The sequence below is a fragment of the Amycolatopsis azurea DSM 43854 genome (assembly GCF_001995215.1).
Lineage (GTDB): Bacteria > Actinomycetota > Actinomycetes > Mycobacteriales > Pseudonocardiaceae > Amycolatopsis > Amycolatopsis azurea.
In genome coordinates, this window is record NZ_MUXN01000018.1 from 8,142 (window position 1) to 121,528 (window position 113,387).

Annotated in this window: 111 protein-coding genes (1 of these 111 only partly in view); 60 read left to right on the top strand and 51 right to left on the bottom strand. The window is 68.9% G+C overall.

Annotation, left to right across the window (positions count from 1 at the left end):
- Positions 1-20 precede the first annotated feature (20 nt).
- From B0293_RS23980 to B0293_RS23995, 4 genes are all read right to left on the bottom strand, one after another.
- Positions 21-620, bottom strand: a complete 600-nt coding sequence (locus B0293_RS23980; protein WP_005160775.1) for a DUF305 domain-containing protein — start codon at positions 618-620, stop codon at positions 21-23.
- Between the two features lie 13 nt (positions 621-633).
- Positions 634-1,383, bottom strand: coding sequence for a lytic polysaccharide monooxygenase (locus tag B0293_RS23985; protein WP_005160773.1), 750 nt, complete (start codon positions 1,381-1,383; stop codon positions 634-636).
- Positions 1,384-1,545: 162 nt separating this feature from the next.
- The gene (locus B0293_RS23990) at positions 1,546-2,646 is read right to left on the bottom strand and encodes a globin domain-containing protein (protein WP_039918921.1); all 1,101 of its coding nucleotides are present in this window, start codon (positions 2,644-2,646) and stop codon (positions 1,546-1,548) included.
- Between the two features lie 461 nt (positions 2,647-3,107).
- Positions 3,108-4,313 (bottom strand): globin domain-containing protein, encoded by a 1,206-nt coding sequence (locus B0293_RS23995; protein ID WP_005160769.1) that lies wholly within the window; start codon positions 4,311-4,313, stop codon positions 3,108-3,110.
- Positions 4,314-4,582: 269 nt separating this feature from the next.
- Here B0293_RS23995 and B0293_RS24000 point away from each other — a divergent pair, with 269 nt between their 5' ends.
- From B0293_RS24000 to B0293_RS24015, 4 genes are all read left to right on the top strand, one after another.
- A complete protein-coding gene (locus tag B0293_RS24000; protein WP_005160766.1) occupies positions 4,583-5,047 on the top strand; it encodes a MarR family winged helix-turn-helix transcriptional regulator in 465 nt (154 codons plus the stop codon).
- Between the two features lie 75 nt (positions 5,048-5,122).
- A complete protein-coding gene (locus tag B0293_RS24005; RefSeq protein ID WP_005160764.1) occupies positions 5,123-6,307 on the top strand; it encodes an MFS transporter in 1,185 nt (394 codons plus the stop codon).
- Between the two features lie 89 nt (positions 6,308-6,396).
- A complete protein-coding gene (gene clpB, locus B0293_RS24010) occupies positions 6,397-8,994 on the top strand; it encodes an ATP-dependent chaperone ClpB (protein ID WP_005160761.1) in 2,598 nt (865 codons plus the stop codon).
- Positions 8,995-9,214: 220 nt separating this feature from the next.
- The gene (locus B0293_RS24015) at positions 9,215-9,925 is read left to right on the top strand and encodes a type III secretion system chaperone family protein (protein ID WP_005160758.1); all 711 of its coding nucleotides are present in this window, start codon (positions 9,215-9,217) and stop codon (positions 9,923-9,925) included.
- Here B0293_RS24015 and B0293_RS24020 read toward each other — a convergent pair.
- Complete coding sequence (locus tag B0293_RS24020; protein ID WP_005160756.1) at positions 9,922-11,055, bottom strand: hypothetical protein; 1,134 nt, start codon at positions 11,053-11,055, stop codon at positions 9,922-9,924. The two genes, B0293_RS24015 and B0293_RS24020, sit on opposite strands and share 4 nt — an antisense overlap.
- Before the next feature lie 120 nt (positions 11,056-11,175).
- Here B0293_RS24020 and B0293_RS24025 point away from each other — a divergent pair, with 120 nt between their 5' ends.
- Positions 11,176-11,943: an SDR family NAD(P)-dependent oxidoreductase gene (locus tag B0293_RS24025; RefSeq protein ID WP_005160750.1), complete on the top strand. Its 768-nt coding sequence runs from the start codon at positions 11,176-11,178 to the stop codon at positions 11,941-11,943.
- A gap of 125 nt (positions 11,944-12,068) precedes the next feature.
- On the opposite strand, the gene B0293_RS24030 is transcribed toward B0293_RS24025, so the two are convergent.
- Positions 12,069-12,746, bottom strand: a complete 678-nt coding sequence (locus B0293_RS24030) for an MgtC/SapB family protein (RefSeq protein WP_209437312.1) — start codon at positions 12,744-12,746, stop codon at positions 12,069-12,071.
- 63 nt (positions 12,747-12,809) lie between these two features.
- Here B0293_RS24030 and B0293_RS24035 point away from each other — a divergent pair, with 63 nt between their 5' ends.
- The 6 genes from B0293_RS24035 (at position 12,810) to B0293_RS24060 (ending at position 18,485) form a co-directional block, all read left to right on the top strand.
- Entirely contained in the window at positions 12,810-13,304 is a 495-nt protein-coding gene (locus tag B0293_RS24035) for a PepSY domain-containing protein (protein ID WP_039918918.1), read from the top strand.
- 71 nt (positions 13,305-13,375) lie between these two features.
- Complete coding sequence (locus B0293_RS24040; RefSeq protein WP_005160743.1) at positions 13,376-14,134, top strand: ABC transporter ATP-binding protein; 759 nt, start codon at positions 13,376-13,378, stop codon at positions 14,132-14,134.
- Positions 14,134-16,668, top strand: a complete 2,535-nt coding sequence (locus B0293_RS24045) for an FtsX-like permease family protein (RefSeq protein WP_005160741.1) — start codon at positions 14,134-14,136, stop codon at positions 16,666-16,668. Before B0293_RS24040 ends, B0293_RS24045 begins: the two co-directional genes overlap by 1 nt.
- Positions 16,669-16,738: 70 nt before the next feature.
- Positions 16,739-17,302: an orotate phosphoribosyltransferase gene (gene pyrE, locus B0293_RS24050; protein ID WP_039918917.1), complete on the top strand. Its 564-nt coding sequence runs from the start codon at positions 16,739-16,741 to the stop codon at positions 17,300-17,302.
- 119 nt (positions 17,303-17,421) lie between these two features.
- Complete coding sequence (locus tag B0293_RS24055; RefSeq protein ID WP_005160733.1) at positions 17,422-17,814, top strand: DUF2784 domain-containing protein; 393 nt, start codon at positions 17,422-17,424, stop codon at positions 17,812-17,814.
- Between the two features lie 14 nt (positions 17,815-17,828).
- On the top strand, positions 17,829-18,485 hold the full coding sequence (locus B0293_RS24060) for a TrmH family RNA methyltransferase (protein WP_039918916.1): 657 nt from the start codon (positions 17,829-17,831) through the stop codon (positions 18,483-18,485).
- On the opposite strand, the gene B0293_RS24065 is transcribed toward B0293_RS24060, so the two are convergent.
- Positions 18,486-20,621, bottom strand: coding sequence for a molybdopterin oxidoreductase family protein (locus B0293_RS24065; protein WP_005160726.1), 2,136 nt, complete (start codon positions 20,619-20,621; stop codon positions 18,486-18,488). It abuts the gene before it with no gap.
- A gap of 73 nt (positions 20,622-20,694) precedes the next feature.
- Here B0293_RS24065 and B0293_RS24070 point away from each other — a divergent pair, with 73 nt between their 5' ends.
- Entirely contained in the window at positions 20,695-21,711 is a 1,017-nt protein-coding gene (locus B0293_RS24070) for a glycoside hydrolase family 76 protein (protein ID WP_005160725.1), read from the top strand.
- A gap of 58 nt (positions 21,712-21,769) precedes the next feature.
- Here B0293_RS24070 and B0293_RS24075 read toward each other — a convergent pair whose 3' ends face one another.
- The 3 genes from B0293_RS24075 to B0293_RS24085 all read right to left on the bottom strand — a co-directional run bounded on the left by B0293_RS24075 (position 21,770) and on the right by B0293_RS24085 (position 24,343).
- Entirely contained in the window at positions 21,770-22,303 is a 534-nt protein-coding gene (locus tag B0293_RS24075; RefSeq protein ID WP_005160722.1) for a GNAT family N-acetyltransferase, read from the bottom strand.
- A gap of 47 nt (positions 22,304-22,350) precedes the next feature.
- Complete coding sequence (locus B0293_RS24080; RefSeq protein ID WP_039918915.1) at positions 22,351-23,220, bottom strand: LacI family DNA-binding transcriptional regulator; 870 nt, start codon at positions 23,218-23,220, stop codon at positions 22,351-22,353.
- A gap of 88 nt (positions 23,221-23,308) precedes the next feature.
- Positions 23,309-24,343 carry a LacI family DNA-binding transcriptional regulator gene (locus tag B0293_RS24085; RefSeq protein WP_005160717.1) on the bottom strand — a complete coding sequence of 345 codons (1,035 nt, stop codon included), beginning with the start codon at positions 24,341-24,343 and terminating at the stop codon, positions 23,309-23,311.
- Positions 24,344-24,458: 115 nt separating this feature from the next.
- Here B0293_RS24085 and B0293_RS24090 point away from each other — a divergent pair, with 115 nt between their 5' ends.
- The 7 genes from B0293_RS24090 to B0293_RS24120 all read left to right on the top strand — a co-directional run bounded on the left by B0293_RS24090 (position 24,459) and on the right by B0293_RS24120 (position 30,125).
- Positions 24,459-25,475 carry a substrate-binding domain-containing protein gene (locus B0293_RS24090; RefSeq protein WP_005160715.1) on the top strand — a complete coding sequence of 339 codons (1,017 nt, stop codon included), beginning with the start codon at positions 24,459-24,461 and terminating at the stop codon, positions 25,473-25,475.
- Positions 25,472-26,461 (top strand): ABC transporter permease, encoded by a 990-nt coding sequence (locus B0293_RS24095; RefSeq protein WP_039918914.1) that lies wholly within the window; start codon positions 25,472-25,474, stop codon positions 26,459-26,461. The genes B0293_RS24090 and B0293_RS24095 overlap by 4 nt, the downstream gene beginning before the upstream one ends.
- Complete coding sequence (locus B0293_RS24100) at positions 26,458-27,264, top strand: ATP-binding cassette domain-containing protein (RefSeq protein WP_005160710.1); 807 nt, start codon at positions 26,458-26,460, stop codon at positions 27,262-27,264. The genes B0293_RS24095 and B0293_RS24100 overlap by 4 nt, the downstream gene beginning before the upstream one ends.
- Positions 27,264-28,139: a PfkB family carbohydrate kinase gene (locus tag B0293_RS24105; protein WP_005160708.1), complete on the top strand. Its 876-nt coding sequence runs from the start codon at positions 27,264-27,266 to the stop codon at positions 28,137-28,139. The genes B0293_RS24100 and B0293_RS24105 overlap by 1 nt, the downstream gene beginning before the upstream one ends.
- On the top strand, positions 28,136-28,783 hold the full coding sequence (locus tag B0293_RS24110) for a nucleoside/nucleotide kinase family protein (protein ID WP_005160706.1): 648 nt from the start codon (positions 28,136-28,138) through the stop codon (positions 28,781-28,783). Before B0293_RS24105 ends, B0293_RS24110 begins: the two co-directional genes overlap by 4 nt.
- The gene (locus B0293_RS24115) at positions 28,780-29,526 is read left to right on the top strand and encodes an SDR family oxidoreductase (protein ID WP_005160704.1); all 747 of its coding nucleotides are present in this window, start codon (positions 28,780-28,782) and stop codon (positions 29,524-29,526) included. Before B0293_RS24110 ends, B0293_RS24115 begins: the two co-directional genes overlap by 4 nt.
- 185 nt (positions 29,527-29,711) lie before the next feature.
- Positions 29,712-30,125, top strand: coding sequence for a VOC family protein (locus B0293_RS24120; RefSeq protein WP_005160702.1), 414 nt, complete (start codon positions 29,712-29,714; stop codon positions 30,123-30,125).
- Here B0293_RS24120 and B0293_RS24125 read toward each other — a convergent pair.
- From B0293_RS24125 to B0293_RS24135, 3 genes are all read right to left on the bottom strand, one after another.
- Positions 30,122-30,790, bottom strand: coding sequence for a DedA family protein (locus B0293_RS24125; protein ID WP_005160701.1), 669 nt, complete (start codon positions 30,788-30,790; stop codon positions 30,122-30,124). The two genes, B0293_RS24120 and B0293_RS24125, sit on opposite strands and share 4 nt — an antisense overlap.
- A gap of 152 nt (positions 30,791-30,942) precedes the next feature.
- The gene (locus B0293_RS24130; protein ID WP_005160700.1) at positions 30,943-33,222 is read right to left on the bottom strand and encodes an MFS transporter; all 2,280 of its coding nucleotides are present in this window, start codon (positions 33,220-33,222) and stop codon (positions 30,943-30,945) included.
- Between the two features lie 3 nt (positions 33,223-33,225).
- Positions 33,226-33,744, bottom strand: coding sequence for a MarR family winged helix-turn-helix transcriptional regulator (locus tag B0293_RS24135; RefSeq protein WP_005160699.1), 519 nt, complete (start codon positions 33,742-33,744; stop codon positions 33,226-33,228).
- Between the two features lie 234 nt (positions 33,745-33,978).
- Here B0293_RS24135 and B0293_RS24140 point away from each other — a divergent pair, with 234 nt between their 5' ends.
- Positions 33,979-34,401: a PPOX class F420-dependent oxidoreductase gene (locus tag B0293_RS24140; RefSeq protein WP_005160698.1), complete on the top strand. Its 423-nt coding sequence runs from the start codon at positions 33,979-33,981 to the stop codon at positions 34,399-34,401.
- Between the two features lie 4 nt (positions 34,402-34,405).
- On the opposite strand, the gene B0293_RS24145 is transcribed toward B0293_RS24140, so the two are convergent.
- Positions 34,406-34,933: a TetR/AcrR family transcriptional regulator gene (locus B0293_RS24145; protein ID WP_005160697.1), complete on the bottom strand. Its 528-nt coding sequence runs from the start codon at positions 34,931-34,933 to the stop codon at positions 34,406-34,408.
- 88 nt (positions 34,934-35,021) lie between these two features.
- On the opposite strand from B0293_RS24145, the gene B0293_RS24150 reads away from it, so the two are divergent.
- Together B0293_RS24150 and B0293_RS24155 are read left to right on the top strand one after the other, a co-directional pair.
- The gene (locus tag B0293_RS24150; protein ID WP_005160696.1) at positions 35,022-36,506 is read left to right on the top strand and encodes an MFS transporter; all 1,485 of its coding nucleotides are present in this window, start codon (positions 35,022-35,024) and stop codon (positions 36,504-36,506) included.
- A 19-nt stretch (positions 36,507-36,525) separates the two neighbouring features.
- Positions 36,526-37,911 carry an FAD-binding oxidoreductase gene (locus B0293_RS24155; protein ID WP_005160695.1) on the top strand — a complete coding sequence of 462 codons (1,386 nt, stop codon included), beginning with the start codon at positions 36,526-36,528 and terminating at the stop codon, positions 37,909-37,911.
- 166 nt (positions 37,912-38,077) lie between these two features.
- Here the strand turns inward: B0293_RS24155 and B0293_RS24160 are convergent, their stop codons facing one another.
- From B0293_RS24160 to B0293_RS24175, 4 genes are all read right to left on the bottom strand, one after another.
- Entirely contained in the window at positions 38,078-38,803 is a 726-nt protein-coding gene (locus B0293_RS24160) for a DedA family protein (protein WP_005152411.1), read from the bottom strand.
- A gap of 53 nt (positions 38,804-38,856) precedes the next feature.
- Positions 38,857-39,267, bottom strand: a complete 411-nt coding sequence (locus B0293_RS24165; protein ID WP_005152413.1) for a hypothetical protein — start codon at positions 39,265-39,267, stop codon at positions 38,857-38,859.
- Between the two features lie 18 nt (positions 39,268-39,285).
- On the bottom strand, positions 39,286-40,497 hold the full coding sequence (gene nagA / locus B0293_RS24170) for an N-acetylglucosamine-6-phosphate deacetylase (protein WP_005152415.1): 1,212 nt from the start codon (positions 40,495-40,497) through the stop codon (positions 39,286-39,288).
- A 91-nt stretch (positions 40,498-40,588) separates the two neighbouring features.
- A complete protein-coding gene (locus B0293_RS24175; RefSeq protein ID WP_005152416.1) occupies positions 40,589-41,164 on the bottom strand; it encodes a SigE family RNA polymerase sigma factor in 576 nt (191 codons plus the stop codon).
- A gap of 164 nt (positions 41,165-41,328) precedes the next feature.
- Between B0293_RS24175 and B0293_RS24180 the strand changes: the two genes are divergently transcribed.
- Positions 41,329-41,613, top strand: a complete 285-nt coding sequence (locus tag B0293_RS24180; RefSeq protein WP_005152417.1) for a YciI family protein — start codon at positions 41,329-41,331, stop codon at positions 41,611-41,613.
- Positions 41,614-41,626: 13 nt separating this feature from the next.
- Here B0293_RS24180 and B0293_RS24185 read toward each other — a convergent pair whose 3' ends face one another.
- The 6 genes from B0293_RS24185 to B0293_RS24210 all read right to left on the bottom strand — a co-directional run bounded on the left by B0293_RS24185 (position 41,627) and on the right by B0293_RS24210 (position 47,481).
- Positions 41,627-42,631 (bottom strand): PDR/VanB family oxidoreductase, encoded by a 1,005-nt coding sequence (locus B0293_RS24185; RefSeq protein ID WP_005152419.1) that lies wholly within the window; start codon positions 42,629-42,631, stop codon positions 41,627-41,629.
- On the bottom strand, positions 42,628-43,506 hold the full coding sequence (locus tag B0293_RS24190) for a metal-dependent hydrolase (protein WP_005152420.1): 879 nt from the start codon (positions 43,504-43,506) through the stop codon (positions 42,628-42,630). Before B0293_RS24190 ends, B0293_RS24185 begins: the two co-directional genes overlap by 4 nt.
- On the bottom strand, positions 43,503-44,972 hold the full coding sequence (locus B0293_RS24195; protein ID WP_005152421.1) for a flavin-containing monooxygenase: 1,470 nt from the start codon (positions 44,970-44,972) through the stop codon (positions 43,503-43,505). Before B0293_RS24195 ends, B0293_RS24190 begins: the two co-directional genes overlap by 4 nt.
- Before the next feature lie 79 nt (positions 44,973-45,051).
- Positions 45,052-45,525 carry a pyridoxamine 5'-phosphate oxidase family protein gene (locus B0293_RS24200; protein WP_005152422.1) on the bottom strand — a complete coding sequence of 158 codons (474 nt, stop codon included), beginning with the start codon at positions 45,523-45,525 and terminating at the stop codon, positions 45,052-45,054.
- 4 nt (positions 45,526-45,529) lie between these two features.
- Complete coding sequence (locus B0293_RS24205; protein ID WP_005152424.1) at positions 45,530-46,420, bottom strand: SDR family oxidoreductase; 891 nt, start codon at positions 46,418-46,420, stop codon at positions 45,530-45,532.
- A gap of 149 nt (positions 46,421-46,569) precedes the next feature.
- The gene (locus B0293_RS24210; protein WP_005152426.1) at positions 46,570-47,481 is read right to left on the bottom strand and encodes an aldo/keto reductase; all 912 of its coding nucleotides are present in this window, start codon (positions 47,479-47,481) and stop codon (positions 46,570-46,572) included.
- Positions 47,482-47,531: 50 nt separating this feature from the next.
- Here B0293_RS24210 and B0293_RS24215 point away from each other — a divergent pair, with 50 nt between their 5' ends.
- The 3 genes from B0293_RS24215 (at position 47,532) to B0293_RS24225 (ending at position 49,900) form a co-directional block, all read left to right on the top strand.
- A complete protein-coding gene (locus B0293_RS24215; protein WP_005152428.1) occupies positions 47,532-48,353 on the top strand; it encodes an LLM class F420-dependent oxidoreductase in 822 nt (273 codons plus the stop codon).
- An 83-nt stretch (positions 48,354-48,436) separates the two neighbouring features.
- On the top strand, positions 48,437-49,468 hold the full coding sequence (gene fbaA / locus B0293_RS24220; protein ID WP_005152430.1) for a class II fructose-bisphosphate aldolase: 1,032 nt from the start codon (positions 48,437-48,439) through the stop codon (positions 49,466-49,468).
- A gap of 177 nt (positions 49,469-49,645) precedes the next feature.
- On the top strand, positions 49,646-49,900 hold the full coding sequence (locus B0293_RS24225) for a hypothetical protein (RefSeq protein WP_039915928.1): 255 nt from the start codon (positions 49,646-49,648) through the stop codon (positions 49,898-49,900).
- Position 49,901: 1 nt separating this feature from the next.
- Here B0293_RS24225 and B0293_RS24230 read toward each other — a convergent pair whose 3' ends face one another.
- On the bottom strand, positions 49,902-51,119 hold the full coding sequence (locus B0293_RS24230; protein ID WP_005152435.1) for a hypothetical protein: 1,218 nt from the start codon (positions 51,117-51,119) through the stop codon (positions 49,902-49,904).
- Positions 51,120-51,511: 392 nt separating this feature from the next.
- On the opposite strand from B0293_RS24230, the gene B0293_RS24235 reads away from it, so the two are divergent.
- On the top strand, positions 51,512-51,919 hold the full coding sequence (locus B0293_RS24235) for a DUF3151 domain-containing protein (protein ID WP_039915930.1): 408 nt from the start codon (positions 51,512-51,514) through the stop codon (positions 51,917-51,919).
- 49 nt (positions 51,920-51,968) lie between these two features.
- Here B0293_RS24235 and B0293_RS24240 read toward each other — a convergent pair whose 3' ends face one another.
- Positions 51,969-53,195 (bottom strand): lipase family protein, encoded by a 1,227-nt coding sequence (locus tag B0293_RS24240; protein WP_005152441.1) that lies wholly within the window; start codon positions 53,193-53,195, stop codon positions 51,969-51,971.
- A gap of 134 nt (positions 53,196-53,329) precedes the next feature.
- On the opposite strand from B0293_RS24240, the gene B0293_RS24245 reads away from it, so the two are divergent.
- Positions 53,330-53,911 carry a TetR/AcrR family transcriptional regulator gene (locus tag B0293_RS24245; RefSeq protein WP_005152451.1) on the top strand — a complete coding sequence of 194 codons (582 nt, stop codon included), beginning with the start codon at positions 53,330-53,332 and terminating at the stop codon, positions 53,909-53,911.
- On the opposite strand, the gene B0293_RS24250 is transcribed toward B0293_RS24245, so the two are convergent.
- From B0293_RS24250 to B0293_RS24260, 3 genes are all read right to left on the bottom strand, one after another.
- Positions 53,908-55,218 (bottom strand): sensor domain-containing diguanylate cyclase, encoded by a 1,311-nt coding sequence (locus B0293_RS24250; RefSeq protein WP_005152453.1) that lies wholly within the window; start codon positions 55,216-55,218, stop codon positions 53,908-53,910. The two genes, B0293_RS24245 and B0293_RS24250, sit on opposite strands and share 4 nt — an antisense overlap.
- Before the next feature lie 201 nt (positions 55,219-55,419).
- Positions 55,420-56,673 (bottom strand): MFS transporter, encoded by a 1,254-nt coding sequence (locus B0293_RS24255; protein WP_005152456.1) that lies wholly within the window; start codon positions 56,671-56,673, stop codon positions 55,420-55,422.
- A gap of 458 nt (positions 56,674-57,131) precedes the next feature.
- Positions 57,132-58,271: an LLM class flavin-dependent oxidoreductase gene (locus B0293_RS24260; protein WP_005152458.1), complete on the bottom strand. Its 1,140-nt coding sequence runs from the start codon at positions 58,269-58,271 to the stop codon at positions 57,132-57,134.
- Positions 58,272-58,394: 123 nt separating this feature from the next.
- On the opposite strand from B0293_RS24260, the gene B0293_RS24265 reads away from it, so the two are divergent.
- Entirely contained in the window at positions 58,395-60,290 is a 1,896-nt protein-coding gene (locus B0293_RS24265; protein WP_005152461.1) for an FAD/NAD(P)-binding protein, read from the top strand.
- A gap of 110 nt (positions 60,291-60,400) precedes the next feature.
- On the opposite strand, the gene B0293_RS24270 is transcribed toward B0293_RS24265, so the two are convergent.
- The 8 genes from B0293_RS24270 to B0293_RS24305 form a co-directional block, all read right to left on the bottom strand.
- Entirely contained in the window at positions 60,401-61,507 is a 1,107-nt protein-coding gene (locus B0293_RS24270; RefSeq protein ID WP_005152468.1) for a glycosyltransferase, read from the bottom strand.
- A 10-nt stretch (positions 61,508-61,517) separates the two neighbouring features.
- Positions 61,518-62,558, bottom strand: coding sequence for an LLM class flavin-dependent oxidoreductase (locus B0293_RS24275; protein ID WP_005152469.1), 1,041 nt, complete (start codon positions 62,556-62,558; stop codon positions 61,518-61,520).
- Entirely contained in the window at positions 62,555-64,132 is a 1,578-nt protein-coding gene (locus B0293_RS24280) for a dipeptide ABC transporter ATP-binding protein (RefSeq protein WP_005152470.1), read from the bottom strand. Before B0293_RS24280 ends, B0293_RS24275 begins: the two co-directional genes overlap by 4 nt.
- A complete protein-coding gene (locus tag B0293_RS24285) occupies positions 64,129-64,944 on the bottom strand; it encodes an ABC transporter permease (RefSeq protein ID WP_005152472.1) in 816 nt (271 codons plus the stop codon). Before B0293_RS24285 ends, B0293_RS24280 begins: the two co-directional genes overlap by 4 nt.
- The gene (locus B0293_RS24290) at positions 64,937-65,887 is read right to left on the bottom strand and encodes an ABC transporter permease (protein WP_005152474.1); all 951 of its coding nucleotides are present in this window, start codon (positions 65,885-65,887) and stop codon (positions 64,937-64,939) included. Before B0293_RS24290 ends, B0293_RS24285 begins: the two co-directional genes overlap by 8 nt.
- Positions 65,884-67,491: an ABC transporter substrate-binding protein gene (locus tag B0293_RS24295; protein ID WP_005152475.1), complete on the bottom strand. Its 1,608-nt coding sequence runs from the start codon at positions 67,489-67,491 to the stop codon at positions 65,884-65,886. Before B0293_RS24295 ends, B0293_RS24290 begins: the two co-directional genes overlap by 4 nt.
- A gap of 221 nt (positions 67,492-67,712) precedes the next feature.
- Entirely contained in the window at positions 67,713-68,351 is a 639-nt protein-coding gene (locus B0293_RS24300; protein ID WP_005152477.1) for an HNH endonuclease family protein, read from the bottom strand.
- A gap of 185 nt (positions 68,352-68,536) precedes the next feature.
- On the bottom strand, positions 68,537-69,217 hold the full coding sequence (locus tag B0293_RS24305; protein WP_407640106.1) for a hypothetical protein: 681 nt from the start codon (positions 69,215-69,217) through the stop codon (positions 68,537-68,539).
- 55 nt (positions 69,218-69,272) lie between these two features.
- Here B0293_RS24305 and B0293_RS24310 point away from each other — a divergent pair, with 55 nt between their 5' ends.
- The 3 genes from B0293_RS24310 to B0293_RS24320 all read left to right on the top strand — a co-directional run bounded on the left by B0293_RS24310 (position 69,273) and on the right by B0293_RS24320 (position 73,086).
- Positions 69,273-70,559 carry an adenylosuccinate synthase gene (locus tag B0293_RS24310; protein WP_005152479.1) on the top strand — a complete coding sequence of 429 codons (1,287 nt, stop codon included), beginning with the start codon at positions 69,273-69,275 and terminating at the stop codon, positions 70,557-70,559.
- Positions 70,560-70,773: 214 nt separating this feature from the next.
- Entirely contained in the window at positions 70,774-71,709 is a 936-nt protein-coding gene (locus B0293_RS24315) for an LLM class F420-dependent oxidoreductase (RefSeq protein ID WP_039915936.1), read from the top strand.
- 156 nt (positions 71,710-71,865) lie between these two features.
- Complete coding sequence (locus tag B0293_RS24320) at positions 71,866-73,086, top strand: MFS transporter (protein ID WP_005152481.1); 1,221 nt, start codon at positions 71,866-71,868, stop codon at positions 73,084-73,086.
- On the opposite strand, the gene B0293_RS24325 is transcribed toward B0293_RS24320, so the two are convergent.
- The gene (locus B0293_RS24325; protein WP_005152483.1) at positions 73,070-74,605 is read right to left on the bottom strand and encodes an amino acid permease; all 1,536 of its coding nucleotides are present in this window, start codon (positions 74,603-74,605) and stop codon (positions 73,070-73,072) included. The genes B0293_RS24320 and B0293_RS24325 overlap by 17 nt on opposite strands.
- A gap of 172 nt (positions 74,606-74,777) precedes the next feature.
- The gene (locus tag B0293_RS24330; protein WP_039915938.1) at positions 74,778-75,896 is read right to left on the bottom strand and encodes a glycerophosphodiester phosphodiesterase; all 1,119 of its coding nucleotides are present in this window, start codon (positions 75,894-75,896) and stop codon (positions 74,778-74,780) included.
- A 176-nt stretch (positions 75,897-76,072) separates the two neighbouring features.
- Here B0293_RS24330 and purD point away from each other — a divergent pair, with 176 nt between their 5' ends.
- The 5 genes from purD (at position 76,073) to B0293_RS24355 (ending at position 80,915) form a co-directional block, all read left to right on the top strand.
- Positions 76,073-77,335, top strand: a complete 1,263-nt coding sequence (purD, locus tag B0293_RS24335; RefSeq protein ID WP_039915940.1) for a phosphoribosylamine--glycine ligase — start codon at positions 76,073-76,075, stop codon at positions 77,333-77,335.
- Between the two features lie 139 nt (positions 77,336-77,474).
- The gene (locus tag B0293_RS24340) at positions 77,475-77,861 is read left to right on the top strand and encodes a type VII secretion target (protein ID WP_005152490.1); all 387 of its coding nucleotides are present in this window, start codon (positions 77,475-77,477) and stop codon (positions 77,859-77,861) included.
- On the top strand, positions 77,812-78,453 hold the full coding sequence (locus tag B0293_RS24345; RefSeq protein WP_245191859.1) for a DUF3558 domain-containing protein: 642 nt from the start codon (positions 77,812-77,814) through the stop codon (positions 78,451-78,453). Before B0293_RS24340 ends, B0293_RS24345 begins: the two co-directional genes overlap by 50 nt.
- A 10-nt stretch (positions 78,454-78,463) precedes the next feature.
- A complete protein-coding gene (locus B0293_RS24350) occupies positions 78,464-80,140 on the top strand; it encodes a PPE domain-containing protein (protein ID WP_005152494.1) in 1,677 nt (558 codons plus the stop codon).
- Between the two features lie 4 nt (positions 80,141-80,144).
- The gene (locus tag B0293_RS24355; protein ID WP_005152496.1) at positions 80,145-80,915 is read left to right on the top strand and encodes an ESX secretion-associated protein EspG; all 771 of its coding nucleotides are present in this window, start codon (positions 80,145-80,147) and stop codon (positions 80,913-80,915) included.
- Position 80,916: 1 nt separating this feature from the next.
- On the opposite strand, the gene B0293_RS24360 is transcribed toward B0293_RS24355, so the two are convergent.
- Positions 80,917-82,803 (bottom strand): serine/threonine-protein kinase, encoded by a 1,887-nt coding sequence (locus B0293_RS24360; protein ID WP_039915944.1) that lies wholly within the window; start codon positions 82,801-82,803, stop codon positions 80,917-80,919.
- Between the two features lie 200 nt (positions 82,804-83,003).
- On the opposite strand from B0293_RS24360, the gene B0293_RS24365 reads away from it, so the two are divergent.
- The gene (locus tag B0293_RS24365) at positions 83,004-83,321 is read left to right on the top strand and encodes a hypothetical protein (protein WP_005152509.1); all 318 of its coding nucleotides are present in this window, start codon (positions 83,004-83,006) and stop codon (positions 83,319-83,321) included.
- A 45-nt stretch (positions 83,322-83,366) separates the two neighbouring features.
- Positions 83,367-84,482, top strand: coding sequence for a transglycosylase SLT domain-containing protein (locus tag B0293_RS24370; protein WP_005152511.1), 1,116 nt, complete (start codon positions 83,367-83,369; stop codon positions 84,480-84,482).
- Between the two features lie 73 nt (positions 84,483-84,555).
- Here B0293_RS24370 and B0293_RS24375 read toward each other — a convergent pair whose 3' ends face one another.
- Positions 84,556-85,740 (bottom strand): FAD-dependent monooxygenase, encoded by a 1,185-nt coding sequence (locus B0293_RS24375; RefSeq protein WP_005152517.1) that lies wholly within the window; start codon positions 85,738-85,740, stop codon positions 84,556-84,558.
- Positions 85,741-85,883: 143 nt separating this feature from the next.
- Here B0293_RS24375 and B0293_RS24380 point away from each other — a divergent pair, with 143 nt between their 5' ends.
- The 3 genes from B0293_RS24380 to B0293_RS24390 all read left to right on the top strand — a co-directional run bounded on the left by B0293_RS24380 (position 85,884) and on the right by B0293_RS24390 (position 88,258).
- Entirely contained in the window at positions 85,884-86,792 is a 909-nt protein-coding gene (locus B0293_RS24380; protein WP_005152520.1) for a TetR/AcrR family transcriptional regulator C-terminal domain-containing protein, read from the top strand.
- 9 nt (positions 86,793-86,801) lie between these two features.
- The gene (locus tag B0293_RS24385) at positions 86,802-87,983 is read left to right on the top strand and encodes a pyridoxal phosphate-dependent aminotransferase (protein WP_005152522.1); all 1,182 of its coding nucleotides are present in this window, start codon (positions 86,802-86,804) and stop codon (positions 87,981-87,983) included.
- A 92-nt stretch (positions 87,984-88,075) separates the two neighbouring features.
- Positions 88,076-88,258 (top strand): hypothetical protein, encoded by a 183-nt coding sequence (locus tag B0293_RS24390; RefSeq protein ID WP_005152523.1) that lies wholly within the window; start codon positions 88,076-88,078, stop codon positions 88,256-88,258.
- Positions 88,259-88,261: 3 nt separating this feature from the next.
- Here B0293_RS24390 and B0293_RS24395 read toward each other — a convergent pair whose 3' ends face one another.
- The 3 genes from B0293_RS24395 to B0293_RS24405 form a co-directional block, all read right to left on the bottom strand.
- Entirely contained in the window at positions 88,262-89,083 is an 822-nt protein-coding gene (locus tag B0293_RS24395; protein WP_005152525.1) for an SAM-dependent methyltransferase, read from the bottom strand.
- An 87-nt stretch (positions 89,084-89,170) separates the two neighbouring features.
- Positions 89,171-89,761, bottom strand: a complete 591-nt coding sequence (locus tag B0293_RS24400) for an HAD family hydrolase (RefSeq protein ID WP_005152527.1) — start codon at positions 89,759-89,761, stop codon at positions 89,171-89,173.
- A gap of 3 nt (positions 89,762-89,764) precedes the next feature.
- Positions 89,765-90,793 (bottom strand): threonine aldolase family protein, encoded by a 1,029-nt coding sequence (locus tag B0293_RS24405; protein ID WP_005152529.1) that lies wholly within the window; start codon positions 90,791-90,793, stop codon positions 89,765-89,767.
- Positions 90,794-90,928: 135 nt separating this feature from the next.
- On the opposite strand from B0293_RS24405, the gene B0293_RS24410 reads away from it, so the two are divergent.
- The 10 genes from B0293_RS24410 to B0293_RS24455 all read left to right on the top strand — a co-directional run bounded on the left by B0293_RS24410 (position 90,929) and on the right by B0293_RS24455 (position 99,246).
- Positions 90,929-91,447 (top strand): SigE family RNA polymerase sigma factor, encoded by a 519-nt coding sequence (locus B0293_RS24410; protein WP_005152531.1) that lies wholly within the window; start codon positions 90,929-90,931, stop codon positions 91,445-91,447.
- Entirely contained in the window at positions 91,434-92,135 is a 702-nt protein-coding gene (locus B0293_RS24415; RefSeq protein ID WP_039915948.1) for a hypothetical protein, read from the top strand. The genes B0293_RS24410 and B0293_RS24415 overlap by 14 nt, the downstream gene beginning before the upstream one ends.
- Before the next feature lie 24 nt (positions 92,136-92,159).
- Positions 92,160-92,753, top strand: coding sequence for a TetR/AcrR family transcriptional regulator (locus B0293_RS24420; protein WP_005152535.1), 594 nt, complete (start codon positions 92,160-92,162; stop codon positions 92,751-92,753).
- A gap of 19 nt (positions 92,754-92,772) precedes the next feature.
- On the top strand, positions 92,773-94,203 hold the full coding sequence (purB, locus tag B0293_RS24425; protein ID WP_005152538.1) for an adenylosuccinate lyase: 1,431 nt from the start codon (positions 92,773-92,775) through the stop codon (positions 94,201-94,203).
- A gap of 162 nt (positions 94,204-94,365) precedes the next feature.
- Positions 94,366-95,193, top strand: a complete 828-nt coding sequence (locus B0293_RS24430; protein ID WP_005152539.1) for a substrate-binding periplasmic protein — start codon at positions 94,366-94,368, stop codon at positions 95,191-95,193.
- A 5-nt stretch (positions 95,194-95,198) separates the two neighbouring features.
- Entirely contained in the window at positions 95,199-95,972 is a 774-nt protein-coding gene (locus tag B0293_RS24435) for an ABC transporter substrate-binding protein (protein WP_005152541.1), read from the top strand.
- Between the two features lie 8 nt (positions 95,973-95,980).
- Positions 95,981-96,763: an ABC transporter substrate-binding protein gene (locus B0293_RS24440; protein WP_005152542.1), complete on the top strand. Its 783-nt coding sequence runs from the start codon at positions 95,981-95,983 to the stop codon at positions 96,761-96,763.
- Positions 96,764-97,522, top strand: a complete 759-nt coding sequence (locus B0293_RS24445; protein WP_005152544.1) for an amino acid ABC transporter permease — start codon at positions 96,764-96,766, stop codon at positions 97,520-97,522.
- Positions 97,519-98,259 carry an amino acid ABC transporter ATP-binding protein gene (locus B0293_RS24450; RefSeq protein WP_005152546.1) on the top strand — a complete coding sequence of 247 codons (741 nt, stop codon included), beginning with the start codon at positions 97,519-97,521 and terminating at the stop codon, positions 98,257-98,259. Before B0293_RS24445 ends, B0293_RS24450 begins: the two co-directional genes overlap by 4 nt.
- Before the next feature lie 99 nt (positions 98,260-98,358).
- Positions 98,359-99,246 (top strand): MOSC domain-containing protein, encoded by an 888-nt coding sequence (locus B0293_RS24455; RefSeq protein ID WP_039915953.1) that lies wholly within the window; start codon positions 98,359-98,361, stop codon positions 99,244-99,246.
- Here the strand turns inward: B0293_RS24455 and B0293_RS24460 are convergent.
- Positions 99,129-99,935, bottom strand: a complete 807-nt coding sequence (locus B0293_RS24460; RefSeq protein WP_077241372.1) for an SAM hydrolase/SAM-dependent halogenase family protein — start codon at positions 99,933-99,935, stop codon at positions 99,129-99,131. The two genes, B0293_RS24455 and B0293_RS24460, sit on opposite strands and share 118 nt — an antisense overlap.
- Before the next feature lie 35 nt (positions 99,936-99,970).
- Here B0293_RS24460 and B0293_RS24465 point away from each other — a divergent pair, with 35 nt between their 5' ends.
- From B0293_RS24465 to B0293_RS24480, 4 genes are all read left to right on the top strand, one after another.
- Positions 99,971-100,852 carry a phosphoribosylaminoimidazolesuccinocarboxamide synthase gene (locus B0293_RS24465; RefSeq protein ID WP_005152550.1) on the top strand — a complete coding sequence of 294 codons (882 nt, stop codon included), beginning with the start codon at positions 99,971-99,973 and terminating at the stop codon, positions 100,850-100,852.
- Positions 100,853-100,915: 63 nt separating this feature from the next.
- A complete protein-coding gene (locus B0293_RS24470; RefSeq protein WP_005152551.1) occupies positions 100,916-101,632 on the top strand; it encodes a DUF2334 domain-containing protein in 717 nt (238 codons plus the stop codon).
- A 4-nt stretch (positions 101,633-101,636) separates the two neighbouring features.
- The gene (locus tag B0293_RS24475) at positions 101,637-102,380 is read left to right on the top strand and encodes a TetR/AcrR family transcriptional regulator (protein WP_005152552.1); all 744 of its coding nucleotides are present in this window, start codon (positions 101,637-101,639) and stop codon (positions 102,378-102,380) included.
- A gap of 79 nt (positions 102,381-102,459) precedes the next feature.
- A complete protein-coding gene (locus B0293_RS24480; protein ID WP_005152553.1) occupies positions 102,460-103,611 on the top strand; it encodes a DUF418 domain-containing protein in 1,152 nt (383 codons plus the stop codon).
- On the opposite strand, the gene B0293_RS24485 is transcribed toward B0293_RS24480, so the two are convergent.
- Both B0293_RS24485 and B0293_RS24490 read right to left on the bottom strand, forming a co-directional pair.
- Complete coding sequence (locus B0293_RS24485) at positions 103,608-104,243, bottom strand: MBL fold metallo-hydrolase (protein ID WP_005152554.1); 636 nt, start codon at positions 104,241-104,243, stop codon at positions 103,608-103,610. The genes B0293_RS24480 and B0293_RS24485 overlap by 4 nt on opposite strands.
- Positions 104,244-104,277: 34 nt before the next feature.
- The gene (locus B0293_RS24490; RefSeq protein ID WP_005152556.1) at positions 104,278-105,222 is read right to left on the bottom strand and encodes an ArsR/SmtB family transcription factor; all 945 of its coding nucleotides are present in this window, start codon (positions 105,220-105,222) and stop codon (positions 104,278-104,280) included.
- 62 nt (positions 105,223-105,284) lie between these two features.
- Here B0293_RS24490 and B0293_RS24495 point away from each other — a divergent pair, with 62 nt between their 5' ends.
- Together B0293_RS24495 and B0293_RS24500 are read left to right on the top strand one after the other, a co-directional pair.
- A complete protein-coding gene (locus B0293_RS24495) occupies positions 105,285-106,427 on the top strand; it encodes an MFS transporter (protein WP_039916009.1) in 1,143 nt (380 codons plus the stop codon).
- Between the two features lie 33 nt (positions 106,428-106,460).
- The gene (locus tag B0293_RS24500; RefSeq protein ID WP_005152559.1) at positions 106,461-107,963 is read left to right on the top strand and encodes an aldehyde dehydrogenase family protein; all 1,503 of its coding nucleotides are present in this window, start codon (positions 106,461-106,463) and stop codon (positions 107,961-107,963) included.
- Between the two features lie 74 nt (positions 107,964-108,037).
- Here B0293_RS24500 and B0293_RS24505 read toward each other — a convergent pair whose 3' ends face one another.
- Both B0293_RS24505 and B0293_RS24510 read right to left on the bottom strand, forming a co-directional pair.
- Entirely contained in the window at positions 108,038-109,621 is a 1,584-nt protein-coding gene (locus tag B0293_RS24505) for a GMC family oxidoreductase (protein ID WP_005152562.1), read from the bottom strand.
- A 102-nt stretch (positions 109,622-109,723) separates the two neighbouring features.
- The gene (locus tag B0293_RS24510) at positions 109,724-110,512 is read right to left on the bottom strand and encodes a hypothetical protein (RefSeq protein WP_005152564.1); all 789 of its coding nucleotides are present in this window, start codon (positions 110,510-110,512) and stop codon (positions 109,724-109,726) included.
- Positions 110,513-110,578: 66 nt separating this feature from the next.
- On the opposite strand from B0293_RS24510, the gene purS reads away from it, so the two are divergent.
- Positions 110,579-110,818 (top strand): phosphoribosylformylglycinamidine synthase subunit PurS, encoded by a 240-nt coding sequence (purS, locus tag B0293_RS24515; RefSeq protein WP_005152565.1) that lies wholly within the window; start codon positions 110,579-110,581, stop codon positions 110,816-110,818.
- Positions 110,815-111,492, top strand: a complete 678-nt coding sequence (gene purQ / locus B0293_RS24520; RefSeq protein ID WP_005152567.1) for a phosphoribosylformylglycinamidine synthase subunit PurQ — start codon at positions 110,815-110,817, stop codon at positions 111,490-111,492. The genes purS and purQ overlap by 4 nt, the downstream gene beginning before the upstream one ends.
- Positions 111,493-111,550: 58 nt before the next feature.
- Here purQ and B0293_RS24525 read toward each other — a convergent pair whose 3' ends face one another.
- Together B0293_RS24525 and B0293_RS24530 are read right to left on the bottom strand one after the other, a co-directional pair.
- A complete protein-coding gene (locus B0293_RS24525) occupies positions 111,551-113,278 on the bottom strand; it encodes an ABC transporter ATP-binding protein (RefSeq protein ID WP_005152569.1) in 1,728 nt (575 codons plus the stop codon).
- On the bottom strand, positions 113,275-113,387 hold the 3' end of the coding sequence (locus B0293_RS24530) for an ABC transporter ATP-binding protein (RefSeq protein WP_039915957.1). Its footprint extends 1,513 nt past the window's final position; 113 of the gene's 1,626 nt are visible here — the last part of the coding sequence; its start codon lies beyond the right edge, outside the window; the stop codon is at positions 113,275-113,277. The genes B0293_RS24525 and B0293_RS24530 overlap by 4 nt, the downstream gene beginning before the upstream one ends.

The following is a 113,387-nucleotide window of genomic DNA, read 5'->3' on the forward strand; positions in this document are numbered from 1 at the left end:
CATTTAGAGGACTAACTGCGTTATTGGCCGGGAACCAGGGTCCGGATCTGCTGGACCTCGCCGGTGCGCGAGTCCATGATCCGCTGGGCCAAGGCCTTCGAGCCGGGGTTCTTGCCGTCCTTCAGTTCGGTCCTCGCCAGCGCGACCCCGTTGTGCTGGTGCGCGACGAAGATGTCGGCGAAGTCGAGGGTGAACTCCTGACCATCCTTTTTGGACAGTGCGTCGAGCAGGCCCTTGTCCGTGAGCCCGTCGCCACCGTGATGGTGGTGCGCGTTCGGGTCCATGGAGCCCGTCTCGGGCTTGCCCCAGTTCTTCAGCCAGTTCCGCATGTCGGTGCTCTCGGTCTGCTGCGTCGCCTCGATGGCGGCGGCGAGATCCTTGAGCTCCTGTTTCTGCGCCTGCTTGGTCTTCACCAGCTTGACGATCTCCACGCCCTGGCTGTTGTGGGCGAGCATCATCTGCAGGAACATCACGTCGGCGTCGTTGTAGTCGGCGGACGCCGGTGCGGCCGACTGGGGGACCGGGGAGAGCGGCGCGCCGGCGGTGGTGGGTGAGCCATCACCGGCCCCGCAGCCCGCGAGGGCCACGAGACCGGCGACGAGAACGAGGGCCAGCTTCACTGGCGAGTCCTCCTTACTGCCGGGTCCACAGTGCGGGGGTGTTCGGCGGTTCCCAGCCTTGGATCGCCGTGTGCGCCAGCTGGCAGCGGTAGGTCGCGCCGTCGTAGGTCACCGTGCTGCCGACCGCGTAGGCCGTCCCGGCCGCCCACGTGCCGCCGGTGGGCGGGTTGGTGGTGCTGCTCGGCGGGTTCGACGTCGAGGGCGGGTTGCTGGTGGTCGGCGGGTTGCTGGTGGGCGGGGTGCCGCCGCCGATCTGCAGGTCGATGCAGCTGTAGAAGGCCATCGGCGTGTCCGCGATGTTCCAGATGGCGAGCACCTTCTGACGTCCGCTGAAGCCGTTCAGGCTCACCGTGTGGGACGTCGGGTCCTTCGGCGCGGAGTTGTTCCCGCTGATGTCGGCGATCTTGGTGCCGCCGATGTAGTACTCGTAGTTCGTGGTCCGGTGGTAGGCGGTGAACTTCCAGTTGAAGGTCACGCTGTTGCCGACCGAAGCGGCGGGCCACGGCTTCGATTCGTCGTTGAGCTGCGCGAACCCGGGAAGGCCGCCGTTGCAGCTGCGGAGCCCCTTGGGGCCCTCGACGCTCTGGGGTTCGTAGACGATGCTGCCGCAGCCCGAAACCTTGCCCTGGGCGCAGTTCGCCTGGCGGCTGGGCGGGGACAGCACGTAGCCGTGGGCGCTGGCCACCTGCGGGATGGCCACGATGGCGATCGGGGCGAGGATCGCACCGGCGGCGGCTGCCACGAGCTTGCGTTTGACGGTCATGCCGGCTCCTGGGGATGGAACGACGGTGTTCCCGTGAGGGGGAGCAATGTGGTCTAGACCATAAATCCGCCGGTGACCGCGGTCAATGATTCGCAGACCTACTGCTGCGTCGAGCCCAGGTAGAACAGCCGAACGGCCTAATACGAACGAAGCATCGTCAGCTCAGTCCAAGGTGAACGGGTCGTATTTGATCCGGGCCAGATCCGTTCCGGCGGCGAGCAGTTTCGCGATCGTCGCGCGGATCATCGACGGTGAGCCGGCGACGAACACGTCCCGCTCCTTCCAGGCGCCGCGCTGCGTGACCGCGGTGGCCAGCGTGCCGCGGTCGCCGCCGGCGATGGTGCCTTCCTCGGTCACCGGGGTCACCGTGAGCCAAGGGGAGGTGACGGCCAGCCCGCGCAGGTGGTCGAGCGCGTAGAGGTCGTCCGGCCGGTGCCCGCCGAAGAACAGGTGCACCGGCGGGTTGTTCTTCCAGCGTGACATCTCGTCGAGCAGGGCGAGCATCGGCGCGATGCCGGTGCCACCGCCGATCATCAGCAGCGGACGGCTTTCAGTGTGGTGCACCGAAAGCGCGCCGAGCGACGGGCCGAGGCGCCAGACGTCGCCGAACCGGGTGTGGTGGACGATCGTGCGCGAGACCCAGCCGCCGCGCACGGCGTGCACGTGGAACTCCAGCAGCCCGTTGTCGTGCGGCGCGGTCGCGGGCGAGAGGTACCGCCACATCCGGGGCCGCTGCGGGACCTCGACGCTGACGTAGCCGCCGGCCCGGTACGGGAGCGGCTGGTCGGTGCGCACCTTGACGACGGCGACGTCGCGCGACACCAGCCGGTGCTCGACGACGGGCGCCTTCCACCACGCGGGCCCGGTCTCCTTGCCCGCGGCGTCGCGCATGGTCTTCGAAATGACGCCGTAGGCGGTGACCCAGGCATCCTCCACATCGGGCGTCCAGCCGTCTTTCAAGAACCTTTTCAACGTGGCGATCAACGCGACACCGACCGCGTCGTAATGCCGGCCGAGGACGTCGAACTTCCGGTGATCCCGGCCGAGCTGACTGAGGAAGGTGGTCAGTTCTTCTGGCCGGTCCACCATCTGCACGACGTAGACGAGCGCGCGCAGTAAACGATTCCTTTGGGTGGCCATGTTGATCGGGAACAACGCCCTGGTGTCCGGCGAAACGGAGAAAAGCGCCCCGTAGAAGTACTGGGACAGCTCGTCGGCCTTCGTTTCGACGGCGGCGAAACTCGTCCGGACGAGCTTCGCCATCTGGACGGTCTTGTCCACCGTCGGCGTTTCGATCAAGGGTGGAACGGGAATCGGTGAAGATCTGGACGAACTGGGTGGATGCTCGTACTTCACTGTTTCGGCAGTCATGGGTGAACGATTTTCTCCAGTTGGATCGGGCATATTCTCCAGACCCGATGTCATCGTGCTTGTTTCCCCGAGGGGTCTCGACTGTAGGCCCGAAAGTCGCAAAAGGATCCACGAATGGTTGTTTCCCGCTCGAACGGAGCAAACGATATACGCGCCGTCAACCCCCTCTGGCCCTCAGTGAAAGTGATCAAGCAGGACGGGTTTTCCCTTGTTCACCAGTGGTTTTCGCCAGTTTCCGGAGAAAGTGTGATCCCCCGATCGGGTGGCGTTTTCTCCGTGATTACCGTGTCACGTAACGGTATGCCGCCGACGACTGATCACCATTGCGGAATCGAATTCGGGCCGGACGCGACCTAGTCGATGGTGAAGGGGTCGTACGCGATCTGGTCGAGCGCGCTGCCCGCGACCAGCATCCGGGACACCGTCGCCCGGATCATCGCGGGCGAACCGGCGACGAGGATCCGATGGCCCGGCCAGGATCCTTGCTGTGTAACGGCTTCCGCGAGGGTGCCCTGGACGCAGCCGGGAGCTTCGTCACCGTGCTCGATGACCGGGGTCACGGTGAGCCACGGGTTCGTGGCCGCGAGGGCGCGCAACTCGTCGAGGTCGTAAAGGTCCTCACGCGACGGTCCGCCGTAGAACAGCTGGACCTTCGGGTTCTCGCCCCATTGCGCGAGGTCGTCCAGAATGGCGCGCAGCGGCGCGATGCCGGTGCCGCCCGCGATCATCAGCACGCCGCGGCCGTCGGTGCGATCCACGGCGAGCCTGCCGAGCGGCGGCCCCAGCCGCCAGACGTCGCCCGGTTGCGTGTGGCTCACGATGGCGCGGGACACCCAGCCGCCGTCGACGGCGCGCACGTGGAACTCGATGCCGCCGTCCTCGCGCGGCGCGTTCGCCGGGGACAGATAGCGCCAGAGCCTGGGCCGCTGCGGTACTTCCACGCTCATGTACTGGCCCGGCTGATACGGCACCGGGAATTCGGGCTGGACGCGGACCAGGGCGAGATCCCAGGTGAGCCGCCGGTGTTCGAGCACGGTGGCCGACCACGACGCCGGGTTGACGTCGGCCGCGGCGGCCTCCTGCATCGCGCGGGCGACGATGGTGAACGCCTCCGCCCAGGCCCGTTCGACCTCCGGTGTCCAGTCCGGACCGAGGTGGTTCTTGAGTGAGGCGAGCAGCGCGGTGCCGACGGCCTCGTAGTGCCGCGGGATGACGCCGAACTTGCGGTGGTCGCGGCCGAGCTGGGTCAGGAACGGCACGAGGTCGTCCGGCCGGTCGACCATCTGCACGATGTGGACCAGCGCGCGCACCAGCCTGCCGCGCTGGACCTCCATGTTGATCGGGAAGAAGTCGCGGGTGGCCGGCGCGAGGGTGAACAGCATCCCGTAGAAGAACTGGGAGATCTCCGGGATGAACGGTTCCGATTTCGCCCAGGTGTCACGGATGAGCCGCACCATCGCGGTGACCGCGGGCGGGGCTTCTCGTGGCGCCGACGACCGGGGTACCGGGCTGACCGCGTCGGCCGTCACGGGCTGGGAGTCGCTGATCGGGAAGCGCATACCGGAAGAGAGTTTCCCAGGTTCACGGACGAGTGACCACTGGAGAAGAATTCACGGACCATTCACCTCTCCGGTCAGTGGCTGTCGGCCGGTCGGCTGGTTCCGGCTCGTCCGCGAGACTAGTCGCCGAGAGCCCTATTGCCCGCATCGTTGCTCCGGACGGGTGTACTCGGATCCGCCCGGCAGTGGGCGATCTCACGAGGTAAATAGTTGTCTTACGCAAGCGTCGCCGAATAAAGTTGTACTGTACAAGTAGCCGGGAGGCACCGATGAGCTCCGCCGACGACGCCAGGGTCGAACTGATGCGTGAGCTGAAGGCCGCCTCCCAGCTGCAGCACGCTTGGATAATGCAGGCCTGGCAGGACGACCCCGGGCTGCATCCGGCCGCCGCCATGCTGCTTTCCGATCTGGCAAAGCACGGCGAGGCACGCCCTTCGGAACTCGCCAAACGACGCTTTGTGGATCTTTCGGTCGTGAGTCGTCAAATCTCCCAGCTGTCCGCGGCGGGGATGGTCGACCGCCGTCCCGCGCCCGAGGACGGCCGCGCGTCGATCATCAGCATCTCCGAACGGGGCCGCGAGGAACTGGGGCGACGGCGGGCCGGCTATCTGAAGTTCATGGAGCGCGCGCTCGGCGATTGGGACGACGAAAAGGTCGTCGAACTGACCACGCGCCTGGCGGAGATGAACACCGATGTCCGCGCGGCCCTCGGCGGCCGCACCTGCCCCGTCTGAGGGGTTTTGTTGCTACCCGCCGGTCTTGACTGAACGGACCTTTCGTAGCGCCGTCACGCCGGTAGCGTCGAAGACGTGCGGAGCAGGGTCGCGTTGCTGGTCGCGTTGGGAATCGACAACTTCGGCTCGGGACTCTTCCTCCCGCTGGGCCTCGTCTTCGTCATCCGTGTGGTGGGTCTCCCACTGGTCCAGGCGGGGGCCGCGGTCACGCTCGGTGCACTGGCCGGGCTGCTCGTCCCCGCGTTCGCCGGGCGGCTCGTCGACCTGATCGGCGCGCGGACGGTGATGATCTGCGCCCACGTCCTGCAAGCCGCCGGAGTGAGCGCTTTCCTGCTCGCCGACGGTTTCGTCGGCGTCGTCTGCGCGTCGGTCATGCTCGCGTCGGGGCAACAGTTGTTCTACAGCTCGCAGTTCTCGCTCATCGCCGACGTCGCCGGCGAAGGACCGAAGGACCGGCCGTTCGCCGAAGCCGCGATGGTGCGCTCCGCGGGCTTCGGGCTGGGCGGGCTCGCAGCGGCCGGGCTGCTGGTGTGGATCGGGCGCGAGGGCCTGTACGTCGCCGTGATGGTCGACGTCGCCACCTTCGTCGTCGCCGCGGCCATCCTTTCGACACTGGTGACGCCGGTCCAGCGGTGCCCGAGGCGGCTTTCGGGGCCCGCGCGGGTCTGGCGGAACCGCCCGTACCTGGCCCTGATCGTGTTCAGCGGGCTCTTCGCGCTGACGATGGACTTCTTCCTCATCGGGATGCCGGTGTACGTCTTCAACGCCTTGCACGGGCCGCGGTGGCTGCCCGGCGCGATCATCGCGCTGCTCACCGTCGTCACCAGTCTGGGTGGAGTCGTCGGGCTGCGGCTCACCCGGAGACTGACCCGGATCGCGGCGATGCGCACGGGTTCGGCGCTGTTCGCGGTGTGGTGCCTGGCGTGCCTCCTGGTGGTGTTCGTGCCGAAGGTCTTCCAGCCGGTCTACCTGCTCGCCGCGACCCTCGTGCTCGCGGCGGGCGATCTCGCGTTCGGTCCGCGGTCCGGCGCGCTGGCCGAAGCCGCGGCGCCGCCGGAGGCGCGGGGCCGCTATCTGGCGGCCTTCCAATACGCGTTCACGCTCGCCGCGGTGATCGCTCCGGCCGTCGTCGCGCTGTTCTCCGTGGCAGTGTGGATCCCGTGGGTGCTCGTGGCCGCGTGCGCCTGCGCGGCCGTCGTCGGGCTCGGCCGGGTGGGCCCGCGCCTGCCCGCGGAGGCCGTCTCGCCGACGGGAGGCTGAACTTTTCTCAAGTTGAGCGGAACAGACTCAACTTTTCTGACGTTGTACCCATCGACAAGAACTTCGCAGGACCTAGTACGAGGTGAGGGATGGACGCTTTCAACCCGACCACGAAGACCCAGCAGGCGATCTCGTCGGCGGCGCAGGCGGCCACGATGGCGGGCAACCCGCACGTGGCGGCCGCGCATCTGCTCGGCGCCCTGCTGGCGCAGGGTGAGGGGCTCACCGCACCGCTGCTGACCGCGGTCGGGGCCGATCCGGAGCAGGTGCACAAGGAGCTGGAGCCGCTGATCGCGGCGCTGCCGTCGGCGACCGGGGCCACCGTGTCGAGCCCGCAGTTCGACACGAACGCGGTCAAGGCGCTGACGCACGCGCAGAAGCTCGCGACCGAACTCGGCGACGAGTACGTCTCGACGGAGCACCTCCTCGTCGGCCTCGCCACCGAGGGCGGCCCGGTGGCCGACCTGCTCAAACGGCACGGCGCCACCCCGGACGCGCTGCGCGAGGCGTTCGCCAAGGTGCGCGGCTCCGCGCGGATCACCAGCGCGGACCCGGAAAGCACGTTCAAGGCGCTGGAGAAGTACGGCGTCGACCTGACCGCGCGTGCCCGCGCCGGCGAGCTGGACCCGGTGATCGGCCGCGACACCGAGATCCGGCGCGTGGTGCAGGTGCTCTCGCGTCGCACCAAGAACAACCCGGTGCTCATCGGCGAGCCCGGCGTCGGCAAGACGGCCATCGTCGAGGGGCTCGCCCAGCGGATCATCGCCGGTGACGTGCCGGAATCGCTGCGCGGCAAGCGCGTCGTGGCGCTCGACCTCGGCTCGATGGTCGCGGGCGCCAAGTTCCGCGGCGAGTTCGAAGAGCGGCTGAAGGCCGTGCTCAAGGAGATCACCGACTCCGCGGGCGAGGTCGTCACCTTCATCGACGAGCTGCACACCATCGTCGGCGCGGGCGCGACCGGCGAGGGCGCGATGGACGCGGGCAACATGATCAAGCCGATGCTCGCCCGCGGCGAGCTGCGGATGGTCGGCGCGACCACGCTCGACGAGTACCGCCAGCACATCGAGAAGGACGCCGCGCTGGAGCGGCGCTTCCAGCAGGTCCTGGTCGGCGAACCGTCCACTGAGGACACCATCGGCATCCTGCGCGGGCTCAAGGAGCGGTACGAGGTGCACCACGGGGTGCGCATCACCGACGCCGCGCTGGTCGCCGCCGCGACGCTGTCCGACCGCTACATCACCGCCCGGTTCCTGCCGGACAAGGCGATCGACCTGGTCGACGAGGCCGCGTCGAAGCTCCGCATGGAGATCGACTCCCGGCCGGTCGAGATCGACGAGGTCGAACGCGCCGTGCGGCGCATGGAGATCGAAGAGATGGCGTTGTCCAAAGAGGACGACGCCGCCTCGAAGGAGCGGCTCGCCGTGCTGCGGTCGGAGCTGGCCGAGAAGCGCGAGACGCTGACGGCGCTGACGGCGCGCTGGCAGAACGAGAAGGGCTCGATCGAGCGCGTCCGCGAACTCAAGGAGCAGCTGGAGCAGCTGCGCGGCGAGTCCGAACGCGCCGAGCGCGACGGTGACCTCGGCAAGGCCGCCGAACTCCGCTACGGCCGGATTCCCGCGCTGGAGAAGGAGTTCGAGGCCGCGACGGCCGCCAGCGAGGTCAGCCAGCAGAACGTCATGCTCAAGGAGGAGGTCAGCGCGGACGACGTCGCCGACGTGGTCAGCGCGTGGACCGGCATCCCGGCCGGACGGCTGCTGGAGGGCGAGACGGGCAAGCTGCTCCGGATGGAGGAGGAGCTCGGCAGGCGCGTCATCGGGCAGAAGGAGGCCGTGCAGGTCGTCTCGGACGCGGTGCGCCGCACCCGGGCGGGCGTCGCGGACCCCGACCGGCCGACCGGCTCGTTCCTGTTCCTCGGCCCGACCGGCGTCGGCAAGACCGAGCTGGCGAAGGCCCTCGCGGAGTTCCTGTTCGACGACGAGCGCGCGATGCTGCGGATCGACATGAGCGAGTACGCCGAGAAGCATTCGGTGGCGCGCCTCGTCGGGGCGCCGCCGGGCTACGTCGGCTACGACCAGGGCGGGCAGCTGACCGAGTCGGTGCGCAGGCGGCCGTACTCGGTGGTGCTGCTCGACGAGGTCGAGAAGGCGCACCCGGACGTGTTCGACGTGCTCCTGCAGGTGCTCGACGACGGACGGCTCACCGACGGCCAGGGCCGGACGGTGGACTTCCGCAACACCATCCTGGTGCTGACCTCGAACCTCGGCTCGCAGGCCATCGCCGACCCGGCGCTCGACGAGCGCCAGCGCAACGACGCGGTGATGTCGGTGGTGCAGCGGCAGTTCAAACCGGAGTTCCTGAACCGGCTGGACGACATCGTGGTCTTCCACGCGCTCGGCACCGACGAGCTGACGTCCATTGTGGACATCCAGATCGAGCGGCTCGCCTCCCGGTTGTCGCGGCGCCGCCTGACACTGGACGTCACCGCCGGGGCCCGCGAGTGGCTCGCGCTGAACGGCTTCGACCCGATCTACGGCGCGCGGCCGCTGCGGCGGCTGGTGCAGTCGGCGATCGGCGACAAGCTGGCGAAACAGCTGCTGGCCGGCGAGATCCGGGACGGCGACACGGTCCGGGTCGACATCCCGTCCCAGGAGGCTTCGGAAGCCTTGACGGTCACCCGGGTGGACTGACGTGGGCTGAAGGGGCCCATCGCCGCATAAGAAGGGCTGAAGGGGACTTTCCCCGCATGGGATGCGGGGAAAGTCCCCTTCAGCCTCCTTGGCGACACGGCGATTTGTCGACGTTTCGCGGCGTCTTTCGTGTTCTTTCCCGGGCCCGGCACCGAAAGGGGGGCGCGACACGGCGCCCGGCGATCACATCCGGTGAGGGCAGGGGGATACCCTGACCGGCGTGGGTATTCCGGCGTGGATCTGGTTCGTCATCGCCGCCGTCGCCTTGGTGGCGGGGCTGGCGCTGCTCGCGGCCGACCGGGCGAAGGAGGGCTCGCGCAATCGCGAGCGAATGCGCTGGGCCGAGCTTCGCGGCTGGCAGTTCGTCGAAGAGGACGAACGCTTGCCGAAGCAGTGGTCCAACGGCGCGATCGGGTACTTCGGCGCCCAGATGGCGGTCAACGTCGTGGCCGGGTCCACCTTCACCTCCGACGGGCGGCGCCCCGTCTTCATCTTCGACATCGAGTCCGAGGGACAGATCCCGGCGGTCGTCGTCGCCGTGCGCTGCAACCGCGTGCACGAGACGCCGCTGGAGATGTGGCTGTCCAGCGTGCCGTTCCAGCGCGAGGACATGCCCGAGATGCTCGGCCCGATCGGCCAGCGCTACGCCTTCGCGAACGACTCCGAGGGCGCCCGCAAGGTGATCACGCAGGAACTCGTCGACGCGGCCGACTCGCTCGGCGGCGACGTCGGCGTGGCGTGGCTGGAGAACGAGTGGGTGCTCGCGAGCGTCGCCCCGAACGCCGGGCCGTCGCGGCTCGAGCGGCTGCTGCGCGACCTCGGCGAGATCGCCGACATCGTGGACCCGTTCGACGAGGAGTACGACAACGCCTCGACTCCCGGCCGCCACTGGCAGGCCGACGCTCCCGAGGACATCGAGCCTCAGGGCTAGGACTGCTTGATCTCCAGCGGGAGCGCGCCGGCGGTGAAGCCGGTGTGCGACGGCTGACCGAGCAGCGTCAGGTCGAGCGTCCCGGACTGCGTCACCCGGCCCGCCCGCGCGGGATCGGTGGTCGGCAGGACTCCGCGCAAGGACGTCGTCGAGCCGCCGCGCGCGGACACGACCTCGCCGACGCCGAGGTCGCCGCTGATCTTGTTCGAGCCGGATCCGGTGAGCCCAGCGCCGTGTTGAGCCAGGTCCACGTCCTGTCCGGTCGCCACCAGCCCGGACCCCGGACCGATCGTGCCGCCGAGAGCGTGCTCCTGGCCGTAGCCTGCGCCCGAGCCGACGTCCACCGGCAGGACGCCTCGGAACCGGCCGGCGCCGTGCTGCGCCGACGTCGCCCCGATGGCGGCGAAGTCGCCGATGTCGACCCCGTGCCCGGAAGACCGGCCCGCTTCCAGCGCGCTGCCGAGGTCGCCGGAGAACCCGCCGTCGAGCCGCAGCGCCCGGCCGAGATCGCCGCCGGTGTGCTGCTGGGTCTCGTTGATCACGCCGACACCGGGCAGCGGGCGGACGGCGTGATAGGTCCCCTCGGCCGCGCGGAGCCCCCGGCCGTCCTCGGAGACGAACGTCGGGACGCCGGTGCGCGGGTCGAGCGCCACCTCGGTCACCCGGCTCCCGGTCTTCTCGAGTTTGGTCTCGTTCCCGGCCACGACACTGCCGTAGCGGTCGAGCTTCACCGTCTCCCGCTGGCCCTGCACGACGGCTTCGGCGGTCTTCGCCGCGGCGAGCACGCCGAGCTTGTCCGGGCGGGCTGTGACGCCGTCGCGGGTCTCGACGGTCTCGCTCACCGAGCGACGGACGTCCGCGACGACCTTCGCGTCGCCGACGTCCTTGCTGTAGACGTTCCGCTCGGTGCTGGTCAGGAAGCCGCGAAGGACGGATGTGTCCCCTTCGCTGGTGAAGCCGACCCCGCGATCGAGGGTGCCCTCGCGCTGATGGTCGAGCGGGAGCGGGATGGCCGGGTCCGTCTGGGCGGCGAGCGCGGTGGCCGGACCGGCGAGCAACAACGCCAGCGGCGCCGCGCCGGCCGCGACTTTGGGCAGGTAGCTCGGCTTGCGCCTGCTGTGCTTCCCCATGGGGCGGGACGATACTTCCCGACTTCGGCCATTGCACGCCAAATCCCCACGGTGGGTGACCCCCACACCTGCCCCTTCCAGGCGGCTCTCCGGGACCCGACCGAGGAGTAGGTTCCCGGCATGACACAAACCGCCCTGATCACCGGCGCCACCGCCGGAATCGGCGCGCAGTTCGCGCGCAGGCTCGCCGCCGAGGCGTACGACCTCGTGCTCGTCGCCCGCGACGTCGACCGGCTGGAAGGCTTCGCCGCGGAACTGGTCGAGGCGCACGGCGTCGACGTCGTCGTCCTGCCCGCCGATCTGTCCGAAGTGGACGGACGCGGGGCGGTCGAGGCCCGCCTCGCCGAAACGCCGGTGGACCTCCTGGTCAACAACGCGGGCTTCGGGCTCAACGGCGATTTCTGGACCATCCCGCCGGACGCGCTGCAACGTCAGCTCGACGTCAACGTCACCGCGGTCCTGCGGCTGACCCGCGCCGCGCTGCCGGGGATGATCGAACGCGGCGAGGGCGCGATCATCAACGTCAGCTCGGTCGCCGGTTTCTTCAGCGGCCGCGGTTCGACGTACACGGCCAGCAAGAACTGGGTCACCTCGTTCACCGAGGGCATCGCCGCCTCACTGCCGAAGAACATCCGCATGATGGCGCTCTGCCCCGGGTTCACCACCACGGAGTTCCACGAGCGGGCGGGACTGGACAAACCCGGCCCGAAGGCGTTCTGGCTCGGCGTCGACCAGGTCGTCGACGAGGCGCTCGCGGATCTGCGCCGCGGCAAGGTGATCTCGGTGCCGAGCCTGCAGTACAAGGCGCTCGTCGCGGTCGGCGGACTGCTGCCGCGCGCGGTGCTGCGCAAACTCGGCGGCGGGTTCGGCGGCAAGGGCCGCACCTGAGGCGCCGCGCTAATCGTCGTCCCTGCGCCGGCCTCGGTGTTGCGAAAGCCACTTTCGCACCATCTCCGGGACTCCGGCGCCTGACAGGGACACCCTTGCCCTCATTGGCACTCGCCGAACCTGGTTCAGTCGTCGTCCGCGGTCTCGATCGACCGCACCCCGTTCGCCGTGGCGAGCACGGTGGGCGCGGCGGCGTGATCGGGTCCGGTGAGGTCGAGCGTCACCGTCACCTCGCCGTCGCGATCGTCGGTGATCCGCAGGGACGTGACCGACCATCGACGCCTCGTGCACAGCTCCAGCAGGTCGCGCAGCACGCCCTTCCCGTCCGCGTAGCTCACGCGGAGCCTGGTCGTGCCCGCGCCACCGGGAAGGTGCTTGGTCAGCCAGGTGAAACCGAGGACCACCACGAAGTGCATGGCCGTCACCACGGTCGCGAGCAGGAACAATCCGGCGCCCGCCGCCATGCCGATGGCCGCGGTCTCCCAGACGGCGGCGGCGGTGGTGAGCCCACGGATCGCGCCCTGTCTGGTGATGATCAGCCCGGCGCCGAGGAAGCCGACACCGGAGACGATCTGCGCGGCGATCCGGGACGGGTCGAGGACCACTTGCCCGGCCGCGAGGATGTCGCCGAATCCGTATTTACTGACCAAAAGGATCAGCGCGGACGCCGTGCCCACGATGGTCTGGGTCCGCAATCCGGCGCTTTTGCCCCTTATCCGCCGTTCCAGGCCGATCGCCGCCGACAGCGCGAACGCCGTCGCCAGTTCGCCGACCTGGAGCCAGCCCTGTCCGTCGGAAACCATCACCCCACAGTGCCATCCGCTTGACGACGGTTCGGGGCCGCACCGGGCGGGTACTCGGGGATCATGAGGTCACCACGTCTTGTCGCGGCCGGGGTGCTGACGCTGACCTTGGCCGCTTGTTCCACCGAACCGGCGGCAGGCCCCGCTGCGCCCGGACCGGGTGGGGACAAAGCGCAGCCGGTCAAAGCGATCCAAGCCGCGGCGGGTGCCGTGCCCGACGGGCAGGTGTTCGACGTGGAGCCTGGGCCCGACGGCTGGGAGATCAAGGTCGCGTCGCACGGGCAGGAACACAAGGTGCGGGTGAGCCGGGACGGCGCCCAGGTCCTGGGCGAACAGCAGACCGCCAAGCCGAGCGACGACATGGCGAAGCTCGAACAGGCCGGTGTCGACGCCGTCAAGGCGCTCCAGACCGCGCAGCAGCGTCAGCCCGGCGAACTCGACGAGATGGAGATCGACCGCGCCACCGACGGCACCGTCGTCTGGGAAGTCGGGCTCCGCGACGGCAAGGGAATCGAGCACGAAGTCGCCGTGGACGCCAAGACCGGCGCGGTGAGGTAGGGCTCGCCCTACCCAGGAGAGGCACGCTCGCCCCAGGGTGCTTTCGACCTGGGATTCCTAGGGTTTTCCCTATGAACAGCAGGTGGAACGGTGACGCGGTCCGGCTCGACGGCGTCCGCAAGGAATACGGCAAGGGCGTCGTCGCGCTGGACGGGGTGACGCTGGCGTTTCCGCGCGGCGGCTTCACCGCGGTGATGGGGCCCTCGGGCTCGGGCAAGAGCACCTTCCTGCACTGCGCGGCCGGGCTGGACCGGCCGACGTCGGGGTCCGTCGTGCTCGACGGGCAGGAGCTGGCCGGGATGAGCGAGACGAAGCTGACCAAGCTGCGCCGCGACCGGATCGGCTTCATCTTCCAGGCCTTCAACCTGCTCCCGGCGCTGACCGTCGAGCAGAACGTCACGCTCCCGCAGCAGCTCGCCGGTGCCAAGCCGGACCGCCGCGTCGTCGAGGACATGCTGACCCGCGTCGGGCTCGCCGGCCGCCGCAAGCACCTTCCCGGCGAGCTTTCCGGCGGCCAGGCGCAGCGCGTCGCGATCGCGCGGGCGCTGGTCACCCGGCCCGCGGTGGTCTTCGCCGACGAGCCGACCGGCGCGCTCGACACCCGCACCGCCGCCGAGGTCCTCGGGCTGCTGCGCGATTCCGTCCGCAGCACCGGTCAGACGGTGATCATGGTGACCCACGACCCGATGGCCGCCTCCTACGCCGACCGCGTCATCTTCCTCGCCGACGGCCGGATCGCGGACGAACTGCGCTCGCAGACGGCGGACGTCGTCGCCGAGCGCATGACCCACCTGGGTGCCTGGGGCTCCCCGGCCAGGGCGGGTGCGTGATGCTGCGACTCGCCTTCCGGACCCTGCGCCTGCGCAAGGGCGGGTTCATCGGAACCTTCATCGCCGTCTTCTTCGGCGCGCTGATCGTCGCCTCTTGCGGCGGCCTGATGGAGACCGGGATCCGCGGCAACGCGGAACCGCAGCGGCTCGCGGCCGCCCCGATCGTCGTCACCGGCGGTCAGACCTTCGACCTGCCGAAGGAAGACCCGGCCACCCTCGAAGCGGACGACAAACGCAAGTTCGAGGACGCGCGGCTTCCCGAGCGCGTCCGGCTCGACGACGGGCTCGTCTCCCGTCTTCGCGCTGTCCCCGGCGTCTCGGATGTCGTCGGCGAAGTGAGCTTCCCGCTCGCGACGGGTGGGCAGCCCGCGCTCGGCCACGCTTGGGATTCCGCCGCGCTGACCCCGTACGCGCTGGTCGAGGGAACCGCGCCCGCCGCGGGCGAGGTCGTCGTCGAGTCCAAGTCGGGCCTGAAGTCCGGTGACCGGGTCGACGTCGCCGCCCGCGGCAAGATCGAAGCGTTCCGCGTCGCCGGCGTGGCCGGTGCGCCGCGTTCGATCACGCAGGCCGCCGTGTTCTTCTCCGCCGCCGACGCCGCCCGGCTCTCCGGGCACCCCGGCAAGGCCGACGCCATCGGCGTCTTCACGAAGCCGGGCGCCGACGTCGAAGCGGTGCGGGCGAAGGTCGCCGAGGTCGCGACCGGCGCGAACGTCCTGACCGGCATCGACCGCGGTGTCGCGGAGTTCCCCGAAGCCGATTCGAGCGGCACCAACCTGATCGTCATCGCCGGAGTGGCGGGCGGGCTTTCGGTGATGGTCGCGATGTTCGTCGTCGCGAGCACGCTGAGCCTGTCCACCCAGCAGCGTTCCCGTGAACTCGCCCTGATGCGGGCGATCGGCACGACCCCGCGCCAGCTCCGGCGGATGGTGCTCGGCGAGGCGCTGGCCGTCGGCCTGCTCGCGACCGCGCTCGCCGCCGTGCTGGGCCCGTTCCTCGGCGAATGGCTCTTCGGTCAGCTCGTCGAAAACGGCATCGCCCCCGCGGTTCTGCGGTTCTACCAGGGCTGGCTGCCCGCCGTCGTCGGCGCGGGCGCCGCGATGCTCGCGGTGTTCATCGCCGCCTTCGTGGCGGGCCGCCGGGCCGGGAAGATCCGGCCGACCGAGGCACTCGCCGAAGCCGCGGTCACCCGCCGCTGGCTGACCCCGACGCGGTTCGTGGTCGCGGCCCTCTGCTTCGGCGGTGGCACCGCGCTGGCCATCGTGACCGTCGCGGTGATGACCGGTCCGATCGCGGCCAGCACCGCCGGCCCCGCGGTGATCCTCTGGGCGATCGGCGTCGCGATGATCACCCCCGGCGCCGCCAAGGTGATGACCGCGATCCTGCAGTGGCCGATGCGCCTGCTCGGCGGCATCGAAGCGCGCATCGCCGTGCTCAACACCCGCGCCGGGATCGTCCGGGCGGCGGGCGCGGTCACCCCGATCATGCTCGCCGTCGGGATCGCGACCGCCAACATCTACCTCCAGACCACCCAGCAGGAGCTGTCGAACCAGGCCTTCACCGAGGACGTCCGGGCCGACGCGGTGATCGGTTCCGCGGCGGGCGGGCTGTCCCCGGACCTCGTCCAGCGGATCCAGGCCGTCCCCGGCGTCGCCGGAGCCTCGGAGTACGTCACCACCAACGTGTTCCTCGAAGCGCCGTACGACTCCTCCGACGAAGGGCGCCCCGCGATCGGCCTCACCGCGTCCGGCGCGAACGCCACGATCGACACCAAGGTGACCCAGGGAGACCTGAAGGCGCTGACCGGCAGGACCATCGCGCTGCCCGACGTCTACGCGAAGGACTTCAATCGCGGCGTCGGCGACACGGTGAGCCTGAGGCTCGGCGACGGAACCCCCGTCGACGTCAAGGTCGTCGCGGTGACCAGCCAGCGCCGCGGCTTCGAGAGCCTGCTGCTCCCGGCCGAGCTGCTGGCCCCGCACACCACCGCCGGACTCGCCCCGCAGATGCTGGTCCGCGCCACCCCGGACGTCGATCCGGCGGCGTTCACCGAACGGCTCCGCGAGGCGACGGCCGGGCTGCCGGTGTCCGTCGGCGACCGCGGCGCGCTCATCGCCGCGCACGACAAGGACCAGGCCGTCGGCGCGTGGGTCAATTACCTGCTGGTCGGGATGATCATCGCCTACACGGTGATCTCGGTGGCCAACACGCTCGTGATGGCGACCGTGCGACGGCGCCGCGAGTTCGGCCTCCAGCGGCTCACCGGCTCGACCAGGGCGCAGGTGCTGCGGATGGCGGGCTTCGAAGGCGGGCTCGTCGCGCTGATCGGGATCGTCCTCGGCACCGTCGTCGCCGCGGGCTCGATCGTCCCGTTCTGCCTGGTGGCGGCCGATTCCCTGCTCCCGATGGGCTCCCCGCTGATCTACCTGTCGATCATCGGGCTCGCCGCCGCGCTGGCGCTGGTGGCCACCCTGGTCCCGGCCTGGGCGGCGACCCGCGGCCCGGCAGTGGACGCGGCGACGTCCGGCAGTGACTGACCACACCGGGACCATCGCCGGGGGAAACACCCCGGCGATGGTCCGCGGGCCGTGTGTAAGACTCTCGGCCGTGGCGTACCCCGGGTTGGATCAAGCGGCGAAACTCGAACTGGCGAGACTGGTCGGCGAGCTCGCCGTCGTGCACGGCAAGGTGACCTTGTCTTCCGGCAAGGAAGCCGATTACTACATCGACCTCCGGCGGGCGACGCTGCATCACGCGGCCGCACCGCTCATCGGGAAGCTGCTCCGCCAGCTCACCCACGACTGGGACTACGTCGCCGCCGGCGGCCTGACCCTCGGCGCGGACCCGGTGGCACTCGCGATGCTGCACTCCGCGGCGACCGACGGTGTCGTGCTCGACGCGTTCGTCGTCCGGAAGGCCGTCAAGGAGCACGGCATGCAGCGCCGAATCGAGGGCGTCGAGGTGCTCGGGCAGCCCGTGCTGGCCGTCGAGGACACCTCGACCACCGGCGGCAGCGTGCTCACCGCCGTCGAGGCGCTGCGCGAGGCCGGGGCGAACGTGGTCGGTGTCGCGACCGTCGTCGACCGGGACACCGGGGCGCGTGAGGCCATCGAGAAGGAAGGCCTCGAATACCGTTACATTCTGAACAAGGACGATCTCGGTCTGTCCTGATTACCAAGTCCCGAAGGGGGCATCCTCCGTGTGCGAACGGAGGATGCCCCTTTTTTCGTGAGCGTTTCTCAAGACGAAAGGGGTAACGTCGCTGGTAGGGGTGTGAAAGGGGGCTTGAGGTGGCGGGTTTCCTGGCGAACGTGACAGTGGTGGTGCACATTTTCGCGCTGCTGTTCATCGGATTCGGTGGTTTTCTCGCGTGGCGGTGGCCGAAGGTGATCTTCGCGCATGTGTTCTTCGCCGCATGGGGAGTCCTCGTCAACGTCTTCCCTTGGCCGTGCCCGCTGACGGCCGCCGAGAACTACTTCCGGAACCTCCAAGGCCTCGGCGACCTGCCCGGCGGCTTCAACGCCTACTACCTCTACGACACGGTGTTCCCGCGCTCGACGCTGCCGTTCGTCGTCGTGATCGCGATGGCGACGGTGATCATCTCCTACGTCGGCGCGTACCAGCGCTGGCGTCACCGCCACCACGACGGGGACGCACCGGCGCACCGCGTCAGCATGGGCTGAGTGACAATCTCCGGGTGACTCAGTCGGAAGAGGCCGGCCCCACCGAATGGGTGGCGCGGGAAGAGGTCGGCGTCGGACCGTGGGAAGGCGAGTGGCCCGCGGACGAGCGCTACGACCCGGAACTCCTGGCAGGAGGTGATCGCCGCAACGTCGTCGACCCGTACCGCTACTGGCGGCGCGAGGCCATCGTGTCCGATGTGGACTCGCGGCGGCACCCGTTCCACGTGGCGATCGAGAACTTCCAGCACGATCACAACATCGGCACCGTGGTCCGGACGGCGAACGCGTTCGCCGCGGCCGCCGTGCACATCGTCGGACGGCGGCGCTGGAACCGGCGCGGCGCCATGGTGACCGACCGCTACCAGCACCTTCTCCACCACGAGGACGTCAACGGGCTGCTGACCTTCGCCGCCGCGGAAGGTCTCGCCGTGGTCGCCGTCGACAACACCCCTGGTTCGCAGCCCGTCGAGACCGCCGAGCTGCCGCGCGAGTGTGTCCTGCTGTTCGGCCAGGAAGGGCCCGGGTTGTCGGCCGAGGCGCAGAAGACCGCGTCGCTGGTCGTTTCGATCGCGCAGTTCGGCACCACGCGCTCGATCAACGCCGGTGTCGCCGCCGGGATCGTCATGCACGCCTGGGTCCGGCAGCACGCCGACCTCACCACGGCCTGGTAGCTAGGCCGGGGCCACCTCCACCGGGATCCCGTTCAGGACGGCGTTCCCCGACGGGACGTCGAGCAGGGTCTCGTCGGCGACCAGGTTCGAGTTGACCCCGGCGTGCGCCGCGGCGACCTTCGTGCGCGTGCCGTCGAGGTCGTGACCCCAGCCGTGCGGCATGCTCACCACGCCGGGCCGGACGTCGGCCGTGACCTCCACCGGGGCTTCCAGCTTCCCGGCCCGCGACGTCACCGCCGCGAGCCCGCCGTCGGTCAGGCCGAGCCGGGCGGCGTCGTCCGGATGCACCTGGACGGTGCACCGGTTCCCGCCGCGTACCAGCGGCGTCAGGTTGTGCATCCACGAGTTGTTCGAGCTCAGATGCCGTCGTCCGATCAGCAGCAGACCGCCGTCGGGCGCCTTGTCCAGCTCCGCGCGCAGCCGGGGGACGTCCTTCGTGATCGCGTCCGGGGCCAGTTCGACCTTCCCGCTCGCGGTGGCGAGCACGTCGGGCAACCGCGGCTTCAGCGCGCCGAGGTCGATGCCGTGCGGGGCGGCTTCGAGGTCGGCCAGGCTCAGCCCGTACGGTCCGCCGCGCAGCATCAGGTCGATCATCCGCGCCGGTCCCGTGCGGCCTTCGGCGAGCGACAGGTCGACGCCGGTGCGCCGCGCCGTCTCGCCCGCGACCATCGTGTCGAAGGCGGCGACGTCGACGTCCGGCCCCTGACCGGCCGCGATCCCCGCCAGCCGCAGCAGGGTGACCCACTCCTGCGGCAGGTCCGTTCCGAGCGTCGGCGGCGTCCAGTTCGCGACGTTCCGCACGGCGAGCCCGTACAGCGCGACGTCGTAGTGCGGCCGTTCCAGCGGTGACGGTCCGGGCAGGATGACGTCGGCGTGCCGGGTGGTCTCGTTGAGGTACACGTCGAGGGAGACCATGAAGTCCAGTTGCCGCAACGCTTCCGTGAGCCGCGCGGAGTTCGGCGTGCTCAGCGCCGGGTTGCCGCTGATGGTCACCAGCGCCCGCACCTGGCCCTCGCCGGGCGTCTCGATCTCGTCCGCGAGCGTGGCCACCGGCAGCTCGCCGAGCACCTCGGGATACCCGCGCACCCGGCTCGTCCAGCGGCCGCTGGTGAACGGCGAAGACCGCCGCGGCCGCCAGAGGGCGGGCAGCGGGAACATCACGCCGCCTTCGCGGTCGAGGTTGCCGGTGAGCGTGTTGACGACGTCGACCAGCCAGCTCGCGATGGTCCCGAAGGACTGCGTCGTGGTCCCCATCCGGCCGTAGACCGCGGCCCGCTCGGCGTCCGCGAGGTCGAGCGCGATGCGGCGGATCTCGGCGGCGTCGATCCCGGTCGCGGGCGCGACGGCCTCGGGCGTGAACGGCTCGGCGAGCGCGCGGACCTCGTCGACCCCGTCGACGTGCTCACCGGGGCGGACGCGGTTCTCCGCGAACAGCACGTTGACCAGCGCGAACAGGAACAACGCGTCGGTGCCGGGCCGGATCGCGTGGTGCTCGTCGGCGAGCTGAGCGGTCCGGGTGCGGCGCGGATCGAGGACGACGATCTTGCCGCCGCGCTCCTGGATCCCGCGCAGCCTGCCGCGGATGTCCGCCGCGGTCATCAGGCTTCCGTTGGACACCAAGGGGTTCGCGCCCAGGATGAGCAGGTGCCCGGTGCGGTCGAGGTCGGCGACGGGGATGGTCTGCGGGTCGCCGAAGAGGTAGCCGGAGGAGAAGTGCTTCGGCATCTGATCGACCGTGGTCGCGGTGTAGAAGTTCCTGGTGCTCAAGGCCTTGAAGAACACGCGGCCGTAGAGCACCAGCGCCGCGTTGTGCACCGTCGGATTGCCGGAGTAGACGGCGACGGCGTTCTTGCCGTGCTCGTCGATGATCGGCCGGAGGCGCCGGTCGATCTCGGCGAAGGCCTCGTCCCAGGTGACCTCGACGAACTCGCCGTCCCGTTTGACCAGCGGCGCGGTGAGCCTGTCCGGATCGTGGTGCAGCGCGCCGAGCGACGCGCCCTTCGGGCAGATGTAGCCCTGTGAGAAGACGTCCTCGCGGTCGCCCTGAACCCGGGTGACCAGGCTCTTCTCGTCGATCGTCACCTCCAGGCCGCAGGTGGCTTCGCAGAGCGGGCAGGTCACGTGCGCCGTGGTCATGAAGCACCTCGCGAGGTCGGGGGTCAGCTCAACATACTGAGCGGTATGTCAGCGGGCAAGGGATGATGGCGCGATGACCGCACTCGCCGACCGGGCCGCGGCCGCCGAACGCGCGGTCCGTGACCGGCATCTGCGCAGGGTGTGGGGGCTGCCCGGGACCGTCCTCGGGCGCAGCGGCTGGCCCGCCTCGGCGAGCCAGCGCGTCCACTGGCACTGGAACTACTGGTGGCAGGCGCATCTGCTGGACACCCTCGTCGACGCGCAGCTGCGGGATCCCTCACCGGAACGGCTGAGGCTGATCGACCGGTTCGTGGGGTCCGTGCGGCTGCGCAACTTCGGCAGGTGGATCAACGACTACTACGACGACATCGCCTGGCTCGGCCTCGCGCTGCAACGGGTGGGACATCTCGGGCTGGACGTCCGCGGCGGGCTGGAGGCGATCAGTTCACGGCTGCGCGAGGGCTGGACCGACGACGCGGGCGGCGGGATCTGGTGGCGCGCCGGCGACGACTTCAAGAACGCGCCCGCGAACGGCCCGGCGGCGATCTTCCACGCCCGCGAAGGGGCCGCCGAACACGCGGCGGGTTTGACCGGCTGGATGACCGAGCGGCTCGTCGATCCGGAGTCCGGCCTGGTGTGGGACGGCCTGCGCGTCGGCTCCGGTGAACTGGTCAAGCATATTTTCACGTACTGCCAAGGGGTTTACCTCGGCGCCTGCCTCGAACTGTCCGAAATGGACAGGGTGGAGCACACGATCCACGCGGTCGCGGCGCACGTCGCGCCGAACGGGGTGATCCGGGGACAGGGCGGCGGCGACGGCGGCCTCTTCGCCGGGATCCTCGCGCGCTATCTGGCGCTCGCTGCGCCGCTGCTGCCGAGCGGGGTGGCGCGCGATCTCGTCCTGCATTCGGCCGAAGCGTGCTGGACCGGTGCCACCGAGACGTCGCACGGGCCGCTCTTCAGCGCCGACTGGGCGACTCCGGCGCCTTCGCTGCCTCTCACCCCGGAAGCTCCCGAGCGTGACCTGTCCGTGCAGGTCAGCGCTTGGATGCTCCTCGAAGCCGCCGCGACCCTGGACCACCGCGTTTAGTCCTCTGGATGCGGTACTTGCGCGTGCAACTACCGCATCCAGAGGACTGAACGCGAGGTCACCAGGCGTCGCCGGAGCGCCAGTCGCAGGTGATCTCCCCGTCCAGGTCCAGGGTGACCCCCACCGGCAGGACGTGGATCGACCCGTCGTCCTCCTTCGTCGCCTCCAGGCCCGAAGGGGTCATGACCGACGAAGTGCCGCGCCACAGCAGCCAGCCACGCGACGCGTAGAACTCCAGGGCGTCTTCGGACGCCGAGAGCGCCCCGAGGTCGTACGCCTTCCGCAGGACCCGCTCCAGCGCGTCCATCATCGCGGCGCCGTGCCCGCGCCGCCGGTGATCCGACCGGACGGCGACCGCCTCGACGTAACCCGTCCGGAGGGCCCGCCCGTTGTGCGCGAGCCGTCGCTGGACCAGTGACGCGTGCCCGATCAGCTCGCCGCTCTCCCACACCAGCGTGTGCATGCCGCCGAGGGCGTTCTCCCAGTCGTGGTCGCTGAAATCGCCGTCGAATGCGTCGTCCAGCAGAGCGCGTGCTGCGGTGAGCACGCCTGCTTCGAGGTCGGCGGTGTGCACGGTCCACAGGTCGGTCATTCCGCCATCTTCACCCGGCGGCGGCGTTCTGACCAGCGGGTTGTGACTCAGCAGCCGCACGACTGACGGTGTATGAAGCGCGGTGCGAGCCGTACGGATTCGGGTCGTCGCTCTGGGTCGGTGATCCGGGCCAGCAGGAGTTCGACGGCCTTGCGCCCGATCTCCTCGATCGGTTGCGCCATAGTGGTCACCGCCGGGGTCACCTGCCCGGCCCACTCCATGTCGCCGTAGCCGACGATCGCGAGGTCGCGCCCGATCCGGATGCCGAGCCGGTGCGCCTCGTACTGGACGCCGATCATCATCGCCTCGCTCGCCACCACGAGCGCGGTCGGCGACGGCCAGCTGTCGAGCAGTTTCGCGGTCGCGGCCGCCGCTCCGCCCGGGGTCGACTGCCCGCACGCGACCAGCTGCGACGTCCACCGGAGGCCGGAGCGGCCGAGGCCGAGCCGGTAGCCCAGCGCCCGCTCCTCGTGGGTGGCCATGTCCTCTTCGCCCGAGATGAAGCCGATCTTGCGGTGCCGCAGCCCGGCGAGGTGCCGCACGAGCGCGCACACCGCCTGGATGTTCTCGGAGCCGACCTGGTCGACGTCGTTGCGTCCGGCCATCCGGTCGACCAGCACGGTCGGCACGCCCATCCGGACCAGTCCGTTGATCACCGCTTCGTCGCCGGCCGCCGGGACCAGCAGGACCCCGTCGACCCGGTCCGCCCGCAACGCGCGGATGACCGCGGCTTCTTCGGAGACGCTGTCGCCGGTGTCGGCGAGGGTGATTTCGCAGCCGTGGCGGCGTGCGGCGCGGCGGATGGCACGGACGAGTTCACCCGAATACGGGTTCGCGTGCATCGCCATGGCCACCCCGAACCGGTGGGTGACGGGGGTGTCATCCCACAGGGGTAACGCCGGGGACAGTGCGGTCATCGCTCCACGCCTTCATCCGAGCTTGAATGACGGTAACGGCTGACGGAGCGTCACTCGGCGGCGAGACCGGAAAGTCTCCCAACAATCATCAATGTGAGTGAACGAGGGCGCATCCGCAGGACGCCCGATGGCGGAGAGTAGGCGGAATCCGCATCGTCTGGGCCTTGCGGGCGGGATCGTTGATCCGGGCCAGCAGCAGGCGTACCGCCTGTGTGCCGATCTCGTCGATCGGCTGCGCCATCGTGGTCAGCGGCGGATCGACCAGATCGGCCCACTCGACGTCGTCGTAGACCACGACCGGGAGGTCGATCCCGGCGCGCAGGCCGCGGTTGCGCAGCTCGTGCAGGACGCCGACCATCATGGTGTCGTTCGCGACCACCAGCGCCGTCGGCGGTGACGGCAGCGCGAGCAGCGTGCTGAGCGCGAGAGCCCCGCCCGCCTGCGAAGACTGCCCGCACGCGACCAGGTCCTCCGACCAGGTCAGCCCCGAACGGCCGAGGCCGAGCCGGTAGCCGAGGATTCGCTCCTCGCTGGTGCTCAGCCCGGCGGTGCCGCTGATCATGCCGATCCGCTGATGCCCGAGCGACGCCAGATGCGCCGTCAGCGCGGACGTCGACTGGATGTTCTCCGCGCCCACCTGATCGACGTCGGTGCGCGTGGACAGCCTGTCGATGAGCACGGTCGGGACGTCGAGCGAGACGAGCTCCCCGATCACGGAACCGTCGCCCGGCGACGGCGTGATCAGCAGCCCGTCTACCCGGCGGGAACGCAGCGTCCGCACGGTCTCACGCTCGGTGTCGACGGTGTCGTGCGTGTCCGCCAGTAAAACGGTGTACCCGGCCAGCGCCGCTTCGCGCTCGATGGCCTGGATCAGCAGGGCGAAGTACGGGTTCGCGATCAGCGAGATCGCGACGCCGATCGACCGCGTCCCGCCGGTGACCAGGGAACGGGCGATGGCGTCGCCGGTGTAGCCGGTCTGCTCGATCGCGCGGAGGACCGCCAGCTTCGTCTCTTCGGCCACCGCCCTCGTCCCGTTGACCACGTGGGACACGGTGGTGATGGAGACTCCCGCCAGCTCGGCGATGTCGCGTTGAGTGGGGCGGGACGAGCGAGACGGCGGCATCAACGTTCCTCGGTGCAGGCAGGCTGGCAAGCGTTTGCGCAAACGCTTGCGAGTGAGCATAACCCTGTCTACCTTCCGGTCCATCACGGACAGCCTGGAATCGGAGGGCATCCCCATGAGACAGCGACGTCTCGCCGCGCTCGCCCTGGCCGCCGCGCTCGCGGTGACCTCGGCCGGGTGCACCGTCGAACGCCACTGGGGTGGCGGATCGAAGGCAGGCGGTGGTGGCAAGGCCAAGGTCGGCCTGGTCACCAAGACCGACACCAACCCCTACTTCGTGGAACTGAGAGCGGCCGCCAAGGCCGCCGCCGAGGCGAACGGCGCCGACTTCAGCGCGCTCGCCGGCCAGTTCGACGGCGACAACGACGGCCAGGTCCGGGCCATCGAGAACCTCATGCAGCAGGGCGCGAACACCATCCTCATCACGCCGAGTTCCTCGACCGGCGTCCTCGACGCCATCGACCGCGCCCGCAAGGCCGGGGTGCTGGTCATCGCGCTCGACACGGCGACCGAACCGGACACCGCCGTCGACGCCACCTTCGCCACGGACAACTTCGAGGCCGGACGCCAGCAGGGGTCGTACGTCAAGGCCGCGCTCGCCGGCAAGCCGCCGAAGCTGTTCATGGTGGACGGCACCGCCGGGTCCACAGTGGACACCCAGCGGCACACCGGGTTCCTCAAGGGCATCGGCCTGACCGACGCGTCGCCGGAGATCAAGGGCAAGACACCCGCGAACGGCGACCAGAGCCTGGCCCAGCAGGGCGTTGAGAACCTGTTGCAGCGCACCACCGACATCAACGCCGTCTACACGATGAACGAGCCGATGGGCCGCGGCACCTACGCCGCGCTCCAGGCCCGCGGCCTGGTGAACCAGCTCGTGATGGGCTCGATCGACGGCGGCTGCGAAGGCGTCAAGAACGTGCGCGACGGCCAGTACGCCGCCACGGTCATGCAGTTCCCGAAGAAGATGGCCGAGCAGGGCGTCCTCGCCGCCGTCGAGTACGCCAAGACCGGGAAGAAGCCGAGCGGGTTCGTGAACACCGGATCAGCGGTGATCACGGACAAGCCGATCCCCGGCGTGGAGAGCCAGGACACCAAGTGGGGCCTCGAGAACTGCTGGGGGACGAAATGAGTACCGCCACCCTCAAAGGAAACGAACGGCCGTCGATCGGTGAGTTCTTCCTCCGCGCGCCCGCGGTCGGGCCCGCGTTGGCCCTGCTCGTCGCGATCGTGGTGTTCTCCGCCTCGACGGACACCTTCCTCGACCTCGACAACCTTTCCCTTGTGGTGCAACAGTCCCTGGTGATCGGCACGCTCGCCCTCGGGCAGACGCTGATCATCCTGACCGCCGGCATCGACCTGGCCAACGCGGCCGCGATGGTCCTTGCCACGCTGATCATGGCGAAGCTCGTGGCGGGCGGCGTCTCCGGGATCTGGGCGCTGCTGCTGGGAATCGTGGCGACGGTGGCGATCGGGATGGTCACCGGATCGCTGGTCACCCGGATCAAGCTGCCTCCGTTCATCGTCACGCTCGGTCTGCTGACAGTGCTCACCGCGGCCGCGAAACTGTTCGCGAGCGGCCAGGCCGTCCCGGTCGCCGACGAGCTGCTCAAGTGGCTCGGCACCCGCCGCTACTTGTTCGGCGGCATCCCGATCACCTACGGCATGACGCTGGCTTTGCTGATGTACCTGGGACTTTGGTACGCGCTCACGCGGACGCCGTGGGGCAAGCACGTCTACGCGGTCGGCAACGCGCCGGAATCCGCGCGGCTGTCCGGGATCAAGGTCAACCGGACGATCCTTTCGGTGTACCTCGTCGCCGGGGTGATCGTCGGGATCGCCGCCTGGCAGGCGCTCGGCCGCGTGCCGAACGCCGACCCGAACGCCTTCCAGCTCGGCAACCTCGACTCCATCACCGCCGTGGTGCTCGGCGGCGCGAGCCTGTTCGGCGGCCGCGGTTCCGTACTCGGCACGATGATGGGCGCGCTGGTCGTCGCGGTCCTGCGATCCGGGTTGACCCAGCTCGGCGTGGACGCGCTCTACCAGGACGTCGCCACCGGCGCCCTGCTCATCGGCGCGGTCTGCGTCGACCGGTTCGCGAGGAGGCAGCAGTCATGACGACGCCCACGTTGTCAGCCAGCGGGCTGGTCAAACGCTACGGCCGGGTCACCGCCATCGACGGCGCCGACTTCGAACTGTTCCCCGGTGAGGTGCTCGCCGTCGTCGGCGACAACGGCGCCGGGAAGTCGAGCCTCATCAAAGCCCTTTCGGGCGCGGTGATCCCGGACGCCGGTGAGATCAAAGTGGACGGTCGGACCGTGCACTTCAAGTCCCCTTTGGACGCTCGCCACTACGGGATCGAGACGGTGTATCAGGACCTCGCCGTCGCACCCGCGCTCGACATCGCGTCGAACATGTTCCTGGGCCGGGAAAAGCGGCGAAAGGACCTCTTCGGACAGCTGTTCAGGAAACTGGACACGGCGACCATGAGGGCCGACGCGCAGCGGATCCTGGACGAACTCGGCATCAACATCAAGTCCATCACCCAGCCGGTGGAGACGCTGTCCGGCGGGCAGCGCCAGGGCGTCGCGGTCGCCCGGGCGGCCGCGTTCGGCACCAAGGCGGTGATCATGGACGAGCCCACCGCCGCGCTCGGCGTCGCCGAATCGGGCAAGGTCCTCGATCTGATCAACCGGATCCGCGAACGCGGCCTGCCGGTGGTCCTGATCAGCCACAACATGCCGCACGTGTTCGACATCGCCGACCGCATCCACGTACACCGACTGGGAAAGCGAGTCGCGGTCGTCTCGCCGAAGACGCACACTATGAACCAGGTCGTCGGCCTGCTCACGGGTGCGCTGAAGATCGGTGAGAACGGCGAAGTCGAAGAAGTCGCCTCGGCCGTCCACACTGGACTGTAGTGAAAGTACTGCTGGCGGGCCTGTGCACCGTCGACCAGGTTCAGCGCGTCGCCGAGATACCGGCGCCGGGCGAAAAGGTGCGTTCGCTGTCGATGGACGTCGCCGCCGGGGGGCCGGCGACGAACGCGGCGGTGACCGTGGCCGCGCTCGGCGCCGGGGCGACGTTGCTGACGGTCGCCGGCGCGCATCCGCTGGCGGCACTCGCCCGCGCCGACCTCGAAGCGCACGGCGTCGACCTGGTCGACCTCGATCCCGGACGGCCCGATCCGCCCGCGATCAGCGCCATCACCGTCCGTGACTCCGACGGCGAACGCACCGTCGTCTCGCGCAACGCCCACGCTTCCTCGCGTTTCGTCCTCTCGATGCGGTCCTTGCACGCGCGACTACCGCGTTCAGAGGACGAAATGCCCGGGTGCGTGCTCCTGGACGGGCACCATCCGGAGGTGGCGCTGGCCGTCGCGCGCTGGGCGCGCGAGCGCGAGGTGCCGGTGGTGCTCGACGCGGGGAGCTGGAAGCCGGTCTTCCCCGAACTCCTGCCGCTGGTCGACGTCGCGGCGTGCTCCTCGCTGTACCGAGGCGACGATCCGCGCGAGCACGGCGTGCCGCTGGTCGTCACGACCGCGGGCCCCGATCCGGTCCGCTGGTCGACGGCGGACGGCTCCGGTGCCGTCCCCGTTCCCGTCACCCGGGCGCGTGACACGCTGGGCGCGGGCGACGTCTGGCACGGAGCTTTCGCGTACGCGGTCGCCAGGGGAACCGGGGATGTCCCCGGCTGGATCGCGTTCGCCAACGAGGTGGCCGCCGAACGGGTGCGGCATGAAGGACCGAGGTCGTGGACGGCCGCGGTCGCGAAGATGGGAGAAGGACAGTCATGACCGCCATGCCTCCGGTGTTCGAGGATCTGTTGAGCAGGGCCCGGGCCCTGGCGAAGCCGGGACAGCGCAGCGTGCTCGGGATCGTCGGCGCCCCCGCGTCCGGCAAGACCACGCTGGCCTGGGGCCTCGCGAAGGCGCTGGGCACGAGGGCGGCCGTGGTCGGGATGGACGGCTTCCACCTGGCGCAGGTCGAGTTGCAGCGCCTCGGCCGGGTGGAGCGCAAGGGCGCCCCGGACACCTTCGACGCGGCCGGGTACGTGCACCTGCTGCGGAGGCTCGCCGAAGGCCGCGAGACGGTCTACGCGCCCGAGTTCCGCAGGGAGATCGAGGAGCCGATCGCCGGTGCCGTCGCGGTCACGCCGGACGTCCCGCTGGTCATCACCGAGGGTAACTACCTGCTCATGCAGGACGACCCGTGGAGCGGCGTGAAGCCGATCCTCGCCGAGTCGTGGTTCCTCGCGCCGGACGAACCCGAGCGCATCGAGCGGCTCGTTTCGCGGCACCGCCGCTACGGCCGCTCGCTGGTCGACGCGCGCCGCCGCGCCCTCGGTTCCGACCAGCGCAACGCCGATCTGATCGCGTCCACCAGCGGCCGGGCCGACCTCGTCCTCGAGAACCTCCCGCTGGTCAACTTCGCCATATGAGCGGGGTTCTCGTCGTCACCGGCGGCAGCAAGGGCATCGGCGCGGCGGTCTGCGAACTGGCTGCCGCGCGCGGCTACGACGTCGTCGTCAACTACGCGGGTGACGCCGAAGCGGCCGAAGACGTCGCTTCGCGCGTCCGGGACCACGGAGTCCAAGCGATCACCCAGCGCGGGGACGTCGCGTCCGAAGACGACGTGGTGGCCCTGTTCGACGCCGCCGTCGCCCTCGGCCCGCTCGCCGGGGTGGTCGCGAACGCGGCCGTCACCGGCAACACCCCCGGCCGCTTCGACGAATACGAGGTCGACGTCGTCCGCCGCGTGGTGGACGTCAACATCACGGGCGTCTTCCTGTGCGTCCGCGAGGGCATCCGCCGGATGTCCACCCGGTACGGCGGTGCGGGCGGCGCGATCGTGACGCTGTCGTCCACCGCCGCGCGGACCGGTTCACCCGGGGAATGGGTCCATTACGCGGGCACCAAGGCGGCCGTCGAAACGATGACCTACGGCGTGGCGCAGGAAGTCGCGAGGGAATCCGTGCGGGTCAACGCGGTCGCGCCGGGGATGATCCACACCGGACTGCACGCGGCGGCCGGGCTGCCCGACCGCATGGACCGGATCGCCCCGACCATCCCGATGGGACGGGCGGGCGAACCCGGTGAGGTCGCGGAAGCCGTGCTGTGGCTGCTTTCCCCGGCCGCGTCGTACACCACCGGGACGGTGCTGACCGTCGGCGGAGGGCGTTGACCACCGGGACTACGAGGCGGTCACGAGGGGATATCGGGTCCGCGTGCGGTTCAGCCACTTTTTAACACCCTTTCCCGGCGGATATCACGATTCATGTGGGAAGTCGGCGGATCACCTCGTGGCCACAGACGCCTGTGTCACCCTGGGTTCGCCCCCAAGCTTCTTGATCAGGACGGTCATCCCCGATGTCCAAGCTCATGTCTGTGCACCACCTGGCACTCACCGTGACCGATGTGGACCGGAGCGTGCCCTGGTACGCCCGCGTGCTCGAACTCGAGGAGTTCACGCGTCGCGAAGACCCGGAGACGGGCCTGCGGAAGGTCGTGCTGAGGTCGCCGAGCGAGGGTTTCGCGGTGGTTCTCGTCGAGCACCAGGACACCGAGCGGCCGCGGTTCGACGAACGACGGACAGGTCTGGACCACGTGGCGTTCAAGGTCTCGTCGCGGTCGGAACTGGCGGAATGGGAAGCGCGGCTCTCGGAGTACGGCGTCGTCTACTCGCCGTCGAAGGGATCGAGGACCCTCGAAGGTTCGTCGGTCATCGTGTTCCGTGACCCGGACGGGATCCAGCTGGAGATCTGGGCGGACCCCGAGGTTTAGGTCGTGCTCTGTTCGGTCTCTTCGGCCGGACGCCGCATCTCCTGGCGGTAGCGGAGCACGCCGTAGGCCGTGCCCACCACGAAGAACGCGACACTGATCCACAAGGCCGCCGTCTTGACCCACGGCAGCTGGTCGAGCAGGCCGGCGCCGTAGTAGCCGAGCAGCACCAGCGTCGGCACCCAGAGCAGGCCGCCGAGTGCGGTCGCGAGCGCGAACCGGCGCGGATCCATCCGCGCGGTCCCCGCGATGAGCGGCGCCAGCGTGCGGATCCACGGGATCCAGCGCGCGGCGACGATGGCGAAGAAACCCCTGCGGTCGAGGAAGTTCCTGGCGCGGTCGAGGTTGTGCTTGTTCAGCACCTTGCCGCCGCGCCGCGCGATCAGCTTCGTGCCCGTGCCCCGGCCGATGTAATAGCCCACCTGGTTGCCGAGGATCGCGACGAGCAGCGCCGCGGCGGAGAGCAGCCACGCGTTCAGGTCGGAGCCGTGTTGCGCGAGAACGACCCCGGCCGCGAACAGCAGGGAGTCGCCGGGCAGGAAAAGCCCGATGATCAGCGCGCACTCCACGAAGATGAAGCTGAGCACGATCACCCAGACGAGCACGGGCCCGGCGGTGTCGAGCCAGCCCACGCCGATGCTCGCGGCCTCGGTGTACACCTCACTCACGACGCGAGCCTACGTGTACCCGGCGAACCGCACTTCACCGAACGGTGGAATCGGGATGTCGTCACGCTCCCGGTCATGAGCCCCGCACACGCCACGAAAGGTCCTTTCCCGGCGAATTTCGCCAGGAAAGGACCTTTCACGGTGTTCGGTGCCTAGTGCTCGACGAGCTCGTCGAGCGCCTGGTCGTAGCTCAGCCGGACATCGTGTTCGGCCTGGTCACCGCCCAGCAGTTCCACTCGGCTGGTGGCGGGCGGGTAGCCGCTGGCGATCACCGTGTACGTCCCGGCGGGCAGGTCGCTGACCGTGTAGTTGCCCTCCGCGTCGGTCCTCGCCACGGCGGCGACGCCGCCCGAGGAGTCGAGCACGGTGATCCGCGCGTCCGGGACCACCCGGTCGCCGTCGGTGCGGGCGACCCCGCTCAGCAGGATCGTGCTGACCAGTTCGACGTCGTGGCGCAGCACCCCGGAACCGGTGGCGGTCAGCGTCGCCGCGACCGGCCGGAACCAGCGGCCGCTGGCGACGATCGTGTACCGCCCGCCCACGATGCCGGCGAAGGAGTACACGCCGTTGTCGTTCGTGTGCGTCCTGGCCACCTGGTTGCCGTTGTGGTCGATCAGGGTCAGCGCCGCCCCCGCGACGTTGGTCGCGTCGTCCCGGCGGACGTGCCCGCTGATCTGCGCGGATCCCGCCCGATAGGCGCCGTTGCCGTTCCCGTTGGTCAGCGCGTGCTTGCCGGGTTCGACGGGAGCGACGGGCGCGGTCACGACCGTCTTCTCGGAAGCCGTCTCGACAGGCTTGGCCTCTTCTTCTTCGAGAAGCGCTTCGCCGCCTTCGAGTGCCGAAGCCGCCGAAGGGGCCGAGCCGCCGAGCAGCGGGATCTCCTTCATGAACATCAGGACCAGCGTCGCCAGCAGCGCGACCGCGCCCGCCACGTAGAACACCGTGGTGATCGACTCGGTGAAGCCGATCAGCACCGGGGTCTTGATGGCCTCGGGCAGGCTCGCGATACCGCTCGTGTTGGACTGGATGTCGCCCAGCGCCGCCGCGCCGGGCCCGCTCGGCGGGTTGCCGCCGAACGCCTTGGTGATGTTGCCCGGCAGGACGTTGAACAGGATCGTCAGGAACACCGCGACACCCGCGGTACCACCGATCTGCCGGAAGAACGTCGCCGACGCGGTCGAGACGCCCATGTCGCTGCGCGGGCCCGCGTTCTGCACCGCGATGATCAGTGTCTGCATGCAGGCACCGAGGCCCAGACCGATGATCGCGGCCGCGACCAGCGGGTGCCACAGCGCGCTGTTGTACTCGACCTGCGCGAAGAAGAACGCGCCCGCCGCGATCAGCAGCGTGCCGACCACCGGGAACACCTTGTAGCGACCGGTCTTGCTGGTGATCTGGCCCGAGATGATCGAACCGCTCATGATGCCGGCCATCAGCGGGATCATCAGCAGACCCGACTCGGTCGGCGAGAACTCCTGCACCACCTGCATGTACTGCGGGATCATCATGATCGCGCCGAACATCGCGACACCGACGATGACGCCGCCGACGATCGCGACCGTGAAGGTCGAGTTCTTGAACAGCCGCAGCGGGATCAGCGCCGCGTCCTTCATCAGCTTCTCGACGAAGATGAAGGCGACCACGCCGACGCCGCCGATGATGTAGCAGATGATCGCGTTCTGCGAGCCCCAGCCCCACTTGTTGCCCTGCTCGGCGACGATCAGGAACGGCACCACGGCGACGACGAGCGCGAGCCCGCCCCACCAGTCGATCTTGTGGTCGTGCCGCTGGTGCGGCACGTTGAGCACGCGGGCGACGACGAACAGCGCGACGATCGCGATCGGCACGTTGATCAGGAAGACCCAGCGCCAGCCGGCGATGTCGTAGCCGAAGACGCTGCCGAGCTTGTCGAAGTCGGCGAAGAACCCGCCGAGCACCGGGCCGAGCACGGTGGAGATACCGAACACGGCGAGGAAATAGCCCTGGTAGCGGGCGCGTTCCCGCGGCGGCACGATGTCGCCCATGATCGTCATCGCCAGCGACATCAGACCACCGGCGCCGAGCCCCTGGATCGCGCGGAACGCGGCCAGTTCGTACATCGACGTCGCGAACGCCGAAGCGATCGAGCCGACGAGGAAGATCGAAATCGCCGCGATGTAGAACGGCTTGCGCCCGTAGATGTCGGACAGCTTGCCGTAGATCGGGGTGACGATCGTCGAGGTGATCAGGTAGGCCGTGGTGATCCAGGCCTGCAGGTCGAACCCGTTGAGGTCATTCGCGATGCGGACGATCGAGGTGCCCACGATCGTCTGGTCGAGCGCCGCCAGGAACATGCCCGACATCAGGCCGATCAGGATCGTGACGATCTGACGGTGACTGAGCCGGGGCCCCTCTTCGTGAACAGATGGCGGACTTTCTACTGCGGAACTCATTGTTCAGGCCCCCTTGGCCTTCGACGCCGATGCGGGATCGGCGAACTGTGGAGATGTTTTCTCGATGTCGTTGTTCAGCCGTCGGAACAGCGAGTTGAGGGTTTCCCGGTCGGAGTCGGACCACTCGCCGAGTACCTCGGCGAGCCACTGGTTCCGCTGCTTGCGGTTCTCCTCGAAGACCCGGAGTCCTTCGGCGGTCGGTGCGAGCAGGCAAGCCCGGCCGTCTTCGGGGTCGGCCAGGCGCTCGACCAGACCGTGCTGGACGAGGGAGCTCGACTGCCTGCTGATCGTCGAGATCTCGGAGTGCAGGAACTCGGCGAGTTTGCTGGTCCGCTGGGGACCGACGTGGATGAGGCAGAAGAGGATCGCGTACGCGGCCCGCTCGATGCCGTCCGGTCCTTGTTTGGACACCTGGGACTTGGCCCGGTTGACCAGGCGCACGAGCCGGACGAGCTCGTGCCCGAGGGTGTCGGCCAGGTCGAGGTCGGCCTTCGACCTGGTGCCGGGTGTCGTGGGTGTCATGGTGGTCTCTCTCGCCGGTTGCTTGGTCACTGCAACTAGTTGCCTTGAGCAAGGATGTTCCTCTTGGCGGAGCTTCGCAAGGAGAAAGTGACCGGGTGTGTCTGATGACACTTTAGTTGCCGCATGCAAGCACATTTATTCGTGCATGTTTGTCCGGTTCGCCCGTCTTGGGGCGCTGAGCTGCGCTTTTGCCGGTCGCGGAACAAGCTGGACGGCGCGCGCTTTGAAGGAGTCATGACCGACTCCGCGCTCTACGCGATCCTCGCCGACCGCAACTTCGGCACCCTCGCCACCATCAAGCGTGACGGCAGGCCTCAGCTGTCGACCGTCAACTACCTCTACGACGCGGACGCCGGCGCGATCCTGATCTCGATCACCGCGCCGCGGGCGAAGACCAAGAACCTCCAGCGCGACCCGCGGGCGACGCTCCATGTGTCGACCGAGAGCGGCGACGGCTACGTCGTCGTCGAGGGCCCGGCCGTGCTCACGCCGACCGCCGCTTCGCGTGACGACGCGACCGTCGAGGCGCTGGTGGACCACTATCGACGGGCCCGGGGCGAGCATCCGGACTGGGCGGAGTTCCGGGACGCCATGGTCGCGGACCAGCGTGTGCTGCTGACCATCCCGATCGAGCGCGTCTACGGGATCCAGATGTAAGGGGTCAGCCCTCGATGCGGGCCTTGATCTCGTCGATCTTCTCGAGCAGGGGGCTCGCGTCGTCGCGGCCGAGCGCCGCGCGCAGGTAGAGGCCGTCGCCGACCAGGATGACCAGTTCCGCGGTCAGCGGGTCGCCGACGTGTTCGCTGATCAGGTCGTGGACCTTCTGGTTGTAGACCTGCACGACCTCGAAGACCCGCGGCTCGTTGAGCATGATCCGGATCGTCGCCATGGTCGTGCGGACCAGTGGTTTGCGCTGGGTGACGTCGGTGATGGCGGTGCGCAGGTACCAGGAGACGACGCCTTCGGGGGCCGTCCGCGCCTGGTCGAGGTCCTCCTCCGACAGTCGCGCGAGCCGTTCCATCAGGCCGTCGACCAGGGCTTCCTTGGAACCGAAGTGGTAGAGCAGGCCGCCCTTCGAGACCCCGGCGTGCGCGGCGACGGCATCGAGGGTGACCCCGCCGGGGCCTTGCTCGACGAGGATCTCCTCGTACGAGTCGAGGATGCGTTCCTTCGCGGTGGGCTTCGCCATATCAGTTGACTATACCGTCTGGACGGTTTACTTTCGAACGAGGCGGTAACTGTACCGTCCAGACGGTTTAGCTTAAGGAGAGTGCGCCATGGCGGGGCGCAAGCAGTGGTGGGCGTTGGCGGTACTGGTGCTTCCGGTGCTGTTGATCAGCGTGGACATGACGGTGCTCGGGTTCGCGCTGCCGTTCCTGTCCGAGGATCTGGCGCCTACCGGTGCGGAGCAGTTGTGGATCGTCGACATCTACTCGTTCATGCTGGCGGGCCTGCTGGTCCTGATGGGCACGCTCGGCGACCGCATCGGCCGTCGCAAGCTGCTGCTCATGGGCGCCGCGGCGTTCGGCGCCGCGTCGGTGCTCGCGGCCTTCTCGACCAGCGCTTTCATGCTGATCATCGCCCGGGCGCTGCTCGGCGTCGGCGGCGCGACGCTGATGCCGTCGACGCTGTCGCTGATCCGCAGCATCTTCACCGACCCCAGGCAGCGCCGGACCGCGATCGCGGTGTGGAGCGCCGGGTTCTCCGGCGGCATGGCGCTCGGGCCGGTGCTCGGCGGCTGGCTGCTGGAGCACTTCTGGTGGGGTTCGGTGTTCCTCATCAACGTCCCGGTGATGCTGGTGCTGCTGATCGTCGGACCGTTCGTGCTGCCGGAGGCGCGTGACCCGAAGCCGGGCCGCTTCGACCCGTTGTCGGCGCTGCTGTCGCTGGCCGCGATGCTGCCGGTGGTCTACGGCATCAAGCTGGTCGCCGAACACGGCTTCGGCCTGAAGGCCGCGATCAGCGTCCTGATCGGTCTCACGCTCGGCTACCTGTTCGTCCGCAGGCAGAACCGCCTCGACGAGCCGATGCTCGACCTGAAGCTGTTCTCGAACCGGGCCTTCAGCGGCTCCGTCGTGACGAACATGCTCGGCGTGTTCGCCATGGTCGGCCTGCTGTTCCTGGTGCCGCAGTACCTGCAGCTGGTGCTCGGGCTGACCCCGGTCGTCGCCGCGCTGTGGATGCTCCCGGCGACGGTCGCCGGTGTCGTCGGCGCGCTTCTCGCGGCCTGGCTCGCGAAGCGGATCCGGGTGTCCGTGCTGGTCAGTGTCGGTCTGCTGGTCGGTGCGGTCGGGTTCCTGGCGCTGACGCAGGTGTCGTCCGGCGGCGGGCTCGCGTACGTCGTCGTGTCGTTCACGCTGCTCGGGGGCGGTGTCGCCCTGTCGGAGACGCTGACGAACGACCTGGTCATCTCGGCCGCCCCGGCCGAGCGGGCCGGGGCCGCGTCGGCGATCTCCGAGACCGGGTTCGAGCTGGGCGGCGCGCTCGGCACCGCGATCCTGGGCAGTGTCGCGACCGCGGTCTACCGGTCCGGGCTGCCGGAGGGGACGGCCGAGTCCGCGCGGGACACGCTCGGCGGCGCCGTCGCGACCGCGCAGCAGCTCGACCCCGTCGCGGGGCAGGCGCTCCTGGACTCGGCTCGTCAGGCCTTCACCCAGGGGGTGCACGTCACCGCATGGGCGGGCGTCGCCGTGCTCGTCTATACAGGTGTTCAAGCCTTCGTTCTGCTCGATCGGAAAAAAAGTTCCGCAGTGCGGATCTGATGGAGCTTACGATGAGGGTATGAGCAACCCCCTCGTCACCCGGCTCCGCGAGCATCTCGGCACCGCCGCGGTGCTCACCGACACCGACGTCACGGACGCCTACTCGCGCGACATGATGCCGCTGGCCGACAGCGGCAAACCCCTCGCGGTGGTGCTGCCGTCCGACGTGGAAGGGGTGCGGGCCGTGGTCAAGGCCTGCGCGGAGTTCGAGGTGCCGATCGTGCCCCGCGGCGCCGGCAGTGGTCTGTCCGGCGCCGCGAACGCGATCGACGGCTGTGTCGTGCTGGTGCTGACGAAACTCGACCAGATCGTCGAGATCGACGAGGGCAACCGGCTCGCCGTCGTGCAGCCCGGCGTGGTGAACCTCGACTTCCGCAACGCGGTCGAGAAACACGGCCTGTTCTATCCGCCGGACCCGTCGAGCTACGACTGGTGCACCATCGGCGGCAACCTGTCCACCAACGCCGGTGGACTGTGCTGCGTGAAGTACGGCGTCACCACGGATTCCGTGCTGGGACTGGAAGTCGTGCTCGCCGACGGGTCGGTGCTGAAGACCGGGCGTCGCACGGTGAAAGGCGTCGCGGGCTACGACCTCGCGCGACTCTTCGTCGGCAGCGAGGGCACTCTCGGCGTCATCACGCAGGCGACCGTCGCGCTGAAACCGTTGCCACAGCTGCCTTCCACGCTCGTCGCCGCCTTCAACAGCACGGAGGCCGCCGGTGAAGCCGTCGCGCGGGTCGTGCGCGAGGGGCTGGTGCCGTCGCTGATGGAGATCATGGACGCGACGTCCATCAAGGCCGCCGAGGCCTACCTCAAGACCGACCTCGGCACGAGCGCGGATTGCAAAGCCTTGCTGCTCGCGCAATCCGACTCCGGCGGCGAGGTCGCGCGGCGGGAACTCGCGGCGCTGGAACAGATCTGCGTCGACTGCGGCGCGGATCTGGCCTACGCCACCGAGGATCTCGAAGAGGGCAAGATGCTGCTGCAAGCGCGGCGGGTCGTGCTCACCGCGCTGGAGATGTACGGCGTCTGGCTGACCGACGACGTCTGCGTGCCGCGCACCCGGATCGCCGAGCTGATCGCCGGCTGCGAGCGGATCAGCGAGGAGGTCGGGTTGCGGATCGCCGTCGTCGGCCACGCCGGTGACGGGAACATGCACCCGACGATCGTCTACGCGCCGGATTCCGAGGAGGAGTTCGCCCGCGCGCGGACGGCCTTCGACGCGATCCTCGACGTGGCCCTGTCGCTGGGCGGGACGGTCACCGGTGAGCACGGCATCGGCCGGATCAAACGTGAGTGGCTGGCCAAGGAGATCGGCGAGGTGGGCCTCCGCGTGCACCGCCAGATCAAGCAGGCCCTCGACCCGGGGAACCTCTTCAACCCGGGCTCGATGTTCTCCCTCTAGCTGTCGGCTGGTCGTGAGTGTTTTTGGTCGTTCTAACGACACCTGCCACTCACGACCACCTGCGCCGATGCGATCTGGTGGGACAGCGGCGTTGCGAAAGCCACCTTCGCAACGTTGAAGGTTGCGAAAGCCACTTTCGCAACATCCGAACCCGAGGAGGGAAGGGTCAGTCGCGCACGCGCGGGATCTGCTGCGTCGCGTCCATGTCCGCGGCCGGAGCGGCGGCGTCGGTGCCTTTGCCCGCGTGCTTCTTCTCGCGGCGCGCCTTCAGGTACTCGATGACGATCGGCACCACGGACACCAGCACGATCAGGATGAAGATCGCGTCGATGTTCTTCTCGATGAAGGTGACCCCGCCGAGCAGGTGGCCGAGCGCGGTGATCCCGGCGGCCCACAGGATGCCGCCGATGACGGTGTAGGTGAAGTACTTCTTCGGGTCCATCTTGCCGATGCCGGCGATCCAGGTGATGAACGTCCGCACGAACGGCACGAACCGGGCCAGCACGACCGCCTTCGGCCCGTGCTTCTCCAGGAAGGCGTGTGTCTGGTCGACGTACTTCTTGTTGAAGAACTTCGAATCCGGCTTGCGGAACAGCCAGGGCCCGATCTTCCAGCCGAGGCCGTAGCCGAGCATGTTGCCGATCAGGGCGGCGAGCGTGACCAGCACGCACACCAGCCAGAGCGGGGCTTGGATCGAGCCGTTGGCGATCAGCAGGCCCGCGGTGAACAGCAGGGAGTCGCCGGGCAGCACCGGGAAGACGCTGCTCTCGATGAAGATGATCAGGCAGAGCACGGAGATGACCGGAACGGTCAGCCCGCTCAGCAGGATCTTCGGGTCCAGCCACTCGGGCAGGAGGCCCATCGTCGTCACGGTGCTCTGCGCCAGGATCACACCAAAACGGTACAGGGTGACGCAGAGTGCCTTGATCCGGCGGGACAGGCGGCTCAGATCAGCGTGAGCAGCCCGATCACCGAACCGGCGGCCAGCCCCAGCAGCACGGCCAGCAGCAACACCCAGTACGCGGGCAAGGGCGCGCTGCCGGGCGAAGGAGCCGGAGGCGGCGTCGGACGCTCTGCCAGCCTGGCCGTCTCCGCGTCCTCCAGCGCGACGCGCTCTCGTTCGAGCGAGTCGGCGCCGGCGCCGGAGAGCAGCCCGTACTGCGCAGGCAGCTCGTTTTCCCCGGAAGACGGGGCAGACGTCTCCGGGGGCTCCGAATCACTCTGTGTATCCGAATTGTCCGGTTCAACCGGTTTCTCGGTGGATGCCTCGGAGATCCGCTCCGCCGAAGGGGCGAAGACGGCCTGAGCGCGCAAGGCGTCGGCGAGGAGTTTTTCCGGATCCTTGGGCTCACTCATCCGGGACTCCCTTCGCCGCTACCCGTCGCTGACCGACACACCGCCTTCGACCGCGCCGCTGAGCGGGGCCGTGGCGCTCAATGTAGCCGCAGCGTCGTCCTTGACCCATTCGCCCTGGCGAAGCACCTTCGACGGCCGCAGGTCGCGGTCGAGCACGACGACGTCCGCCGCGAGCCCGGCGCGCAACGACCCGGTCCGGTCGGCGATGCCGAGCAGTTCGGCGGGGCGCCCGGAGGTCGCGCGGACGGCGTCGAGCAGGTCGATGCCCGCGCCGCGGACCAGGTTGCGGAAGGCCGCGTCCATGGTCAGCGTGCTGCCGGCGAGGGAGCCGTTCCCGGCCAGCGTGGCGACGCCGTCGCGGACGTCGACCTCGAGCCGGCCGAGGATGTAGCTGCCGTCGGCGGCGTCGGTGGCCGACATCGCGTCGGTGATGAGCACCGTCCGGCCCTTGCCCGCGTGGTGCGCGGCCAGCCTGAGCACGGTCGGGTGCACGTGGACGAGGTCGCAGATCAGCTCGACGGTGATCCGCTCGTCGTCGAGGAGGGCGCCGATCGGGCCCGGCTCGCGGTGGTGGAGGGGCCGCATGGCGTTGAAGAGGTGCGTCGCGACGGAGGCGCCCGCGTCTATCGCGGGGATGATCTGGTCTTCGACGCCGTCGGTGTGCCCGATCGCGGCGATGACGCCCGATTCGGCCAGTTGCCGGACCGCCTTGATCCCGCCGTGCAGTTCGGGGGCGAGGGTGACCATCCGGATGTCGCCGCGGCCCGCGCCGAGCAGCGCGTTGACCGTCGCAGTGTCCGGCTCGATCAGCGTCGCCGGGTCGTGCGCTCCGCAACGGGCCTTCGAGATGAAGGGTCCTTCGAGGTGAATTCCGGCAAGTTCACCCTCTTGGACCAGCTCACGCAGGGCCGCGATCTGGTCCCGGAGCACCGGGATGGGGTCCGAGACCAGACTGCCGAGCATGGTCGTGGTCCCGTGCCGCCGGTGCGCGCGGACCGCGCGGAGCAGCTCCTCGGGGTTCCCGCTGGAGAACGATCCGCCCCCGCCGCCGTGGCAGTGGGTGTCGATGAACCCGGGTACGACCAGGCACCCGTCGACGTCGACGTATTCGGCAGTGCCGATGTCCGGGGGTGTCCCGGAACCGACTTGGACGATCTTGCCGCCGGCGATAGCCAGCCAGCCGTCGTCGAGTACACGGTCCGGGGCGACTACCCGGCCGCCCACGATCACGAAATCTCCGGCGCCTCTCACGCCCCCCAGCATATATTGGTCTGGACCAAGCATGGCGGCACAACCCAGCGGTCGAGATGAAGGCCGGGCATCAGTTCGGTGACTGCATCGCTTTCTGCAGCGCCTCGAGTGCCCGGCTGGCGGTTGACTTCACGGTACCTTTCGAAATACCGGCGGCCTCGGAAATCTCGGCCTCACTCAGCCCACCGTAGTAACGGAGCACCAGAACTTCGCGCTGGCGAGGGGGCAGTTTGGACAAAGCGCCCACGACGGCCTGATGTTCACTCGACAGCATGGCGAGGCTTTCGGCCGAACGCGCGTTGACGGCGTGCGGCGCGACGTACTCGCGCGCGGTCTTGCGGCGGCGCAGCACACTGCGTGACCCGTTGACCACGGCGGTGCGCAGGTAGCCGACGGCCGCGGCGGCGTCCCGCAGCTTCCCCCAGTTGCGGTGCAGCCCGGTGAACGCCTCCTGGACGACGTCCTCGGCCGTGGCCGGTTCGTCCACGAGCAGGATGGCCAGCCGGACGAGCCGCATCCGGTGCTGGCGATAGAGATCTTCAAGGGTCAGCGGTGCCGCAGGCGGCGGTGGCGTGACCGGTCCGTCCATGGTGCGCAAGTGGCCGAGGGTCGCCTCGACACTGCGTTCCGCATTGCCCTCGAACATGTACCCCTACCTGTTCATTTACCCCTTTGAAGCACAACCTGTGCCTGGCGCTCGGTCAGCGTATCGGGTGGGGCGGGGCCGCCGCCTGATCGGATCCTGAGAACGCCTTTCCGGTTCGGATAACGTCTACCGAAGACCCGTTCGCAGCGATCTTGGAGACGTCGATGGCCTGGTTCCTGGTGGAGATCACCTACGTGCAGGAGAAGCTGGAGGACGTGCGCCCCCGGCACCGGAAATTCCTCTCCGACCTGGCCGAACAGGGTGTCGTCGCGCTCGGCGGCCCGCTGGGCGACGGCTCCGGTGGCATCTCGCTCTACCAGGCGGCCGACGAGACGGCGCTGCTCGACGTCATCAACCAGGACCCGTACCACCTCGAAGGCGTCGTCGCGGAGCGGTCCGTGCGCGAGTTCAAGCCGGTGATCGGCGCCTGGGTGCCGCAAGAAGCCTGACACCTCGGGAACCTCAGAGATCGAGGGTGACCGGCCCGCGTTCGACGCAGACCCGGACGCGGTCGCCGGTCACCGTCGGCAGCTCGCACGTCCCGCAGAAGCCCTGACGGCACGAATAAGCGATGCCGGGCACGGTTTCCCGCAGGACGTCGAGGGTCGTGCGGTCGGCGGGCACGTCCAGCGTCCGGCCGCTGCGGGCCAGTTCGACGCGGAACGGCGCGCCGCCGACGATCGGCGGCGTCGAGAACCGCTCGAAGAACACCGGCCCCGAACCGTGCAACGCCGCGTCCGTCCGGACGCCGACGATCATCGGAACCGGGCCGCAGCAGTAAATCGGGACACTCTTTTCTGTCCCTTCGAGCAACTCCGCGCCCGAAGCCGGGATTCCGTAGTCCGTGTCCGGACGAATCCAGACACGGTCGGAGTATCCGGACAATTCATCCAGGAACGGCATCGAAGCCTCGTCGCGACCGGTGTAGACCAGCCGCCAGTCCGCGCCGGCGGCGGCCGCCTGCCGCACCATCGGCAGGATCGGCGTGATCCCGATGCCGCCGGCGATGAACAGGTAGGCCGGGCTCGCGACGAACGGGAACGCGTTGCGCGGGCCGCGCGCGGTGATCCGCGCGCCCTTCTTCAGGGCGTGCACCGCCGTCGATCCTTCGCCGAGCAACCGGACGCCGACGCGGTAGGCCGAGCGGTCGTCCGGGTCGCCGCACAGGGAGTACTGACGGACCAGCCCCGGCCGCGGCGAGAGGTCGACGTGCGCGCCGGGCCGCCACCGGGGCAGCGGTTCGCCGCGTCCGTGCACCAGCTTGAGACTGACGACGCCTTCGGCCTCGGCGCGGAGGTCGTCGACGACCAGCGGGAGGTCGCGGTCGACGGCGGCCACCGGCGGACGACGGCGCCCGCTCACTCCGCTGAGCCTGCGGTACAGCGCGACGACGCCGGTCAGCGACGCCATCGCGCGGTCGGTCCGCCCGCTGCCGTCGAGCCGCAGCGGGCGCGTCGGCGGCATCACCGGGGTTCGTCGGCGGCCAGCGCGGCCGGGGAGCTCGCGAGGTACGCGACGGCCTGATCGGTGTTGCCGGTTTCGGTGGGGTGATAGGACTTCCGGAAGTACGGCCGGATTTCGCGCCGCAGTTGCCTGCCCGAAGGCAGCAGCCCGAGCTTCGCCGCCCGCAGATAGGTCCGGAACCGCGTCTTGCCCGGCCGCGTCGGGTCGTTCTTCATGAGGAACCTGGTGCCGCGCAGGAAGACCCACGCGAGCACCGGGGTCACGACGAGCATGCTTCGCACGCGGCGGCCGTAGCGCCCGTCGAGGTGCATGAAGAGATCGAAGGCGACTGAACGGTGCTCGACCTCTTCCGCGCCGTGCCAGCGCAGGAGATCCAGCATCGTCGGGTCGGCTTCGGCCTTGTCGAGCGCTTCGGCGTCGAGGATCCACTGGCCGAGGAAGGCGGTGTAGTGCTCGATCGCGGCGATGACGGCGAGCCGTTCGATGAGCCATTCTTCGCGCCGCTTGGCGGAAAGGTCACGGTCGCCGAGCAGGCGGCGGAACATCCACTCCATCTGCGCGATGTACGGCCGCACGTGCACGCCCGCCGCTTCGAGGTGTTCGGCGGCGCCGTCGTGCGCCTCGGCGTGCATGGCCTCCTGGCCGATGAAGCCGAGGACGTCCTCCTTGAGCCGCTCGTCGCGGATCAGCGGCACGGCCTGCTTGAACACCTCGACGAACCAGCGTTCGCCCTCCGGCAGCGCCAGATGCAGCACGTTGATCGTGTGCGTCGCCTGCGGTTCGCCGGGGATCCAGTGCATCGGCAGCGACGCCCAGTCGAACTCGACGTCACGCGCGTGAAGGACGATCTGCTCGTGGTCCTCGTGTCGCGCGGTCACGACGCCCTCCCGCTGAGCTCGTAGTCGCTCGGGTCGACCTTGCGGGTCTCCAGCCAGTAGCGCCAGGTGAAGCCCGGCCAGATCGTCCGGTTGACGCCCTTCGCGTCGAGGTACCAGCTCTTGCAGCCGCCCTGGGTCCACACGCCCTTGACGAGCTTGTCCTGGATCTCGCGCTGGAACTTCTCCTGGACGCCCGTGCGGACGTCGAGCGCGGCGGCGCCCCGCGAGTCGGTGAGCTTGATCGCGTCGACGACGTAGCGGGCCTGCGATTCGATCATGAACACCACGGAGTTGTGGCCCAGCGCGGTGTTCGGGCCGAGAAGGAAGAACAGGTTGGGGAAGCCGGCGACGGTGATGCCCTTGTGCGTGTGCATCCCTTCGGTGGCCCATTCCTTGGCGAGGTCGCGGCCGTCGATCCCGGTGATGTCCAGGTACTCCAAGGCATCCGTGACCTTGAAGCCGGTTCCGTAGACGATCGCGTCGACCTCGTGCTCGACGCCGTTCCCGTCGACGACGCTGTGTGCCTTGACCTCGCGCACGCCGTCGGTGTTGACGTCCACATTGGACCGATTGATCGCCGGGTAGTAGTCGTTGGAGATCAGCACCCGCTTGCAGCCCATGGTGTAGTCCGGGGTGACCTTCTTGCGCAGCTTGGGATCCTTGACGCCCTTGCCGATGTGGCGCTTCGCGATCACCTCGCCCGCCTTCATGATCGCGGGGTGGCCGTTGAAGCCGACGGCGCGCACTTCGAGGAACCAGTACAGCGCGTTGCGGTAAAGCCGCTGCACGCCGGGGATCCGGCGGAACGCGGTCTTGGCCCAGTTCGGCATGGCGTGGTCGGGCTTCGGCATGATCCACGGCGGCGTGCGCTGGAACAGCGTCAGCTCGGCGACGTCGGGCGCGATCTTCGGGACGAACTGGACGGCGCTCGCGCCGGTGCCGACCACGGCGACCTTCTTGCCGCGCAGGTCGTACTCGTGGTTCCACTGCGCGGAGTGCCAGGTCTGGCCCTTGAACTTCTCGATCCCGGGCAGCTTGGGGACCTGCGGGATGTGCAGGCCGCCGACGCCCGAGACGACGAACTGGGCTTCGAGGTCACCCGACTTCGTGTGCACGCGCCAGAGCCGCGCGGTGTCGTCCCAGTCGGCGCCGGTGAGTTCGACGCCGAACCGGATCTTGCGCCGCAGCCGGTACTTGTCGGTGACGTCCTTCAGGTACTGGAAGATCTCCGGGGCGGGCGAGAACGACCGCGACCAGTCCGGGTTCTGCTCGTAGGAGAACGAGTACATGTGGGACTGCACGTCGCAGGCGCAGCCGGGGTACGAGTTGTCCCGCCACGTACCGCCGACTTCGTCCGCCTTCTCCAGGATCACGTAGTCGGTGATCCCGGCCTTTTCCAGCTGGATGGCCTGGCCGAGCCCGGAAAATCCGGTGCCCACGATCACGACCTTGAATCGCTCGGTCATCTGCGCCCTCCGCGTCGAGGCTTTCCTGCGCGGATGACGTTACCTGAAGTAACAGTTACTTGCTAGTACGACTTACTGGCTAGTACGAGCCGCCGAGCTTCGTGTGGTCCCAGCTCACGATCTTGGTCGGCGTGAAAACCAGCCCGATCCGCTTCGGGGCCTGCTTGCCGATGAAGGCGGCGAGCTCGTCGGGCACCGGGTCCCCTGGCTTCGCGCCGGCGTACCGCTGCATGAGGTTGATACCCATCTGGGTGACCTGGGCGGTGTCGGTGATGACCTCGACGTCGGCTTCCAGTGAGACCCCGCGCAGCTTCTCGTAGCTTTCGCCGTCCTCGATGAGCACGGTGGCGCGGGGGTCGCGCTCCAGGTTCTTCGCCTTCTGGGACGTGCCGTAGGTCCAGGTCGCGACGCCCGATCCGTGCGGGTAGTACCAGAGCGGCGCGAGATGCGGACGGCCGTTCGGACCGATCGTCGCGACGTTGATGACCTTCTGCTCGCCGAGGTAGGCGGCGAGTTCGTCAGGTGACATGCGGATCTGGTCGCGACGCGACATGCGGTCAGCCCTTCTTCGTGGCGGCCCGGCCTGCCTGACCGGTTATCGAAGATTCGTACGCGCCGCGCTCCTGGATGTCCACGAGTGCGGCCGCGTCGGCCTTCTTGATCCGGCCCTTCGCGCCGATCTCGATGATCGGCGGCAGGAACGCGCGGATCAGCTTGAGCCCGCCGACCCAGCGCGGCACGTGCACGGTGCGGGCGCGTTTGTTGACCCCGGCCTGGAGGTGGTCGAGCGCGACGGACAGCGGGTAGGTCTTGCCGAGCAGGCCGGGCATGCCGGTGCGGAGCTTGCCGAAGACCGGGTGCTTGTCGGCGCTTTCGACCAGGTCGGTGCGGATCCAGGTGGGGTGCGCGACGCCGACCTTCACGCCGAGGTGGGCGACTTCGGCGCGGAAGCTGTTGCAGAACGCCTCGACACCGGCCTTCGCGGCGGCGTAGTTGGCCATGCCGGGCGCGTGGGTGATCGCGGCCAGCGAGGAGATCGCGAGCAGGTAGCCCTTGCGGTCGAGGACATGCGGAAGGGTGACGCGGAAGGTGCGCCAGACGCCCAGGAGGTCGACCTCGATGACCTTCTCGAAGGCGGCCGGGTCCACCGACCGGACGAAGCCGGAGGTCGCGATGCCGGCGTTCGCGATGACGATGTCGATCCCGCCGAAGTGCTCGACGACGCCCGCGGTGGCCCGTTCGAGGTCGTCCCAGCTGGTGACGTCGGCTTCCCAGGCGTGGGCGTTGGCGCCGATCTTGTCGGCGACCTCCTGCTGTTCCTTGGCTTCGATACCGACCAAGGCGACCTTCGCGCCCTGCGCGGCCAGGCGCTCGGCGAGTCCCGCGCCGATGCCCCTCGCGGCGCCGGTGATCAGGACGACCTTGCCGTTCACGCTGTTCTTGGCCACGTTGCCTCCTCGTCCGAGCCCTGAGGCTTTCGGACGTTACCCCAACCTACCCGGAGTAAGCTACCCACAAGTAAGTCCGCGTTTCGTCCTCTGGACGCGTTGGTTGGTGATGCGAACTACCGCATTCAGAGGACGAAACGCGAGGGATTTCAGCGCGAGGCGGTGGTGAGGGCCTCGAGTTCGTCGGAGGTGAGCGAGAGGTCGACGGCGGGCAGGAGGTCGTTCAGCTGCTCGACCGAACGGGCGCTCGCGATGGGCGCGGTGACGGTCGGCTGCGCGAACAGCCACGCCAGCGAAACGGCCGCGACCGAAACGCCGCGATCGGCCGCGATCCCGTCCAGTGCCGCGAGGACGCGCTCGCCGCGTTCGTCCAAATAGGACGATGCGCGGGCGGCGCGCGGGCTGTCGCCGAGGTCGTCCTTCGATCGGTACTTCCCGGCCAGGAAACCCTTGGCCAGTGAGAAATACGGCAGGACGGCCAGTCCTTCGCGTTCGACCGTCGGCGCCAGGTCGCGTTCGTAGTCCCGCTCGACGAGGTTGTAGTGCGGTTGCAGCGCGACGTACTTCGCGAGACCTTCACGGTCCGAAATGGACAGTGACTCGCCCAGTCGTTCCGCCGAGTAGTTCGACGCCGCGATGTAGCGGACCTTGCCCGCCCGCACGAGCGCGTCGAAGGCCCGCAGCGTCTCCTCGATCGGGGTCTCCGGATCGTCGATGTGCGAGTAGTAGAGGTCGATGTGGTCGACCTGGAGCCGGCGCAGCGAGTCCTCGGCCGCCGCCGCGATGTTCGCCGCCGACAGGCCCTTCCGCTGGTCCCACATGCCGGTCTTGGTCGCGATGACGACGTCGTCGCGGCGTCCGCGCCGGCTCAGCCAGTTGCCGATGATCGTTTCGGAGCCGCCGCCCGAATAGAGGTCGGCGCTGTCGATGAAGTTGCCGCCTGCCGCCGTGTAGGCGTCGAGGACGGCGAAGGACTGTTGTTCGTCCGCGGTCCAGCCGAAGACGTTCCCGCCGAGGTTGATCCCTCGGACGTCGAGGTCGGAGTTCCCGAGTTTCGCCATGCTTCGAACATAAGGGAAGACATCGGCGGCGGGTGGCGTTAGCTCGAAGCATGGGAATCGAACTCGGCAGGATCGGCATCTGGCAGCACGAAAGCGTGTTCACCCCGGAGCTCGCGCGTGAGCTGGAAGAGCTCGGCTACGGCGCCATCTGGCTCGGCGGCTCACCGGACGGCGACCTCGCGAAGGCGGAGGAACTCCTCGACGCGACGAAGACGATCAAGGTCGCCACCGGCATCGTCAACATCTGGAAGGACGACGCGGCGACGGTCGCCGGGTCGTACAAGCGCATCGAGGCGAAGCACCCGGGCCGCTTCCTGCTCGGCGTCGGCGCGGGGCACCGCGAGCACACCGCGGAGTTCAAGAAGCCGTACACCGCGCTGGTGGAGTATCTCGATGCCCTCGACGAGGCCGGAGTGCCCGTCGAAGGCCGCGCGCTCGCCGCTCTCGGCCCGAAGGTGATCAAACTCGCAGGAGACCGCACGGCGGGAGCCCACCCGTACCTGATGACACCGGAGCACACGCGTCAGGCGCGCGAGATCCTCGGCGAAGGACCGCTGCTCGCGCCCGAACAGAAGGTCGTCCTCGAGGCCGATCCGGCGAAGGCCCGCGAGATCGGACGGGGCAGTGTCGGGTTCTACCTCGGCCTCGTCAACTACACGAACTCCCTGCGGAAACTCGGTTTCACCGACGAGGACCTGACGGGCCAGGGCAGTGACAAGCTGATCGACGCGCTGGCCGTGCACGGCGACGCCGAGACGGTCGCCCGCGGGGTCACCGCGCACCTCGAAGCCGGGGCGGACCACGTGAACATCCAGGTACTGAACCAGGACCCCCTGCCGGTCTACCGCGCGCTCGCCGCCGTCCTGCTCTGACGCGACGGCTGTAGGCACCTCCCGGCCGACCTCGTACGATGCGGCCGAGAGGTGCACCAGCCTGCTTCGAGGAGGAGTAAACGATGCCCATCGCCACCCCCGAGGTCTACGCGGAGATGCTCGACCGGGCGAAGGCGAACGAATTCGCCTACCCGGCCATCAACGTGACCTCGTCGGAGACCCTGAACGCCGCCATCCGCGGGTTCGCCGAGGCGGAGAGCGACGGGATCATCCAGTTCTCCACCGGCGGCGCGGAGTTCGCCTCCGGCCAGAAGGTCAAGGACATGGTGACCGGTTCGGTCGCGCTCGCCGAGTTCGCCCAGGTCGTCGCCGCCAAGTACGACGTCAACGTCGCGCTGCACACCGACCACTGCCCGAAGGACAAGCTCGACGGCTTCGTCCGCCCGCTGATCGAGATCTCGGCGGAGCGGGTCAAGAACGGTCAGCACCCGCTGTTCCAGAGCCACATGTGGGACGGTTCCGCGATCGACCTCGACGAGAACCTCGAGATCGCGCAGGAGCTGCTCGCCAAGGCCGCGGCCGCGAACATCATCCTCGAGGTCGAGATCGGCGTCGTCGGCGGCGAGGAAGACGGCGTCGAGGCCGAGATCAACGAGAAGCTGTACACCGCCGAGGGCGACTTCCTGAAGACGATCGACGCGCTCGGCTCCGGCGAGAACGGCCGCTACCTGCTGGCCGCGACCTTCGGCAACGTGCACGGCGTCTACAAGCCCGGCAACGTGAAGCTGCGCCCGGACGTGCTCAAGGGCGGCCAGGAGGCGGCGTCGAAGAAGCTCGGCCTCCCGGCCGGTTCGAAGCCGTTCGAGCTGGTCTTCCACGGCGGTTCCGGCTCGCTGCCGGAGGAGATCCGCGAGGCGGTGTCCTACGGCGTCGTGAAGATGAACGTCGACACGGACACGCAGTACGCCTTCACCCGGCCGATCGCGGACCACTTCTTCAAGAACTACGACGGCGTCCTGAAGATCGACGGCGAGGTCGGCAACAAGAAGGTCTACGACCCGCGCAGCTACCTGAAGGCCGCCGAGGCGGGCATGGCCGCGCGCATCGTCGAGGCCGCTCAGTCGCTGGGGTCGGCGGGCAACAAGCTCTCCTGACCCAGGACCGCATTTAGTCCTCTGAATGCGGTTTGGCTCGAGTACGTGAAGGCCCCCTTCATTGCGTCTAGCGCAGTGAAGGGGGCCTTCACGTACCTGGGACAGGGGCCCCGGCCGCTGTCTCAAGATCAGCAAAATGTCGGTTACTTGCACTGTGGAATGTCGGTTCATCCAGTCGTGAAATGTCGGCTGGCGGTCGACGTGGTCTTGGAACGGGACGACGGACAGGTCGTCGGTGTCGAATCGAAGGCGCGTGACACGGTGACCGCGGCAGATTTCCGCGGACTCGTCCAGCTACGGGACCTTCTCGGCGATCAGTTCACGCAGGGAATCGTCCTGCACACCGGAAGCCAGAGCGCCATCAGCTTCGGTGATCGGCTGATGGCGCTTCCGCTCGCTTCGTTGTGGCGGGCCGGACACGATCCGGCCTGAGTCAGGCGGCCGGAAGCTCCGTACGCCCGCGACGCTTCTCCAGCAGCGAGTTCACCGCCCGCGTCCCCGGCCCGGCGGAGGCCCACAGCGCGCCGACACCGACCAGGCAGACCGCGGCCGTCCAGTACGCCACCGGCGGCGCCGACTCCGTGTGCGCGTCGCCGAGGATCCACGGCCGGAACTGCGACTGCACCCACAGCATCCCGTAGCCGAACGCCGTCACCAGCAGCGCGCCCGCGCCCGCCGTCAGCATCGGATGACCCCGTCCGATGCGGAACGCCAGGTCCACCGCGACTCCGACGGCGAGCAGGTAGAACGGCACGACCGAGATCGGGAAGCCCATTCCGAGCAGCAGCGGCCACATCACCAGCCGGTAGGCGAGGTAGGCGGCGGCGACCGTCGTCCCGGCCCAGCGGAAGCCGGTGGTGTGCCGTGCCAGCGCGAAGATCAGCGCCATCACGCCGATGCCCCACAGCGGGTAGACCCAGTCTTCGATCGGCATCGTGAAGTACTCGACGGCCACCCGGTCGACCGGATGCCCGATCTGGTTGGCGGCGAAGTTCAGCAGCTCGGGTTCGGCCTCGGGCGTGCCGCGTTCCCAGGCGCGCAGGCCGAGGATGCCGTACTCCTGCTGACCGTTCGGGAAGAACGTGTTCTCCAGGAAGAACGCCCACAGTCCGATGAGGACACCGGTGCGCGTCCGGCCGGGCTTGGCGTACTTCAGCCAGCCCATGATCACGCCCGCCTGCATGATGCCCGTTCCGATGTAGAGCATCATGTGCGACGGGCTCCACGCGGTCAGGTCGAGACCGTTGACGCGGTGGTTGATGACGTCCAGCGGCGCCGCGATGAGGAACACCACGAGCCCGATCTGCATCAACCGCAGCGAACGCCTGTCCGCGCCCATGCCGGTGTAGCTGTGGATCGCCACCAGCACCATGATGATCACCGTGCCGACGGTGTTGATCAGGTGCGGCGGGGCGAGGTCGTCCCGCAACCACATGAAATGCCACGACATGTCCCAGGACGAGCCCACCAGTTTGAAGGCGAACGCGGCCAGCCACATCGAGTAGCAGAAGTTCAGCACCCAGTCCGGAGTCGCCTGTCCCGGCGCGCCGCGGTGCCAATGAAGTTTGAAGAACAGCCTCGTCTTCGCGATCGGGCTGCGGGGGATGACACCCGGCGAAAGGTCCCCGGTCACTTCTGTCGCCTTTGTCATGCGGGACATCTTCCCTGCTCCAGGTCACGAGATGGGCATTTGGGGTCGAAAATCGGGGTTCACCCGTAGGGGTGGCGGATTTGCGGTCGGCGTGCGAAGCAGGGCAAGGTGTGCCGCCATGATGCCGAAACGACTTGTCGCGGCGGTCCTCGTCGCCGCTCTGGTGCTGGCCGGTGGGGGCATTCTCGGGAGCCTGTTCTTCTAGTCACAGTGTTCCTGATCGTGCGCTGACGAAAGCTCGTCGAAGGGGCGCGTTCCGCACGCCGGTCGCGTGATCAGGAAGGCCCCTCCACCGAGCTTTCGGGGGCCTTCGGCCCAAAGAGGGCGCACGATGTGAAGTCTCCGTCGGGCGCAGGGCGCCCTTGGGGAGACGCGTTGGCAAGATGGGCCGTATGACGAACCTCCTCGGCCCCCAGCCGACGCATCTTCCCGAGCACACCGCCGCGCAGGCGGCGCTGGACGCCGGGAGCGACCCGGCCGCCGTCGCCGCCGAGCACCCCGACTACAGCGAGGCGTGGGCCACCCTCGCCGAGAAGGCGCTCGAAGCAGGCGAGACCGTCGCCGCCTACGCGTACGCCCGCACCGGTTACCACCGCGGTCTGGACCAGCTTCGCCGCGCGGGCTGGAAGGGACACGGCCCGGTTCCGTGGGCGCACCGGCCGAACCAGGGTTTCCTGCGTTCCCTCGCCGTCCTCGGCAAGGCCGCCGGCAAGATCGGCGAGACCGAGGAGTACGACCGCTGCCGGACCTTCCTCAGCGACTCGGACCCCGCCGCCGCGGAAGCCACCGGCCTCAAGTGACCTCGAGAGTGGTAAGGACGGTTCTAACCGTCCTTACCACTCACGAGCCCTAGAACAGCCCGCAGTTCCCCAGCGCCGGGAGCCCCGCGAAGCGGCCCTCAAGCCAGGCGAAAGCCTCCGGGAAGGCCCGGATGGCCCCGCCGACGTGCGTGGGAACCAGCGAAGTCGAGAACTGCACCTTCGCGCCCTTCGCACACCACGAGCGAGCCATGGTCCGGCCTTGCTCGTAGGGCACGATGTCGTCGAGTGCACTGTGGACGACCAGCGTCGGCGCGCCCGGCTTCCGCGCCCCGATGAGCTGCTGGCCGACCCGCGTCTTGTACGGCTCTTCGCCGAGGTACGCGGTCAGCGGCCTGCCGTCCTTCGTGAGGTTCTTCGACTGCGTGAACGCGTGCCCGAAGATCGCGTCCACTGTGCACTCTTGCTTGACCTTCTCGAACGCTTCGGCGCCCTTCGCGTTCAGCACCGCCGGGATGTTCAGCTCCGGGTACGCCGCGTCCATGCTCACCAGCGTGAACCCGAGGAACCCGAAGGCGTAGTGCCCGTCGATGTTCTTGCCGACGGCGGCCAGGTCCGCCGGGACGGCGCCCGCGTACGAGCCCTTCAGCCTGAGTTCGGGCGCGTACGACGGTTGCAGTTCGGCCGCCGACGCGGACGCGCCGCCACCCTGCGAATAGCCGGCGGTCGCGACCGGACCGCTGTCCGGCAGGTTCGCTTCGGGCAGGCGTTGCGCCGCGCGGATCGAGTCGAGGACGGCGTTGCCTTCCGCGACGCGGTTGACGTACGTGTGGACGCCGGGAGTTCCGAGGCCTTCGTAGTCGGTGACGACGACGCCGTAGCCGCGAAGCAGCAGTCCGGCGATGAAGGGACCTTCGTACTCCATGCCCGCCGAGAGGGCCTTCGACGGCGCGCACTGGTCGCCGACGCCCTGCGTCCCGGCCGCGTAGCCGATGACCGGCCGCTCGCCCGCGCCGGTCCACGCCTTCTTCGGGGTGAGGACGGTGCCGGTGACGGCGTTCGCCTTGCCGTGGGTGTCGGTGCTGCGGTACATGATCCGCTGGACGTCCGCGTCGGCCTTGATGAGTTTCACGGGATCGACGTAGAACGTGGACGGTTCGTGCCGGATGATGTCGCCGGGAGCACCCGCGGGCAGTGGCGACGGGGGGTCGTAGAAGGACGGTTCGGCGATGGCCTGCTGTGCCCCGAAGGTCAGCAGGGCCGCGACGGTGACCGCTGAGACGGCTGCGGGGACACCGCGCCGGGATCCTGGACGCATGTTTGCTCCTCGTTGAGCACAAACATTTTCGACAGACGTGTCGAAAAAGAGAGTCAGTGAGGTGGCGCACAATGTCAAGTCCGGCGCCGAGAGGCAGACCCCGCAAGCTCCCGGTCGGCGAGCAGCGCGCGCGGGTGCTGAGTTCGGCGGAGGGCGTCTTCGCGGTGCACGGGGCGCAGGCCGCGACGATCGAGCAGATCGCGCGGCGCGCGGGGGTGTCCCGCCAGGCCGTCTACGAGCAGTTCGGCGACCGCACGTCGCTGTTCGCCCAGGTCGTCGTGGACATCGAGGAGCGGGCCTTCGAAGCGATCGGCGCGCCCGCCCTCGATCTCTCGCAGCCTGAACTCCGCGCTTGGGCGCGCGCCAACTACGCCAACATGTTCGCCTTCGTCGCGGCGAACCCCGACGCGTTCCCCGTGCTGCGCGAGGCGGAGCGCATGGGCGATCCGGCCCTCACCCGGCTCCGGGAGCGGCTCGCGGGCGTCTACACCGAGGCGAGCAGGCAACGCTGGGCCCGTCACGGCGTCGACTCCGGCCGCGCGGACAAGGCCCTGGTCACGCTGTTCTTCGCGATGACCGAGGCGCTCGTCCAGGCGAGCTGGGACGGTGAGCCGCCCGACGCGGACGCGCTCATCGACCTGCTCACCGAATTCACCGTCGGCGGCGTGGTCCGGCTTCGGACCGCGGCCGCCGACGTGATGGAAAGACTGCGTTAGGCCGCGACGGCTTCCAGTGCCTCTTCGGTGACCTTCGCCAGGTCCGGTGAGGACACGACCCGGTTGCGGCCGTTGCGCTTGGCCGCGTAGACGGAAGCGTCCGCCGAAGCCATGACCTCTTCGATCGTCCGGCCGTCGAACGGGAAGGCCGCGACGCCGACCGACGCGGTCCGCTGCTCGATGACCACGGGGGTGCCCTCGTTGTCGTGGGTCTTGATGACCATTTCGCTGATCCGCTGCCGGATGCGCTCGGCGACCGCGACGGACTCTTCCTTCGACGACGACGTCAGGAGCACGACGAACTCTTCACCGCCGAAGCGGCCGGCGAGGTCCTGCGTCCGGGTTTCGGCCTTGACCAGCGCCGCGACACCCTTGAGCACGTCGTCGCCCGCCAGGTGGCCGTAGGTGTCGTTGATGCTCTTGAAGTGGTCGAGGTCGATCATCAGCGCGCCGAACTGGCCGTTCTCGCGCTCGGCGCGGGCGACTTCACGGACCGCGCCCTGCTGCCAGGTCGTGGCGTTGAGCAGCTGGGTCTTCTGGTCGGTGGTCGCGAGTTCTTCCAGCTGCTTGATCAGCACCGAACGCTGGAGCACGTACAGCGGCAGGAAGACCAGCAGGACCAGCGCGGGCTGGTACGGCAGGGCGGCGATGACCAGGCCGCCGAGGCACACCGTGGAGAGTTCGAGGATGTTGTCGTCCCAGGTGCCGAGGCAGTTCGGGACGGAGGCCTTGCCGGGGGCGGCCAGATAGAGCCCGATCCCGGTGAGAGCGGTGTTGACGACGAAGAAGGCGAGGCCGGCGAAACAGATCGCGGAGACCGTCACCGAAGCGTCGCCCACGATCTGCACGGCCCCCCAGCCGGCGAACGCGGACATCGTCATCGTTGTGGCGTTCGCCACAGTGCGATGTGGATTCACGTGACGAATTCCCGACCAGCTGCGGAAACCAAGGTGCAGGTAGATCACCGCGACCAGAAGCGCGGAAAGCTGCGGCGGCAGGAGAAACGCGCCGGGGAAGACCCAGACCGACGTCATGCTGACGTGCGGGGTGATGCTCAGGCTACGGCGCTGGTGCTCGATCCGCCGGGTCGCCTCGGCCTGCGCGATCGCCAGTCCCGCGAGCAGAAAACAGGTTATGACCTGCGACGTTTCGATCGCGACGGTCATCATTGAGATCCCCGTCAGCGCGAGCATCGCCGCGACGGTCAGCCCCGTGAAGGTGATCCAGTTCTTGGGCCGCTTCCAGAGCTCCCACGCCCCTACCGTGAGAGCCGAACGATGTCCAGCGCGTTCCTCCGATGTGATCATCTTTCCCCCTGACTGTTGCGTCATTCTCCGAAACCCCCTACTTACCGACAGCTTCCACTGACTTGCGGGCTGTCGACAAGCTCCCTAGGTGTGTACTTTTCTCTGAGAGACCGAGGGAAAGGTGCCAGCGATGGCCGGTAAGGAGCAGTGACCCGAGGCGTCAGCCGGACGGCTGCACGGGAGTGACCACGCGTGGAGCATTCAATGTTCCGCGCGTGCGTCGTCATGCTCGACCCACTTTTCCGGTGTCTCTTTGAGCGTCTTGGCCCAGGCCACAGCCAGGGGGACGGTCAGGACCAATCCGGCAAGACCGAAGACGCCGACCGTCGTCTGCGCACCGGCCTGATCGGCGAGAACACCGCCGATCAGCGGGCTCACGCCCATGGTCGTGGTCAGCCCGGTGTTCGACAGGCCCATCACCTGAGCCCGGCTTTCGTCGGGGACCGCGAGGGTCAGGGACGCCGTCGCCTGCATCAGCGCGACCGTGCCCAGTCCGCCGGACACGACGAACAGCACGATCGACGACAGCGGACCGGGCTGCAGGAAGCACAGCAGCAACGGGACGGCCGTCAGCGCGGAAAGCGGTCCGATCAGCTTGGGCCTGACGTGTGCGGGCACCCAGCGCGAGTAGATGAACGCGCCGATCACGCTGCCGATCGGGTCGGCGGCCAGCAGCAGGCCGATGACTTCGGGACCGCCGCCCGACGCGGCGACGTAGGGCGCCGCGATGCCCTCGTACACCGGCAGCAGGCCCATCAGCCAGGTGAACAGCAGCAGCGAGCGCAGTCCCGCGCTGGCGAAGACGATCTTCCCGCCCGAGCCGATCGAGCTGAAGAACGACTTGCGCTTCTCGCCGGACGCCGCGGCCGGGCGCGTGGCCAGTCCGAACCGGACGAACAGCGCCGAGATCACGAAGGTGACCGCGTCCAGCGCGAGGGCGATGTGGGGTTCGAGCGCGGTCAGCAGGAGACCGCCGCCGGCGAACCCGGCGAGCTGTGCCGATTGGACGGTCATGCTGCGGATCGCCATGCCGACGACGAACCGGTCGCCTTCGAGGATCTGCGGCAGCAGGGCCAGCTGGGCGGCCTTGAACGGCGGGTTCAGCAGCGAGACGGCACCGACGAGGACACACAGGACCCAGAACGGCAGGACCGGGACCGCGACCAGCGCGATCAGCGCGGCCCGTAAGAGGTCGACGACCACCATCACGGTCCGGCGGGGGAAGCGGTCCGCGAAACCGGTGAGGAAGATGCCGCCGAGCAGCGACGGGGCGTAGGTCAGCGCGTAGGTCAGACCGGTCAGGGTCGCGGAGCGGGTTTCGGTGAAGACCAGGACCGAGAGAGCGACCCTGGCGAGCTGGTCTCCGAAGATCGAGAACAGCTCAGCGAACCAGAGCGAACGGAACTCGGCTACGCCGAACACCTCTCGATAGGTGACCCGTCCGGCCGAAGCCATGTTGCCCCCAATAGGGTCCTTATTACGCGACAAACTCGTGACCGAGAGTAACGCGGTCACGAGCTCGTCACGAAGCGTCATTCGTTCACGTAAGTGTCTCCTGACTGTTGGTGATTGGCTAGGTTCTTTCGCCGGGTTTCTGGAGTCGGAGATCTTTTTCGTAGCCGGACGGCCGTCCGCGAAAATGTCCCGATCACCGGAAATAGGGACCAGACCTGCGACTTTCGCCGACTTCCCGCCGTGGGGCGGAAGAAGCCGGGCAAGGTCGCGTCGCAGGCCCGGGTGAGGCGGTACCGCCGTGGCCGGGGCGCGGGAGGTCTCGCCGCTCGTGCGCGGAGTGTGTCCGAGGCCACTTCGACTCCGCTGAGCGACCATCGCGGCCGCTGAACGCGCTACCCGGCGGAGCGGGGCTATCCGCCAAATGGATGACCGTGCCGCCATCCGGTGGAGTGAACGACTCAGCCGTCGACGGCGAGTACTTCCCGGGCCGAAGCGGCCTTCCGGGCCTTCGCCGCGTCGCGTTTGGCGACCTCTTCGCGCACGATCGGGATGACGTGACGGCCGAAGTCGATCGTGTCGCCGAGCATGTCGTACCCGCGCGCCGAGAGGATGTCGACGCCGAGGTCGTAGTAGTCGAGCAGGGCCTGCGCGACGGTCTCGGGCGTGCCGACCAGCGCGGTGGAGTTCCCCGCGCCGCCGGTCGCGGCCGCGGTCGGGGTCCACAGGGCCCGGTCGAACCGCTCGCCCTCGGCGGCGACCGCCAGCAGCCGCTGCGAGCCGGTGTTCTCCGGGTGCGTGAGCGAATGCCGCCGGGTCAGCTGCCTGCCTCCGCTGGTGCGGGCCTTGATCGCGTCGACCGTGCGGTACGCCTTCTCCCAGGCGAGTTCCTCGGTCGGCGCGATGATCGGACGGAACGCGACCTGGATCCGGGGGACGTCGGTGCGGCCGGCGGCCCTCGCCGCGGCCTTGACGGACTCGATCTGCTCGGCCGTCCGCGCGAGCGGCTCGCCCCAGAGGCAGAAGATGTCCGCTTCGGCCCCGCCCGCCGCGTACGCCGCCGGAGACGAGCCGCCGAACGAGACACCCGGGCGTGGCTGCTGCACCGGGCGGACGTCGAGGACGAAGTCGGCGAAGCGGTAATGCTCGCCTTCGTGGTCGAAGGGCTCCTCGGATGTCCACGCCTGCTTCACGATCTGGATGTACTCGCGCGTGCGTGAGTAGCGCTCGTCCTTCGTGAGGTAGTCGCCTTCGCGCTGTTGCTCGTGGTCGCTGCCTCCGGTGATGAAGTGAACCGTGAGCTTCCCGTCCGAGAGCTGGTCCAGCGTGGCGAACGTCTTCGCCGCGAACGTCGGGTACGAGACGTTCGGCCGATGCGCCAGCAGGATCTGGAGCTTGTCGAGCTTCGCCGCCACGTACGCGGCCGCCTGCGCCGGGTCCGGTCCGCTGGAGCCGTACGCGAACAGCACCCTGTCCCAGCCGAAGTCCTCATGCGCCCGCGCGAGGCGCAGCGTGTAGTCCTTGTCGAAGACGCCGCCCGAGCGCGGATGTGTCTCCGAACCGTCGTTGGTGCCTCCGATACCCAGGAATTCGACCGGCATCGTCCGTCCCTCTCGTCCGTGTCCCCCTGTCCGACGAGTACGCCCGGGTTCCTCGGCGTGGCAACGAGTTCCGCTCCTTGAGAACCCGCACGCGCCCCGAAGACCCGGCGTAGCTTCGGCTTCGTGAGTACCGCAGACCTTCCCTACGTGCTCGCGGTGGTCGGCGCCGGTCCACGTGGGGTGGGCGTGCTCGAGCGGCTCGGCGCGAACGCCGCCGAGCTGCTTCGCGGGCGGCGGCTGGTCGTGCATCTGGTCGACCCGTTCCCGGCAGGCCCCGGGCGGGTCTGGCGGTACGAGCAGTCGCCGCTGCTGCGGATGAACTCCATGCCCGAGGACGTCACCGTCTTCACCGACGACACCGTGCGGATCGAAGGCCCGATCCAGCCCGGGCCTTCGTTGATCGAGTGGGCGCGGCAGGTCCGCGAGGGCACGCTCGACGCCGAGGTCGACGACAGTCTGCGCGCCGAACTCGGGGCGCTGGAAAGAGATCACTTCCCGACGCGACGGCTTCAGAGCGCGTACCTCGCGTGGTTCCACCGCAAGATTCTCGCCGAACTCCCGGACGGCATCGAGGTCGTCGAGCACCGGACCCGCGCGGTGCGGCTCGAAGACGGCGAGCCGCAGACACTCTGGCTGGAGGACCGCGCGGAGCCTCTCGAAGTGGACGCGGTCCTGTTCACCGTCGGGCATCTGGACGCCGAACCGGACGAACGGGAAGCCGAACTCGCCGGCTTCGCCGTCCGCCACGGCCTCGCTTACTACCCGGCCGGGTACACCGCCGACGTCGACTATTCGGCGATCCCGCCCGGGGAAACCGTGCTGGTACGCGGATTCGGTCTCGCGTTCGTCGACCTGATGCTGTTGCTGACCGAGGGGCGCGGCGGTCGTTTCGAAGAGCAGGCGTGCGGCGGGCTGAAGTATCACCCCAGCGGCGCCGAGCCGGTACTGCACATCGGTTCGCGTCGCGGAGTGCCCTATCACGCGAAGATCGGCTACCGCTTGCGCGGGAAACCGGCGCAACTACCCCGGTTCTTCGACGCGTACGCCATCGAAAGACTCTGCGCCGCTCCCGGTCCCATCGACTTTCGCCGCGACGTCTGGCCGCTGATCTCGAAGGAGCTCGCCTGGGCCTACTACAGCGAACTGTTCACCGCCCACCCGGAACGGGTGCGGATGGACTTCGCCGTCTTCGCCGACGCGTTCGCGGACGCGGCGCCCGGCGAACTCGACGCGCTGGTCGCGAAGGCGGTCCCGGCGCCGGACGACCGGCTCGATCTGGACCGGCTCGACCGGCCGATGGCGGGCGCCGAATTCGGTACCGCCGAGGAGTACGGCAAGGAACTGCGCGAGTACGTCGAGGCCGACTTGAGCCGCCGGGCGGACGCCGAGTACAGCGCGGATCTGGGCGCGTTCACGGCGTTGTTGTCCGTGATGGGCCAGCTTCCCGCGCTGGTGCAGACCGGCAGGCTCGACGCGGTCTCTCAACTGTCCGATTTGGACGGCTGGTTCCTCGGGTTCTTCTCGTACTTCGCCAGCGGGCCGCCACCGCGGCGGCTCGAAGAACTGCTCGCACTCCAGGAAGCCGGACTCGTTTCCTTCCTGGGCGCCGAAACGCTCGTGTCGGCCGACGAGGAACGGCGGGCGTTCGTCGCTTCCGGTGCGAGTTTCCCCGGCGAAACCGAGGCGCGGACGCTCGTCGAGGCGCGGCTTCCCGAGCCGAGCATCACCCGGGCGTCCGATGTCCTTTTGCGACAGTTGCGCGACAGCGGCGCGCTCGGCGAGGAGTCCGTTCTCGACGCCGTCACCGGTGAAAGGCTGCTAGCCGGCCGGATCCACACCCGCGTCTCCGACGGCCGGATGCTCGACGGCGACGGCCGTCCGCATCCACGCCGGTTCGCCCTCGGCCCGCACACTTCCGCACGATCCGCCGGGGCGTTCACCCGGCCGCGGACCAACGCGCTTCCCTTCCGGCAGAACGACCGCGTCGCGCGGGAGATCCTGAAGCTGACCTGGCCGTGAGACGCCGGGCCGTGTTGTGAAAGCCACTTTCGCAACGTTGAAGGTTGCGAAAGTGGCTTTCGCAACACACCGCCCAAGGCGAAGACGGCTTTCCGCAGCTGTACCCCGGTCTAACGCGCGGCGAACTCCGCCAGCCGCCGGACGACCTCGGACGGCGCGGGCATGGCGGCGATCTCGTGGCGTGCCCTGGCCGCCACCTCGCGCACGCGCGGGTCTTCGAGGAGCTGCGCCGCCTGCTCTTCGACGGCGTCCGCGGTGACCCGATTCCCGAGCAGCGCGCGTCCGGCGCCGGCCGTCTCCAGCATCTCCGCGTTGAAGAACTGGTCCGCGCCCTGCGGCAGCACCAGTTGTGGCAGACCGGCCGAAAACGCGCCGAGCACGGTCCCGGTTCCGCCGTGGTGCACCACGAGGTCGGCGCGCGGCAGGATTTCGGACTGCGGCACGAAACCGGAGACGTGGACGTTCGGCGGCACGTCGCCGAGTTCGCCCGGGTCGCCGGGGCCGCGCGCGACCAGGACGTCCACCGGCAGCCGCGAAAGCCCGTCGATCGCCGCGCGCAACGGTCCGGTGGCGCCGAAGGCGACGGTGCCCAGCGTCAGGTAGACCAGCGGCCGGTCACGCCCGTCGAGCCACGACGGCAGCGTGCCCGGTTCGTTCCACGGCACCGGCCGGAGGCGGAAGACCGTCGGCAGCCCCGTCAGCCCCGGGTCGCGGAAGCTGTCCGGCCACACGTCGATCCCGGCGTCGCCCAGCATCAGGTCGGCGGGCGGGTTCCCGTCCCACAACGGCGCGAGGCGGGGCGCGGCGAAGGCCATCAGCTCGGCGGGTATCGAGCGGCCGATCACGTGGGACACCACCGGGATCCCGGCCCGCCGGGCGGCCGTGGCCGCGCCGACGTCGCTCATCTCGTAGACGATCAGATCCGGCCGGAGCACGGGGAGCAGCGGCGTCAGGTCGGCGATCGTGGCGCGCGGCAGGACTTCGGCGAAGATGGTGAGGGTGCGCTCCACCAGGTCGTCGCCGCCGGCTTCGTCGTCGGCCTCCTGGATCGAGATCCCGACCTCGCGCGCGTCGAAACCGAGCGCCCGGACCTTGTCCAGGAACGCCTTGCCGGTCCCGAAGACCACCTCGTGCCCGGCGTCACGGGCGGCGATCGCGAGCGGCATCAGCGGGTACAGGTGGCCGTAGGCCGGGCGGCACGTGAAGAGGATGCGCACCTCTCCGAAGCTACTCGCTTTCCCAGACCCTGGAGGGCAGCTCTTTCCGCACGATGGGGATGACGTCGGCGGCGAAAAGCTCCAGGACGTCCCGCGCCTCACCGGAGGTCAGGCCGTCGACGGAGACCGCCTGCACCTCGTGCCCGAACGACGCGTGGTAGTCGCCGATCTTGTCGATCACCTGTTCCGGGCTCCCGACCAGCGCGGAACCGCCTGCGATCTTGTCCTCCAGCGTGGTGAACTCCGATTTGTTGTGCTGATACGCGGGAGTCTTCATCAGCGCCTCGAAATACGGCCGGTACCCGTCCAGCGCTTCCTGCGACGTCTTGGCGACGTACAACCCGCCCGCGCCCGAACCGACGAGCGCGTCCGCCGGGTCGTGGCCGTACTCGGCCCACCGCCGCCGGTAGTGGTCGATCAGATCCGCGTACTTCTTCTTGGGGTGGAAGCCGTTCGCGGTGAACAGCGGGTCGCCGAACTTCGCCGCCAGCTCGGTCGACTCGGTGCTCGACGCGCTCCCGTGCCAGATCCGCGGCCGCGCGTGGAACGGACGCGGCTGCGTCGTGACGTCCGTCAGCGGCGCGCGGAACTCGCCGTCCCACGAGACGCCTTCCTCCAGGAACAGCCTGCGCAGCAGGGCGAACTTCTCCGACTGGTACTCCCATTGCCGTTCCTCTTCGAGGCCGAACAGCGGGAAATGCCGGGGATCGTTGCCCTTCCCGATCATGAGTTCCAGCCGCCCGCCGGAAAGCTGGTCCAGCGTCGCGTAGTCCTCCGCGACGCGGACCGGGTCGAGCACGCTGATCACGGTCAGCGTGGTCAGCAGCCGGACGCGTCGCGTCCGTTCCGCCACCGCGGCGAGGATCACGGGCGGCGCCGAAGAGAGGAACGGTTCGCCGTGCCGTTCGCCGACGCCGTACGCGTCGAACCCCAGCTCCTCGGCGAAGATCGCTTCGTCGACTACTCGGCGCAGCCGTTCGTGCTGGGTCGGCGTCACCTCGGTCACCGGGTCTGGGTGATTGGCGACGAGGGAGAAGAGCCCGAACTTCATCGTGCCTCCAACGGTTTCCGGCCCGGGATCGCGGCCAGCAGCTCCCGGGTGTAGTCCGCGCTCGGCCGTTCGAGGACGTCCCGGGCCGGACCGAGTTCGACGAGTTCGCCGCCGCGCAGCACGCCGACGGTGTCCGCGATCTGCCGGACCACGGCGAGGTCGTGCGAGATGAACAGGTACGTGAGCCCGAGTTCGTCCTGAAGGTCCGCGAGCAGCCGCAGGATCTGCGCCTGCACCGAGACGTCCAGCGCGGACACCGGTTCGTCGGCGACGATCAGTTCCGGGCGCAGCGCGAGCGCCCGCGCGATCGCCGCCCGTTGCCGTTGCCCGCCGGACAGTTCGGCGGGTTTGCGCTTCAGCACCGAAGAAGGCAGGGCGACCTGGTCGACGAGTTCCGCCGCCCGCGCCCGGCGTTCCGCCTTCGTGCCGACGCCGAAAGCGCGCAGGGGCTCGGAAACGACATCCTCGATGCTGAACTTCGGGTTCAGCGACGCGTACGGGTTCTGGTACACCAGCTGGAACCGGCGCCGCAGCCGGCGCAACTCCTCGCCGCGCAGGGACGTGATGTCCTGGCCGTCGAACTCGACGGTGCCCTCGGTCGGCGTCTCCAGCCGCAGGATCATCCGCGCGGTGGTCGACTTGCCCGAACCGGATTCGCCGACGAGCGCGAGCGTCCGCCCGCGGGCGATGTCGAAGGACACCCCGTCGACGGCCCGGGTCGCGCCGAAGGTCTTGCCGAGATCGCGGACCGAGACCAGGACGTCGGACGACGGCGGCTTCGGTTCCCTGAGCGGACTGTCGGAGAGACTGGGCGCGGCGGCGAGCAAGTCCTGGGTGTACTTCCGCGAAGGTGCCGCGAGGATCTCGCCGGTGGTGCCCTCCTCGACCACGGTGCCCTGGGACAGCACCACGATCCGCGACGCCCGGTCGGACGCGACGCCGAGGTCGTGCGTGATCAACAGGATGGCGGTGCCCGCTTCGGCGGCGAGTTCTTCGAGGTGGTCGAGGATCTGCCGCTGCACGGTGACGTCGAGCGCGCTGGTCGGCTCGTCCGCGATGATGAGTTTCGGCCGTCCGGCCAGCGCGGCCGCGATCAGCGCGCGTTGACGGAGCCCGCCGGACAGCTCGTGCGGATACTGCCGCGCCCGGGCCTCCGGATCGCTGATTCCGGCCTTGCGCAACAGTTTCACCGCTTCCGCGCCCGCCGTTCGCTTGTTCGCGAGGCCGTGGATCAGCAGCACCTCGGCGACCTGGTCGCCGATCCGGTGCACGGGGTTGAGCGAGACCGTCGGATCCTGGGGGACCAGCGCGATCTCGCGGCCGCGCACCGAACGCCAAGCGCGGTCGGAGAGTTTCGCCAGGTCACGGCCGTCGAAGGTGATCTCGCCGCGGTCGATCCGCCCGCCACGCGGCAGCAGCCCGATCGCCGCGTGCGCCGTCGTGCTCTTGCCGGAGCCGGACTCGCCGACCACGGCGACGATCTGTCCCTTGTGGACGGACAGGCCCACGCCGTCCACGGCGGGCACGTTCTTGTAGGACACCGCGAGATCGCGGATGGTCAGCAGCGCGCTCACCGTACGTCTCCTTCGATCGCCCGGGACAGCCGGTTCGCGGACAGCACCACGGCCGCGACGGTGAGCCCGGGGAAGGTCGTCATCCACCAGGCGGTGGCGAGGAAACCGCGCCCGCCCGCCACGAGCGAGCCCCACTCCGGGGTCGGCGGGGTGGCGCCGTAGCCGAGGAAGCTCAGCGCGGACACCTCCAGGACCGCTGTGCCGAAGGTGAGCGTCGCGAGCGCGAGCACCGGGCCGAGCGCGTTGGGCAGGACGTGCCGTCCGAGCACCCCGGTCCAGCGCACGCCGCCCGCGCGGGCGGCCTCGACGAACACGCCGCTGCGGACGCGCAGGACCTCGGCGCGCATCAGCCGGGCGAACTGCGCGAGATTCGCGACGCCGACCGCGATCGCGATGTTGGTCGTGCCGAAGCCGAGCGCGGTGACCAGCGCGAGCGAAAGCAGGATGGACGGGATCGCCAGCAGGACGTCGACGCAGCGCATGATCGCCGAGTCGAGCGCGCCGCCCCGGAAACCGGCGAGCAGGCCGAGCGCGGAACCCGCCACGAGCGCGACGAGCACGGCGATCACGGTCGCCTGCAACGAGAGCGCGGCGCCGTGGACCACCCGCGCGAAGATGTCCCGCCCGGTTTCGTCGGTGCCGAAGAGATGCGCGAGCGAAGGGCCCCGCATCTTCTCGGCGGGGACGCCGGCGAGCGGGTCCTGTCCGGTGAACAGTTCCGGGACGACGGCGGCGAGCAGGGCGAAGGCCAGCACCGCGATCGCCAGGATCAGGCCCGGCCGCTGCCGGGTGCGTACGAGAACGTCAGGCATCGGCCGTCTCCCGGTGTCGGATCCGCGGGTCCAGCAGCGGATAGACGAGGTCCACGAGCAGGTTGATGACGACGAACACCAGCGCGGCGAGCACGATCACCGCCTGCACCACCGGGATGTCCTGCGCGGTGACCGCGGACGACGTCACGCGCCCGAGGCCGTCACGGGAGAACACCGTCTCGGTGATCACCGATCCCGCGATGAGGTTCCCCGCGACCACGCCCGCGATGGTCAGCGTGGGCACCGCCGCGTTGCGCAGGAGGTGTCCGAAGTGGACTCTCAACCGGCTCGCCCCCTTCGCCAGCACGATCTCGGCGTACGGCTCGGCGAGCTGCGTGCGGAGGCTCTTCGCCAGCACCTGACCGATGATCGCGCCGGTCGGGATGGCGAGGGTGATCGCGGGCAGGATCAGCGAGGCGAAACCGTTCGAGCCGAGCGCGGGCACCAGCCTGAGCTGGAAGGAGAAGAACTGGATGAGGATGAGCCCCACCCAGAACGGCGGCAGCGAGATCCCCAGCGGCGGCAGCGCGAGCAGGACGTTGCCCAGCCAACGATGCCGGGTGTAGGTCCCGGCGAACGCGACCCCGCCGCCGAACAGGATCGCGAGTACCAGGGCGAATCCGGTGACCGCGAGCGTCGGCGGCAGGGCGGAGACGACCATGTCCGTCGCGTCGTCCCCGGTGGAGATCGACCGGCCGAAGTCGCCCTGGAGCGCGGCGACCAGCCGCTTCCCGTACTGCAACGGCAACGGGTCGTCGAGTCCGTACTCCGCCTTCGCCGCGGCCAGTTGCTCAGGCGTCACCGAAAGCCCGGCCTCGCCTCCACCGAGCTTCGCGCTGACCGCGTCGCCCGGCAGGAGGTAGAGGATCACGAACGACACGGTGAACGCGGCCCACAGGACGAAGACCGCTTGGAGGAGCCTGCGGAACAGGTACCGCTTCACGAGCCGGACACCCAGGCGTCGAACAGCTGGAGCCGGGACGACGCCTCGAAGCCGACGCCGTGCGCGTTCGGTCCGTGCGCCAACACCTGGGTCAGCTCGAACACCGGCGCCGAGTATCCGTGCTCGATGATCGCGCGCTGCGCCTCCGCCGCCGCGGGCTTCCGCTTCTCCGGGTCCACTGTGGACGACTGCGCGTCGAGCGGTGCGTCGACGGGGTTGCCCGCGGGCAGCCTGCTGCGGTTGTTCGCCTTGGTGGAGAAGAGATTGCGCAGGATGTCCGGATCCGCGCGGGTGGTGTTGTACCAGAGGTACTCGTAGTCGCCGCTCTGCGTGATCTGCACGGTCTCGGCGGTGGTCCGCTGGTCGATCTGCAGATCGAAGCCGATCTTGCGCAACTGCTGCTGCACGAGTTCGAGCACGCTCTTGTTCTGGTTGAACACCAGGGAGAAGGCGACCTTCGCGGTCAGCCGCTGGCCGTTCTTCGTGCGGATCCCGTCGGGGCCGGGCACCCAGCCCGCGCTTTCCAGCAGCGACGTCGCCCCGGCCGGGTCGTAGGCCAGCAGCGGCGACAGATCGGTGTAGAACGGTGTCGCCGAGCCGAGAATGCTGGTGGCGGGCTTGTAGTTCGGGGTCAGCACGGTGTTCGTGACCTCGGGCCGGTTGATGCCCTTGACCACCGCCTGGCGGACCTTTTCGTCGGTGAGCACGCCCCTGGTGACGTTGGCGTGCAGGTTGAACACGATGCCGGGGTTCGGGCGGGTGGGCTCGGTGAAACCGTTGCCGGTGAACTGCGGTTCGTCGACCGGCTGGACGTCGGTGATGGCGTCGAGCTGGGCGGAAGCGAGACTTCCGGTGCGCACACCGGGTTCCGGCACGATCTTGTAGGCGATCTTGTCGAGGTACGCCTCACCCTGGTGCTTGAACAGCGACGAGCCCCAGTGGTAGCCCTTGCGTTTGGCGACGACGATTTCCTGGTTCTGCTTCAGGCTTTCGAAGACGAACGGGCCCGAACCGATCAGGCCGTCCCCCTGGCAGCGCTGGTCCGCGGTCTTCTTGTACGCGGCGGGCGCGAGGACGCCGAGCGACATCGTCGAGCTGGCCTGCAGGAACTGGGCGCTGGGAACGGAGAAATCGATCTTCACCGTCTTCGGGTCGACGACCGTCGTGCCCTTGTACACGGCCAGATAGCCGACCCCGAGCTGGGACTTCGGACCGAGCGCCTTGATCCCGTCGAAGCTCGTCTTGACCGCGGCGGCGTCGACGGGGCTGCCGTCGGAGAAGGTCGCGCCGTCGCGCAGATGAAAGGTGAACGAGGTCGAATCCGCGTTGCTCTCCCACTTTTCGGCCAGCCACGGCTTGATCTCGCCGGTGGCGGGATCCTGGTCGGTCAGGGAGTCGACCAGCTGGCGGCCGACGTTGAGCGAGGCGTTGGTGCCGACCTGTTGCGGGTCGATGCAGTCGGGGCTCGACGAGATGCCGAGGCGCAGCGTGCCCCCGGGTTTGGGCGGCCCGGCGTCGGCACCGGTCGCACCGCCGGCGGACGAGCAGGCGGTGACGAAAAGTGCCGTGAGCGCGAGTAACGAAGTGGCGGCGAGACGGGACACCGGGTGGCCTCCAGCGGGGAACGGGGCGCTTGTTGGGAACAGCACTGCTGCTTGCGCCGACCCGATTCACGCTAATCACGACCTTGAGGGCGGCCCACATGCTGAGCGCCACTCCCACCCCGCGAAACGTCCCATGATTCCGCTTGACAGCCCCGAAAGTACGTGAAGGCCCCCTTCATTTACCTAGGCGCAAGGAAGGGGGCCTTCATGTACTGCTGTGGTCAGCAGCGGTTGAGCATGTCCGTCAGTGCGGTCTTCTCCGCCGACTTGATGGTGAGCTTGTACTTGTACTTCACCGTGGTCCACATCTTCGCGTAGGTGCACCAGTAACCGGTGGACGGCGGCTTCCAGGCGTCCGGCGACTTGTCGCCCTTCTCCTGGTTGACGTTGTCGGTGACGGCGATCAGCTGCGGCGCGCTGAGATCGTTCGCGAACGCCTGCCGCTGCGCGGTGGTCCACGAAGACGCGCCGGTGCGCCACGCGGCGGCCAGCGGGACGACGTGGTCGATGTCCAAATCGGACGCGGCGGTCCAGGTGGCGTCGTCGTACGGGCTGAACCATTTGCCGGAGACGGCGGCGCAACTGCTGTCCTGCTGGACGTTCGTGCCGTCCCGCTTCAGCACGACCTCACGGGTGTTGCAGCTGTTGCCCTGGTCGGCCCAGTGCGGGAACTTGTCGCGGCTGTACCCGCTCGACGAACCGTCCGCCTTGACGGTCAGCCCGGCCAGCTGGGTCTTGGCGGTCGCGGTCGACGGGATGCCCGGGGGTGTCGCTTCGGCGACGCCGACGACGCCTGCCGAGACGATCGCCGAGACGGCGAGAACGGTGAAGGAGCGACGAACAGCAAGCGCAGTTGGCATATTGCTGCCTCCGTGTCAGGTTTGGGGACCTGGTCACCATGCGACACCGATATGACCCACGCAACACCATCGGATGACACTCTGCTGGCTCTTCGTGAACGGAGGGTGTCACGAGCAGGTAGGACGCGGTGTACGCGGCCGAAAAAGTTTCGGAAAGTCCAGCTGAAGGTTCTGGGCCGAACGGCCTAGACGAGGCCGCGGACCAGCCGGAGGTCCTCGGTGTGCCGGTACCAGGTCCAGCGGCTCATCGCGCGCGGATGGGCGACGCCGTCGCTGCTCGGGCGGGTCGGGATGCAGCCGAGCTGGAACGCCCGCGCGTACTGCGTCGTCGGCCGTTTGAAGAGCGTCCCCTTGGTCACGCGGACCATCAGGCCCGGCCCGCTCGCGTCCGGTTCGACCTCGATCGAGCGCGCGGGCCCGCGCAGGACGGTGTGCTCGTCGCAGTAGGCGACCCCGCGGATCATGCCGATCGCGCCCCGGCCTACGAGCACGCCGCCGGTGTCGTCACGGATCAGCGGTACCGGGTCGACCTCGCCGCGCAACGCGAGCGCCAGCGCCCGCAACGGCTGGGTCGGCAGGCTCCAGATGCGGGCGACGTCGGAGTCCGGCGAGGACGGCACGAAGCCGAGCGACACGCCGGGGAGCTGTTCTTTTCGTAACAGCCGGAGCGCGACGGCGGCGAGATCGGCGTCGGTGCCCGCGACCACCAGGTGATCGTGTTCCCCCAGCAAGGGGTCGATATCCGCCTTGCCGGGACGGCTCGGGACGCGCACCATCTCGACGTCGTCGATCTCCGGGAGTGTGGGCTCGCCCGCAGGACAGACCACCACTATTCCGCGCACCCGAAGGCCCTCCGTTACGCTCATGCACCGGCATTTACCAGCGCCAAAACCATCAGTCGCCGAACACCTGGAGTGTCACATGCCGGCCATCGTGCTGATCGGGGCCCAGTGGGGGGACGAGGGCAAGGGCAAGGCCACCGACCTGCTCGGCGACCGCGTCCAGTGGATCGTGCGTTACCAAGGCGGTAACAACGCGGGCCACACCGTAGTCCTTCCCGACGGGCAGAACTTCGCCCTCCACCTCATCCCGTCCGGGATCCTCACGCCGGGCGTCACCAACGTCATCGGCAACGGTGTCGTCATCGACCCGGGCGTGCTGCTCGACGAACTCGCCGGGCTGGAAGAACGCGACGTCGACACCAGCAAACTGCTGATCTCCGCCGACGCGCATCTGATCATGCCGTACCACGTGGCTATCGATAAGGTCACCGAGCGTTACCTCGGCAGCCGCAAGATCGGCACCACCGGCCGCGGCATCGGCCCCTGCTACCAGGACAAGATCGCCCGCGTCGGCGTCCGCGTGCAGGACCTGCTCGACGAGAAGATCTTCCGGCAGAAGGTCGAGTCGGCCCTGGAGTTCAAGAACCAGGTGCTGGTCAAGGTCTACAACCGCAAGGCCCTCGACGCCGACCAGGTCGCCGACGAGGTGCTGGCCGCGGGCGAGAAGTTCGCGCACCGCATCGCCGACACGCGGCTGCAGCTCAACCAGGCCCTCGAACGCGGCGAGACCGTGCTGCTCGAAGGCTCGCAGGGCACGCTGCTCGACGTCGACCACGGCACCTACCCGTTCGTGACGTCGTCGAACCCGACGTCCGGCGGCGCGAGCGCGGGTTCGGGCATCGGCCCCGGCAAGATCACCACCGTGCTGGGCATCCTCAAGGCCTACACCACCCGCGTCGGCTCGGGCCCGTTCCCGACCGAGCTGGACGACGAGTCCGGCGAGTACCTGCGCAAGCAGGGCGGCGAGTTCGGCGTCACCACCGGCCGCTCGCGGCGCACCGGCTGGTTCGACGCGGTCATCGCGCGCTACGCGGTGCGGGTCAACGGCATCACCGACTACTTCCTCACCAAGCTGGACGTGCTGTCCGGGCTGGAGAAGGTGCCGGTGTGCGTCGGCTACGAGGTCGACGGGTCCCGCACCTACGACATGCCGATGACGCAGACCGACGTGCACCACGCGCTGCCGATCTACGAAGAGCTGCCGGGCTGGTTCGAGGACATCTCGGGCTGCCGCACCTTCGAAGAGCTGCCGGCGAACGCGCGGGCGTACGTCGAGCGGCTCGAAGAGCTTTCGGGCGCGCGGATCTCGGCGATCGGCGTCGGTCCGGGCCGGGAGCAGACGATCGTGCGGCACGAGTTCGTCTGACGCTTGCCGGCGACCTCGCCGGAAGCGTTGCGAAAGCCACTTCCGCAACCTTCAAGGTTGCGAAAGTGGCTTTCGCAACACGCGGCGCCGCCGGAGCGCGCTGGGTCCGGGTGGTCGTGAGTGGTAAGTGACGTTAGAACGACACTTGCCACTCACGACGTTCCCAGCTGGTGAACGCCGAAATATCGCGTCGACAGCGTGGTTAGCGTTGAACATGACCATCGGAGTGGCACTCCCGTCCGGCGACACCGCGAACGCCGTCAACATCGTCGACGAACTCATCACGCAGACTCGGCAGGCCGCCGACGCGGGCCTGACCTCGGCCTGGTTCTCCCAGCAGATGGAGCACGACGCGATCACCGTCGCCGCCCTCGCCGGCCGCGCGGTCCCGGGGATCACCGTCGGGACCAGCGTCGTCCCGGTCTACCCCCGGCATCCGTTGCTGGTCACCGGCCTCGCGCAGACCGCGCAAGCCGCGACCGGCGGCCGGTTCGTCCTCGGCCTCGGAACCGGCGCCAAGAACTGGCTCGAACCGGCGTACGGCATCGAATACCCGTCGCCGATCAAGCACCTTCGCGAGTACCTGACGATCCTCCGCGAGGTACTCGGCGGCGGCGAGGTCGACTTCCACGGCGAAACGGTCAGGGCGCACGCCAAGGGTTTCGCGGCTTCGCTCACCGTCGCGGGCGGTTCGGACATCCCGCTGATCATCGCCGCGATGGGGCGGCAGGCGCTGCGCGTCACCGGCGAACTCGCCGACGGCACGATCCCGTTCCTCGCCGGGCCGAAAGCCCTTTCCGAGCTGATCGTCCCGGAGATCACCAAGGCCGCCGCGGGCCGTCCGGCACCGCGGATCATCGCGATGGTCCCGGTCGTCGTGACCGACGACCCCGACGCCGTCCGCGCGACGGTCGACAGGCAGTACGCCTTCTTCCGCGACATCCCCTCCTATCGCGCGGTCTTCGACGCCCAGGGCGTGGATTCCGCCGGTGAGCTGGTGATCGCCGGGGACGAGGAGACCGTCGCCGCAGAGATCCGGCGGTACTTCGACGCCGGGGCGACCGAGGTCGTCGCGACCCAGAGCGGCATCCGGAACAGCGAAGAGCGGCTCCGCACCTGGCATGTCCTGGGAGACCTCGTCAGGGGCTGAGGAGGCCATCACCGAACAAGATGAGCTGAAGGGGACTTTCACCGCACGACATGCGGGGAAAGTCCCCTTCAGCTCTTTTCAGGGGTCCAGTGGCCTTGCTCACAGCGTTCGGATTGTGCATACTCGTGCGCATAGCGAACACAGCTGGAGGTCTCCATGTCCCCTGCCACGGCTCGTTCGTGGGTGGTCCCGCTCGCCTGGACGGCGGTGCTGCTCGACGGATTCGACCTGGTCGTCCTGGGCACCGTGCTGCCCGCGCTGCTCCGTGACCACGTCTGGGGCCTGACACCCGGCACGGCGTCGGTGATCTCGACGTTCGGCCTGATCGGCATGACGATCGGCGCGTTGACGATCGGCACGATCACCGACCTCATCGGCCGCCGGAAGGCGCTGATCATCGCGGTCACCGCCTTCTCGGCGTTCACCGCGCTCTGCGCCCTCTCGCCGTCGGCGTTCGTCTTCGGCCTGCTGCGCTTCCTGGCCGGGCTGGGCCTCGGCGGCTGTCTCCCGACGGCGATCGCGCTGGTCACCGAGTACGCCCGCAAGGGAAAGGGCGGCAGCGCGACCACCACGGTGATGACCGGCTACCACGTCGGCGCGGTGCTCACCGCCCTGCTCGGCATCTGGCTGATCCAGCCGCTCGGCTGGCGCGCGATGTTCGTCGCGGGCGCGCTGCCCGCGCTGGTCCTGGTGCCGCTGATGATCAAGTACCTGCCCGAATCCGAGTCCTTCGAGCGGGCGCGGGAGACGCAGGCGAAGTCGGCGACGGACGTCGTCGGCGGGCTGTTCCGCGGCGGGCTCCTGCGCGCCACCATCGCGTTCTGGGTGACGTCGTTCATGGGCCTGCTGCTGGTCTACGGCCTCAACACCTGGCTGCCGGAGATCATGCGGCAGGCCGGATACCCGCTGGGCGCGGCGCTCGGGCTGCTGCTCACGCTGAACCTCGGCGGCGTCGTCGGCCTGCTCGTCGCGGGCCGGGTGGCGGACAGGGCCGGCGTACGGCCGGCGGCGATCTTCTGGTTCATCGGGGCGGCGCTCTTCCTGGCCCTGCTGAGCGTGAAACTGCCCGCGGTCGGGCTGTACGTGGCGGTGTTCCTCACCGGCGGGTTCGTGTTCAGCGCGCAGGTACTCGTGTACGCCTACATCGGCAAGACGTACCCGGACGCGATGCGCGCCACCGGAATCGGCTGGGCGGCGGGTGTCGGCCGGGTCGGCGCGATCTGCGGGCCGATCCTCGGCGGCGCGCTGCTGAGCGCCGGGATCGCGTACCCGTGGGGTTTCTACGCGTTCGCCGGGGTCGGGGCGGTGGGCGCGGTCGCCGTGACCGGAGTCCGCGCCGGCCGCGCCCGGGAGGAGGCCGCTACCCCAGTTCCTTGAGTTCCTTTTCCACGGCGGCGAGTTCTGCCTCGGAGCCCTGCACCTTCGGACCCGTGAACCACTTGCGCGCCGAGGCGAACCACCACACCGCCGCCCCGCCGAGTACGACGAGGAAGGCGATCGGCGTGTAGTTGAAACTGTCGATGGTGACCGGCGATCCCTGCGGGAGCATGAACAGCACGAAGATGAAGCACACCCACACGGTCGCGACGATGCCGATCGGCTTGCCCCACTTGCCGAGGTTCCACGGTCCGGGTTCGAAGTCGTCGCCCTTGCGTACCCGCAGGAACACCGGGATCACGTAAGCCACGTAAAGGCCGACGACCGCGATCGAGGTCACCGCCGCGTAGGCGGTCGCGCTCCACAGGTACGGCAGGGCGAGCAGGAGCGCGCCGCCCGCGGCCAGCCACACCGCGTTGGTCGGTGTCTGGGTGCGCTTGTTGATGCGGTGCCAGAACCCCGAACCCGGGATCGCGCCGTCCCGGGCGAAGGCGTAGATCATCCGTGAGTTCGCGGTAACCGAAGCCATCCCGCAGAACAACTGCGCGCCGATGCAGATCAGCAGAAGGAACTTGCCGGTCTGCTCGCCGGTCGCGTCGATGAAGATCTGCGCGGGCGGCACCCCGGTCTCGGAACCCGCGGCGCCTTCGTAGTCCTGGATGGCGAAGGTGAGACCGATCAGCAGGATCCATCCGGCGACCAGGGAGACGAGGATCGAGTTGATGATGCCGCGCGGTCCGGCCTTCGCCGCGTTCTTGGTCTCCTCGGTCATGTGGGCAGAGGCGTCGTAGCCGGTCAGCGTGTACTGCGCGAGCAGCAAGCCCAGTAAGAAGACATAGACCGGTGACGCCCAGCCGGTGTTGTTCACGAACTCGCCGAAGACGAAGGACGCGTCCTGGTGCTTGGCGGGGACGACCACCAGCACCCCGACGATGACCAGTACGCCCACCAGGTGCCACCACACGCTGACGGTGTTCAGGATCGCCACGATCCGCACGCCGAAGGTGTTCAGCAGGCCGTGGATCACCAGGATGATCGCCAGCAGCAGGATCGTGTTGCCCGGTGTGGCCTCGAAGCCGAACTGCAGGTCGAGGAAGGCGTTGAGGAACAGCGCCGCGCCGAAGTCGATCCCCGCGGTGACGGCGATCTGCCCGATGAGGTTGAACCAGCCGGTGAACCACGCCCACGCCGCGCCGTTGCGCGGGGCGAGCTTCGCGGCCCAGTAGTAGAGGCCGCCCGCGGTCGGATAGCTGGAGCAGACCTCGGCCATGCCCAGCCCGACCAGGATGACGAACAGGCCGACCAGCGGCCAGCCCCAGATCATCGCGGCGGGCCCGCCGGTCTTCATGCCGAACCCGTAGAGGGTCAGGCAGCCGGAGAGGATCGAGATGATCGTGAACGAGACGGCGAAGTTGGAGAAGGTCGACATCGTGCGCCGGAGTTCCTGCGCGTAGCCGAGCTGGTGGAGCCGGGCACTGTCTTCGTCGGCGGGTTCGGCCTGCTTGTCTGAGACATCCATCGGGCACCCACTTAAAAGGTATGCGGACAGACCATTGAGATCCGCCGAAATTAGGCCCGCCCACCTGCGGATGTCAAGGTCTTGTCAAGAACCGCGCCCGCTGGATGCACAAGAACGGCCCGTTCCCGCGAAACTCGCGAGGAACGGACCGTTCGTGGTGCGGTCGAGCGGGTCAGCGTCCGCGGAACGCCTTCACGGCTTCCAGTGCGGTGTCCGGCTGGTCCGAGAAGTACCCGTCGACACCCGCCTTCAGGAAAGCCTCCTGCTCGGCGAACGCGTCGCCGTACTCGGCGAGGTTCGCCGACGAGCGCAGGTTCTGCGGGAGGAAGTTGTTCTCGTTGCGGAACGTGTACGGCCCGACCTTCAGTCCGGCCTTGTGCGCGTCGGCCACGAGCGCGGTCGGCTTGCCCAGTGCGCCGTTCACCACCGGGATGACCTGCGCCTTCTCCGGGCCGAGGTAGTCCGCGTACTTCGAGATCTCCTTCAGGCCCACGGGCGTGACGAGGTCCGCGTACGTGCGCGGGTCGCCCTTCGCGACGAAGTCGGCCGGAGCGCCGGTCGCCGAGGTCAGCTGGAGCAGCGGCACTCGCACCTGGCGCGAGAGCTCGATCAGGTTCGACACCTCGAACGACTGGATGATCACCGGCGCCTTCGGGTGGTTGAGCCCGTTGCGCTTGAGCAGCTCGACCAGCTTCGGCTCGGTCGGGTTCTTGATCGAGGAGAAGTAGGTCGAGTGCTTGACCTCCGGGTAGGTCCCCAGCTCGCGACGCAGTTCGCGGCCGAGGCGGCGCGTCAGGTCGAGCACCTCCTGGTAGGTGGCGATCTGGTAGCGGCCGTCGTAGACCTTGTTGTTCGGCCGCAGCTGCGGGATCCGCTCGGTCGCGCGGAGGGTCTTCAGCTCGGCGAGCGTGAAGTCCTCGGTGAACCAGCCGGTGAACGACGTGCCGTCGATGACCTTCGTCGTCTTCCGGTTCGCGAACTCGGGGTGCTTCGCGACGTCGGTGGTCCCACCGATCTCGTTCTCGTGGCGAGCGACCAGCTGGCCGTCCTTGGTGGGCACCAGGTCGACGTCGACCCAGTCGACGCCCTGGCGGTAGGCGAGCTCATACGAGGCGAGCGTGTGCTCCGGGCGGTAGCCGGGGGCGCCGCGGTGTCCGACGATCACCGGCCCATCGTGGCCCTTCGCCAGCGCCGACACATCTCGGGCACCCGGCTCGGTGGCGCCCGCCAACCCTGTCACGCTGAGTACGGCGAGTCCGGACAGGGCGAGCACGCCCAGGCGCTTTCGCATGGTGGGTAACCTCTTTCGGTTGAACTCGGGGTACCGCGCCACCCTTGACGCAGGAGGCGTCCGGACGGCGAAGTCGGACCGGCGGAGCGCTGACCGCCGGGTGAACGCCGGATGGAACCACCCGCTCGAGGACGGCGACGTCTTCGTGGCTCACCGGCCCGGTTACCCTGTGCTTCGTGCGCGTACTGGTAATCGGGTCCGGCGCCCGTGAGCATGCACTCGTCCTCGCGGTCGCGGAAGACCCTTCCGTCACCGCACTGGCCTGTGCCCCGGGTAACGCCGGCACCTCTTCGGTGGCCGAGCAGCTCGGCGTGGACGCGGCCGACCCCGAATCGGTCTCCGCCCTCGCCAAGCAGTGGCAGGCGGACCTGGTCGTGGTCGGTCCCGAGGTCCCGCTGGTGGCAGGCGTCGCCGACGCGGTCCGGAAGGCGGGCATCGCCTGCTTCGGCCCGTCCGCGTCCGCGGCCCGGATCGAGGGCTCGAAGGCGTTCGCGAAGGACGTCATGGCGGCCGCGAAGGTGCCGACAGCGCACTGTGAGGTCGTCGACAACCCGGCGCGCCTCGACGCCGCGCTCGGCCGCTTCGGTCCCACCTGGGTGGTCAAGGACGACGGTCTCGCCGCGGGCAAGGGCGTCGTGGTCACCACGGACGTCGACGTCGCGCGCAAGCACGCCCTGATGCTGCTCGACGGCGGGCACCCGGTGCTCCTGGAGTCCTTCCTCGACGGCCCCGAGGCCTCTCTGTTCTGCTTCGTCGACGGCCGCACGGTCGTCCCGCTGCTGCCCGCGCAGGACTTCAAGCGCGTCGGCGACGGCGACGCGGGCCCGAACACCGGCGGCATGGGGGCGTACGCGCCGTTGCCGTGGGCGCCGAAGGACCTGGTCGACGACGTCGTCGAGCGGATCGTCCAGCCCGTGGTCGACGAACTCGACAAGCGCGGCGCCACCTTCTCCGGCCTGCTCTACGCCGGGCTCGCGCTGACTTCCGAAGGCCCGCAGGTCATCGAGTTCAACTGCCGCTTCGGCGACCCGGAGACCCAGGTCGTCCTGGCACTGCTGCGCAGCCCGCTCGGCAAGGTCCTGCACGCGACGGCGACCGGCAAGCTCGCCGACCTGCCGCCGCTGGACTGGGATTCCGGCGCGGCGGTCACCGTCGTGCTGGCCGCGGACGGCTACCCCGGTAAGCCGAGGACCGGCGACGTCATCACCGGTGGCGAGCTCGAAGGCGTGCTCCACGCGGGCACCCGCCGCCGTGACGACGGCGCCGTGGTCTCCTCCGGCGGCCGCGTGCTGTCGGTCGTCGGCACCGGCAAGAACCTGAAGGCCGCCCGCAAGGACGCCTACGCGACGGTCGAGAAGGTCCACCTGGCCGGCTCGCACCACCGCACCGACATCGCCCTGCTCGCCGCCAAGGGAGAGATCGCCACCCCGGTCTCCTGAATCCGGGTTTCGTGAATCTCCGACGGAACCGTTCGGGTTCCGGGTGCGTCTAACCCGGTATTTCCTGTGAAGCTTAGGCGCCCGATACATCGGCGTTGGTAGCCTCGACGGGGCGGTTCGAGCGCGCAAGGGGTGGGGAATGGCAGCATCGGGCAAGGTCCAGGACCTCACGTCGGCGGTCCCGACGCCGCCGTCGGTGGCCGACATCAGAGTGGATCCGTCGAAACTGCTCGAAGTGGCGAAGATCGTCGAAGAGCAGGTCGACGCGCTCCAGGACAAGCTTTTGACGCGGCTCGACCAGCTGCGTATCGACACTCCGGCCAAAGACACCGTGAGCGTGCACTCGACCAGCGTCTGGAACGAGCTCGTGGCCGACGGCGACCAGTCGTACGCCGCGCAGGTCAAGGCGTACGTGGCCGGTCTGCGGGGACTGGTCAACCAGCTCCGCACGGCGGCCAAGGAGTACAAGACCAGTGATGCGGACAAGGCCGCCGCGTTCGGGGACCGTGGTGTACACCGGGCGTAGGCCTCGTGTGCTGGTCTCCGGCGGGGTGCTCACCCTCGTGCTGGCCGGATGCGCCACGGACACGGGTGGACAGGCTTTCCCCGACGAACCGGCGCTGGCTTCGGCCACGCAGGGTGCCAAGGCGTCCGCGCTGCCCGCCAGGCCGTCGGAGCTGAACCTGCAAGGGGCCGATCCGTGCGCCTTGCTCACCGGGCCGCAACTCGACCAGCTCAAGATCAACAGCAAGCCGCGCGCGGCCGCGGAACCGATCGACGGCCCGACCTGTGTCTTCGACGCGGACGCCGCGGAACCGTTCCACACCTACTACGTCCGCGCGGTCACCGCGGACGTCGAAGAGTGGTTCACGGGCAAACGCCGCAAGAACAGCATGACGACGGAACCGAAGGCGGTCGGCGGGTTCCCCGCCATCACGAACTACCGCGACGCCGGGAAACCGAGTGATTGCGAAACGCTCGTCGGTGTCGCGAAAGGGCAGACGCTGGCGGTGCGGGCCGTCACCGTCACCGCCGGCGGGTTCACCATGCCGCAGCTGTGCGAGATGTCCGCGCGGGCGGCCGATTCGGCTTTGCAGACCTTGAAAGCACGCAACTAGGGAGGGCGCCGTGAACGTTTCCGACCTCGCGGGCAGGCTCCGCGATCTTCGGTTCGACGGCTACACCGACACCGGGATCGCGACCGAGATCGAGCGTTTCCGCAGCGGCGACGGTACCGGCAGCATCGGCATCGCCGTCGAGGCGCTGAAGTCCGTCGCGGGCGCGCTCGCCGACACCGACAAGACGCTGCGTGACGAGCTGGGCAAGCTCGGCGTGGAATGGCAGAGCGAGGCGGGTGGCGCCGCCGGCCAGGTGTTCACCGAGCAGGCAGGCTTCTCCCAGGACGCGAACTCGAAGGTCTCGCACTCCGCGGAGATGATCTTCGCCCAGGGCGAGGCCTTCAACCGGACGCTGCACAAGCTCCCGGATCCCGAAACGGTCCGGAAGGGCGCGGGCGGGCTGACCATCGGCGACGTCGTGCTGAGCCTCATCGGGTTCGAGACCGACCACGCCAAGAGCGTCAGCGCCGCGAACAACGCGCGGGCGCAGGCGCAGGAGGCGTTGAACGACTACGCCAAGACGAGCGGTGAGAACCTGCTGACGACCGACACGCTGGCCGATCCGCAGGCGATGAACCTGACCCAGAACACGACCGCCGCTTCAGCGGGCGGTGGTCCCGGCCCGCTGAATCTCGCGGGCACGGCCACCGACCTGACCCCGGACGGCAGCGTGCGGCCCGCGTCGGCCGCCGTCGAGTCGAAGTACGTGCCGCCGCCCGTACAGACCGCAGGCAACCCGAAGGCGCCGTCCTACGACGCGCCGACTCCGGCCTACGGCGTCGCCATGGGCGGCGGGGTCGCCCGGAAGACCGGTGCGTCGGCGCCGTCTCAAGGTGGCGCCACGGTTCCCGCGGCCGCCGCGCCGACCACGCCGTCCGGCACCTCGCGGCCCACGCCGGCGCCGGGCAGCGGCTGGGTGACGCCGAACCGGCCCACCCCGCAGCCCGAGACGGGCAGGCCGTCGTACCCGGTCACGGGTTCGCCCGCCTCCCCGCCGTTCGTCCCGCCGGGCGCGCCGAACCTGCCCGCCGGTTCCACGAACATCCCGCCGGGCCAGTCCACCGGGAGCCTGCCGCCGAGCAGCACCACTTCGGCGCAGCCCTTCGGCAAGTCGTTCGGTCCCGGCCCCGGTGCCGAAAGCGCCCTGGGCAAGGGCCCCGGCTCCACCTCGGGCCCCGGCGTGTTCGGCGGCGTCGGCGGCGGTACCGGTGGCGGCGACCAGGGGCTCGGCAAGGGCCGCTCGGTCGGCGCCGGACCGCAGGCGCCGATGGCGCCCGGCAACGAGTCCGGCCGCGGCTTCCCCGCCATTCCGAAGGTCACCGGTCCGGCCGCGGGCGATCTGGGTGCCGGCGCCGCCGCGCTCGGCGCCGGTGTCGCGGGCGGTGCGCTGAGCGGCGACAAGGAACGCGACCGTCGTCCCCGCCAGGAAGGCGGCGCCGTCAAGCCGACCCGTCAGCTGCCGATCGGCGAGCTTCCCGAAGAGGAGGCCATGCGGCGCTCGGAGAAGATCGGCGCGAAGCAGCCGAAGCCCGAGTCGAAGTTCATGGAGCGCGCGGCGACCCAGGACGTCGACGAGGACGCGGAGCACATCAGGCGTTACGGCGTCGACGACAAGGACCTGTTCACCGACGAGCGCATGGTGTCGCCCGACGTGATCGGTGACCATGGCAACCGGGAAGCGCGCTGAACCTGTGCCGAACGACAACGGCAGCCTGGTGCTGTCCGCACTCGAGTTCGAAATGCTCTGGGAAGCCGAACGGCTGCCCCGCCGCCATGTCGCACTCGACGTGCCGAGCCCCGGAACGACCCATACGGAGCGGGCGGCACTGATCGAAGAGGCCTGGGAATCCCTGCGCGCGCGAGGTCTCGCGCGGGGACACCAGGCGTCGGGCGAGCTGGTCGACATGCTGAACCTGTTCGCGACCCCCCGGTTCGCGATCGACGTCTGGGTGTGGACCGACCGCGAGATCAAGGGCCAGGCGGTCAGCGTCGGCAACCAGGCGCTGCTCGGCGTGATCGACGAGGGTCAGGTGTGGCTGATCCCGGCCCGCGAAGGCTCCCTCGCCGAAGCCGCCGTCTCGGTCGCGGGCGACCTCGGTCCCGGCGTCGGCCAGTCGATCAGCATCCCGCACGACCTCCTCGTCCAGGCCGACGCCTCCGCCCGCGGTGACGCGAAAGCGATGGTCACCGCACTGGAAGACCTGGACGTGCCCCTGTGGCAGGCCCAGGAGGTGGCGGGCATGCTGCTCGGCCAGGAGGCACGCGGCCAGTTCGGTGTCGAACGCGCGGGCCGCGACGGCCGCCCCCGGCGCGCGGGCAGCGTCGTCGCCTTCTACGACACGGACGCGGGGCGGTACCTGTTCCAGGTCGCGCGGAACCGTGACGGGCGGGACTGGGCGACCATCACCCCGGCGGACAACCAGCTGCTGGCGACGCGGATCCGGGAAGTCGCCGACTTCTGACTCAGGGCTTGGGAAGCTTGGCGGCCACGAGTTCGGCGAACTCCTTGGCTGTGCGGCACATCGGGACGGGATCGGCGACCTCCTCCTGTGGCACGACGCGTGCTTCGAGTTCTTCGGTGGCGAACTCGTCGATCTTGCGATGGGTCCAGGTGATCGTGCAGTCGTCCATTACTTTGGGGCCGTTGCGAGAGGCTTCATAGGCGGGCTTGCCCGCGATCTCGATCGGCTTCTGGCCGCTCGCGCTGTAGTCCTCTCCCACACCCCGGTTCAGTCTGATGTAGAAGCTGTTCTTTCTGCCAAACCAGCTGCACTCTTGGAAGTTGGTGACGAGAATTTCGAGAGGTTCTCGGGCAAGCGACGCGGCGTCTGCGTTTGGCACTGTCTTGCAAAAGTCGATAGCCAAGGCGGAACCTGGCGAGGCCGGGCGGAGTGGGGCTGAGCCGGAACGAATTTGGTCAAGGACGACACCGAGTGCTTCGAGCGGGGTCTCGCACCTGTCCCCGGAGTTTCGAGAAGCCGTGGTCGCGATTCCGAACCCGGGCGTCGATTTGTTCGCGGCGATCAACTTGCAGCTTTTCTCGTGGATGTACTTGACGACATCGGCTCCGAACAGCTTTAGTTGTTCACCTTTGTAGAGGGACAGATTTGCGGTGAGGTCTATTTCGATCCCGCCGCTCTTGGACTTGTCCGCGGTTTCGCCGATCGAGTGAGCACAATAGGTGAATCTGGTACCGGGTCTTGGCTCCTTTACCGGCCCGCTGTTGGGTAGCGAGTTGTTCTTCAGCAGTTTGCAGGTGTCGATTCGCCCGATCTGTTCGGGACTGAACGGTGCCGGGGCAGGTGGCTGCCCGGCCGATTCCGGAGTCGGTTGAGCTTTCGCTGCGCCGTCATCCCGATCGGCCACGATGAGACCGGTCGCCACAGCGATCGCGACGACCGCTGTCACCGCTCCCGCGATCAGCAGCGGAGCCCGGCGTTTCCGAGGTCGCGACAGGTCGGTCGGAAGAGAAAGCGCCGTGTTGACCTCGGCCTTCTGCCGGGCGATCGAGGCGTGTACCGCTGGAGGCCAGGGTGTCGCGCTCGGTGTGACCGGCCCCAAGAAGTCCAGGATCTGCGCGGGTGTCGGCCGTGCCGCCGGATCCTTGGCCAAGCAGGGCTCGGCGAGCCGTCGCACGTCCGGGTGCACCATCCGCAGGTCGGGATGGCTGTGCACGACGTTGTAGAGGGTCTGCGGTGTGGAACTCCCCGCGAACGGGCTTCGTCCGGTCGCGGCCATCACCAGCAGGGCGCCGAGAGAGAAGACGTCACTCGCCGGGGTGATCGGGTACCCGTTTGCCTGCTCAGGCGACATGAACCCGGGCGAGCCGATGATCGACCCGGTGTGCGTGATGTCCGTTTCGCCCTCGGCCGCACGCGCGATCCCGAAGTCGATCACCCGCGGACCGTCGTCGGTGAGGATGACGTTGCTCGGTTTCAGGTCACGGTGGATCAGCCCGGCCCGGTGGATCTCCATGAGCGCGGACGCGAGGCCGACAGCGAGGAATCGCAGCGAGTCCAGCGGCAAGGGACCAGTGGCGTCCACAGCCTCCTTCAGTGAAGGCCCGGGGACGAAGACGGATGCCAGCCAGGGTGTCGCCGCATCGGCATCGGCGTCCATCACGGCCGCCGTATAGGCGCCCGACACCATTCGCGACGTTTGGACCTCACGGCGGAATCGCGAACGGAAACCCTCGTCATGCGCAAATCCCGGGTGGACCTGCTTCAGCGCGACGAGGCGGCCGTCTTGCGACACCCCTAGCAGGACTCGGCCCATGCCACCCTCGCCCAACGAAGCGACAAGGCGATAACGCCCGACTTGCCGGGGTTCACCCGGATTCAGCGGTTTCACGAAGTCTTACCTCCCCGGTGGCATGCTACAAAGCGTGTCCGGGTGGTCGCATGCTTATCGGCGGGGTGGAAGTTGGCGTGGATGCGCACACGGCCCGCTGTCGAGGTCTTACAGTATGCGCGGGAACCGTCCTGATCGGCCGCGCGTCTGATCGGGCGGACGCAGAGTTTTCCGTGTTGCGGTGAAGGGGATGACGAACCGTGCCTGTTTACGACCCGGAGTCGATGGGGATCGCCGCCGGTCAGGTGGAGCGGCTCAAGGACGAGTTCGACAAGTCCAAGAAGCAGGTCACCGGCGTCGATGACGAGAGGGAAAGTCCGTTCGGCACGATGGGCGGCTCAGGCGACGTCCATGGCGCCGTGGGCTCTTTCAAGGACGGCGTCCACAACGAGTTCGATTCCGCCGGAAAGCTGATGGAGGCCACGGCCTTCGTGTTGCGGAAGGCCGCGGGCCTGATCCAGGAGACCGAAGCCGTGCATGTGGACAACCTGAAGCTGCACGAGCACGGCAAGCAGTGAGCACGCGAAAGCCGGCCCCGGTGGGCCTGATTTCTAGGGGGCGTTGTGGGCGATATTGACTTCCCACCGAACTGGTCGCAGGTCACGGAAAAGGCCAAACAGGTCGAGGGCATCAAGCCGGAAGCCATCCAGAAGGCCGCGGATCAGTTCCATGCCGCCGCGACGCAGGCCGGTGACCACAGTGCCTCACTGAAGTCGTCGACCGACGCGTTGAACGGCGGTGTCTGGAAAGGCCCCGCCGCCGACGCCTTCTTCGATTACGTGAAGCAGATCACCTCCGCGGGTGACCGGGTCAAGGGGCACCTCGAGGAGATCAGTAAGGACCTCGGTGAACTCCAGGTTCAGCTGAGCGACATCAAGGGCAAGATCGACGACGCGGCCAAGACGGCGCAGACCACTATTCAAACGTGCATCGACACCGAGACGCCCAAGGTCGCGGCCGCTCGTAAGCAGGCGACCGACGCGGCGGACCCGGACAAAAAGGTTCAGCCGCCGAACCCGACCGCGGAACAGATCATCGCAACGGCGAACACCGCGAACCAGAAGACCGCCAGCTCGGCCACTGAAACCATGACCGGGTTGCTGACTCAGGCCGACGGTCTTATCAGCAAGTCGCAGCAGTTGATGAAAAAGGACATCGAGGGCGGCGGCTACTCCAAGGTCCCGATGCCCGGCAAGGACGGCACCGTCCCCAAGCGCACCGGTGGTCTCCACACCGGAGGCGGCGGTGGAGGGGGCGGCGGCGGTGGCGGTGGGGGCGGCGGCCTCGGGCCGAGTGGTGGCCCGCCGTCGACGACGCCGCCGGGCAACGTCCAGCAGTGGATCCAGGAGGCCATCAAGATCCTTCAGGCCAACGGGATCCCGGTGACCGACGCGGACATCCAGAAGATCTGGACGATCATCGAAAAGGAGTCCGGCGGTAACCCCAACGCCATCAACAACTGGGACTCCAACGCGGCCAAGGGGACGCCGTCCAAGGGCCTGATGCAGTGCATCGACCCCACTTTCAATTCGCACAAGCTTCCCGGGCACGACAACATCTACAACCCGGTCGACAACATCATCGCGGGCGTGCGGTACACGTTCTCGCGGTACGGCGGGTTCGAAGGGCACCCCGGCCTGAAGTCCATGGCCGGTGGCGGCGGATACCAGGGCTACTAAAGCTTTTCCGCGGTACATGATGGCCCCCTTCCTTGCGTCTAGCGCAAGGAAGGGGGTCATCATGTACTCGGTCTCAATAGTCCTTCAGGGGCAAAGCGTTCGCCGCTTCGGTCAGCGGTCGCATGGCCGCTTTCATCACCCGTTCCCGGAACGGCAGATACGGCAGCACGCGCATCGACTGGATCTGCTTCCACTGCCGAAAACGGGTCTGTTTCTTCTGATTCAGCGAAGCCAGCGCTTGATTCCGGAGTACGAACGGCCGCATTTCCTTTTCGTACGAAGTGAAAGCGGCGCGATGGTCCGGCGAAGAAGCCAGTGAACCAGCGAGCACGTAAGCCCCGACGAGCGCCAAACTGGTGCCCTGTCCCGAAAGTGGCGACGGCCCGTAGCCCGCGTCGCCCACCAGGGCGACCCGTCCTTCGGTGAACCGGTCCATCCGGATCTGGGTCATGGAGTCGAAGTACAGCTCGCTCGACGCCATTTCCCGCAGCAGCCGCGGCACTTCCCAGCCCTGGCCGAGGAACCGGTCGGCGATCAGTTTCCGTTGCTGGTCGAGGTCGCGCCGGTCGAAGTCGAGTTCCGGCGACTGGAAGCCGAGCATCGCCCGCGCCTCCGTGTTGTTCCGAGCGCTGTACAGCCCCGCCAGCTTCCCCGGCGTCATGTGGAACGTCTGCCAGCGGTCCAGGTCGAGGAAGTTCGGCACGGTGAACACCGCGAGATAGGTGTCCATGTAGTGCGAAAATTGTTTCTCCGCCCCGAAAACGAGCGATCGCACGGCCGAGTGCTGGCCGTCCGCGCCGACGACGAGGTCGAAGTCCCGCGCTTCGCCGCGGGCGAAGGCGACCCGGACGCCGTCGGTCCGCTGCGCGATCCCGGTGATCCAGTCCCCGTAGACGTACTCGACGCCGTCCTGGGCGACCGACGCCAGCGTCTCCGTGAGGTCGTCCCGCAGGATCTCGACGTCGCCGCTGTCGGTCAGGCCGCCGGTCAGCGTGTGGTCGGTGACCTTCACCAGCGTCTTGCCCGCGCCGTTCACGAACGACATCCCGCGCATGTCCGTCCGCAGCTCCCGAAGCCGCCCGAGCACGCCCATCCGGTCGACGACGCCGAGCGCCGTGCCGCGGATGTCGACCGCGTGCCCGCCGACCCGGGGCGCGGGGGCCCGCTCGACGACCGTCGGCGCGAAACCGCGTCGGCGCAGCCAGTACGCCAGCGTCGTACCGGCGATTCCCGCGCCCGAAATGAGGACCTTCCGCATCCGAACTCCTTGTGTACGGTGTTGTGAAGCACTGCGTACAACGTATGAGCGCACTGGTGGAACCCTAGGAAAACGAGCTGATTTACTTCAGTGCACTAGTGCGATCAAGGTAGTGCGGCAGCCGGAACGGAGTCAGGTGCACTATGTCGAGGATCGAGCCGCCCTACCTGCGGATCGCCGCCGAGATCCGCCACCGGATCGTCGCCGGGGAGCTGCGCGAAGGTGACAAGGTCCCTTCGACGCGGCAGATCATCGCGGAGTGGGGCGTCGCGATGGCGACCGCGACGAAGGTGCTCGCCGCGCTCAAACGGGACGGCCTGGTCATCGCCAAACCCGGCGCGGGCACGGTGGTCGCGAGCCGCACGCGGAAGGCCGAACCGAAGCCCGACACGGAGCTGTCCCGCGAGCGGGTGGTGAAGGCCGCGATCCGGATCGCCGACGCCGAGGGCATCCGCGCGCTCTCGATGCGCCGCGTGGCGTCCGGTCTCGGCGTAGCGACGATGGCGCTTTATCGCCATGTCACCGCGAAGGAGGAGCTGGTTCTCGAGATGGCCGACACGGCACTCGGCGAGATCCGCTTCCCGCCCGAGCCGCCGCCCGGCTGGCGGGCGCAGCTGGAGCTGATGGCGAGGGCACAGTGGGCCCTGTTCCGGCGGCATCCCTGGCTCGCGCAGGCGCTCTCGATCACCCGCCCGCAGCCGCTGCCGAACCTGTTGAGCCACGCGGACTGGGCCACCCGCGCGCTCGACGGTCACGGCCTCCCGGCGTCGACGATCATGTACGCGCACATCACGATCTTCAACCACGTACGCGGCATCGCCCTCAACTTCGAGGCCGAGGCCGAGAGCGAATCCGGGACGGCGGTCTCGGCCGACGCCTGGCTCGCCGTGCACGAACCGATCCTCTGGGACCTGGTCTCCGAAGGCCGTTTCCCGAACTTCGCCGGTGTCGTGTCGCGTGCTCCGTTCGACTACGACCTCGACACGCTCTTCGAGTTCGGCCTCCAACGGCTCCTGGACGGTTTCTCGGTTCTCCTCGCGAAGGCCGGTTAGCCTCACTCCATGTCCTTCCCTGGTCCCGCCGCACGGTCCGATGTCCCGCCGTTCCACGTCATGGACGTCCTTTCGGCGGCACAGGCGCGGCAGCGCAGCCATGGCGATCTGGTCCCCCTGCTGGCGGGGCAGCCGTCCGCGCCGGCGCCGCGGCCGGTGCTCGAAGCCGCCCAGCGGGCGCTGAAGGACCACCACCTCGGCTACACCGAACAACTCGGCATCCCCGAACTGCGCGAGGCCGTCGCGGCGCATTACAACCGCACGTACCCGGTCGAGGTGAGCCCGCAGGACGTCATCGTGACGACCGGTTCGTCCGGCGGTTTCCTGCTCTCGTTCCTCAGCGCCTTCGAGGCGGGTGACCGGGTCGCGATGGCGCGCCCCGGCTACCCGGCCTACCGCAATCTGCTGAAGGTGCTCGGCTGCGAGGTCGTCGAGTTCGCCACCGGACCCGAAACGAACTTCCAGCCGACCGTCGCGCTGCTCGACGAACTGGGGCCGATCAAGGGACTCATCGTGGCCAGCCCGAGCAATCCGACCGGCACCGTCCTCCCACCGGGTGAACTCGCCGCGATCAGCGGCTGGTGCTCGTCACGCGGTGTGCAGCTGATCAGCGACGAGATCTACCACGGCATCTCCTACGGCAGTGGACTCGACTGCGCCTGGCAGTACGGCGACGAGGCGCTCGTGCTCGGTTCGTTCTCCAAGTACTTCGCGATGACGGGCTGGCGGCTCGGCTGGATGCTCGCGCCCCAGCGGCTGCACCGCGCGATCGACGTCCTGACCGGCAACTTCACCATCTGCCCGCCCGCGGTCTCCCAGCACGCCGCGACCGCCGCGTTCACCGAGGAGTCGTACGCCGAGGCCAACGGCCACGTCGAGCGCTATCGCGAGAACCGCGACGTGCTCTTCGACGGCCTCAAGGGCATCGGCATCGACAAGCTCGCCCCGGCCGAAGGCGCCTTCTACGCCTACGCCGACGTCTCGGCGTACACGAACGACAGCCTCAGCTGGTGCCAGCGACTCCTCGCCGAGACCGGCGTCGCGATCGCCCCCGGCATCGACTTCGACCCCGTCGACGGCGGGAGGTTCGTGCGCTTCTCCTTCGCGGGCTCGCGCGAAGACATCGACGAGGGGGTCCGCAGGCTCGGCGATTGGCTCACATCGTCAGGGGGAACCCCGAATTCACCCTGAACGTTGGGCAGAATGAAGGCGCTCGCGAGTTCCGCCTGACAACCTGGACTCACCGGGCCCGCTCGGGCACGGTGAGGCAATCGGAGGATGCCATGTTCTGGAAGATCGTCGGCGGGCTGATCCTGGCTTGGGTGGCCTTCATGGTCCTCGGGTCCGTGCTCGGTTTCCTCGTGAAGGCCGTCTTTTGGATCGCCGTCATCGGCGGCGCGGTCTTCCTCGGCACGGCCGCCTATGGCGCGATCAAGGGCAAGGGCACCCCGAAGCAGCTCCGCTAGGAGTCAGGGTTTGCGCGCCACCCCGCCGAGCGACGTGAAGTTCACGGGCGCGAGCGGGGTGAAGCGCGGACCGTCCGGCCACCACAGGTGCGGGTAGGTCAGCCCGGGCTCCATGAGCTCGAGCCCCTCGAACAAGGACTCGATCTCCTCACGCGTGCGGTACAGCGTGTCCAGCCCCGTGCCGTTGAACCGCTTCTCCAGCGACGTCGCGAGGTCGGCCGCTTCGGAGCCATCGGCGGGGTTGTGCTGGTGAAGCAGGACGACGAACGAGCCGGGGGCGAGCGCGTCGACGTAGGCGCGGACGATCTTCCGCGCCTCGTCGAGGTCCTGGATGTGGTGCACGATCGCGCACAGGATCAGCCCGGCGGGCCGGTCGAAGTCCAGCCGGTGGGTGCGGGCGAGTTCCTCGACGACCTCGGTGGGCTGGGTCAGGTCGGAGCCCAGCATGTGCGCGAAGTCGTTCGCCGCGAGAATCGCGCGGCCGTGCGCCTGGACCACCGGATCGTGGTCGATGTAGACGACCTGCGCCTCGGGGTTGTACCGCTGCGCGACCTGGTGCGTGTTCTCCACGCTCGGGAAGCCGGAGCCGAGGTCGAGGAACTGGTCTATGCCTTCCCGGTCGGTCAGGTAGCGCACGGTCCGGACCAGCCAGTGCCGGACCTCCTTGGCCATGACCTTGGATTCCGGCGCCAGTTCCAGGATCTGGCTCAGCACCGCCCTGTCGGCCTCGTAGTTGTCCTGGCCGCCCAAGAGCGCGTCGAAGACCCGCGCGATGCTCGGCCGGTCGAAATCGACCGGAACGAACGGGCGCTGGTCCGCTGACATGGGCACCTACCGGATCAATCGGTTTGGACGTATCCAGCGTAGGTCATCCGCTTCACCGCACGTAAGCGGACGGATGACGAGGGTGAATTATTCCTCCGAAGAGCCGAAAGCGGATTGCGCTGTTGTCACGCCGACCCAGCGTTCGGCCTTCATCCCGATCGCCCGCGCTCCGTCCACATTGGACTGACGGTCGTCGAAGAACAGGCAGTCGCCCGGTTCGGCGCCGAGTTCGGCGAGCAGGATCCGGAAGATCTTCTCGTCGGGTTTCATGCAGCCGAGGTCGCCCGAAAAGAGCTTCACGCGGAACAGACCGGCCCACTCCTGCTCGCGCACCCAACGGCCGAACGTCGACGACGCGTTGGAGAGCAGCGCGAGCGCCGCGCCCGCCTCGTGCAGTCCTTCCAGCAGTTCGAGCACGTCCGGTTCGAGGTGCGTCCAGCCGGCGACGTCGATACGGGTCAATTCGTCGGCGAAAGCCTTGTCGACCGGGACGTTCAGCGCGCGGCCGACGTTCTGCCAGTACTCCAGGTCCGAGCCGCCGGAGTCGTACCGGTCCCGTTCGGCCCAGTAATGCGGCTCGAAGTCGGCCTGTTCGAAGCCGAAGGCCTTGGCCAGGGCCGGCAGCGCGTCGGTGTGCTTGCTGATGACGTCGCCGTAGTCGAAAACGATCCAGTTCATGGGTCAGCCCCCGGTCTTGATGCGATTAAGGGTTTCTTCGATGTCCGCCGCGGAAAGGTCCCGGTGCGTCACGAACCGGATCCGGCCCGAGCTGGGCAGCGTCTGGATCCCGAGCCCGGCCAGCCACTCCAGCCTGCCCTGGAGGTCGGGAGCGGTGACCTGCACGATGTTGGTCTCGGGGGTGTTGACCTCCCAGCCGTGCTCGGCGAACCCCGCCGCGAGCCGCGTCGCGTTCTCGTGCGCCTCGGCCAGGTCGCCGATGCGGTCCAGCGCGACCAGGCCGGCCGCGGCCAGCACGCCCGCCTGACGGACGCCGCCGCCGAGCATCTGGCGCATCCGCCGCGCCTTCTCGACGAACTCCTCGCTGCCCGCGACCACCGAGCCGACGGGCGCGCCGAGGCCCTTGGAGAAGCAGGCGGAAACGGTGTCGGCGCCGACCGTGAGCGCCGCGGGCGGCAACCCCAGCGCGACCGACGCGTGCCAGAGGCGGGCGCCGTCGAGGTGCACGGTCAGCCCGGCTTCTTTCGCCACCGCGACCAGCTGGGCGTGCTCGTCGGGCGGAGTGATCGCGCCGCCCGCCGAGTTGTGCGTGTTCTCCAGGCACAGCAGCGGGGTGCGCAGCGCGTAGTACGGCCCGCGCGGGTTGCCGATCGCGGCCGAAAGCGTTTCCGGCGTCGGCCGTCCGGGGCCGGCGTCGTGTTCGAGGGGCTCCGGCATGCCGCCCGCGAGCCAGGCGGCGGAGCCGAGTTCGTCGGTGATCACGTGCGAGCCGCGCGGCGCGAGGAACTTGTCACCGCGCCGGAGGTGGAGGCACAGCGCGATGAGGTTCGCCATGGTGCCGGTCGGCGTCCAGAGCGCGGCGGGCATGCCGAGGAGCTTCGCGGCGCGTTGTTCGAGGGCGCCGATGGTCGGGTCGCCGTCGAGGACGTTGTCGCCGACCTCGGCGTTCGCCATGGCCTGGCGCATGACGTCGTCCGGTCGGGTCACGGTGTCGGAGCGGAAATCGATCAACGGGAGAGGGCGCGAGGTCACGGTACGATCACATCACATCGACGGCCCCGCCATGAACCTCCTCCCCGGCTGGTCCGCCGCGCCCGCTCATGCAACCGTGGACGCCCCCGGTTCCGTCCTACCCACCGACGAGGCAAGAGCGGAGACAACAACCGCGTGAACCAGCGCGACGAACAAGAGTTCGCGGAGTACTTCGCCGCGAAGCGGGACTCCGTGCGCAGGACCGCGTACATGCTCTGCGGTGACTGGCATCGCGCGGACGACCTCGCGCAGACGGCGTTCGTCGCGCTGCACCGGAGGTGGAAGAAGATCAGGGAACGGGCGGCGACCGACGCCTACGTGCGGAAGACGCTGGTCAGGGCGGCCATCGACGAGTCGAGGCGGCCGTGGCGGCGGGAGTGGCAGACCGAAGAGCTGCCCGAACCGCCGCAGGACGGCTTCGACCTCGGCGAACAGGTCGTCACCAGGGAAGACCTGCTGGCCGCGCTGCGCGAAGTACCCCCGAAGCAGCGGGCCGTGCTGGTGCTCCGGTTCTTCGAGGGGCTGGACGTCGGCGCGGCGGCGAAGGCGCTCGGCTGCAGCGAAGGGAACGTGAAGAGCCAGACCGCGCGCGGGCTGGCGAACCTCAGGCAGGTCATGGAGAAGGAGGAGGTGGCACGGGATGGACGAGAATGACCTGAAGGCGTTGTTCCGTGACGCCCCCGGTGACGCGCCGTCGTCCACCTTCGACACGGCCGACGTCGTCCGCGCCTCGAAACGCGCCACTGCACGACGCCGAAACGGTATCGCCGTGGCCTGTAGTGCGCTGGTTTTGGTCTTGGCCGGAGTGGGCATGTTCGGCGTGCTCGGCGGAACCGAGCTCCAGATGGGGTCTGCCGCCAAATCCGACGACGAAGCCGCGGCGCCGAAGCAACCCGGAGCCGCTTCGGTACGTCCTCAAGACGGGGAGTCCTCGAACTTCTCGAACCCGCCGCCTCAGCAGGGGGGCGACGGGCCAGAGAGGACCGGCCAGCTATCGGCCGAAGGCACCTACGGGTGCGACCAGGTGGACCGGGAGCTCGCCACCGCCCTCGCTGGCGAGCTCCCGGTCCCCGTGGATGTCGCCAAGTCGACGCCCGGCGACATCTGTTCGACGGGAGCCAGGTCCGCGGGGTTCCAGGTGCCGGGCGGCACGGTTTCCACCGCGGTCTACCCGGCGGGCGCGTCCGTCCCGGTGCTGCCCACGGGGGCGGCCGAGGGGCGGCGGACCACCGCCAAGGGATCGCTGGTGATCGTGGTGAGCCTCGGCGACGGTACGGGCGGGTCCGCGTTCTCCGCGGCCGATGTCGACCGGTTCGCCGCCGTGCTCGCCACCCGCTACTGACGGCGCCTGGCAAAATAGCCCGCCATGACCGCTGCCGCGACCACGCCGAAGGGTGAGCGACGCCGTGCCGAGCTCATCGAGGCCGCCGCGTCGCTGCTGGCCGAGGGCGGTTTCGACGCCGTGCGGCACCGTGCGGTCGCCGAACGCGCCGGACTGCCGCTGGCGTCGACGACGTACTACTTCGATTCGCTCGAAGAACTCGTCACCGCCGCCGTCGAGCACCACGCGAACCAGGAACTGGAGACCGGGCGGACCAAGCTCGACGAACTGGCGACCCGCAACCGTGGTGTCGAGGCCACCGTCGACCTGGTGCTGGACATGCTCCTCGGACCGCTCCGCCCGGATCGCGAGGCCGACGCCGAAGCGGTCCTTCTGCGCTACGAGCGCCTCGTCGGCACTGGTCGCCGTCCGTACCTTCGGCCGTTGATGCGGACGCTGTCCGCGCAGCTGTACGAACTGCTCCACGAGATCTTCGCGCGCTCCGGCACCCCGGTGGACGCCGCCGAGCTCGAGCGGCTGGTCGCCTTGGTCGATGGCGCCGTGGTCAACGCGCTGATCGAGGTCGACCCGGAGCCTCGCGCCGCCGCCGCCCGGATGCTCCAGGCCGCCCTCGCCTAGCGCCGGTTAGTCTGGCCGCGTGACGGACAAGCCCCGCATCCCCAACGTGCTCGCCGGCCGCTACGCCTCGCCTGAGCTGGTCGAACTCTGGTCCCCGGAACGCAAGGTCGTGCTGGAGCGCGAGCTCTGGCTCGCCGTGCTCCGGGCGCAGGCCGACCTCGGCGTCGAGGTGCCGGACGGCGTCGTCGCCGACTACGAGCGCGTGCTGGAGCAGGTCGACCTCGACTCGATCGCCGCGCGCGAGCGGGTCACCCGGCACGACGTGAAGGCCCGGATCGAGGAGTTCAACGCGCTCGCCGGCCACGAGCACGTCCACAAGGGCATGACGTCGCGTGACCTCACCGAGAACGTCGAGCAGCTGCAGGTGCGGCGCTCGCTGGAGCTGGTGCGCGGCCGCGTCGGCGCGGTGCTGGCCCGGCTCGCCTCGATCGCGGTCGAGCACTCCGACACGGTGATGGCCGGCCGTTCGCACAACGTCGCCGCGCAGGCGACGACCCTGGGCAAGCGGTTCGCCACCGCCGCCGACGAACTGCTGGTCGCCTTCGACCGGCTCGAAAACCTGATCGCCCGGTACCCGCTGCGCGGGATCAAGGGCCCGGTCGGCACCGCGCAGGACATGCTCGACCTGCTCGGCGACGAGTCCACTTTGGACGAACTGGAGTCGCGGGTCGCGGCCCACCTCGGGTTCGAGAACGTGTTCACCAGCGTCGGCCAGGTGTACCCGCGTTCGCTCGACTTCGACGTGCTGTCCACCGTCGTCCAGCTGGCGGCCGCGCCGTCGAGCCTGGCGAAGACGATCCGCCTGATGGCGGGCCACGAACTGGTCACCGAGGGCTTCAAGCCGGGCCAGGTCGGCTCGTCGGCCATGCCGCACAAGATGAACACGCGTTCGTGCGAGCGCGTCAACGGGCTCGCCGTCGTGCTGCGCGGCTACCTGTCGATGATCGGCGAGCTCGCCGGCGACCAGTGGAACGAAGGCGACGTGTCCGACTCCGTCGTCCGCCGGGTCGCGCTGCCCGACGCGTTCTTCGCGCTCGACGGCCTGCTGGAGACCTTCCTCACGGTGCTGGCCGAGTTCGGCGCCTTCCCCGCGGTCATCGGACGTGAGCTCGATCGCTATCTGCCCTTCCTCGCGACCACCAAGGTGCTCATGGCCTCGGTCCGCGCGGGGGTCGGACGTGAAACCGCTCACGAGGCCATCAAGGAGAACGCCGTCGGCGTCGCGCTCGCGATGCGGGAGCAGGGGCTGGCCGAGAACGACCTCCTCGACCGCCTCGCCGCCGACGAGCGCATCCCGCTCGACCGCGGTGAGCTGGACAAACTCCTCGCCGACCGGATCTCGTTCACCGGTGTCGCGCCGCGTCAGGTGGCCGCGATCGCGTCGCGCGTCTCGGACATCCTGGAGCGTTTCCCGGAGGCCGCGGGTTACTCGCCGGCACCGATTCTCTGACGTGTGAGCAGCCCCACCACGGGGTGTTCACAGAGTGAGACGAAATTACTCGATCGGGCGAAATGCCTAATCTCGATCGCTGAACCCGGAGCGCCAGGCCGCCCATGAGGCGGCCTGGCGTGTTTGTATCGCGCCTTGCGCGCCGAACCCACGGAAGAAGCGATGAGATCCACGCTGTCGAAAATCGTCGCCGTCGTCACGGCCGGAGCGGCCACCCTCGCCCTCGCCGCCTGTGGCTCGGGTGACGCGAGCACGAGCGGCCAGAAACTCCGGGTCGGCACCCTGACCGACGCGCCGCCGTCCATCTACCTGGAGAACGGCACGTTCACCGGGTACGACAACGAACTGCTGCGCGACATCGCGAAGCGCGAGGGCTTCGAGGTCGAGTTCGTCGGCACCGAGTTCGCCGGGCTGCTCGCCGCCGTCGCCACCAACAAGTTCGACATCGGCAGCTCCACGATCTCCACCACCGAGGCCCGCAAGAAGACCGTCGCGTTCAGCAACGGCTACAGCACCGGGTTCACCTCGATCGTCACCAAGAAGGGCGCGGGCCTCAAGGACGTCGGCGCCTACACCGGCAAGCGGCTCGGCGTCGTGCAGGCGTCGGTGCAGGACGACTTCGCGAGCGGCAAGGTGCCCGGCGCCGACGTCGTCCGGTTCCCCGACTACAACGCCGGTTTCGCACAGCTGAAGAGCGGCAGCCTCGACGGCTGGGTCGTGCCGAAGGACATCGGGCAGAAGTACATCGACCAGAACCCGGACCTGGCACTGGAGTTCGGCTACACGGTCGAGACCAAGGACACGCCGTCCGCGTTCGCCGTCCGCAAGGACAACAAGGACCTGCTGAAGAAGCTCAACGACGGTCTCGCGAAGGCCGTGGCGGACGGCACCGTCGCCCGCCTGCACGCTCAGTTCTTCAAGACCGAGCCGCTGCCCAAGGAACTCGAACAGGGCGGCCCCGGCCTGCCCGTGCAGAACGCGGGGGCATGACCATCATGAAGAAAACACTGCTCGCCACGCTGGCCGCCGGTCTCGTCGCCGTGCTCGCCGCCTGCGGTGGTGGCGAATCCGCCACCGAGAAGACCCTGCGCGTCGGGACCCTGAGCGACGCGCCGCCGAACGTCTACGTCGAGAACGGCACCTTCACCGGCTTCGACAACGAGCTGCTGAGGGCCATCGCGGCCAAACAGAACCTGAAGCTGGAGTTCGTTTCGACGGACTTCTCGTCGCTGCTGGGCCAGGTCGCGAACAACCAGTTCGACATCGGCAGCTCGGCCATCGCGCAGACCGACGAGCGCAAGAAGAACGTCGACTTCTCCAGCCCGTACAACTTCGAAGTGATGAGCATCCAGACCAAGGACGGCTCGCCGATCACCGAGGAGAAGGCCCTTTCCGGCAAGCGGGTCGCGGTCATCCAGGCGACCGTCGGCGACAAGTGGCTCACCTCGACCGTGCCCGACGCGCAGGCCGTGCGCTTCCCCGGGTACGCCCCGGCGCTGGCCGCGCTCAAGAGCGGCGCCGTCGACGCCTACATCCTCGACCAGGCGATCGCCGAGTCCAACGTCAAGGAAAGCGCCGACGCCAAGCTCAAGGTCGTCAAGTCCTTCACCACCGACGTGCCCCACGGCTTCGCGGTGAAGAAGGGCAACACCGAGTTGCAGACGAAGATCAACGAGGGCCTGAAGCAGGTCATCGCCGACGGCACCTGGGTCAAGCTGCACGACAAGTTCCTGCCGACCGCACCGGTGCCGGACCAGTTCAAGGCGTGAGGATCACGATGAAGAAGTCACTCGCCGCCGCCCTCAGCGCTGTCCTCCTGACAGTGCTGGCGGCGTGCGGCGGCGGTGAAGACGCCGGCGCGGGCACTTTGCGCGTCGGCACCCTCAGCGACTCGAAGCCCAACGCCTATCAGGAAAACGGCGTGTTCACCGGCTTCGACAACGAGCTGCTGAAGGCCATCGCCGCGAACCAGAACCTGAAACTCGAGTTCGTCTCCACCGAGTTCGCGACACTGCTGAGCCAGGTCGCCACCGGCCGGTTCGACATCGGCAGTTCGGCGATCTCGCAGACCGACGAACGCCGCAAGACCGTCGACTTCTCCGCGCCGTACAACTACCAGTCGCTCGGCATCGAGACCCGCGAAGGTGTCGCCATCACGGACGAGAACTCCTTGGCGGGCAAGCGGATCGGCGTCGTCCAGGGCACCGTGTCGGACAGCTGGCTGGTGGCCAACGCGCCCACCGCGCAGGCCGTGCGGTTCCCGCAGGACGCCGCCGCCCTCGCCGCGCTGAAGTCCGGCGCGATCGACGGCGCGATCTTCGACCAGGCGACCGCCGAGGACTACGCGGCGAAGAACCCGGACGCGAAACTCAAGGTGGTCAAGGCGATCACCACGACGATCCCGCACGGCTTCGCGGTGAAGAAGGGCAACACGGCGCTGGCGGGCAAGATCAACGCCGGGCTCAAGGCGGTCATCGCCGACGGGACATGGGAAAAGGTGCACCAGCGGTTCGAGCCGAACGCGCCGGTGCCCGCGGAATTCAAGGCCAGGCAGCAGTAAGTGAACGACTTCCTCAACACCTTCCTGAACTGGGAGTACATCTGGGAGGTCTTCCCGGACCTCCTCGGGACCGGCCTGCTGAACACGCTGATCCTGTCGGTGTTCTCGGCGCTGATCGGCACCGTGCTCGGCATGCTGCTGGCCACGATGGGCCTGTCCAGCAAGGCTTGGCTGCGCTGGCCCGCCCGGGTGTACACCGACATCTTCCGCGGCCTGCCCGCGATCCTGACCATCTTGGTGATCGGGCAGGGCGGTGGGATCCTCATCCCGTCGCTGTCACGGAACCCTTATCCGCTGGGCATTCTCTCGCTGAGCCTGATCGCCGCCGCGTACATCGGCGAGATCTTCCGCGCCGGTATCCAGAGTGTCGAAAAAGGACAGATGGAGGCCAGCCGTGCGCTGGGCATGACCTACACCAAGGCCATGGCGCTCGTCGTCATCCCGCAGGGTGTGCGGCGCGTGCTGCCCGCGCTGGTGAACCAGTTCATCGCGCTGGTCAAGGACTCCAGCCTGGTGTACTTCCTCGGTTTCCTCGCCGCCCAGCGTGACCTGTTCCGCATCGGGCAGGACCTCGCGGCGAACACCGGGAACCTGTCGCCGCTGGTCGCGGCCGGTGTCGTCTACCTGGTGATCACCGTGCCGCTGACGCATCTGGTGAACTTCATCGACAAGAAGCTGCGCACCGGCAAGAAGGTCCGGGCCGAGGACGACGGTGGCGATCTGGAACTGCTGAACGCCGGAAAGGTGCCGATGTCATGACCGCCGCTGTCCGTTCTTCCAGCGTCGAACTCCGCGACATCCACGTCTCGTTCGGCACCCTCGAAGTGCTCAAGGGTGTGAACCTCAAGGTCGAAAAGGGTCGCACGACCTGCATCGTCGGGCCGTCGGGCTCCGGGAAGTCGACGCTGCTGCGCTGCGTGAACCGCCTCCAGGAGCCCGACTCGGGCGACCTGCTGCTCGGCGGCGAGAGCGTCATCTCCTCCGACCCGGACGCGCTGCGCCAGCGGGTCGGGATGGTGTTCCAGCACTTCAACCTGTTCGGGCACCGCAGCGTGCTGGACAACATCACGCTGCCGCTGCGCAGCGTGCGGAAACTCGGCAAGGCGGAGGCGGCGGAGATCGCGCACGCCCGCCTCGCCGAGGTCGGCCTCGCCGACAAGGCGCCGTACCGGCCGAGCGCGCTGTCGGGCGGGCAGCAGCAGCGGGTCGCGATCGCGCGGGCGCTCGCGATGGAACCCGAGGTCATGCTGTTCGACGAGGCGACCAGCGCGCTCGACCCGGAGCTGGTCAAGGGCGTCCTCAACCTCATGGCCGGGCTGGCCGAGCGCGGGTTGACGCTGCTCGTGGTCACCCACGAGATGGGCTTCGCGCGCAGCGTCGCCGACGAGGTCGCGTTCATGGACGCCGGGAAGATCGTCGAACACGACGCCCCGGAGGCGATCTTCGACGCTCCGCAGAGCGAACGGCTTCAGCGGTTCCTGTCGCAGGTGTTGTGAGGGGGCGGCGGTGTGGCATGGGTCGGGGTGGTCGTGAGTGGTAAGTGTCGTTCTAACGTCACTTACCACTCACGAGGCCCGAGTCGCTAATCTGCGGCCATGGCGAGAGTGGCGAAGCTGGTCTATTACCCGGTCAAGGGCTGCGCGGGGACGTCGGTCGCGACGGCCGACGTCACCCCGGCGGGCCTGCGGTTCGACCGGGCCTGGATGGTCGTGTCCCCCGAGGGCGAGTTCCGCAGCCAGCGCAAGCAGCCGGTGATGGCCGCGATCGGGGCCGAAGTGCTGGACGACGGCGCGCGGCTGCGGCTCACCGCTCCCGGCGTCGAGGACCTGCTGGTCGAGCCGGTCACGGACGGGCCGCGCCATCCCGCGGCGACGTTCACCTGGCAGGGCAAGGGCGTCCATCAGGGCGACGAGGCCGCGGAGTGGTTCTCCGACGTCCTGGGCCTGCCGTCGGTCTTCGTCGGGCTCGCGCCGGAGCACGAGCGCGTCACCAACGGCGAGATCCCCGGCACCGCGGCCTTCGCCGACGCGCACGCGATCCTGCTCACCTCCGAGTCCTCTTTGGACGGTCTGAACGAGCGCATCGCGTCGCGCGGCGCGGAGGCGGTGCCGATGGACCGCTTCCGGCCCAACATCGTCGTCGCGGGCTGGCCGGAGCCGCATCGCGAGGACGACGTCCGCGCGCTCACCGTCGGTGGCCTCGACCTGGGGTACGCCAAGGTCTGCATCCGCTGCACGGTGCCGATGGTCGATCAGGAGACCGGCAAGAAGGCCGGTCCCGAGCCGATCCGGTCGCTCGCCGACTACCGGCGCGAACCCGAGGGCGGGGTGTCGTTCGGGATCAAGATGGCGGTGACCGGGCCGGGTCAGCTGGCCGTCGGCGACGAGGTGATCGTGCACTCCTGGGCGGGTCCCAGCCCGAGCACGTCGGCGGCCGAACCGCCGTTCACGGCGACCGCGAGCCGCCCCGCGGAATCGGTGTAGAGCACGTTCCGGCCCGGCGGCACCGTGCCGAAGGTGTCGCCGACCAGCGCTTTCACCAGGACGTGTTCGCTGCTGACCGAGACCGTGCCCGCCAGCCCGGCCAGTTCGAGGTCGGCGGGGCTCGCGGCCAGCTGGACGTTGCCGAAGTGGTCGACCGTGAGCACTTCGGCCACCAGCTTGCCGGGGAACACCGCGACGAACGGGTCCGGAAGGCGCACGAGGTCGTCGACGCGCGGCCCGAAGTCCTCGGGGGCGACGCCGAGCGCGAGATGCGCCGCCGCGGGGGCGAAGATGTCGCGTCCGTGGAACGTCGAGGACGTCACCGGAAGGCGGTACTCCGGGGCCGCGAGTTCGTACGCCGCTATCACCCCGGTGAGTGTTTCGGCGGCGGGAATGAGGAGCCCGTTGTCCGGGCCGACGAGGATTCCGCGTTCGGTCACCACCACGACACCGCGCCGCGACGTGCCGACGCCGGGGTCGACGACGGCGAGATGGACGCCCTCCGGCAGATACGGCACGGTCTGGGCGAGCACCTCGGCCCCGGTCCTGACCTGCTGCGGAGGGACCTCGTGGGTCACGTCGAACACCCGGACGGACGGCGCGATCCGCGCGATCACCCCGTGGCACGCGGCCACGAATCCGTCGCACAGCCCGTAGTCGGTCGTGAACGAAACGCAGTGGATCGGCATGATCAGCCATCATCCTTGATCGCTAGGGTGCAGCCGTGACGACGCTCGAATACCCGAAGATCGCCGCCGGTAAGGTCCGTGAGCTCTACGCCGTCGATGACGAGCATCTGCTGCTCGTCACTTCGGACAGGATCTCCGCCTACGACGTCATCTTCAACACCCCCATCCCGGACAAGGGGCGGGTGCTCACCGCGATGAGCGTGTTCTGGTTCTCCCTCCTCTCCGATGTCCTCCCCAACCACCTGGTCTCCTACGACGACGAACGCATCCCCGCCGAGGTCCGCGGCCGCGCGCTGCTGGTGCGGCGGCTGGCGATGCTGCCGCTCGAAGCCGTCGCCCGCGGCTATCTCACCGGCACCGGACTCGCCGACTACCGCGCCACCGGCACGGTCTGCGGCGTCGAACTTCCCCCCGGCCTGACCGAATCCTCCCGGCTCCCCGAACCGATCTTCACCCCGGCGACCAAGGCCGATCGCGGTTCGCACGACGAGAACATCGCGTTCGACGACGTGGTCGGGCAGCTCGGCCGCGAGCGGGCGGAAGAGGTCCGCGAGGCGACGCTGGCGGTGTACCGCCGCGGCGCGGAGTTCGCCGCCGAACGCGGCATCCTGCTCGCGGACACGAAACTCGAGTTCGGTATCGACCCCGAGGGGAACCTCGTGCTCGCCGACGAGGTCCTGACCCCGGATTCGTCGCGCTACTGGCCGGCGGCCGGGCGCACCCCGGACAGCCCGCTCCCGTCGTTCGACAAGCAGCCGCTGCGCGACTGGCTGACCGGGCCCGCGTCGGGCTGGCACCGGCTGGAGAGACCGGAGCCGCCACCCCTGCCCGACGAGCTCGTCGACGCCACCAGGGCGAGGTACATCGACGCCTACGAACGCATCACCGGCTGCTCGCTCGACGACTGGCCCACCTGATTCGCCCGGCTGACCTGCGGCGTTCACTCCGTCGTCAGTCCGGCGCAAGGCCGGTCTGTCCCAATGGGGAACGTGGACGCACGTTTGCTGGTTTCCCTGTCCGGCGTGACCACCCGGACGTTGCACCGCTGTGCCGACCTCGCGGCCGAACTCGACCGGCGCAAGGTCCCGTTGTCCGTCCTCTACGCCGCCCGGACCGGTCAGGGGCCGGTGACCGAGTGGGTCCGGACGCGCCGCGCTCACGGCGACTCCGTCCTCCTGCACGGTTACGACCACCGGATCACGCCCACCCACCGCGCGGTCCAGCTGGGCAAACGCGCGGAGTTCGCGGCACTGCCCGCGCACGAGGCGCGGTTGCGGCTGATCGCGGCGAAGGCGGCGCTCGACGCCAACGGCATGGCCGTCGACGGTTTCGCGCCGCCGCGCTGGATCGCGTCGGAGGGCACCGTGCAGGCCCTGCGCGAGCACGGGTTCAGGCTGTGCGCGGACCTGGTCTCGGTGCGGGACCTGGTGTCCGGCGAGGTCCGGCGCGCGAGGGTGCAGGAGTTCGGCGGCCCGTCGCACCGGACGGAGACCGTCCGGTGTTTCGCGCTGGTGCTGGCCGCAGCCAGGGCCGCGCGCCGCGGCGGGCTCGTCCGGCTCGGCATCGACGCCGCCGATCTCGCCCGGCCGGGGCTGCGGCAGGCGTTCCTCGACGCCGTCGACGTCTCGCTGGAGAACCGCGCTTTCGGGACCACCTACGGCTCGCTCTCCCGGCCGCGGTCGCTGCAACTAGATTGACGGGATGACCGACGACGCCGACCGGGGTGACGCGCAGGCGACGTTGCTGCGGCTCTGGCGTCGCTCGGAACGCCCGACCCGCGGCAGGCCGTCGGTGCTCGACGTCGACAGCGTGGTCGCGGCCGCGGTGGCCCTCGCCGATCGCGAAGGCGTCGCGAACGTGACGCTGGCGAACGTGGCGAAGGACCTGAGCGTCACGAAGATGTCGCTGTACCGCCACATCGGCTCGAAGCCGGAACTGCTGGAGCTGATGGCCGACTTCGCCGTCGGTGACCCGCCACAGGTGGAGCCCACCGGTGACTGGCGGGCCGAGCTGACCGCGCTGGCCGAGGCCAACCGCGAGGTGCTGATGAGGCATCCGTGGCTGGTCGAGCTGCCGCTGTCCGGTCCGCCCGCCGGTCCGCACGCGGTCGCCTGGATGGACGCGATCCTGCGGACGCTGCGCGGCACCGGTCTCGACTGGGGCACCAAAGGCGGGGTCCTCGTGCTGGTCAGCGGCTATGTCCGCCTCGCGTGCGCGCAGGCCATCCAGCTCGCCGAGGGCAGGAAGGGCAGCGGGTTGAGCCAGGCGCAGGCCGAACAGGCCTACGGCAAGGGGCTCGCCGAGCTGATCGACCCGGAGCGGTTCCCCGACGCGGTGGGCTTCCTGACCTCCCTGGGTGCTCCCGAGCAGGCAGAAGACCCCGAATTCGCCTTCGGCCTCGACGTCCTCCTCAACGGCGTCGCCGCTCTCATCGACGCGCACTGACCGCCCTCGCCCCGGCTTTAATATCCGTCGGACACTAATTAGTGTACGTTGGATACTAAAGGTCTTCGATGGGGGAACAATGAAGTCGTTGCCGACCGACGAGCGAGTGCTCGCACCGGATCTGGCCAGGGGTTTCGCGCTACTGCTGGTCGCGCTGGCGCATACCGCGAGCATCTTCCTGGGGAACTCGCCAGGGGTCGACCAGACCCCGCAGGGCCTGGAACAGCCGTACTTCGTCGGGCTGTTCGTCTTCGTGCACGCGTGCGCGTTGCCGCTGTTCGGCATGATGCTCGGCTACGGGATGGTGCAGTTCGCGGATCGCCAGCAATCGCTGGGAGAGTCGTGGCCCCGGACGCGGGGCGTCCTGCTCCGGAGGCACGCGTGGCTGCTGGTCTTCGGCGCCGTCGACGGGGTGCTGTTCTTCTCCGGTGACGTGCTCGGCGCGTACGGCGTCATCGGTGTCGTGTTCACCCTGCTGCTCCTGCGACGCGGCAAGGGCTTCTACCGGCTTCCGGCCTTCTACCTGGTCTTCGCCCTCTGCTATCTCGCCGTGCTGATGTACCTGGTGCTCACCGGGAACTCGGGGAGCGCGCCGGTCCCGTCCCCCGAGGACAAGTCCTCCCTGGCGCCGACGTACGGCGACGCCCTGGGCGAGCGCCTCGGGGAATGGCCGTCCATCACGCTGGTCCTGCTGCCGTCGATCCTCTTCGTCTGGGTGGGCGCCTGGGCCGCGAAGAAGCGCCTGCTGGAGGAACCGAACCGGAAGGTCCTCCTCGTCGGCCTGTTCGGCGGATTCGGCGTCGCGATCGCGGGCGCCCTGCCGATGGGTCTCTTCGCCGGCGACTACATCGGGTTCGACGCCGACACCGCCGCGTTCGCCAAGATGCTGTACGAGGGAGCGGGCGTGTTCGGCGCGATCGGCTACCTCAGCCTGTTCGGCCTCATCGGCATGGCGGTCGGCAAGAAGCGCCGCAACGTGGTCGTCACCGCGATCTCCGCCCTCGGGCAGCGCACGCTGAGCGCCTACCTGTTCCAGTCGGTGGCGTGGTTGATCCTGGCGCCGCCGTTCATGCTGGGCCTCGGGGGTCAGGAGAAGAACCCGACGTTCGTGGCGGCCGCCTGCGGGCTCGGCGTGTGGCTGCTCTCGGTCGTCGTCGCGTACTGGATGCACCGGAAGGGCTACCGGGGACCGGCGGAGATCCTGGTACGGAAACTCGCCTACCGCTCCTAAAGCTTCACGGGTTCGCCCACGTCGAGCACCTTCACCTCGGTGCCCTCCGGAGCCAGGTTCGCGAACAGGCCGTAGTGCATCTGCGGCCGCGCGAGGACGGCTTCGTGGATCGGGACGGCGAGGCGCGGCGAAACGGCGCGCAGGTAGTCGACGGCTTCGCCCGCCTTGAGCCACGGGGCGCCGGTGGGCAGGCCGAGGACGTCGATCTTCTGTTCCGGCACGAAGAACGAGTCACCCGGGTGGTAGAAGGCGCCGTGGTCGACGATGTAGCCGACGTTCGGGATGGCCGGGATGTCCTCGTGGATCACCGCGTGCTCGCCACCGACGACGTTGACGCCGCTGGAGCCGATGCCGAAGGCGTCGCCCGGGTTCGCGATCTGGAACTCGGCGCCGATCTTCCGCACGGCTTCGGCGGATCCCGGGTCCACGATCAGCTGGGCGCCGGGGTTCGCCTCCAGCAACGCGGGCAGCCTGTCCGCGTCGAGGTGGTCGAAATGCTGGTGGGTGATCAGGATGGCGTCCAGCTCGCGTTCGCCTTCGAACCCCATCGAGAAGGTGCCGGGGTCGATCAGGATCCGCGCGCCCTCGGTCTCCAGAAGTGTGCAAGCGTGTCCAAAGTGGACAATACGCATCGGTGTTCTCCTTCTCGGTAGGTCGTTTTCCAGCCTATGCCCGGAGCAGGGCGTCGCCAAGTTCGGTGCGCAGGTAACGCACCTCGCGGCCTCGCCGCCGTGTGTCGAGCAGGCCCGCCGCGCGCATCGCGGTCAGATGCTGTGAGACCGTCGGCGCGGAGAAGTCCAGCCTGCGGGCCAGTTCGGTGGTGCTCGCGGGCTCGTTGAGCGTCGCGAGCAGCGCGGCTTTCGTCCGGCCGAGCACTCCCGCGAGCGCGCCGGGCGGGCGTTCGGGATCCGACCAGAGTTCGGCGACCCCGCGGGCCGGGTAGAGCAGCGAAGGCTGCCACGGCTCCATGGTGATCACGCCGACCGACGGCCACGCGAAGACGCCGGGGATCAGCAGCAGACCGCGGCGGTCGAGGTGGACGCGTCCGCGTTCCTTCATCTCGATCACCAGGACGTCGTCGACGAGCCGCACGCGCGGGTGGATGTCCTCCAGCACCAGCGCGATCCCGCCGGCGGCCAGCCGTCGTGAGCGTTCCTCGATGTCGGCGACGAGGAACCGGCGCATCCGCGGCCAGTGCGGTTCGACCAGTTCGGTCCAGGCGATCCCCATCTGCTCGGCCAGCAGGTCCCTCGCCACGGCCGGGTCTTCGGGGAGCCCACTCAGGTCCGCGTCCACTTTGGACAGTTCACGGGCGACCTGTTCCGGCGGCGTGCGGCGGATTTCGGCGAGCTGGGCGGACGCGGTGGTCTCCGGTCCGGTCGGCGGCGGGCTGAGGAAGTCGGTGATGTAGTGCCGCGCGCTCATCACCCTGGCGAACTCGCCGACGGGGAGGTCCGGCAGTTTCGCGGCGGCCTCGCGCAGCCACGGCAGATGACTCGGATGCCCGCGCCGCCCGAGCAGGGTCTGCATCGCGCCCATGGTCTCGTCGAGCGGCGAGATGCCGAAGCGCACGCGGTTGGCGCTCTCGGCGGTCAGGACGAGCTCGAGCATCCAATTAGGCTATTCCCTAATCAATGGTTCCGGCCAGTGCTTCTCCGGCAGTGTCCACCGGCATGACGTTGCTCCGAAATTCCGGGTATTGGCGCTGGTCGGCGGGGGTCCAGCTGAATCGCCTGCCCGCCACGATGGCGCCACTGGCCTTCACCGTGCTGACCACCGCGACGACCGGTTCGTACCGGCTCGGCGGGGTGATGATGGCCGTCTTCGTCGCCGCCGAGATGGTCGGCGCCGTGTCGACCGGGCGGCTGCTCGACCGTGTCGGGCCCGCCCGCGGGCTCATTGTGCTGCTGCCGCTGGTCGCCGCGGGACTGTTCCTGCTGGCCGCGGTCGCCTCCGCGGGCGCCCCGGACCTCGTGCTGCTCGCGCTGGCGATCCCGCCGGGCCTGGTCGCGGGCGGGCTGAGCGGCGGTTTCCGGACGCTGCTCGCCGGGACGGTGACCGAAGACGAACTGCCGCGCGCCGTTTCGGTCGACGCGATGATCATGGAAGGCGTCATCGTCGGCGGCCCGCTGCTGGTGGCGCTCCTGGCGACGTCCGGCCCGGTCGTCCCGGTGCTCGCGATGGCGGTCGTCGCCCTGCTCGCGGCCCTGCTCGTGCCGCGGCGGACGATCGCCCGTGATCCACAAAGGACGGTCGAGCACCAGGTGCTCCCCATCGCCGCTTGTGTTCCCTGGCTGGCCGGGTTGTTCACCGTCGGGCTGCTGCTGTCGACCATCGAGGTCGGCCTGCTGCCGCTCGTCCAGCGCCTCGGCGCGCCCGATTCGGCGACGGCCGTCGTCATCGTCGTGCTGTGCGCCGCCAGCATCACCGGGAGCGCGCTCTACGCGGCATGGGGGAAGGTCGGTGACCCGCGGTTGTTCCTGGGGGGCTTCGTCCTCGGCGGCATCGTGGTGTCGGCGGGCCTCGGCTGGGCGGGCCTGCTCGGCGGGGTCGCGCTGATCGGGCTGTGCACCGGCCCGCTGATGGCCGTTTCCTCGGTCAACCTGCAGAAACTGCTGCCGGAACGCCGCCGGTCGGAAGGCTTCTCACTGGCTTTCACCGTGCAGGCGTCGGGGTTCGGGCTGGGCTCGCTGGCTATCGGCGTGCTGCCGATCCGGCTGGCCCCGCTGCTCGGAGTCCTTGCGGCTCTCGTCTCCTGTGTAATGCTGGTGGCCCGCCCCAGGCGAGCTATTGGCACGCCGTCAGTAACGTCGTAGCCTGGGCTTTGAGCCGAGACACGGGAGAAGTCGATGACCGCAGTCCAGCCGAAGCCGACCGCGCACAGCGTGGGGGAGACCTTCGATTCCCTCAGCCCGGCGACCGACGAGGTCGTCGGCACCTACCCCGTGCACACCGGGGAGGACGTCCGCGCCGCCGTCGCGCGCGCGAAGGACGCCGCCGAATGGTGGGCCGGGCTCGGCTACGACGGTCGCGCCGAACGGCTGCGCCGCTGGAAGGGCGTCATCACCCGCAGGCTGCCGCAGCTGTGCCAGGTCGTCCGGGACGAGACCGGCAAGCCGATCGCCGACGCGCAGCTGGAGAGCGTCCTCGCCATCGAGCACATCGCGTGGGCGGGCAAGAACGCGCGCAAGATCCTCGGCAAGCAGCGCCGCGCGGCCGGGCTGATGATGTCGAACCAGGCGGCGACGGTCGAGTACCAGCCGCTCGGCGTCGTGGGCGTGATCGGCCCCTGGAACTACCCCGTGTTCACCCCGCTCGGCTCCATCGCCTACGCCCTCGCCGCCGGCAACACCGTCGTCTTCAAGCCGAGCGAGTACACGCCCGGCGTCGGGAAATGGCTGGTCGACGCCTTCAACGAGGTCGTCCCGGAATGGCCGGTGCTCCAGCTGATCACCGGCTTCGGCGAAACCGGCGCGGCGCTCGTCGGCGCCAACGTCGACAAGATCGCCTTCACCGGTTCGACCGGGACGGGCAAGAAGATCATGGCCGCGGCCGCCGAGACGCTGACGCCGGTGATCATCGAGGCGGGCGGCAAGGACGCGGTCCTGGTCGATGCCGACGCCGACCTCGAGGCCGCCGCCGACGCGACCGTCTGGGGCGCGTTCTCCAACTCGGGCCAGACCTGCATCGGCGTCGAGCGCGTGTACGTCCATCAAAGCGTGCACGACGAGTTCGTCGCGAAGGTCGTCGAGAAGTCGAAGGACGTGCGGGCCGGTTCGGACGAGGCCGCGCAGTACGGCCCGGTGACGATGCCTTCGCAGCTCGCGGTGATCAAGCGCCACATCGCGGACGCCATCGAACGCGGCGGCAAGGCGCTGGTCGGCGGCGTCGACGCGGTCGGCGACCGCTACGTCCAGCCGACCGTGCTGGTCGACGTGCCGGAGGACTCCAGCGCGGTCAAGGAGGAGACGTTCGGCCCGACCGTCACCATCGCCAAGGTCCGCGACATGGACGAGGCCGTCGAGAAGGCCAACGACACCAAGTACGGCCTCGGTTCGACGGTGTTCTCGAAGTCGCGCGGCCTCGAACTGGCCGCCCGCCTGCGCACCGGCATGACGTCGATCAACGCGCCGCTTTCCTTCGCCGGTATCGCTTCGCTGCCCTTCGGTGGCGTCGGCGACTCGGGGTTCGGCCGGATCCACGGCCCCGAGGGCCTGCGCGAGTTCGCCCGCCCGAAGGCCGTCGCGCGCCAGCGGTTCACCGCGCCGATCGTGCTGACCTCGTTCTCCCGCAAGGAAAAGACCGACGCGCTGGTGGCGAAGCTGATCACCGTCCTGCACGGAAAGCGCTGAGCTGAAGGGGACTTTCCCCGCATCTCATGCGGGGAAAGCTCCCTTCGCCGCGTCTGATGCGGGGAAAGTCCCCTTCAGCCGCGGCCCCGGATGAGATCCGCGGCCTTCTCGGCGACCATGATCGTCGGCGCGTTCGTGTTCCCGCGCGGCACCACGGGCATCACCGACGCGTCCACCACCCGCAGGCCGTCCACCCCGTGCACCTTCAGGGACGGGTCGACGACGGCGTTCTCGCCCGTCCCCATCGAGCAGGTGCCCACCGGGTGGTACAGCGTCTGCGTCTTCTCGCGCACGTAGTCGGCCAGCTCGCCGTCGGTCAGGTCGTGCCGCTCCGGCAGGAACGGCTTGTCGAGGTACCGCGCCAGCGGACCGGACTTCCCGATCTCCACCAGGGCGCGCATCCCGGCCAGCATCTTCTCCATGTCGACGGACTCCGCGTAGTAAGCCGGGTCGATTTCGGGCTTCCACAAGGGATTCCCCGACTTCAACCGCAGCCGTCCCCGGCTCGCGACGTCCACCAGTGTCGCCGCGGAGGTGAAGCCCGGCACCGTCGGCTCGCGCATCCCGTTGTCGTAGAACAACGTCGGCGCGACGTGGATCTGCATGTCCGGCGGCGAAACACCGTCCGCGGCGGGGAAGAACGCGCCCGCCTCGCCGATGTTCGAGGCCAGCGGACCGCGTTTGGTGAGCTGGTAGCGCACCAGACCGCCCGGCGTCGCCGCGTCCACCAGGTCGGTGGAGCCGCGAGTCGACCAGATGATCCCGCAGGCCGGGTGGTCGTGCAGGTTCTCGCCGACGCCGGGAAGCGCGGCCACGACGTCGATCCCGTGCTCCCGCAGGTGTTCCGCCGGTCCGACCCCGGACAGCATCAGCAGTTGCGGCGAGTTCACCGCACCGCCGCTCAGCAGGACTTCGGTGGTCGCGCGGACCGTCGTTTCCGTGCCTTTGTCCAAATAGGACACGCCGACCGCGCGGGTGCCTTCGAAGACGACGCGGGTGGCCTGCGCGTGGGTCCGCACGGTGAGATTCGGCCGCGCCAACGCCGGTCGCAGGTACGCGTCGGCCGTCGACCAGCGACGGCCCTTCTTGCACGTCACCTGGTAGACGCCGGCGCCTTCCTGAGTCTCGCCGTTGAAGTCGTCGGTGCGCTTGAGGCCCCAGGCGACGGCGGAATCCACCCAGGCGAGCGAAAGTTCGTGGGTGAAGCGCCGGTCCTCGACGTTCAGCGGCCCGTCGGTGCCGTGCAGCGGCCCACCGAGCCGCTGATTCCCCTCGGCCCGCTTGAAGTACGGCAGGACGTCGTCGAAACCCCAGCCCTCGGCGCCGTGCGCGTCGCGCCAGCCGTCGTAGTCGGCGCGGTTGCCGCGGATGTAGATCATCGCGTTGATCGAGGAGCAGCCGCCGAGCGTCTTCCCGCGCGGCCAGTACAGGGTGTTGCCGGTGTGTTTCTGCTCGACCGTCTCGTAGTTCCAGTCGTACTTCGTCTTGAACAGACCGGGGAACGCGGCGGGGATGTGGATCTCGTCGGCGTCGTCCTCGCCACCGGCTTCGAGCAGCAGCACCCGCGCCGACGGATCCTCGCTCAGCCGGTTCGCCAGTACGCATCCCGCGCTGCCCGCGCCGACGATCACGTAGTCGAAGGAGTCCTGATCGGCCACGGTGCCTCCTGCTGCTCGCCCGGTGTTGACGCCCCGCCAATGGGCTCATCTTGGCCCAACGCCGCGCTCTGAGCATCCCCCAGTCGAAGGATCGGTGCGAGCTCAGTCGGAGTCGGGCGCGAACGACGTGACGCAGGGGCCACCCTCGCCGTCGTCCGAGGTCTCCACCCGGCCTGGTGCCTGGACGCCGTCGATCAGGCCGTCGAGGTGCAGGATCGTCTGCTTCGCGGTGGTCAGCACATCGGCCCTGGTCACGGTGTAGCGAGCGTCGCCGTGGATGATCTGCTGGACGCCGTCGCGGGTCGTGTCGGGCACCTTTTCACACAGCACGGACAACGCCGCCGGGATGTCGCGCGCGTTGATCGCGTCGACGAACTTGGTCCCCGCCTCTTCCCCGGTCTTGACGTCGGGGCGCGGCGCCGGTCGCGTCTCGACGCTCGGAAGCGGTTCGGGCTCGCCACCGACCTTGGCGTCACGCACACACCAGCCGCCTTCGCCGGGGATCATCGCGATCCCGACGGTCTGGCCACCGGTGGTCAACGCGGCCGAGTACTCCTGCGCCGCACGCTGGTGCGCGGGCGTGCTGAGCTGTGCGCCTTCGGAGACGCCCATGAGCTGCTCGAAGGCGTAGGACCGCTTCGAGCGGATCGCGCACCAGAGCTGACTCGCGCTGTCTTCGGCGACGCCGTTCACGAACGACTGGCTCAGCTGCTCCGGCGTCGCGCGCGAGGTGGTGTCGGACTTGGCCTTGAAGAACCCCGGCGTCACGAAGCCGGTGAACGCGACACCGCCCGCGACCAGGACCACGACCAGCGTCAGCGTGATCCACAGCCAGGTCTTCGACTTCTTCGCAGGAGCGGGGTACCCGTACTGCGGTTGCCCGTAGGTCATGCGGCAACCGTAGTGAAGTAGGCTCGGGCGGTACCCACGACCTGCGTGAATAAGGAGCAGCCTGCCGTGGCCCGAGTCGTCGTCGACGTCATGCCCAAGCCCGAAATCCTCGACCCGCAGGGCCAAGCCGCGCTCGGCGCGGCCGGTCGTCTCGGCTTCACCGGGATCACCGGGATCCGTCAGGGCAAGCACTTCGAGATCGAGGTCGACGACTCCGTCGACGACGCGACGCTCGAAAAGATCGCCGAGGGTTTCCTCGCGAACCCCGTCATCGAGCAGTGGACCATCAAGCGGGTGGACGCGTGAGCGCCCGGATCGGGGTCATCACCTTCCCCGGCACGCTCGACGACGGTGACGCGGCCCGCGCGGTCCGCTACGCCGACGCCGAGGCCGTCCCGCTGTGGCACGCGGACGAAGACCTCAAGGGCGTCGACGCGGTCGTCGTCCCCGGTGGCTTCTCCTACGGCGACTACCTGCGCGCCGGCGTCATCGCCCGGTTCGCGCCGGTGATGACCTCGGTGATCGAGGCCGCCCACAAGGGCATGCCGGTGCTGGGCATCTGCAACGGCTTCCAGATCCTGTGCGAGGCCGGGCTGCTGCCGGGCGCGATGATCCGCAACGCGGGTCTGCACTTCATCTGCCGTGACCAGTGGCTGCGCGTCGAGAACAACGACACCGCGTGGACCACCCGGTACGACAAGGGCGCCGAGATCCTCATCCCGATGAAGAACATCGACGGCTGCTTCGTCGCCGAGCAGGCCACCCTCGACGAGCTGGAGGGTGAGGGCCGCGTGGTGTTCCGCTACGTCGGCGGCAACCCGAACGGCTCGCGCAACGACATCGCCGGGATCCGCAGCGAGAACGGCCGCGTCGTCGGCCTCATGCCGCACCCGGAGCACGCCATCGACGCCCTGACCGGGCCCTCCGATGACGGCCTCGGCATGTTCTACAGCGCCGTGGACGCGCTCGTCTCCGCCTGACACCCCACGCGTTTCGTCCTCTAAATGCGTTAAAACCGCATTTAGAGGACGAAATGCGTCAGGAGGCGGCGGCGACCAGGGCCGAGTAGGGCCCACCGGCCGCCAGTAGCTCCGCGTGCGAACCCAGCTCGGTCACCCGGCCGCCCTCGATGACGGCGACCCGGTCCGCCGCGGCCGCCGTGTGCAGCCGGTGCGCGATCGCGATCACCGTCCGCCCTTCGAGCACCGCGCTCAGCGACCGCTCCAGCTCCCGCGCCGAACCCGTGTCCAGCAGTGACGTCGCCTCGTCCAGCACCAGCGTGTGCGGGTCGGCCAGCACCACCCGCGCCAGCGCCAGCTGCTGCGCCATCGCCGCCGGGACGGCGACCGCCCCGGCCCCGACCTTCGTGTCCAGCCCGTCCGGCAGGCTCGCCACCCACTCCGAAGCGCCGACCGACGCCAGCGCGTCGAGCAGCCGGGAGTCGGTCCACTCCCCGGCGGGCAGCGTGAGGTTGTCCCGCAGCGTCCCCGCGAACACGTGCTGCTCCTGGGTCAGCAGCAGGACCTCGCCGCGCAGGACGTCGTCCGGCAGCGTCGACACCTCGGCCCCGCCGATCCGCACCGAACCCGACGTCGGCGCGGACATCCCGGCCAGCAGCCGTCCCAGCGTCGACTTGCCTGCCCCGGACGGGCCGACGATCGCCAGCCGCTCACCGGCGGGCACCCGCAGGTCGATGCCGTGCAGCACTTCGCGCTCCGCGTTGTAGCCGAAACGCACGTCACGGACCTCGATGTCCTGGCCGCGCGGAGCTTCCGAAGCAGGCGCCTCCGACGAAGGCGGCCGCACGCCCAGCAGCCGCCGCAGCGACGCCCCGGCGACCTGCATGTCCGCGAGCCAGAACAGCGCCTCGTTCAGCGGGCCCGTCATGACCTGCGAATACAGCAGCATCGCGGTGATCGTGCCGAGCCCTTCCCAGCCGTTCGAGTAGGCGAGCAGGCCCAGCCCGAGCATCACCGGCACCGGCAGCACGTAGCTGATCTCCAGCGACGGGATCCACCGCATCTGCAGCGCCCGGATCTTGCGTTCGCCCAGCATCGCCTCGTCGAGACCGTCGTGCCCGGTCTTCACCCGGCGGCCGGTCAGGTTCAGCGCCTCGGCCGTCCGTGCGCCCTCCGCGGTCTCGTGCGTGGTGGACTGCAGCTCGGCCCACCGGTCCAGCATCCGCCGCATCACGTCCGGGATCCGCCGCTGGTACCAGATGTTCACCGGCACCAGCAGCGGCAGCGCGATCAGCAGGCCCAGCGCCAGGAACGGCGACGTGACCACCATCGCCACCACCGTGAACACCACCGTGACGGCGGCGATCAGGATCTCCGGCGCGCCGTGGCGCACCGCGTGGTCGATCCGGCTGACGTCGGTGGTCGCCCGGCTGAGCAGATCACCGGTGCCCGCCGCCTCGACCGTCCCGAGCGGAAGGTCCAGCGCGTTCCCGACGAACTCCTCGCGGTTGCTCGCCAGGATCCGTTCGCCGAACACCCGCGCACGCAGCCGCGCCAGCCCCTTGAACCAGGCCTGCGCGCCCAGCACGACCACGAACGCGACCGCCAGGAGCGTGATCGTGGTGGTCGTCGTGCCTTCGACGACCTCGTCCACCAGCGCGCCCAGCAACCGCGGCCCGGCCAGCCCGATCGCGGTCGCGACGCAGAACAGGCCGAGCATCACGGAGAACTCGCGCTTGTTGTCCCGCGCGGTCTCCCTTATCCATCGTCGAACGTCTTTCCGGTCTGCCAGCGGCAGCTTCTTCATGCGGGCACTCTCGTACTCACGACCACGTCGGCCACATGTGTCCACAGTGGACTTTGACTGAACACGACGGTGGTCTTGCCGCGCCGCAGCTTCGCGACGCGTTCGGTTA

Coding starts and splice junctions, on each gene's coding strand:
- B0293_RS24440 (WP_005152542.1), top strand. CDS start 95,981: ATGAAGAAGTCACTCGCCGCCGCCCTCAGCGCTGTCCTCCTGACAGTG.
- B0293_RS24430 (WP_005152539.1), top strand. CDS start 94,366: ATGAGATCCACGCTGTCGAAAATCGTCGCCGTCGTCACGGCCGGAGCG.
- B0293_RS24495 (WP_039916009.1), top strand. CDS start 105,285: ATGACGTTGCTCCGAAATTCCGGGTATTGGCGCTGGTCGGCGGGGGTC.
- B0293_RS24095 (WP_039918914.1), top strand. CDS start 25,472: ATGAGTACCGCCACCCTCAAAGGAAACGAACGGCCGTCGATCGGTGAG.
- B0293_RS24320 (WP_005152481.1), top strand. CDS start 71,866: ATGTCCCCTGCCACGGCTCGTTCGTGGGTGGTCCCGCTCGCCTGGACG.
- B0293_RS24085 (WP_005160717.1), bottom strand. CDS start 24,343: ATGCCGCCGTCTCGCTCGTCCCGCCCCACTCAACGCGACATCGCCGAG.
- B0293_RS24140 (WP_005160698.1), top strand. CDS start 33,979: ATGACCGACTCCGCGCTCTACGCGATCCTCGCCGACCGCAACTTCGGC.
- B0293_RS24500 (WP_005152559.1), top strand. CDS start 106,461: ATGACCGCAGTCCAGCCGAAGCCGACCGCGCACAGCGTGGGGGAGACC.
- B0293_RS24275 (WP_005152469.1), bottom strand. CDS start 62,558: ATGAAGTTCGGGCTCTTCTCCCTCGTCGCCAATCACCCAGACCCGGTG.
- B0293_RS24315 (WP_039915936.1), top strand. CDS start 70,774: ATGACCATCGGAGTGGCACTCCCGTCCGGCGACACCGCGAACGCCGTC.
- B0293_RS24255 (WP_005152456.1), bottom strand. CDS start 56,673: ATGGCTTCGGCCGGACGGGTCACCTATCGAGAGGTGTTCGGCGTAGCC.
- B0293_RS24040 (WP_005160743.1), top strand. CDS start 13,376: ATGAACAGCAGGTGGAACGGTGACGCGGTCCGGCTCGACGGCGTCCGC.
- B0293_RS24090 (WP_005160715.1), top strand. CDS start 24,459: ATGAGACAGCGACGTCTCGCCGCGCTCGCCCTGGCCGCCGCGCTCGCG.
- B0293_RS24475 (WP_005152552.1), top strand. CDS start 101,637: ATGACCGACGACGCCGACCGGGGTGACGCGCAGGCGACGTTGCTGCGG.
- B0293_RS24100 (WP_005160710.1), top strand. CDS start 26,458: ATGACGACGCCCACGTTGTCAGCCAGCGGGCTGGTCAAACGCTACGGC.
- B0293_RS24330 (WP_039915938.1), bottom strand. CDS start 75,896: ATGCGAAAGCGCCTGGGCGTGCTCGCCCTGTCCGGACTCGCCGTACTC.
- B0293_RS23985 (WP_005160773.1), bottom strand. CDS start 1,383: ATGACCGTCAAACGCAAGCTCGTGGCAGCCGCCGCCGGTGCGATCCTC.
- B0293_RS23990 (WP_039918921.1), bottom strand. CDS start 2,646: ATGGCGAAGCTCGTCCGGACGAGTTTCGCCGCCGTCGAAACGAAGGCC.
- B0293_RS24035 (WP_039918918.1), top strand. CDS start 12,810: ATGAGGTCACCACGTCTTGTCGCGGCCGGGGTGCTGACGCTGACCTTG.
- B0293_RS24175 (WP_005152416.1), bottom strand. CDS start 41,164: ATGTTCGAGGGCAATGCGGAACGCAGTGTCGAGGCGACCCTCGGCCAC.
- B0293_RS24000 (WP_005160766.1), top strand. CDS start 4,583: ATGAGCTCCGCCGACGACGCCAGGGTCGAACTGATGCGTGAGCTGAAG.
- B0293_RS24460 (WP_077241372.1), bottom strand. CDS start 99,935: ATGCCGATCCACTGCGTTTCGTTCACGACCGACTACGGGCTGTGCGAC.
- B0293_RS24135 (WP_005160699.1), bottom strand. CDS start 33,744: ATGACACCCACGACACCCGGCACCAGGTCGAAGGCCGACCTCGACCTG.
- B0293_RS24420 (WP_005152535.1), top strand. CDS start 92,160: ATGACCGCTGCCGCGACCACGCCGAAGGGTGAGCGACGCCGTGCCGAG.
- B0293_RS24045 (WP_005160741.1), top strand. CDS start 14,134: ATGCTGCGACTCGCCTTCCGGACCCTGCGCCTGCGCAAGGGCGGGTTC.
- B0293_RS24390 (WP_005152523.1), top strand. CDS start 88,076: ATGTTCTGGAAGATCGTCGGCGGGCTGATCCTGGCTTGGGTGGCCTTC.
- B0293_RS24310 (WP_005152479.1), top strand. CDS start 69,273: ATGCCGGCCATCGTGCTGATCGGGGCCCAGTGGGGGGACGAGGGCAAG.
- B0293_RS24075 (WP_005160722.1), bottom strand. CDS start 22,303: ATGACCGACCTGTGGACCGTGCACACCGCCGACCTCGAAGCAGGCGTG.
- B0293_RS24375 (WP_005152517.1), bottom strand. CDS start 85,740: ATGCGGAAGGTCCTCATTTCGGGCGCGGGAATCGCCGGTACGACGCTG.
- B0293_RS24490 (WP_005152556.1), bottom strand. CDS start 105,222: ATGCTCGAGCTCGTCCTGACCGCCGAGAGCGCCAACCGCGTGCGCTTC.
- B0293_RS24230 (WP_005152435.1), bottom strand. CDS start 51,119: ATGACAAAGGCGACAGAAGTGACCGGGGACCTTTCGCCGGGTGTCATC.
- B0293_RS24380 (WP_005152520.1), top strand. CDS start 85,884: ATGTCGAGGATCGAGCCGCCCTACCTGCGGATCGCCGCCGAGATCCGC.
- B0293_RS24235 (WP_039915930.1), top strand. CDS start 51,512: ATGACGAACCTCCTCGGCCCCCAGCCGACGCATCTTCCCGAGCACACC.
- B0293_RS24120 (WP_005160702.1), top strand. CDS start 29,712: ATGTCCAAGCTCATGTCTGTGCACCACCTGGCACTCACCGTGACCGAT.
- B0293_RS24065 (WP_005160726.1), bottom strand. CDS start 20,621: ATGACCACGGCGCACGTGACCTGCCCGCTCTGCGAAGCCACCTGCGGC.
- B0293_RS24300 (WP_005152477.1), bottom strand. CDS start 68,351: ATGCCAACTGCGCTTGCTGTTCGTCGCTCCTTCACCGTTCTCGCCGTC.
- B0293_RS24450 (WP_005152546.1), top strand. CDS start 97,519: ATGACCGCCGCTGTCCGTTCTTCCAGCGTCGAACTCCGCGACATCCAC.
- B0293_RS24325 (WP_005152483.1), bottom strand. CDS start 74,605: ATGGATGTCTCAGACAAGCAGGCCGAACCCGCCGACGAAGACAGTGCC.
- B0293_RS24030 (WP_209437312.1), bottom strand. CDS start 12,746: ATGGTTTCCGACGGACAGGGCTGGCTCCAGGTCGGCGAACTGGCGACG.
- B0293_RS24285 (WP_005152472.1), bottom strand. CDS start 64,944: ATGCCTGACGTTCTCGTACGCACCCGGCAGCGGCCGGGCCTGATCCTG.
- B0293_RS24455 (WP_039915953.1), top strand. CDS start 98,359: ATGGCGAGAGTGGCGAAGCTGGTCTATTACCCGGTCAAGGGCTGCGCG.
- B0293_RS24485 (WP_005152554.1), bottom strand. CDS start 104,243: ATGCGTATTGTCCACTTTGGACACGCTTGCACACTTCTGGAGACCGAG.
- B0293_RS24480 (WP_005152553.1), top strand. CDS start 102,460: ATGAAGTCGTTGCCGACCGACGAGCGAGTGCTCGCACCGGATCTGGCC.
- B0293_RS24070 (WP_005160725.1), top strand. CDS start 20,695: ATGACCGCACTCGCCGACCGGGCCGCGGCCGCCGAACGCGCGGTCCGT.
- B0293_RS24415 (WP_039915948.1), top strand. CDS start 91,434: ATGGACGAGAATGACCTGAAGGCGTTGTTCCGTGACGCCCCCGGTGAC.
- B0293_RS24435 (WP_005152541.1), top strand. CDS start 95,199: ATGAAGAAAACACTGCTCGCCACGCTGGCCGCCGGTCTCGTCGCCGTG.
- B0293_RS24215 (WP_005152428.1), top strand. CDS start 47,532: ATGGGAATCGAACTCGGCAGGATCGGCATCTGGCAGCACGAAAGCGTG.
- B0293_RS24240 (WP_005152441.1), bottom strand. CDS start 53,195: ATGCGTCCAGGATCCCGGCGCGGTGTCCCCGCAGCCGTCTCAGCGGTC.
- B0293_RS24025 (WP_005160750.1), top strand. CDS start 11,176: ATGACACAAACCGCCCTGATCACCGGCGCCACCGCCGGAATCGGCGCG.
- clpB (WP_005160761.1), top strand. CDS start 6,397: ATGGACGCTTTCAACCCGACCACGAAGACCCAGCAGGCGATCTCGTCG.
- B0293_RS24510 (WP_005152564.1), bottom strand. CDS start 110,512: ATGACCTACGGGCAACCGCAGTACGGGTACCCCGCTCCTGCGAAGAAG.
- B0293_RS24385 (WP_005152522.1), top strand. CDS start 86,802: ATGTCCTTCCCTGGTCCCGCCGCACGGTCCGATGTCCCGCCGTTCCAC.
- B0293_RS24395 (WP_005152525.1), bottom strand. CDS start 89,083: ATGTCAGCGGACCAGCGCCCGTTCGTTCCGGTCGATTTCGACCGGCCG.
- B0293_RS24340 (WP_005152490.1), top strand. CDS start 77,475: ATGGCAGCATCGGGCAAGGTCCAGGACCTCACGTCGGCGGTCCCGACG.
- fbaA (WP_005152430.1), top strand. CDS start 48,437: ATGCCCATCGCCACCCCCGAGGTCTACGCGGAGATGCTCGACCGGGCG.
- B0293_RS24155 (WP_005160695.1), top strand. CDS start 36,526: ATGAGCAACCCCCTCGTCACCCGGCTCCGCGAGCATCTCGGCACCGCC.
- B0293_RS24080 (WP_039918915.1), bottom strand. CDS start 23,220: ATGACCGCACTGTCCCCGGCGTTACCCCTGTGGGATGACACCCCCGTC.
- B0293_RS24110 (WP_005160706.1), top strand. CDS start 28,136: ATGACCGCCATGCCTCCGGTGTTCGAGGATCTGTTGAGCAGGGCCCGG.
- B0293_RS24195 (WP_005152421.1), bottom strand. CDS start 44,972: ATGACCGAGCGATTCAAGGTCGTGATCGTGGGCACCGGATTTTCCGGG.
- B0293_RS24525 (WP_005152569.1), bottom strand. CDS start 113,278: ATGAAGAAGCTGCCGCTGGCAGACCGGAAAGACGTTCGACGATGGATA.
- B0293_RS24165 (WP_005152413.1), bottom strand. CDS start 39,267: ATGAGTGAGCCCAAGGATCCGGAAAAACTCCTCGCCGACGCCTTGCGC.
- B0293_RS24345 (WP_245191859.1), top strand. CDS start 77,812: ATGCGGACAAGGCCGCCGCGTTCGGGGACCGTGGTGTACACCGGGCGT.
- B0293_RS24020 (WP_005160756.1), bottom strand. CDS start 11,055: ATGGGGAAGCACAGCAGGCGCAAGCCGAGCTACCTGCCCAAAGTCGCG.
- B0293_RS24200 (WP_005152422.1), bottom strand. CDS start 45,525: ATGTCGCGTCGCGACCAGATCCGCATGTCACCTGACGAACTCGCCGCC.
- B0293_RS24150 (WP_005160696.1), top strand. CDS start 35,022: ATGGCGGGGCGCAAGCAGTGGTGGGCGTTGGCGGTACTGGTGCTTCCG.
- B0293_RS23995 (WP_005160769.1), bottom strand. CDS start 4,313: ATGCGCTTCCCGATCAGCGACTCCCAGCCCGTGACGGCCGACGCGGTC.
- B0293_RS24180 (WP_005152417.1), top strand. CDS start 41,329: ATGGCCTGGTTCCTGGTGGAGATCACCTACGTGCAGGAGAAGCTGGAG.
- B0293_RS24130 (WP_005160700.1), bottom strand. CDS start 33,222: ATGAGTTCCGCAGTAGAAAGTCCGCCATCTGTTCACGAAGAGGGGCCC.
- B0293_RS24210 (WP_005152426.1), bottom strand. CDS start 47,481: ATGGCGAAACTCGGGAACTCCGACCTCGACGTCCGAGGGATCAACCTC.
- B0293_RS24115 (WP_005160704.1), top strand. CDS start 28,780: ATGAGCGGGGTTCTCGTCGTCACCGGCGGCAGCAAGGGCATCGGCGCG.
- B0293_RS24250 (WP_005152453.1), bottom strand. CDS start 55,218: ATGATCACATCGGAGGAACGCGCTGGACATCGTTCGGCTCTCACGGTA.
- B0293_RS24145 (WP_005160697.1), bottom strand. CDS start 34,933: ATGGCGAAGCCCACCGCGAAGGAACGCATCCTCGACTCGTACGAGGAG.
- B0293_RS24470 (WP_005152551.1), top strand. CDS start 100,916: ATGGGGAACGTGGACGCACGTTTGCTGGTTTCCCTGTCCGGCGTGACC.
- B0293_RS24260 (WP_005152458.1), bottom strand. CDS start 58,271: ATGCCGGTCGAATTCCTGGGTATCGGAGGCACCAACGACGGTTCGGAG.
- B0293_RS24305 (WP_407640106.1), bottom strand. CDS start 69,217: ATGAGCGTAACGGAGGGCCTTCGGGTGCGCGGAATAGTGGTGGTCTGT.
- B0293_RS24400 (WP_005152527.1), bottom strand. CDS start 89,761: ATGAACTGGATCGTTTTCGACTACGGCGACGTCATCAGCAAGCACACC.